The sequence below is a fragment of the Streptomyces sp. NPDC058092 genome (assembly GCF_042884935.1).
Lineage (GTDB): Bacteria > Actinomycetota > Actinomycetes > Streptomycetales > Streptomycetaceae > Streptomyces.
The window spans coordinates 1-115,343 of record NZ_JBHVSY010000026.1 but is presented as its reverse complement, the minus strand read 5'-3'; the positions used below and the strand labels follow the sequence as shown (position 1 = coordinate 115,343).

Here is a 115,343-nt window from a genome sequence, read left to right as displayed (position 1 = left end):
CGGCGCCGACCGCACCTGCTCGCCTTCACCACGCCGCCCGCCCGCGCCCACGCCTGCCCACACGGCGCGGCGGGCCTATGGAGACCCCCTGTATGACGCAACTCGCCCTGCCCGCACTCGGGCGCTGGAACGCGATGTCTCTCGCGCTTACCGCCCTCCTGGTCGCATGCACGGTGCTGCTGGTCGGCTGGCTGATCTACCGACGCGCTCTCCGGAACCGCGGCAAGCGACAGCCCGGAACGCCCGCAGTCAGGGTCGCCGCACTGGCTGCGGTCGGATGTACCGCCTACAGCGCCGACACCAGCTGGCGGTTCGCCGCCGACTACCTGGACATGAGCGGCACCACCGAGCGCACCGCGATGTTCGCCGCTGCCGAACTCGCCCTCTTCGCCACGGCACTGCTGGCGCGGCAGAACCTGCACGGCCCCAAGCAGGCACCCGGCCTGCCCGGCGTCCTGACCTGGGTGATCACCGCTGTGCAGGTGATCCCCGCGTACGCCGAGTCGGGTGTGGTCGGCGGCACGGTGCGGGCCTTCGTGGGCCCGGTCATGGCCGCACTGCTCTGGCATCAGGCCATGGGCATCGAACTGCGCATCCGCACGCCCGAGGCCGCCTCCCACAGCATCCTCGCCCGGGTCGGACGCGAAGTACGCGAACGCCTGCTCTCCCGCCTTGGGATCGCCGACGATCGTGATGCCGTGCAGATCACCCGCGACCGTGCCACCCGCCGAGCCGTCGCCTTGGCCGCGCACCTAGCGGAGCGAACCCAAAAGCAGCGCGCTAGCTGGCGAGGCCGGCGCACTTCACGACGGCTGTCACAGGCCATCGCCCGAGCCTCGGTGGGCATCGACCAGCGCCAGCGCGAAGTGCTGCTGCACCAGCTCGCCGTCCGCCGTCACGCGACAGCGCTGGCCACGATCGAACTGCCATCGCCTTGGACCGCTTTCACTCCAGGCGGGGACGCCACGCACCACGTCGGGACGAGATACCCACGCAGCCGATCGGGTGCCGACTACGCCTCGGAGACCGAGGAAGCCACGGAACACCCCGCCCCTGGGCTTCGTCCCGAGTTCCTGCCTCCTCGATCTGTGCAGAGCCAACTTCCCCTGCACGATTCGGCACCCACTCCCGAGAGCACCGAGTCGCGCTCCGAAGAAGACGTCCCTACGACGCAACGCTACGGACGCCCTCCCGGTGCCGAAATGGACGAACTACTCGCCATCGGCCGCGAGGCCATGGCAGTGCACGGAACGGGGACCCGCGCCGTGCTACGGAACGCCATCCGCAACGCCGAACTCACCATCTCCGAGAACCGGCTCACCGAACTCAAGGGGCTCCTAGCCGCTGAGCGGGGCGCCAAGAACAGCCTTCCCACGGGCTGACCGGATATCCGGTCAGCCAGAAACGCTGGCACGGGGACCTGCGGACCATCAGCTCCGCCTGGCCCCAGCCCCCTCATTCGCGCCGCTATGCCAGACACGGCCCTCCCCCGCGAATCCCCTCGAACCAGTGGGAAGCAGGGCTGTTGCCCATCAGCCGGCCTGATCCGCCACTCCCCCTCTCCCACCAGGAGCTTCTCTCCATGCACGATTCGTGCACCAGCAGCCAGGACCACCACCAGAACGAGACACAAGCCATCCCAGCCCCAGGCGAAGCAAGTTGGAGGTTCGGACACTCCCCCGCAGGGGGAGCGCCCGAACCCGACCCCTCCCCGGGGGTGGCGGGGCACGTCCGGCACCAGGGGGCGCCGGACGGGAAAGCTGCGGCCGAGGGCGGATCGCAGCCAAGTACGGCCGGACGCAAGCGCCGGGCCAAGGGGAAGTCCCGTCCACGTGACAAGAAGCAGCGCCCCGCCCAGAGCGTCCGCCTCAACGAACGCGAACACGCCATCATCCAGGCCGGCGCCGACGCCGTCGGCATGAGCGTCGCCGGCTTCCTCGCCCACTCCGCCCTGGCCGCCGCCCGCGACCAGACCCGCACCGCCGCCACCATCGCCGCCGACCACGATGTCCTCACCGAGCTGTTCGCCACAGGCCGCAAGCTCGGCTGGGCCGGCAGCAACCTCAATCAGATGACCAAGACCCTCAACTCCGGCGGCGACATCGCCCGCATCGAGGAAGCCCTCACCGATATCCGCCGCGCGGCCACCGCCACCAGGAACGCTGTCGAGCGGATCAACAACGCCCAGAAAGACGAGACCTCTTGATCCCCCGCATTCACAAACAAGGCAGCAGCACCCGCGGGCTGCTCAACTACCTCTACGGCAAAGGCACCCGCGAGGAGCACGTCAACCCGCACCTGGTTGCCTCCTTCGACTACATGGCACCCGACCCCGGCCGCGACCCCTCCGCGACGAAGGAAGATCTTCAGCGGCTTCTCGACCAGCCACTGCACCTCCTCGACGAAGACCAGCGACCCGCCAAGCACGTGTGGCACTGCTCCGTACGCGCGGCAGGCACCGACCGCATCCTCAGCGACGAGGAGTGGGGCGACATCGCCCGTCGCATCGTGGCCGCCACCGGCATCGACTCCGGCGGCGCAGACAGCGCCGGGTGCCGGTGGGCCGCCGTCCGCCACGCCGACGACCACATCCACATCATCGCCACCCTCGTACGTGAGGACGGCCGCCGCCCCGACCACCACCGCTCCGGAAAGCGCGCCCAGGCCGAGGCCCGCCTGATTGAAGCCGACTATGGCCTCCACCGCGTCACACCAGGCGACGGCACCGCCGCCAAGCGGCCCACCAGCGCTGAACGCCACAAGGCGGAGCGCCAGGGCCGGGACCGCACCGTACGGGAGGAGTTGCGCGAAACCGTCCGCCGCGCGGTCGCCGGCGCCGCCACCGAGCAGGAGTTCTTCGACCGGCTCAAGGACTCAGGACTCCTCGTACGCACACGAGTCCTGCCCTCCGGCGACCTGAAGGGCTACACCGTCGCCCTCCCAGGCGACCACAACAAGGACCACGAACCGGTCTTCTACGCCGGCTCGACGCTCGCCCCCGATCTGTCCCTGCCGCGCATCCAGGCCCGGTTCGACACAACTGCAGTCGCGACCGCACCGGACAACGGCGGCCACCAGGACCATCCCACGCAGCGGCCCGCACCGTCCGCCGCACGACGAAACACCACTGACGCCGTATGGGTGGCCCTGCTCGCCCTCGACCGAAGCGACGATGGTGCGGCAGCCGCGCAGATCGCAGCGACCGGCGAAGTCCTCGACGCCCTCGCCAAGACCTCTGCCCTCTACACCAGGCAGGAACTACGTGAGGCAGCTCTGGCATTCGAGCGGGCCTCCCATTCCCACACTCGTGAGAAATTCCGCCACAGCCAACAACTACGACGCGCGGCCCGAGACCTGATCCGCAGCGGACCAGCACTCGGCCGGGGCGAGGACGGCGCCACCACGGCAATGGTGATCGACATGGCGTTCTTCCTCGTCACCGCCGCCGCCCACTGGCACGGAAAGAAGCAGCACGCCCAGCAGGCAGCCGCCGCCCACCAGGCCGCCGAGCACCTGCGGGCTGCCTACCGGACCGCCGCTGCCCAGCCCCTCGACGCCCTGTACCAACGCGGGCGGCACCTGGACCGCCCTCTCCTGCGACGGCAGACGACGATGCTGCGCGAGATACTGCCGGAGCTGGCCGAGCAAATTCTCGCCGAGCCCGGCTGGTACGCCCTCGCCGTCACCCTCACCGACGCCGAGAACGCCGGCCACTCCCACGCCACGCTCCTCGCGGAGACGGTTGGGCAACGGGAATTGGAGAGCGCGGAGTCGATCAGCGACGTGCTCGTGTGGCGGCTGCGACGGGCGGCAGACCTGCCCGCCGACGCCACCGACATGTGGCCCCACAAGAACGGAGCAGAGCGGCCGATGCGCAGTGCGCAGGGCCCGGCACAGAGACGGACAGGCCCTCGCGGCCGCAGGCCGTGACTGTGGCCATGTGAATACGGCCTGGGGCTCAGTCGTGAGGCGTGGGAAACAGGCCGGTACAGCCCGAAGCCGGGCCTCTCGATTCGGGAGGCCCGGCTTCGCAGTGCGGGACGGCAATCAACCAGCTGGGGTACGCAGGAGGCGGTCCCGCGTGCTCTCTGGTAGCACCCGGCGCAGGACCGGTGCGGTGGAGCTGAGTGAGTTGGCGAACGCGGCGACGAGGTCGTGCGGCACGCTGGCACCGAAGGACGCGGCCCACAGGTACGGCGCGCCCATGGCGGTCTCAGCCCACGCCTGCCATCCGGCCGGTCCCGCTTCGTCCGGCTCGACGGTCAGAGCGCGGGGATTGGTGTCCTGGATGAGGGGTGGGACCTCACCAAGGCTGAGATGGGAGGTGAAGGTGGGGTGCATCCCCACCTCGTCGGGCTGGTCGACGTCGCGGAGCCAGCCGTGCTCGGCGACAACGTCCATAACGAGCTCGGGACCGGTGTGCGCCGTGGCGGGCTGGTCGCGGGCGTCGAGCGCGAGGAGGAAGTCGCTGAGGACCTCACCCGGGATGCCGGGGGTGAAGTAGGCCGACCACCGCGCAAGCGGGCTGTCTGGGTGCTCGCGGGCGGAGATCTGCCAGGCGATCGGCAGCTCGCCCAGGTGGAACGGCTCATCCGGCAGCACCCATTGGGCCCACCGGAGGGTGTCGGGGCTGATGTGGAGGACGGTGCTGCGCACGACCTGCCGGTCCTCCGGTGCCTCGTTGGGCTCCTGCCGTCCGCGAACGATCACAAGGCTGGTCCAGCCGAGGCCGGCGAGCGTGTCAGCGACGGCGTCGTAGAGACGTCCGTCGTCACCGGCCAGGTGCCGGGGACCGACCCAGTACGCAGGCGGGGCGCCCCGGTTCGGGGTCGACGGGTCGACGGGTCGAGCAGAGGGTCGGGATACAGGGGCGCCTCCAAGGGCTGGGTGTGGGTCTACTTGCCGCCGGCAACGCGGCGAGGGCGGTGCGGCGGCGCCTGGGCGGAAGCCTGTCAGTTCAGAGCGACGGCTACCTCGGGCGGCAGGCGCCCGAGCCAGCTGTCCGCGCCACCGCCCTTCAGCCAGATAGACGACGGGCCGTCCGATCTCGTCGCGGGCTTCCACGACCTGTGTCGCGCGGTGGGCCATGGGGAAAACAGGTTCATCGCCAGCCGCAGGGGGCGGTCCGGTCACAGACGGACAGGCGATCAATGAGATCACCGACGGTCATTCCCGAAGACTCCAGGGGAAACGTCCTTGCATCCGGGCAGCGGGCTGACGGACGCGGAGTACCACCCCGTTCGGTGAGCGAGGGGGCTGGCAGCGCCGAGTCAGCTGACGCCGGCTGGCGTGCTCATCGAGGACGGGTGGTTTCCAGCACGCGCGTCACAGCGGCGGCGACGATATCGGCCGGCGTCTCAGTGTCGAAGGAGATGCTGTACCCAGGGACGGCCGAACGGAGACCAGCCCAAGTAGAACCGGCCGTCCTTCGAATTGACGTGCACGTCGGCACGGTCGTCCACAACCATGTGGAAATCCTCGGCGGAGAACTGATCCATCACGAGCATGGGCTGGCCCGGGCCAAGCTGCCAGTCGCGCACTTTCAGGGCCTTGACGGTGGTGGAGAAGCCGGGCTGATGGGAGCCACGGTCACGGCGATCACCTCTCTGACCTGGGGTTTCGGAAGGTCGTCTACCTTGACATCCCTCTGCACCCGCTGGCCAGTCTTTCGCGGCTCTTTCCTGTCTGCCCCCGGCGAACTGGGGCACGGGCTACTCTCCTGCGTCGTCCGAAGCACCGCATGGGAGCGGTCCACCCCAGCCACGCCCCTCTGCGCGGCAACAGCGTGAGCCGCGTCAATGTCACCGCCGACGGAGGCCAAGACCATCATCTGAGACCACTCGCCGCCTTCTCGCCCGCTGGCAGGTGACCTCCGACCTAGGACATCCCATATGCAGCGGCAGCCGACCTCAGGGGACAGCACTGCCGTATCCCGAAGAAACCCCGTGCGCACGATAGGCAGAGTGCTGATAGTTGCTGCATGGATGCGATTGACGCTGCGCGTGCCGTTGTAGAGGAACACCACCCTGACGCTCGGGCTGCGTTCCTGGGAGGCAGCGTCGTGACAAGCCGCCGCACAGCGATGTCGGACCTCGACATCGTGGTGCTCCTCCACGGATCCCCAGCCCCGTACCGGGCAAGCCTCCGGAACGGTGAGTGGATGTGTGCCGACGGGCTGCTGCTCTTCGACACCGATGGAGTCGGGGCGCACCTCGCCGCTGAGGCCCGGAAGCTAACCGCCGCGGGACCACCCACGGTGTCGGCTGAAGAGATCGACGACTGCCGCTACGCGATCACCGACCTCCTCGACGACCTCGTGGGAAGCACCGACCAGAGCGAACGGTTGTTCATTGCCACCGAACTGGTGCGACGAACCGGCGAGATGGCGCTGACCGTTGGCGGATCTTGGGGCGGGGGCGGGAAGTGGCTGGCACGCCGTCTTGAGACCACGGCGCCGGGGCTTAGCATGCGCCTGCACGATGGCCTAAGTGAAGTATTGGCGGGGAGGATTGGGCCCCTCGTGACAGTCGTGGACGAGGTGGTGGAGCAGGTCGGCGGCCGGTTGTGGGTCGGCTACAAGCGCGGCGGAACTCCATGAACGAGGTCACCGTAGGGCGGCAGGCCCGCTTTGGAGTGGTCGCGCATCGCGCACGTACAGCTCGGCCTCACGGTGTCGCACAGAGGCCAACCGGAATGGCGCCGACCCACCGATGTGGGCCGGCCACGGACTGCCTGCCGTGTGCCCCGGCGCTGCGAGGCCGTGCCGTGAGCGACGTCGAACTCGTAGAAGCCTCTTGCCAGTGGCTCTCTGCGTTTCGTCGCTTCGACACCCGACTTCGTGGGTGCTCCAGAACTATCCTGGGTACGGCTACTCATGCGTCGCGCAATGCTGACGCCTACCGTCACACGCGTGATCAAGAGCCCTGTACGTAGAGCCCGGGCCGTCGGGCGGTCCGTCCTGTATGCCGTCACCGGGCTCGTGACGGTGGTGCTTTCAGTAGCTGCCGTGGTGGCGGGGAACTTCGTGTGGAACGGCGCGCCGTATCCGTCGGCCGACCCGGACGCGGTCGCGCAACGGCTCAAGGCCCGGTCCGACGAGGTGTACGACGGCTTCGCGCTGCCCGAAAAGTACGCCGCGGACTCGGGCAGGGTCGATACCGGCGCCTGTTACTACGGCGGGCTGCGGAGCATTGCCCACATTGACGAGGCACGAAGCGACGTCCGCAGCTTCGGACTCGATTGGAGCGTGCCCGACGTCCCCGAAGCCACCGCCCGAGTCGCGCAGCAGCGCGTGCGCCAGCAGCTGGTGCAGCAGGGTTGGAAACTCACCCACGAAGGCGACCGTGCAGGCCCAACCTCCCGCGAACTGGGCTTCCGATTCGAAAACCCGGAAGGCGGCGACCAGGTCGACGTGCAGTGGAACGACTCGACCACGACTCTGTTCATCAGCGTCTACGCCCCCTGTGGGCAGGTTCCCGACGAGTTCGTGGAGTACGACTGGCCCGAGGCGGACTGGCACCCGAAAGAGCAATCCGCTGGGCTTCGAAGGGCCCCTCCCGCCCCTGAGTCGGCCGCTCCATTGGGGTTACTACCAGCACCTGGCCAGCCGTACTCCCGCATGTCGGTGATTCACTCGTAAGGCGGGGTGGCCCAACTGGGCCAACCCGTACTTCGCCGCACTACACAGGCGCGTGCCTCGTGCCGTGGGCAGTGGTCAGGTCCAGCCAGATCGGCTCAAGGCTCCATCGCCAGGGTATGCACCTCGTCAGCGCAGCCCCATGACAGGGTGACGCCGGCGCCCCCGTGCCCATAATTGTGTACGACCACGATGCCGTCCTCCCGATACTCCGCCTCCACGCGGACTGCGGAGCGGGTCGGCCGAGCTCCGATGCGGTGTTCAAGGACACGGACCTGGGCGAGACGGGGTTCGATCTCAGCGCAGCGGGCGAGGATGCCGGCCGCTGCCTTGTCGTCGGGGGCCAGGTCGCCCTCGCCGTCTATGGCCGTGCCGCCCAGGACGACGGTGTCGCCGTGAGGGTAGAAGCACAGCAGGTCCGGTGAGGAACCGGTGTCCTCGGAGAAGAACTCGGTCAGGCCCGGGTTGGTGACGACGACGTGCTGGCCGCGGATTGGCCGGAGGGCGGGGTCCGGGACCAGGTTGCGGGCGCCGAGGCCCGTGCAGTTGACGATCACCGCGGCGAGGCCGGCTTCGGCTAGTGAGGCGAGGCGCCGCTGCTCGACCGTTCCCCCGGCGGCGTGGAGACGGCGTAGGAGGTAGTCCAGGTAGAGGGGCATGTCGATCAGCGGCACGGCGAATCGGTATCCCGCTGTGAAGCTGGCCGAAAGCTCGGCTGGGTCACACGGCCGGAAGCCCGGCAGCGTGGTGGCCCAGTCCGGCGGAGCCTCCGCCGTACGGGATGCCTCAATGCCGCTCGTAAGCCGGACGCCCGTAGCCGGGTCCTCGGCCAGTTTCCGGAAGACCTCCAGGGACCGCTGTCCCCACTGGTCGACCTTGTCCTTCGGCTCGACCAGGTACGGGCCCCACATCGCCCCCGCCGCAAGCGACGTGACGCCGGGCACCTGCTCGGCGATCACGTGCACCGATGCCCCGGCCTCGGCGAGAACGACGGCGGTGGTGAGCCCTGCCACCCCAGCCCCGACAACGACAACGCGTTCCCCTGCGGTCATGATCCTGACCCTAACGGCCGGGTGGCGTCGACGGGGCATGTCGGGCGAGTGCGTCCTCCAGGACCGGCAGGAAGCTGCGTACGTGAGGGTTCCGCTGTCGGCGGCGGAGGTCGGCGGCCAGCTGGTGGAGCAGGATCGCACTGCGGGGTGAGCGCACGGCGTCGAGGCGGTCGGCAGCGATCCGGCCGATGTCGCAGGCCGCCTCCAGGTCTCCGTGGGCACTGTGGCCGAGTGCCAGCCAGGCGCCCTCGAACATGGCTCTGCGCTGGCTGGGATCTCCGCGCGGAACGTCGTACGCCCCGGACCGGAGCATCTCGCTCCCCTGGGCGAGGAAGTGGCGGCTCTTGGCTTCGCTGCCCGCCTTCTGCTGCGCGCGGCCCATCTGGACGAGACCGTAGCCGGCCTGGCAGTCCAGGTGGTTGTCGGTGAGGAAGTACATCCAGCGGGGCTCCTCTTGGCCGCCGTCCCGGCTCGCGATCAGTTCTCGGGCGGAGCCGCAGGTGTGGGCGAAGTCGTTGTCACGGCCCGCTGCGGCGTACGCGTAGGCGAGTCGTGACAGGACGGATGCCCGGACAGCGGGCGGGGCAGCGTCGCTTGCGCGGCGGGCGGCCTCGCCGAGCGCGATGGCGTCTGCGGGATGTCCCCGGCTCGCTGCCTGGAAGGAGAGGTCGCCGAGGATGTGCGCGCACAGCGGCAGATCGTTGACCTGATGTGCGGCCCGCAGCGCGGTGGCGAAGTAGCGCTGCGCCAGACCGTGATCGGCCGCGTCGAAGGCCATCCAACCAGCGAGCTGGCCGATCTCGGCGAGCGCGCGGATCAGACGGATCGCCACGGCGGGCGAGTGCCCGCCTTCGTGGATCAGCAGCCCCACCGCGCGGAACTGCGCGCCCACGTAGGGCAGATGCCGTGCTCCTCCGTGTTCGTCATCGAGCATCTGGAGCATGGGCAGGTGTTGCTCCACCTGGTCCACGAGCGGATCGGCGCCGATCGACGGCGTCATCCGGGGCGTGTACTGGCCGCGCCCCGCAGTGCCGTCGAGGTACTGGGCGACGACTGCGAGAAGCCCCGCGCCCGAGATCGCGAGGAATCGGCGTCGGTCGACGAGCCCTCCCATCACCCAGTCCTCCACGATCGCCTCCATCCCCTGCACGGTCCAGGGCCGTGCGAGATCGGTGTCCGCCGGGACGAGCGCAGAGGAGTCGCCCGCGCGACCCTGCCACAGTTCGGCCACCGAGATGGCTCTGCCCAGTTCCTGGGACAGTACATAGGCAGCCATCATCGGTAACGGCGAGCGCGGCAGTGAGCCGGCGTCCCTCCAGTGGTACGGCGCCGATTCGGCCACCGTCCCCACGCCGAACACCCTGTTGAGCTTCCGAGCGAGCGCCTTCGGGCTCCATCCGAGTTCGTCGAGGCACCCCGCCAGTACCGCGTTGGGTTCCCCTGCCTGTAGTGCCACGTGCGACCACCTCATGCCCCAGCGGTTCGTCGATCCACTCGCGCTCCCCATGGTGATGCCCACAGTCGACTGAATCACCTGCATCGCAAGGACGTTGACCGAGTTGACCCACTGATGGGGTCCTGCGGGGCCGCCCTTCTCCGGTGTTCTTGGTTCCCGGCAGAAGGCGCCGCCTTCGACGCCGACGGAGAAAGGGGTGGGCCTTGGAAAACAGGATGAGTACCTTCCGAGACCGTCCGGGCAGTGTCCTGGAGTGCGATAGCGGGCGACCGGCCTCCGTACCGGTGCACCGGCATGTTGATGGCGGCGGCACAACCACGCTGATCACTGATCTCCCCTACGGCCCGAGGGCGGCCGAGATCGCTCGGGAGGCCGTCGCGGTGGCGCTCCACGGAGCCACGCAGGCAGACCTGCTCGATGACGCTCGCCTGATCGGATCCGAACTCGCAACGAACGCGTTCACGTCGGGCAGCCCGCCCCTGGTCCTGTGCGTCGACCGCAGGAGCCCGACCGCCGGCAGCCTGGAGGTCGAGATCACCATGACCGACGGCGGTTGCTCGCTCCCTGGTCCTCCTTCCCCGCCGGTGCCCGAGGAGGAGGCCGAATCGGGACGGGGACTGGTCATTGTCGAGGCCCTGGCCGACGCCTGGTCACTGACGACCGGTACCCACGGCACCCGCGCCTGGTGCCGTCTCACACGCAGGGCCCTCACTTCACCCGCCGACACCGATTGATCCCGCCCACGAGATCCCGTTTTTGAAGGAGGCACCACACGGTGCGCATCCACCATGCGACCCCGCCGCCCCCGCCCACAGACGTGCCGGAAGCCACTCGCCAGCCCCGAGTCGTCGTCGCCCTCCACGAGGGCTTCTACGGCGCCGAGTCAGGCACCGGCTTCAGCAACCGCGCCTTCCTCACGGTACTCGCCCGCCTGCTGCCGACGGGCCGCCTGTCAGTGATCACCCCGCACGTTCCGGAGACAGCGGGAGCATACGATCCGCGATGGGCGGACGAGGTCCAGCAGATGCTGCGGCAGGCCGGGGCCGAGGTCATCACGATTCCCGAGGTCCACGCGCCGCCGGACTCGGTCCACGGCTCCGTGCAACTGTGCGACCTGGCGGGCGAGGCAGCCATGCGCATCGCAGATCGCGCCAGCCGCTGCCTTCTCATCGGCCTCGATGTCCCCTTCCTCGGGCTCGCCCCCTACACGTCCCCGACCATGGACCTGCTGCTCGTCCCCCGCTCCACCGCGGCGCTGGCACGGCCTAAGGACCTGTCCCGAGTCCGCTGGGAGCGCGACGCCCTGCGGGCGGCGACCGTCCGGGGCGGTCGGATCGGCGCCATCTCCACCCACATGCGAGGCCACCTCGTCACGAGCTGCGCCGTCCCGCGGGCGAGCATCGTCAGTATCCCGAACGGGCTGATCCAGGAGGAGATGACCAGGCCGGCGATCGTGCCGCCCCTGCCCTTCAGCGGCCGAGCCGGATTCCTCCTGGCCATGGGACGCGCCGTGCCCACCAAGGGATTCGAAGACCTCCTGGAGGCCCTGCACGTTCTGAAGGTACGAGGGGTCCGCGTTCCGCACCTGCTGCTGGCAGCCGTAACTTCGGACGATCACGAACACCCCACCCCGTACCAGGAGTACCTGGCCGCACGCATCCGCGCGTGCGGCCTGGACGCAACGCTGATCACCCGCTTCACCCCTGCGGTCCGCGCCTGGCTGCACAGCCCGGCCCTGCGTGCGGTCGTCGTTCCCTCACGTGAGGAGCCCTTCGGGCGGATACCCCTGGAGGCGTTCGCGGCAGGCGCGGGCCCGGTCGTCGCGACCACGGCGGGCGGACTGGCCCAGACCGTCATCGAGGGCGAGACTGGATTCACCGCCGCTCCGGGGAACCCCAGGTCCCTGGCCTCCGCCATTCACCGCGCCCTGACCGCCCTGCCCCGAGAGCGCGACCGCCTCCGGCACGCCGGGACGGCCCTGGTGCACTTGCGCCACGACTACGAGGCCAGCATCGCCTCCGTCATCGGTCGTATCACCCCGTGGGCTCTGGTGCCTTCGCTCACCGCAGAGGGCAGGGCTCGATGAACCGGCCGGTGGCGCTCATCAGCCTGGAGTCCCCGCACTCCTTCTGGCGGTTGTCCGCCGAGCACGAACGTTTCCTGCATGCCGCCTTCCCTGACGTCGAGTTCCGCACGGCAACCGAGGAGGACGTGCCGCACCGGCTGGCCGACGCCCACGTCTACTTCGGCTGGAGGTTCGAGCCGTCGTGGCTGGTCGGCGCGCCTCATCTGAAGTGGATCGCCTCCCCGGCCGCCGGCAGCGACCATCTGCCCGTCGTCGAGGCCCACTTCGCCGGAGTGGCTCTGACCCGCTCGTACGGGTTCCACGGCCGGCCCATGGCCGAGCACGCCATGGGGCTGGTCCTGGGCTTCTCCCGCGGGCTGTTCACGAGCCAGCGCGTCCAGGCAAACCGGACCTGGTGGAAGGACGACCTGGCCGAGGAGTTCTTCGACCTGGCCGGGGCGACGATGACCATCGTCGGCTGCGGCAGCATCGGAGGACACCTCGCCCGTGCCGCCCGAGCCTTCGGCATGGACGTGATCGGAGTACGCCGGACACCGCCCGCAGCTTCTGGGGACGGGATCACGTGGATGCACACCTCGGCGGTGCACCAAGCGGTCGCCGTGGCCGACGTGGTGGTAGATCTGCTGCCCGCCACCCGGTCCACGGACCACTTCTTCGACCACGGCCTCTTCGCGACCTGCAAGCCCGGCTCTCTCTTCCTCAACCTCGGCCGTGCGGCAACCGTCGACCAGTCGGCCCTCCTGGCCGCCCTCAACGCCGGTCGCCTTCGAGGTGCCGCCTTGGACGTCTTCGACCCGAGACCCCTGCCCGCCCGCCATCCACTGCGGCTCCACCCCCGGGTCGTGCTCACACCGAAGAGCTCGACGCTCTGCCGCACGTACATGGACGAGGCGGTCGCGTTCTTCATCGACAACCTGCACCGCTACCTCGCCGGCCAGCCGCTCAACGGCCTGGCCGAGACCCCCGATGCCCGCTTTCCCCTCGCAGGAGGCTGACCCGATGCACACCGCATGCCACCGCGACCTCGTCGCCGCCTTCGCAGCGACCGGCCGCAACCACCCCTACCTGGCCTTCACCCTGAACTCCCTGTGCAACCTCGACTGCGTGTTCTGTAAGCCCCGCTGCATGCCGGACTACGGGCACAAGGACCGCCCCCTGACCGCCTCCGACTACGCGGCCATTGCCGCCGAGGCCGGAGCCTGGAAGATCAGGAAGGCACACTGCTCCGGCGGCGAACCGACCCTGCGGGCAGACATCCTCGACGTGATCGCGGGCCTCGCGGACGGCCTCGGGCCCGACTCCACGATCGGCATGACCAGCCACGGCAACCTGCGCCGCGGGCTGAGCGTCGAGAAACTCCACCGCGCTGGCCTGACGTACCTCAACCTCAGCCTCCACAGCCTCGACCCGACACGGTCCGCCGCGATCATGGGCGGCGGCGACCCCCGCACCACCCGGCGCACCCTCGACACCGCCCTCTCCCTCGGCCTGCGAGTGAAGGTCAACTGCGTTCTCCAGCGCACCTACCTGGACGACGCCTTCGCCGTGGCGGAGCTCGCCCGCGACCTGCCCATCGCCGTCCGCCTCATCGAACTCCAGAACATCGGCCCCGCACAGGCCCTGTTCGACACCGAGTTCATCAGTGAGGCGGACGTCCGCAGCCGTCTCCACGAGTGGTTCGCGAACGCCGGCGAGGTCCCCCGGGACCAGCTCGGCGTCCGCAGCCCCGGCCGCTACCTGAACCCCGAAGGCTGGGCCGGCTCGATCGGCTTCATCTCCAACTCCAGCTGCGCCACCTGCTCCGACGCCAACCGGATCAAGATCACCCCCACGGGTGTGGCCCGCCCCTGCATCCTCCACAACCGCGACATCCCGCTGAAGCCCCATCTCACCGACGACACCCTCGGCAACGCCTTCGCCCACCTCTTCCAAGCCATGCTCGAACGCAACACGAACGACGCCTGGCAGGGCTTCCACTACGTCGACTACGACCTGCGCTGGGACCGCATGGAACGCCCCGAAGGCGCCCCGGTCCTGCCCTTGCTCCCTATCCTCGCCACGGACACGGCCCGGCCCTCCTGCGCCCGCGCCTCCACCGGGGAGCGGTGATGGTCGTGGTCGAGGCGCCGCCCCTCTACTCGGGGCTCGAAGCGCTGTACGAGCGTGAGCTGGAGGCCCACGGCGTCGGTGCGGTGATGCTCACCCACAAGTGGCAGCCGGCCGACCTCCTGGCTCCCCACTCCGACGTCGACGTACGTATTCTCCTTCCCGAGGCCCCCGCGGATTGGGAGGAGTGGAATCAGCGCCTGGTCGCCGCGCACACCGCCGCGGTCGCCCAGGAGGTCTCCCACAGACGTCTGCTGGAGCATCCGCCCGGCTTCGTGTTCACCCTGGCCGAGGCGGACGGCCGGCTCGTCTCGGCGCCCGAGCTCGCGACCTGGTCGCTGATCAGCGGGAGCGCCCGGGACTTCCAGCGCTGGAAGTCCCAGGCTCAGATGGCGTCCTGGTGCGAGGTCGACGAGCGGTTCTACCGAGGAATCCTCCAGGCCCGTCTGGGCGGCCGGTACCAGCTTGCAGCGGACAGCACGGACAACGTGGTCGCGGACATCACCGCGTACCGGCGCCACTGCGTGGCCTGGCACTACCTCGCCCCGTGTTGGTTCGCCGCCGCCGCGCTCGCGACACGGACCCGCTGCCCCGGCAAGACGGCTGCCCTCACCCAGTGGCGCCCGGATGGACTGGACCGGTATGCCGAGCTGTTCCTCCGGCACTCCGAGGACGCACCCGACGCGCGTCCCCGGAGTCCGCGCCACCTGCTCCGCTCTGCCCATGTCGCCCTGGAGGCGGCCATGCACCGCGTTCCCGACGTGGGCCGGCCCGCCGACAAGCGAGAGGAGTCCACCTGTACCGACTGGGTGATGACCGCCGGAATGCTCCGCGTACGCGTCGCCCGATGGCTGTACTACCTCGATCCGCCGCCCGGCGTCGCGACCGAGTACCTGATCCGGAGGGAGGCGAAGGAACTCCGATCCGCCACGCGGACCCTGAACGCGCTCGCGGAGGACGAGGCCACTCCCGTCCAACGGCTGGCCGCCCGGATGGCCGGGCTGATCCCCACCGGACCGACGACCGCCGACACCCTGCGCGCGACCCTCGCTCGCTGGCACCGACAGAAGTCCACGGTGCAGGACTTCCTCAGCCTCGCGCCCAGTGACCTCCACCCCTGACACAAGGAGCCTCGCCATGCCCTCGCGTGTGTCCCTCCCACGCGCCCTCAAGACGGCGAAGATCAAGATCACGACGAAGTGCAACCGGTCCTGCGACTTCTGCATCTTCGCCGACGGCGCCCAGGGCGAGAACATGTCCCTGGAGCTCTTCTCCACCATCCTCGCCCGGCTGGAGACCATCCCCTTCCAGCAGCTGCACATCAACGGCGGTGAGCCCACCGTTCACCGGGACTTCCCAGCGCTCAGCGAAGCGGCACGCACCCGCCTGCCGGACAAGGTCATGGTCCTGGGCACGAACGCCATCACCCTGGCCCGTAACAAGCGGATCATGGAGGCCGCGCTCCGCTCGTACAACCAGATCCTCATCGGCTGCGACGACGAGCACGAGAACTACGCCGAGGTACACGCCGTCGTCCCCCGCCTTCGCGCAGCCGGGAAGACCGTGGTCGTCAACAGCGTCCTGGAAGGCATCAGTTCCTCCAAGCTCGTGGCGCTTGCACAGCTGTGCGACAGGTACGGCGCGATCCACGTCACCAACCACGTGCACCACGTCGACGTCGGCCAGTCGGCGAACGATCTGCGCGGCATCTGCGACCGCTACCTCGACCAGCACCTGATGATTGAGATGGACGGGTCCTGCTATCGCTGCTTCAACGCCATGGCCAAGGACGACAGCGAATTCAGCATCTGGGACGAGGACTTCGCGGCCAAGGTGTTCGCGCCCCGAGGCCACCACTTCCGGTTCTGCTCGCGCTGCCACGAGTACACCGACTCCGGCGCCGCTCTCGTCCCCGCCCCCGCCCTCACCATCTGAGTCCCAGACCGGAGGTACACGACCATGCCCGCAGTCCTCGGACTGAACTTCCACCACGACACCGCCGCCGCCTTAGTCGTCGACGGCCGTCTCTACGCGGCCGAAGAGGAGCGCTGGAGCGGCGTCAAGCACAACCACCCCACCCGCAAGGGCACACTCACCGCCCCCACCCGCGCGCTCCAGTGGTGCCTGGCGGCAGCTGGCATCGAACCGCAGGACGTGGACGCCGTGTGGGCGGCCTCCATGCGCCCCAACCCCGCCGCCGGTTGGTGGCTGGCCGAGGAGCGGGACGAACTCGCCGCCCTCCTGCCCGCCCCGCTCGGCGAACAGCTCCGCATCCTCTCCCACCACACGGCCCATGTTCTCTCCGGCTACCTGCTCTCCGGACACGACCACGCAGCCGGGCTGGTCATCGACGCCGGCGGCTCCTCCCTCGGCTCCGACTTCGGGCCAGGCCGCGAGCGCATCACGGGCTACGACCTGCGGCCCGATCACATCGACCGCCTCCACCAGGGCATGCCGACCGTGGTCCCCGGCCCCGCCGGGCCACGGCGCATCCACTCCTCCCTCGGGCACTTCTACCGAAACCTCGCCCGGCGGGTGATCCCGCCCGGGGACGAGCCCGAAGGCAGCATGATGGCGCTCGCGGCCTTCGGTGATCCCCAGCGTTACGGAGCGCAGGTCCGCGAACTCGTCCGGCTCGGCGACGATGGCGAGATCCGCATCGACCACCCTTGGGGCTCGGCGGACAGCGGCACACCGCTGCTGCTCGGCGGCCGGGCCTGGACCGCGGACAATGTCGCGGAGCAGCCCGAACGCGAACGGGCCGACCTGGCGGCCGCCGTCCAGGAGGTCTTCACCGAATCGGTCGTCCACATCGCCCGCCACCTGCAACGGCTCACCGGAACCTCCGCGTTGGTGTTTTCGGGCGGATGTGCCCTGAACTCCCACCTCAACGGCCGGCTGGCCGCCGACAGCGGCTTCGACACCCTCTTCGTGGCACCGGCGCCGCACGACGCTGGCACTGCCGTCGGTGCCGCGCTGTATGGCTGGCACTACCAGCTTGGGCAGGATCGCCTTCCGGCGCAGACCGACGCGGCCTGGGGCCCCTACCCGGGCACCTTGCCGGCGGGGGCGATGCCGTCCGGCTACCGCGCCCTGACCGGCCTCGGGGCGAGTCTGGCGCCCACAGTGGCCGCGCTGCTCGCAGAGCACCACATCGTCGGCTGGGTACAAGGGCAGCTCGAATTCGGGCCACGGGCCCTCGGGCACCGCTCAATCCTCGCCCACCCCGGCCACGCCTCCACGCGCGACCGCCTCAACGCGATCAAGAGGCGAGCCGAATACCGCCCCTTCGCCCCGGCGGTCCTCACCGAGCACGCCACGGACTGGTTCATGTCGGCAGGCGACCCCTTCATGAACCGCGTCGCCCGTGTCCGGAGATGCCGAGCCGACCGCATCGCCGCAGTCACCCACCATGACGGCACCGCCCGCGCCCAGACCGTCGCCGCCGACCACCAGGGGCTCCGCGAACTCCTGGAGCACTTCCACCAGCACACCGGCCTGCCGCTCCTGCTGAACACCTCCTTCAATAGGAAGGGCACCCCCATCCTGCGCACCGCCGAGCAAGCCGTCCCCGCCGCGGTCGACCTTGGGCTCGACGCGCTCGCCGTCGGCGACACGCTGTTGCTCGCCGACCACGTCCTCAATCCCCGTGCGCAGACCCAGCCGTCGGTACGAGAAGGGTGACGGTGATGGTCGCCATCGATCTGGCCCACGTCCTGTCCACGCTCGGGACCGCCGCGTGGTCCGGCGAGGATCGTTCTCGCGCCCGCGTGGCCGTCGGCCTGGCCCTTACGATCTACGCCGGACACACCCGGGACCAGGGCACCCCCTACATCCAGCACCCGCTCGCCGTCGTCACGATCCTGCGCTCCGAGCTCGGCGTCACACAGCCCGAGACGCTCCTTCTCGGACTCCTGCACGACGCCCTGGAGGTCGATCCGGGCTCGGAGGCTCTCGTCACCCACCAGTTGGGCGGAGCCTTCGCCGCGCGCCTGCGCGCGATGACGCCTGACCACCGGGTCGAACGCCGTCTGAAGGCGCCCAGCGACGAGACTCGCTGGCGCATGAAGACGGCCGCACTTCCCGCGGAGGAGCTCCTCGTGCGTCTCGCCGACCGCATCCACAACCTGCGCGACCTGGCCGCCTCTCCGAACCATGAGCGTCGGCAGAATTTCGTACGGAACCTGACCGAGTTCCACCTCCCGCTCGCCGAGGCCGCTCGTCCCCTCAGCCCGGAGCTGGGAGCCGCGCACGCTCTGCTCCACGCCGAGTACGTCCGACACCAACAGGAGGTACGTTCGTGAAACGGGTCGTCTACTCGATGGAACCGGTCGGCCGGACCGGCGGCCGTGTCTACCTGAGGATGCTCCACGACGCCACGGCCGACGACGTGGAATGGCGCACGGTCCCGGACCACAAGCGCACCTACCGTGTCCGCCGCTGGCGCAAGCTCCGCCACCTCGCCCGCCTGGCCCCGACCATACGGGCCATGGACAGCGCAACCGGCTCCTTCGTCTGGGACGACCTGAGCTTGCTGCTCTTCACACCCGCGATGAGGGCCCGCACGGTGTTCCTCCTGCACCACTATGAGCCGTTGCAGCACGACTCCGCTCCCGTCGAGGCCGTGCTCTGGGAGCGGCTGTTCCAGGTCCTGCCGCAGTGCGCCGCCGTGGTGTGCGTCGCCCCGTACTGGGCCGACTTCCTCCGCGCCCGAGGCGTGCGCAACGTACAGGTCATCTACAACGCCTTCGACATGGCCGAGGTTGAGCGGGCACGTGGCTACGACCGAGCCGAGTGCCGTGCGGAGTTCGGACTGCCCTCGGGCGTGATCGGCGTCTACGCGGGCAAGGCCGTGCATTGGAAGGGCACCGAGGAGGTCGCGGCAGCCCTGGCGGACGCTTCCGGGCTGCGGGTGATCACCAGCGGCAGCAACACCATCGGCTTCGACGGCGCCCACTACGACGTGGAGCGCGAGCGGTACCTGCGGCTGCTGTGCGCCTGCGACGTCGGCGTCTTCCTCCCCCGGATGCGGGAGGGCTGGAGCCGCTGCGCGGCCGAGGCCCTGCTGCTCGGCCTGCCCTGCCTGATCCGTCCGGTGGCCGGGCTCGGCGACCTCGCCGCGCTGACCGGCCAGCCGGCCCCCGACCTCGGCCGCCTGCGAGCGCAGGTCCTGGAACGCGCGGCAATGCCCCAGGCCGAGGCCAAGACCGCGTACGAGACCCTGGCCCGGTTTGACCTGAACTACTTCGGCAGCGCCTGGAGCGACCTCCTCACGAAGGTCGCCTGACCGGCGGCTACGCCTGTGCGGCCAGCTTCTTGGCTGCGGCGTCCAGACGGGCCAACACGCGGTCCCGGCCGAGCAGCTCCATGGACTCGAACAACGGGAGTCCGATCGTTCGGCCGGTGACCGCGACTCGGACGGGTGCCTGGGCCTTGCCCAACTTCAACCCGTGCTTCTCACCGACGGTAAGCAGGACGGCCTTCAGATCGTCCGCCTTCCAGTCCGTGACGGTGGCCAGTTCGGCACGGGCGTCACGCAGGACGTCGTTGGCACCCGCCTTCATCGCCTTGTTCCACGACGCCTCGTCTTCGACCGGCTCGTCGAGGAACAGGAAGTCCACGTAGCTGGTGATCTCGGACAGCAGCGCAAGCCGCGTCTGGGCCAACGGCGCCACCGTCTCGAAGACGGCCCGGTCGAACGCCTCCGGCTGCCACGGCGCGTACGGGGAGACGAGCCACGGCGCGCACGCCGCGGCGAACTGTTCCGGCGCCAAGGCGCGGATGTAGTCGCCATTGAACGCCGTCAGCTTCTTCACGTCGAAGAACGCCGGGGCGGTGTTGACGTTCTCGATCCGGAAAATCTGCTCCAGCTCCTCGTACGGCATGATCTCCCGGTCGCCGCCCGGGCCCCAGCCGAGCAGCATGAGGTAGTTCACCATCGCCTCGGGCAGGAACCCCTCGCCGAGGTAGTCCTCCAGCGCCACCTTGTCGCGGCGCTTGGACAGCTTCTGCCGCTTCTCGTTCACGATCACCGGCAGGTGCGCCCAAACCGGCGGTTTGGCGCCGAGCGCCTCCCACAGCAGCTGCTGCTTCGGCGTGTTCGACAGGTGCTCCTCGCCCCGGATGACCTGCGTGATGCCCTCATCCAAATCGTCGACCACGTTCGCGATCAGGAAGACCGGAGACCCGTCACCGCGGGCGATCACGAAGTCCTCGATCGCACTGTTCGGGAACGCCGGCTCCCCGCGGACCAGGTCGACCACGACGGTCTCGCCCTCGTCCGGCGTCCGGAACCGCAGCGCACGGCCTTCCTCGAAGGCCAGACCCCGGTCCCGGCAGAACCCGTCGTACCCGAGGTGCTCCGACCCCGTGCGCTCCTTCAGCTGCTCCCGGGCGCAGTCGCAGTAGTACGCCCGGCCGGCCGCGAAGAGCTGCTGAGCGGCCTCGCTGTGCCGGTCGGCGTTGTGCGACTGGAAGTACGGCCCCTCGAACGCGGAGTCCTCGCCGTGGATGCCGATCGCGGCCAGAGCGCTGATGATGCCGTCGATCCACTCCGGCTTGTTCCGGGCCGCGTCGGTGTCCTCGATCCGCAGGACGAACGTGCCGCCGGACTGTCGTGCCACCGCCCAGTTGTAGAGAGCGGAACGTGCACCACCGACATGGAACATGCCGGTCGGGGACGGGGCGAAACGAACGCGAACCGGGGCAGTAGACATGCGCTCCAGGGTACCGACGCCGGGCACCTCTCTGGACAACTCTGCCTATCCCTGCACCGACGTTTTCCAGCCGCCCTCGCCTACCAAGTGTCGCTCTCCGTAGCTGGTCGTGGGTTGCACCCTCACTAGCACCCCGGACGACGCCCACGGATTGATCTGCACCCAGCCCAGCAACCCCGGCCGCTCGCTCCGCTTGGACACCGCGTTGGTCACCAGACTGACCAGCAGCGTCGTCACCCCCCTCTGGCCGCCACCGCGGCGACCGCCACGCCTCGTCTCATCTGTACGTCGCCCTCGCACCCAGTTCCCGAGCCCAGCCGCCCCAAGCACATTGCGCGCATCGCGCGCGGTCAAGGGGGTCGTTTCGGTCAGACCCGGTGGCTGCAAAGCCCTCGCGACCTGATCTCGGCAGAGGCGTTGACTTCTCGCACCGCCGGACAGTCACGCACCCAGCTGGGTACCCTGCATGCACCACGGACACCCCAGCGAGGCACGATGCAGGAGTCTTGGAACAGCGACCGTCGCCGCACTGCAATCGGCCGAGTTGCCCTCTCAGCCCCCGCCCGCCAAGCGCTGGCAGATCGCCAACTGACGCCTGATCGCACCATCCTTGACTACGGATGCGGCCGCGGTGGAGACGTCAAATCTCTGCAGCAGCTCGATTGCCGCGTCACCGGCTGGGACCCGTACTACAGCTCCGATTCGCCTCTCTTACCCTCCGACGTGGTCCTGCTCACCTACGTACTCAACGTCATCGAGGACGTCGCCGAGCGCCGCCAGACGCTGAAGCAAGCCTGGGAACTAGCCACCACGGTCCTCATCGTGTCCGCACGCCTCACCTGGGAGCGGTCCAAGGTCCACGGCCAAAAGTTCGGCGACGGGCTTCTCACCAACCGCCAGACCTTTCAACACCTCTTCGGGACCAGTGAACTCCGGAACTACGTCGAGGAGGTCACAGGCGCCCGCTGCGTCTCCGCCGCCCCCGGAATCGTCTACGCCTTCAAGGACGACACAGCACGCCTGAGCTGCCTTGCCCATCGCATCGTCCCGGATGCCGAGTGGCTGGCCTCGGAGGACACCACCTCGGCCATCGCCTCTCTGGTCGACTACGTCGAGCGGCGTGGTCGCCTGCCTCACATCGAAGAGATGCCCCGCCCCGTTGCGGAGCTGCTGGCTCACCTCAAGCCAGGCGAGCTCAGGCGCCTCACCCGGGATTCGGCCGACGCTGACAAGGTCACCGAGGGCGGCAAGCGCACCACGCTGAACACGCTGCTGTTCCTAGCGGTCGAGCTCTTCAACGGGCGTGGCCCCTTCAGTAGCCTCCCGCGCAGCGTCCAGCTGGACGTCCGGGCGTGCTTCTCCTCGTACAGGGAAGCTTGCCAGCGCGCCGACCGACTACTCCTGAAGCTTCGGGAGGACGACTACGTCCGCGGCGCGATGCATGCCTCTGCGGCCGGGAAGCTCACGCAGACCGCGCTCTACGTACATCGCCGCGCCATCGACCGTCTTCCGACCGTCCTGCGCCTGTACGAGCATTGCGCGTCGATCGCCGCCGGTCGTCCTCAGGATTGGACGATCGCGAAGCTCAAGCACCAAGGTCGCGCGGTGAGCTGGCTCGACTACCCAGAGTTCGACACCGATCCTCATCCGCGAATCGCGTCGTCCTACCTCGTAAACCTCCAGACGCTGGAGACTGCACACATGTCCTACGCCAACTCCAGCAATCGCCCCCTACTGCACAGGAAGCACGAGTTGCTAGCGCCGGATGATCCAGACGCCCTGAAGTACCGGCGTCTCACCGACTCCGAAATCAGGGCTGGCTTGTACAAGCACCCGCACCTGATCGGCACCGAGAACGGCTGGGAGGCAGAGCTAGCCCGCTGCGGGCGGGAACTGCGTGGCCACCGCCTGGTACGCCGCATGGCCGGCTGACCCGGCCGCCTCGCCGTGGGCTCCCTCTCAAGACACAGTTGGTTGCATCCGTGCCACCGTCTCCGCCAGCCCCTCCGGGTCGAAGTCCGCGACCTGATTGGGGAACCACGAGAAGCGCAGTCCATTGGTGGCGGTCTCCGTCGGCAGACCCATCGCGGTCAGTACGTGACTCGGCGTATACGAGGCGCTGGTGCACGCCGAGCCGGTGGCGACCGCGACCTGTTCCTTCAGTCGCACGATCAACGCCTCTGCGTTCAGCCCATCGAAGGTCACGTTCAGGATGTGCGGCACGGAGTGCTCCGGGTCACCGTTGATCTGGAATCGCGTCTTGCCGAGAGCGGCCAAGATGCGCTCGCGCATCGCGCGAGCCTCCCGCTCCCAGTTCCCCCGCGCCTCCTGGAAAATCTTGGCCGCCTCGTAGAGCCCCATGATCAGCGGCACAGCCAATGTGCCAGGCCGAAGCTTCCGCTCCTGCCCACCACCGAACATGATTGGCTCCAGCGGAGCCTTATCCCAGCCGCGCCGACGGGTAACCAGCGCGCCCACCCCCTTCGGCGCTCCGATCTTGTGCCCGCTGATGCTGATCAGGTCGATGGGCGCCTTGAGGTCCTCGGGGAGCTTGCCGTACCCCTGCGCAGCGTCCACATGGAAGTAGGTCGGCGTCTCTCGGAGCTTCTCCGCAAGCTCGGCGACGGGCTGGATCACGCCGGTCTCATTGTTCACATGCATCAGGGAGACCAGGAGGGTGTCCGGGCGCAGCTTCTCGAGCACGGCCTCTGTGGTGATCCGCCCTGACGGCCCCGGCTCGAGGAAGTCCACCTCAAAGCCCTTGCTCTGCAGGTGCACAAGAGGCTCGATGACCGCCTTGTGCTCGATGGCAGAGGCGATGATGTGCCGCCGCTGGTGCTTCGCGCCGTATGGCTCCATACCGAGGAGGGCGATGTTGTTGGACTCGGTCGCTCCGCTGGTGAAGACGATCTCTTCCGTCTTGGCTCCGACGGTTCCCGCCAGGAATGTCCGCGCTTCTTGAACCGCCTTCTTGGCACGGGTCCCGTACTCGTGAGTACGGCTACCGGCATTCCCGAAGTCTTCGGTCATCCAGTGGAGGACCACGTCAGCGACCCGGGGGTCGACCTGCGTCGTCGCAGCCACATCCAGATACGTCACCACTACAGCCACCCACTCCTAGGACGTTTCCCTACCATCGTGTACGTCAATCAGTTAACGTACACGCCTAAGGTGTTAACGCACAGCAGGACATCTCACGTACGTCAACACCGGACACTCCGTCAGCCACCCCCACGGGTGGCAATACATAGAGACGAGCACGCGCGTGCGTCGCCGATCACGTACAACCACCTCCCCACCGTGACCCGCGAGCACTAGAGGACACCTGGTACGTCAACCAAGAGACAGCAGTCCGCATCAGTACGTTAAAGTTGCCGAAGTGGAGAACGAAGCTGTGGCACCTGCGACCCGAGTCGTCGCCCCACGTACATCCACGGGGTTTGAGTACACCTTCCCCGCGATCCGCGGGATCCAGGCAGGTCGAGAGTTCTATGTCTCGATGTGCCCTTTGCGCCTGATCCCCAAGATCTTCATCTTCGATGAGGATGAGCTCCCCGCTGAGCTACGAGCTCAGCGGGTCCTCAACAAGGGGCGTCTCCCCGCCCTGTCCAAGTACATCTTGGACAACCCGGGCGACTACGTCTTCAGCGCTCTCACTGCCTCCGTCGACGGCAACATGGACTTTGAGAGCCACAGCGCCGATGGCACCGGCTTCCGCGCCGGTCAGCTCCGCATTCCCATGGACTCCCGGTTCCTGATCAACGACGGGCAGCACCGTCGCGCCGCCATCGAACTCGCGCTCAAAGAGAACTCCGACCTCGGCGAGGAGACGATCGCTGTCGTCTTCTTCCATGACGATGGTCTGGCCCGGTCGCAACAGATGTTTGCTGACCTCAATCGGCACGCGGTCCGCCCAGCGCGCTCCATTGGCGTCCTCTACGACCACCGTGACCTCTCGTCTCAGGTCGTCCGTGTCATGGCTGGGCGGTCAAGCGTCTTCAAGGGCTACGTCGAGATGGAGAAGAGCAACCTCTCGGCCCGCTCCCGGATGATGTTCACCCTGAGTGCCCTCTATTACGGCACCCAAGCCCTCCTCCAGGGGCTGGACCTCAAGCCCGAGGCTGCAACAGATCTCGCCCAGTCATATTGGGAAGCGATCGATGAAACTGTCCCGGAGTGGGCCATGGTCCGCAGCCGGGATCTCTCCGCCAAGGAGATACGCCGCGACTTCATCCATAGTCACGGCATCGCTCTCCATGCCCTCGGGCGCATCGGAAACTCCCTGTTCCGGGAGTCCACTGCACCTTCCAAGTGGAAGAAGCAACTCGCGCCCCTCAAGAACGTGGACTGGACCCGGTTGAACACCGACTGGGAGGGACGCGCCATCGTTGGCGGCCGCGTATCCAAGAGCCACCAGAACGTGACCCTGACCGTGACCTACCTGCGTAACCACCTCGGCCTCGAGCTCAGCCCTGAGGAACAGCGAGTGGAAGACGCTTACCTGCGAGGCGAAGCATGACCACACCTCTGCCTCTCGGCATCCCCTCTGTCCGGCGGCTGGCGTTCGACGGCCGCTCGCTCGACGAGGTCGAATCCGAGCTGACTGATGAGATCCGCGAGCTGTACACCGCAGACGAGGTTCCCTGGGTCATCGGTTACAGCGGTGGCAAGGACTCCACTGCCGTCCTCCAGCTGGTCTGGACGGCACTCAAGCAGCTGCCGGCCGAAAAGCTCACCAAAACAGTTCACGTCATCAGCACGGACACCCTGGTCGAGAACCCTGTGGTCGCTGCCTGGGTCACCACGTCCCTGGAGACGATGGAGAAGGCCGCCACCGCTCAAGGGCTGCCCATCAAGCCCCATCGCCTGACCCCTGAGGTAAAGGACACCTTCTGGGTCAATCTCATCGGACGCGGTTACCCTGCCCCCCGCCCGAAGTTCCGGTGGTGCACCGAGCGCCTGAAGATCAAGCCTTCGAACTCATTCATCCGTAACGTCGTGGCTGCGCACGGCGAGGCCATGATGGTCCTCGGTATCCGTAAGACCGAGAGCCAGGCACGTGCTCGTGCAATGGAGAAGCACGAGAGGCGGCGGGTGCGTGATCGCCTCTCTCCCAACGCGAATCTCCCCAACTCGCTCGTCTACAGCCCAGTCGAAGACTGGACCAACGACGACGTGTGGGAATTCCTGATGCAGAGGCCCAACCCCTGGGGCTACAACAACCACGACCTGCTCAGCATGTACCAGGGCGCCTCCGAGGACGGCGAGTGCCCGCTCGTCGTCGACTCGACTACACCGTCCTGCGGTTCCAGCCGTTTCGGCTGCTGGACATGCACTCTGGTCGAGCAGGACAAGTCCATGACTGCGATGATCCGGAACGACGATGAGAAGGAGTGGATGACTCCCCTCCTGGAGCTGCGAGAAAAGCTCGACGCTCCCTTCGGATACGTGACTGACAAGCAGGATCCTGACTACCAGCCAGGGAAAAAGATTCCTCACCCCCGGCCCGACAAGCCCGCTCGTGACTTCCGCCGTATGAACGGCCAAGTGAACATCTTTGAGCGCCGCAGCGACGGCGCGGACACCATCGTCCACGGCCCCTACCTTCAGAAATACCGGCAAGACTGGCTCACTGAGCTTCTGACTGCGCAGACCTGGATCCGAGCCAACGCACCCGAGCACGTCAGCAACATCGAGCTGATCACGCTCGATGAGCTTCACGAGATCCGGCGCATCTGGGTCTTCGACAAGCACGAGGTCGAGGACTCCGTGCCGAAGATCTACAAGGAGACCACCGGCGAAGACTTCCCCGGCGGTCCACTCGATGAGCAACTCGTCATGGGTGCCGATGAGATGGAGCTCCTCAAGGAGGTTTGCGACGGCGATGATCTGCACTACGACATGGTCCGCGAGCTACTCTCGGTAGAGCGCAAATACCGCACCATGACGAGGCGTGCCGGCCTCTTTCAGGCGCTCGAGAGCGCCGTGCAGAAGGGCTTCTACGAGGACCGCGACGACGCATACGCCTTCGCCCAGCGCAAGAAGAAGTGGCGCGAGGACGTAGCAACCAATCCGACTCTCGACGAAGAGACCCACATCGATGCTCCTGCGTAAGATCACTCTCGAAGAGTTCGGTGCCTATCGGGGCAAGCAGTCGCTTGACCTCACCGTGAAGAAGGACAGGCCGATCATCCTGATCGGCGGCCTCAACGGTTGCGGCAAGACGACTCTGCTCGACGCCATCCAGCTGGCTCTGTACGGCCCTCGCGCGAGGTGCAGCGGTCGGGGCAGCAAAGCGTACGAGACCTTCCTTCGGGAGAGCATCAACCGCCAGCATGACCCCACTCGCGGCTCCTCGGTCACGTTGGAGTTCACCATCACGGTTGGCGGCAAGGAGCACTACTACAAGGTCATCCGCAGCTGGCACACCAGCGGAAAGTCCCTGAAGGAGTTCCTTAACGTCTTCGTGGACGAAAATTACAACGTCTTCGTGGACGAGGATTACGACAGCAAGGCCAAGGGCCGCCGAGCGGAGCCCGACGCCAAGTACAGCCGGCTCCTCAGCGAAGGCTGGGCAGATCACATTGAGGACCTCCTCCCCCTTGAGGTCGCCTCGCTGTCCTTCTTCGACGGCGAGAAGATCGAGTCACTCGCGGACCCGGAGCGTGCCGCCTCGGTCATCGAATCAGCTGTTCACTCCTTGCTCGGCATAAGCACCGTCCAGCAGCTCCGTACCGATCTCCTTGCACTGCAACGTCGCCAGAAGCTGTCCGACGAGGAACAGCACCTGATGGACAGCATCCATGCACAGGAAAAGGAGCGGAACTCCGTACAGGAGGCGCTGGAGACGGCCTCTCAAGATTTGGCCCAGCGCAGGACCGAACTGAGAAAGGCCACGCGCACGCTCGAGTCCCTGGAGAGGGAGTTCGAGAAGGAGGGAGGCGGCCTCTTTGAGCGTCGTGTGGAACTTGAGCAGGAGAAAAAGCGAGCTGCCGAGCGTCTCGCTGACCTCCGTTCCGCACTGATCCAGATTGCCGCCGGACCACTACCTCTACTGATGGTGGGTTCGCAGCTGAAGGACGTACGCAAGCAAGCCAAGCTCGAGCAATCGGCCGCAGGAGCCGGCCAAGTCCTCGATGTTCTGGTGCAGCGCGACCAGTGGCTGCTCGACCTGCTGCCCGAGGGCTCCAAGAGTGAAGTCATAAAAAAACTCGAGGAAGACCGGGCCAAGCGCTCGGAGTCGACCACCCTGAAGGTGGACCTCGGCCTCCCCCACGATGTTCTGTCTCAACTCTCCGTCCTGGACGAAGTCCTCATCCGCGACGGGAACGACGCCACCGAGCTTTTGTCGTCCGCTGCTGACGCCGCTGAGGAAGTAGACCAGCTTGACCGTCAGTTGGCGGGCGTCCCAGAACAGAGCAAGGTCGAAGCCATCCAGGTGGCGCGCGAGGAGCAGCTCAAGGAGTTCGCACGCATCCAGGCTGGGATCGCCCATGCCCAGGAGCAGGTCACAGAGCTGAAGCGACGCCGTGAGTACGTCACCGCGGCCCTTGAGCGGGCCCACAACAACTTCGTAAAGACCAAGGTCAAGGCCGAAGAAGTCGAACGTGTCATCCGATACTCGGAGAAGGCCCGCGGCACGTTGGAGCGTTTCGGCGAAGTGCTGCTCCAGCGGCACATTAGCCGCCTCGAGGTAGCCGTACTGCAGAGCTTCAAGGAACTCATGCGGAAGCAGGGCCTTGTCCAGGGTCTGCGCATCGACACCGACAGGTTCTTGCTCTCCCTGTCCGACTCCGATGGCGAACCGATCGACCCAGGCCGCCTCAGCGCTGGCGAGCGGCAGATCCTCGCGGTCTCCCTTCTCTGGGGGCTGATGAAAGTCGCAGGTAACCGGCTGCCCAGCGTCATCGACACCCCTCTCGGTCGCCTTGACAGCCGCCACCGCGAGCACCTCGTCGACCGCTACTTCCCGCATGCCAGCGACCAGGTTCTACTGCTCTCCACTGACGAGGAGATCGACGAGTACCTGCTGGGCCGTCTCAAGAAGTCTGTGGCCCACACTTACACCCTGGTTCATGACGACTCGAACTTCACCACCAGTGTCGTCGAGGGCTACTGGTGGAATGCAGGAGCACAGAATGTCGCTTGAGAACATCCGCCTCGCCACGCCGAGCAAGGACCGCTTGGTGCGTCTGAAGCGCACTACAGGCATCACCCAGTGGAACGTCTTGTGCCGCTGGGCTCTGGCCCTCTCCCTGACTGACGCCTCCACTCCCCTGGTCAAGGACGTCGTCACCGACTCCAACGTCGAGATGTCCTGGAAGACCTTCGCCGGCCAGTACGGCGATCTCTACCTGGCTCTCCTCAAGCAGCGCTGCGTCACCGATGGCCTGGAGCCGACCGATGAGAACGTCTCCAAGACGCTCACGATCCATCTGGCGCGGGGGATCGGGTACCTCGGTGCGCATAAGGAGATGACTACCATCGAAGGGCTGGTCGGAGCCGTCGCTGCACCATAGCGACAACTTCCGCTCCCAAGGGGCCAGTCACTCGCTTCGAAGGGCTGGCCCACTCGATCGTCGCCACCTCAATCCGGGGGGGTGACGATCCTTCAGGGATTGATAGATCATTTAACCTGCCGCGTCCTAGACTGTCCCGCATGGCATCGGGTCACAGCGGCACCTCCCTCCAGCTCAACCTCCTCGGCATCGGCGAGATCCTGCGCAATAACCGGCTAGTCGTCCCCCAGTTCCAGCGCTCGTACTGCTGGAAGGTGGACCAGGAGGTCCAGGACTACTGGACCGATTTGAGCCGTGCGATCGAAACTGGGATGGACGAGGATTATTTCCTCGGCACCATCGTCCTCACGCAGGACGGCCCCGACGATCGCAAGAAGATCATCGACGGGCAGCAGCGGCTCGTCACTTCTTCTCTATTGATCGCAGCCATCCGGGAGACCCTGGACGGACTCGGGCACACGCAAGCGCATCGGATCGAGGCCGACTTCCTGGCCAGCCAGGCATGGGATGCCGAAGACACGGAGCCACACCTCAAGCTCAACGAGGATGACCATCCTCCGTACCACGGGATTGCCACAAGGACTGGCCTGCCGCTCGCAGCGCCAAAGCGTAACGATTCGGACATCCTCAAGGCGTACCACTACTTCTGTAAGCAGCTCTCGAAGCTTGCCGGCCGTCATGGCCAGTCGGCCACGAACGAGCTCAAAAAGTGGGTCAAGTACATCCAGCACCGGGCGCAGCTCGCTGTAGTCGAGACTCCCTCCGAGGCCGATGCCTACGTCATCTTCGAGACGCTCAATAACCGAGGCGCCGATCTGACCACTGCCGACCTCCTGAAGAACCATCTCTTTGGCGCCGCCAAGTTGCACCTGGACTCGGTACGCAACAACTGGCACAAAAGCATCGGAGCCTTGTCCCTGTCCACCGCTGACGACAAGTTCACCAAATTTCTGCGTCACTACTGGAGTTCAAAGGTCGGCAAGGTCACCGAGCGGGACCTATACGCACAGATGCGGAAGCAGGTAGCTCAGAGTCAGGACGCCCTGACCTTCTCCCAGAAACTTCTGACGGGTGCCCGGATCTACGCTGCACTGTCCGATCCTAACCACGAGATCTGGCAAGAGAAGTGTCCGGGGCGCAAGCCTGCCCTCAGCACGCTGGTCCTGTTCAATCTCGTCCCCAACAAGATTCTTCTGCTTGCTGCCGTCGAGCACCTCCCGCCCGGCCAGATCGAGAAGCTACTCAAGGCTCTGATCAGCTGGTCCGTGCGCGGAATGGTCATGGGAACGATCAACCGAGGGCGCTACGAAGACATCTACTCGCAGATTGCGGTGGAAATCCGCAAGGGCACCATCACGGACATCTCTCAGATCCGCTCTCGCGTGAACGATCTCATCGCCTCCGATATCGACTTCAAGGCGCAGTTTGCCCTCGCCACCCTGGGACGCACTGAGGCAAGCAAGATTGCTCGGTACTACCTGGGCGCCCTGGAGAGAACCCAAAAAAACGAGGCGCAGCCCGAGTTCATCCCCAACGACAATCCCACCGAGGTTAATCTCGAGCATGTCTATCCGCAGAACGCGGCAATCGGGGGCTGGTCGCAGTTCATCACGGTGAGCGGAAATCAGGACGAAGCGGACGGCTGGATCTACCGCATCGGCAACATGGTGTTGCTACAGGCCAGCGTTAACTCAAACCTCGGGAACAAGCCCTTCAAGAACAAGGCTGAGGTATTCAAGGAATCCCAGTTCGCTCTGACCCACGAGGTCGGCGTGTGCCCCGAGTGGACTCCGGAGACTATCCAGTCCCGGCAAGAGCGGCTAGCGGCCCTGGCAGTCCAAACCTGGCCTCGCTGACGCGGCCGAACACGTACTTCCTATCAACCCTCCGGGGCGGCAACTCTGTTACTGCAGCAGGCGCCGCCCCAGATACTTCCATCCTCTACCAATCCAGATCGGCACTCGCCAGAATCTCGCCGACGTCGTCCTTCTTCTTCTTCTCCTCCTCAGAAGGGTTCCGGAGAGCCTCGAGGACCAGGTTCGAGATGATGACGTCGAGGTCCTGGTTCGACTGACGACCAATCAGCGTCTGCAGGTGCGAGAGGCCACCGTTTGCGTACTCCTCGAAGATGAGGACGCGCTCGGCCTGGCGCTCATCACCAAGAATTTTCGGGTCATCCTCGTGCTCGATTGCTGCCAGCATGTCGAGAAGGACATCACCGTAGAGACGTCCTTCCATGACCGAAAGGCGAATCGGTTCGTCAAACTGCTCAAAGGGCTTGCGCTCTCCCTTGCGGTGACCGAGAACCGCGGCAAACATCATCGCCTCGACCATTGTCAGAAACGGGCCAGTCTTCTTGTCAGTGAGCTTGGCCAGTAGCTGCTCGTAGGAGTGCGGGCGGCGAAAGCGGTCCGTAACAGCCATCAGACAGTCACCTTCTCCAGAACGGTGTGCTCGAAATCGCCGTAGGAAACGTACGGAACGGCACGGTTATTGATCTCGATAGTCTCTTCGTCAGCCTCACGATTCGGCGTGTAAGAGCGTAGAACATACATGCGGTTGGCCGCCTGCTGCAGATTCTTCATGACGTTGCCGCGGGCCTGCGACTGCGAGAGCAGAGTAATGATCTGCGACGTCAGCACTGGCAGCGCCTTGGAAATCTCTTCCTGGTAGGTGAGATCAAGGCTGCCGAAGGGTGCGTCCATCACGACCGGATAGACGCCGCTGCCACTGCTTTCAAGCTCTGCTTCGCCCGCGCGCTTCTTCCGAGCGTTAATATTCCTGGCTACTTCGGAGACGGCCCCTACGAAGCTGAGCCCGAGGATCTGGTTCTCGCCGGTGGAACGGATAGCCACACCGCTCGGCGTGCGTAGGTCCAACTCAAAAGAGTCATTCAGTTCAGGTACGTAACTCTTGATGAAGATCCGGGAGAAAACTTCCTTTACCTTCTTGTCGAGCTGATCACGAACCTCCTCCGTCTTGATCGCGAGAATCTCGATCAGAGCCTTGCGAACCGAGTCGACCAAGCTGACCTGAGTCTGGATCCTGCGGGACTCCTCATTCTTCGCCTCCGCAGACTTGTACTGGCGGGCAACGCCCTCCAGCTCCTGCTTGATCGAGGAAGTCCGATTCTCGGCTTCCCTGTGCGCGACGCGGGCTTCGGTCTCCTTGTCGGTGTACTCCTTGCGGCGCTCGACAAGACGCTGCACGTCCTGAACGTTCACACCGTCCAGCTGACGGTCAACCTCTGAACGTTCCGCTTCCAGCTGGCTGACGGCGTCGTCCGCCTTCTGGATGTCGGATGCGTTCAAGGTGAGCTGGTTCAGAAGCTCCTGGCGCTTGTCGTTCATGCTGCGCACCTCGCCACTGACGTGCATCCAGCGATGCTGGACGTCCTCGAGCCCAGCGTTGTACTTCCGCTTTTCTAGCTCCTCGTACTCGGGTGTTCCCTTCTCGACGGAGCGGCCGCACATGCACAGACGTTCTTCGAGGATGTCCTCGATGAAGCTGCGCTGGATGCCGGCAGGGAGCTGCCGACGCTCACGCATCCGATCGGAGAGTTCGATCACCTTGTCATCGAGGCCGGTGGTGAGGGCCAGAAACCCGTGCTTGGACAGCAGCTCACGCTTGCGTCCCTTATGATCCGCAAGCCGTTCCCGCTCCTGGTTGATGCGACGAGTCAGCCTTTCACGCTCTTTTTGCAACGGCTCAGCCTGCTCGTTCTGATGCAGGGCACGGCCAACGGCCTGGATCTCTTTCTGGAAGGTGCTGATATCCGCAGAGCGACGGAGCATCTCTTCCACTTCAGCCTTCTGGCGTGCTTCCAGGTCCTCCATACGGTCCGTGAGCTGCTTCAGCCGGCTGTCGCCCTTGGAGTCAATCGCTCGGGCGAGAGTGCGGGAAGCCTTGGGAAGGTCGTCGATGGCACGCTCAATGGCCTCCAGGTTAAGGAGGGTCTTGATGGCCTCCTTAACTTCCTTGTTGTTGTCCTCGCCGGAGAACATCTTCTCCATGCGCTCACCGTTGAAGAAGAAGAACTGGCGCAGACCCTTCGGGAGAATCTTCTCGATCCGGTCCTGACCGTTCGCGACAGATCTGGCTTCCCCGTCCTGCTTGATCTCGGTGACGATCAAGGCAGGCTTGACCTTCTGCTGTTCTTCTGCCTGCTTGTTGACGGTGACGTCCCGAGTCGCGGAGAACCGGATACCTTCGTGCTCGAAGTCGAGCCGGACCGAGGCCGTGACGGACTCCCCGAAGGGGGTATCCGCCCACTTCTTGTCGTGGATCACGCGGTGCTGCTGCTCGACGTCCTCCGAGAAGGTGCCGTACAGCACCCACGCGAACGCGTTGAGCAGAGTGGTCTTGCCCGCACCGTTGTTGCCGAAGATGAGGACGGCCGGCTTGTCGTCCTCGACGGAGAGGTCAAGGATCTGCTCGCCGTAGAAGGCGCGGAAGTTCTTCAGAGTCAGCTTGAGCAGCTTCACTTGGTCAGCTCCCTCACTGCGTCCACGATGCTCGGGACCACCTTCGTCGATTCCCGGATGTGAATGTTCTCGTTCTCCAGGTCGATGACCTTCTGCACGAGGGTCCTGGCAGCCGGCGACAGCTCGCTCAGCACATCACGCACCGTCCGTGCGGCGGGCTGCTCGACTGTTTCGTCGCTCACGGGTTACTCCTGATTCAAAGTGAAGGATGGGGCTGGCTGGGGGGAATCTTGCTGTGGGGTCTCAGGTGTCGAAGAGGCCATAGCGCTCGCGTACAGGACGCAGCACGTCGAGCGTGACCGCTTCGTTTTCGGCGAGGTAGGCGAACTCTTCTACTCGCGCAAGTTCACGGCGCAGCAGGCTCCGCTCGGTCTCGTACTGGATCGCGTCGCCTCCCGCAGGCGGCACGACGACGAAATCGACGATGTCCGCACGCTCCTTTCCAGGAGCCTTCCGCAGCACGCGGCCACGGCGCTGGATGAACTGCCGAGGGTTGGACGAACTGGCCATGAGGTACGCCGTGCGCGAGGCGGGTACGTCCACGCCCTCGTCCAGGCATCGCATGGACGAGATGACCTGCAGCTCGTTGCCCTCAAAACGGCGCAAGATGTCCTGCCTCGCAGCCCGCTTTGTCTCGGAGGTATAGCGTGCAGCGGTCATGCAGAGGTCGTTGCCGACCATGTCCATCACCTGGTCGATCTGGCGCCGTCCGTCAGTACCGTGCTCGTGCAAGATCGGGTGCTTGCCCTCCGCGCAGTAGATCAGCTGGTGGCTGGTTTCCCTCCGCTTCTCGATCTCCGTGCGCAGGATCTCCAGCTTGCCTCGGGCATGGCCGATGATGTCCGCACGCTTCTTCAGGAGCCGGCCGAGCGGGCTGTCCCTGTCAGCGGTCTCTCTCAAGTCTGTGCCTGCCGCGATCAGTCGAGCGATCTTGGCGCTGGTCTCGGCGTAGAGCTCTGCCTCTTCGTCATCTAGTTCAACGAGGACAGGCGTGTAGGTATAGCGGCACAGGGCACCGCGTCGGATTGCCTCGCCGATGCCCATCTCGAAGGCGATCTCGCCGAAGTAGTCGGTGAGGGCATCTGTGCCCTCTTCGTCGAACCAGCGCTCGGGGGTCGCTGAGAGGCCGAGTCGGTACTGGGCCTTCTCCGGAAGCTGGGTGCGGAGGTGCCGGGCACCGAGGTTGTGGGCCTCGTCCGCGATGAGGAGGAGCTGCCCTCCGTAAGCATCGAGCAAGCTCTGGAACGAGTCGCCGCCGAAGGTCGCGTTGGTGGTCACGATGACGCCGCCGCCCATGCCGCCGAGGGCAAGGTTCTGCAGCAGAACGTGGGCGCGGGGCGACCACTTACTCGCCAATTCGTATGCGCGAAGCGGCGTTACGCCGAACCACTCGATGTCCTTTGCCCACTGATCAACCAGGTGCTGGTACGGCGCAACGACGATGGTGAGCAGAGGAGCATCGTCGTCGTTCTTACGCAAGAACGAACCGAGCTGGGCAGCGGCAGAGAGCGCGGTTAGGGTCTTCCCAGTGCCGGTGGCCATGCGCAGGATGCCTCTGCACTGGTTGCGGAACCAGTTATGCACGGCCTCCTTCTGATAGTCGCGTACTGCCAGACTCTGCGGGATCGCGAGCGTTCCGGGTAGCGGCTGGGGAGATGTGGCGACGGGTGCACCGCCCGTCGGGAGTTCGTCCAGGTCGTACCGGCCTGCAGTCGCCAGTGCACTGCGCTCGACGACTACCTTGGCAGCGTCGGTAAACGGGAGAACGCGCAGCATCGAAGTGCGGTCGTGCCACAGATCTTCGAAGTCCTTGCTTATCCGCGCGGCACGGTCGGTGTCACGCGGATCCCAACTGCGGTAGACCTCGATCGCCTCGAAGTTGCCAACAAGCCCAGAGCGGGTCTCGTTGGCACTCCCCTTGAAGGCGACCATGTCGTGCCCGTCCCGGAAGACACCGATCTTCTCGTGGTACATGCCGACGCGGCCACGCACTTCGACATACGCGAGCTTGAAGTCGACCCGTCCCTCGGCGACGAGACGCCCGAGTTTCCCGAGTCCGCGCGCAGCACGCTGATCTTCTACAACCAGCTCAAGGTCGCGCAGGGCAGCTCGCTGCAGGACTTCGCGCAGCTCGTAACCGTCTTCAATATCCTTGATATCCGCTGGCTCGAGGTAGGGGGACGCAATGATCCGCATGGTGCCACCGCGCTCAGCGAACTCATCGATGCCCTGTCCAAGGGTGGCGATCACGGACGCAGCGAAGTAGCCAACGGCCCGGTCATAGTTGGTAGAGGCTGCCAGGGCAGGCAGGTAGAAGTCCTCGACCAAGTGGCTCCGGTCGCTGCGGTAGTCCGACTCCACCCCGCAGCTACGCAGAAGAGGTCCGTCTGCCATCAGATCAGTCCCATCCTGCCCATGAGGTCGTCCACGTCGGGAGCCTTCCCGTCCGGCTGTCCGGATTCCTCCGAGTGAGAAGTCCAGGAGGCCGGAATGGCTGCCTCCGATTCGGCGGAGTCCTCCCCAAGCCGACGGACTCTGCCTCCACGCGCGGTGAAGGGCGCCGAGGACATGGCCTGTCTCAGACTCGACTCCTTGATCTCGAAGTCCCGGCAGAGGACACGCACGACCTCGTCGGCAGCAACGGCACCGCCGTGCGCATCGACGACGTCCGAGATCAATTCCTTGATCGCCTTATAGACCGGCATTCCCCACACGGCCAACGCCCACTGGTTCTTCTGGCTCCGGCTGAAACGCGGATCTCCCTCGATCTGCTGCCTCAGGTAGTGGGAGCCAAGCGTGATCCCCGTTCGCTCCTTCAGCTCTTCAATGCTCAGTGGCTGGTCGGCCTCACGAAGCGCAGACTCGATCTTGTCCAGACGCTCGTACTCACGCTGCGAACCACCGCACGCCCTGGCTCCGTCAACGGCGGCCTGCGAACTGTCAGCACCTCCCTTGGTCGAGGGAACAGCACTAGGAACGTCTCCATCGATGGCAAAGAGGAAAGGTTCTGCGCCGCCGTCGGATGAAGAAGTCGCGCCGAAGGCGCTCTGCAGGTACCAGGCGCCTTGGTGTGTGATGGCGAACCTGTCGTCTCCAAAGAGCGCCTTTATCACCTGCTTCTGGGATACCGCCTTCCCAAGAGCACTCTCAATGAGCGAGCTCCTCAAGCCCTCTGGCTTGTCCTCAAGCAGCCTCGCAATGCGGTCTGCGGGAGAGGCATAGGCCCCGACTTCGCTATGAATCGACACTTCTGTCGGAGTGTCCGAGTCTGCTCTTTCGTTCGGGTCCGAGGCATGAGGGTCAGACAGCCCAGCACCGTCACTCTCTGTCGTCGACTTGGTGGCCCCGCTCTCGCCGCAATCCGCACGCCCGGCACTCTCCGCCTCCATCGTCCCCGACGCGGCATGGATGCCACCCCCATCAGGGGTGATCCATATTCCACCACCTACAAACATCGCGTCCCGAAGCAGGCAAGCGACATCTCGTAGCTCGCCATCAAGCTCACCTGCCGACCGAATGATCTCACCGAGAGTGACGTGCGCAATGGGATTTTCGTTTACTTGGAGGAGCTCGGTGAGTCGACGGATGAGCCGCTGGAGATCGACGTGAACTTCAAGAGCGGAGGCAGACGGCTCTTCGCAAGCAGGTGCGGGCAGCGCGATCTGGTCGCCATCACGCTCAAGACCGCAGTAGTCGAGCCAAGCATGAAGGCATTCAAGGTCCTCGGGCACCGGGACTTCATGCGTGTAGAGGAGGCGGAGTGCCGTCGACAGGCTGATGACCTCATCAGTGCCAAGATCGAGTGCTCGCACGGTGGAATCCACGCATTCGCACAGGTCGGCACCGTAGATCCACTGGCCGGTCGAATCCGCAGTGGCGTTCTTCCAGCGCATGCCGGTGAACAGATTCATGACGGTAAGCCCGTCCCCGACGCTCTCGCCGAACCAGGGGTGACGGCGCAAGAGCCAGCTGATGGCACAGGGCTTCCTAAGATCGAGTTCTACCTGGGCTATCTCGCCGCCAAAGATCGAAATGTCCTCGAAATGACGATTGAAGCTGTACGCGATCGTGCTGCCGCCCTGGCTTATGGCCTGCCGCGCGAGGGCGTGTCTTTGGGCCAGCTGCTCCAGCGAAACCGGAGCGTCGTCGCAGCAATACTGCAGGACGATGTCCCGACTGAGGCTGCTGAGCTCCTCATACCAACTCTGGAATGCGTTCATGGCCCTCAAGGGTCGAGGTGGGTGCGGTGACCTCCTCGCTGGAGGCAGCCGCACGCGGCGGAAGGTCGCTCCTGCCGCTTGCTGGAAACGTCACTTTGTCCGACACGCTTCTGGGTAGGGATCCCCCCTCTGCCGTTGAAGCGACATCGCTGCCGCTTCAACGGTACAGGGGACGAAATAGGACCGTCCTCAGTTCCTCGATCTTCGATGGCCGCGATCTGTCGCTCGATCACCTTCACCTTCAGGTATGGCGAGCCGGCCCTCGTCGCCCCTCAGGGTGGCCACGACCGGACGTGAGGAGCGCAACTGAGCAGGGACGTGGACGGACGGCGCGTCGTCCGGTTCCCGTCTCAGTGAATTGGGAGTGTGGTTCCTCAACCAGCGAGATCTGCAGGTCGCGATTCCGCATGCGGAGTCTCTCGATGCGCTGCCCTCTAGGACGAGGCCATGGCGCTTCGCGTAGTCGATCACGCGCCGTCACGTCGGGCTCGTCGATGCTGACATGACTCTCGGCGACGAGCCACTCGACGAGCTTGGTCGCCTTCGCCGGACAAACACGGGCGGTTGACCCGCCGTCGTGGGAGACGGATCGACCGCTGCTCACTGCCCCTCTCTTGGACCTTCTAGCCGCTGGAGTGCGCGGGGTGTGCCGGGTGGTGGCCGTTTTGATGTAGAAGGTGCCCGCCCCAGTGGCCTGCGCATGCGCGTCGCCACCGATTCGTTTTGATCGTCACCAGCCCGCGGTCGCGCAGCGCGCAGTAGGAGGCGCACCACAAGTTCAGTTGCCAGGAGATTTTGGAGTCCTCAATGCTTGCAAGTTGGACGGGCAGGGCAAGCTGTCGTTCGTTTAACAGAGGTCAGCGATGCACGGCAACAGCTCACCCTGGCCTCGGGCCGGTGCAATGAATCGTACGAGTGCTCGCTGACTTGGAGGACCGTTAAGGGCCGCGGCCTACGGCCGCATTGCGTGAGCGGACGGGGCGGCATGCGATGGACGGGGCATCACTCCAATCAAAGTCGCACGTCTCTGGTCAGAGGAAACGGGATGCTGTGGCACCTCCCAGCACTACCCGTCGTGATCTTTCCAGTCCTCGTAATGCGTAGGTCTCATCTCTGTCGACCGCCCATTCCACGCACGCCAGAAGGCGGATTGCCGGTCCGCCGGCGCCAACAAGCCTGAGGTGGCGGATGGGCGTACTTCCGGGAGCCATTTGGGAGCCAACCCGCTCCCCAAGCCCTTTCGAGACCACCCAAGACCACGGCAGCCCGATGCTCTGACCAGGGCAAACGCCATCCGTACTGGTTAGATCAGTAACCGGCCCTCATTCGGGACGAAGAGGTCGTGGGTTCAAATCCCGCCACCCCGACAGCTGAAATACCAGGTCAGGGGCTTGATCCACTTAGTGGGTCAGGCCCCTGAGTGGTTTCTGGGGTCATCTTGCCGACGCTCGACTGAGCCATCAACGGCGACTCGAGGGGCCTTCTCGTTTCACAGAGGCGATCACGACGGATACGACGGCGGTCACGACGAGGCTCCCCACCATGACCATCCCCACGCCGACCATGAAGAGGCCGCTGGAGTCGTCCGACCAGTCGTAATAGGCGGCAATGGTCAGGCCGACCGTGATGCCGAGCACCGCACCTGCGATGTAGCGCCGGGATGCCGCCCAGTACACCAGCGCCAGCAGAGTCGACACCAGCCCGATCACCTGCCACGCCTCGTACGGGCCGGTCGTCGAACCATCAGGTTGCACGTCACGATGCTGGTCCCAGCCCAGCCAGGCAGCCCACGCCCCTAGCGTCACCACAGCGAGCACGAGGACCGCCAACAGCTGGGGAACGAGTTTCAGTAGTCGTTGTCGCATGGCCCAAGCGTTCCGGCTCACCCCATAACCGACCAGAGCGCAAGTACTCAACTCGCCCGAGCACTTTGGCCAGCATCTGATGTTGGTCGGACTTCGGAAGCTGCCGTCCGACGCTCATCGGAGCCCACCCCTGTTCCGTAGCCGCAGTACAGCAGTGAAGTACAGAAACCGCGCCGACCGTCAGCGCCCACTCCTGATCCTCAGAGCCCGTCTGGCCCTCAGTGCGAACAGTGCGAACAGCCGATGCCGTTCGGTGGGTTGGCACTCTGCCAGCGGGAGGATGACGGCAAGAGGATCTGCCGAGGCATATGGGGCTGCCCACGGCGGCACGTCTGGTGGCAGTGGGCCGACCGGCCGGACGGCTCTCTGGAGCCCTGCCCGTATCCGGAGCTGTTCAGCGACTGACATCAGTAGCTGACATCAACGACGGTGAACAGCAGCACCGTTTAACAACCAGGTGTGGCCGTGGCGTGTGGGTCAGCACCAGCCGTGGCGGCGGCCCGATCGAACTCCTAGAGCGGATGTCGCAGGTTCGAATCCTGCCGGGGGCACAGGATGAAGAGCCGGCTCAGGAGGGGTTTCCTCCGAGGCTGCCCCTTTGTCGTAGGTCACGTCCGCAGTCCGGTGCACGAGTGTGTACGAGCTACTCGGCGCAGCCTCAGTATGTTCTGCTGCGCAGGCTCCGCACGAAGAGCAGCACCGACAACAGGAGCAGGGCTCCTTCGACAGCCAGGCTGACCAGCCCGAGTGGCTCCGTCCAATTGCCGATGTCGTCGCTGTAGTCGGGCAGTCCCGGACCCCTGGAGAGGATGTAGCCCAGCAGAGGACCGACGGCGACCACGGCTGCCAGCAGCCATCCCAGTCGGACGAGGCCGATGAGGAGCAGCACGGCGGCGACCACGGCCGCGATCTCCAGGACGTGGTAGGCGACGCCGATGTAGTAGGGGTCCCTCGTTGCACTGATGCCGCCTTGGTCCACGACATGGATGGCGGCCACCGCGAGGCAGAGCAGGGCTCCCGCCCACCTGGCCACCCAGGTAGCCTCCGGCGCCCTCGCGGTGTGGTGTGACATGCGGAGGTACCTTCTCCTTCCTTCAGCGCGCGTGCCTGCCGCTCCGCGATCCCATCTGCCCGGTCGACTCCTGAACAGGCAGCGCGTCGCACTTGTGTCAGATCCCAGCCTCAGCGGGCGGCTGCCCGCCGTCGCCCCCGACAGTGCAGACGGGTGAAACAGAAGAGGTACCGTCGGGACGGCGCTCCTCCACCAGCAGCCCGGGCGTCCACGGCGTTGGAACTCCGCAGGCCTGGCGGGCAAAGCGCCGTTGCCGCGCAAGGGCACCGACCCCAACGCCACCGGTGACGGATGCTGCACCAGCCAGGCCACCGAAACCGCCTCGGCGTCAGCCGGTTGCAGCTGCGGCTGACCGCCAGTTTGCGGGCGCGCGGCAGTGGTTGCTGTACAGCAGCGGAGTACAGCAACCACGGCGACCGCAGCCGACCTCCAGTGGCCTTTGACAACCCCATGACCAGCATCCTGGACCGCAATGACCTTGCAGCCGAGAGTTCGGGACGCAGAGGTCGTGGGTTCAAATCCCGCCACCCCGACAGCTGAAATACCAGGTCAGGGGCCTGATCCACTTAGTGGGCCAGGCCCCTGAGTGGTTTCTGAGAAGGTTGTCGTGGACGACATATCGTTCGAGGTCGAGAAGGGCGAGATCTTCGGGATCCTCGGCCCCAACGGGGCAGGGAAGACCACGACGGTCGAGTGCATCGCCGGTCTGCGCAAGCCGGACGGGGCAGCATCTCGGTGCTCGGTCTCGACCCGCAGCGCGACGCGACCAAGCTGCGTCACATCCTGGGCATGCAGTTGCAGAAGAGCTAGATGCCGGACAATCTGCGGGTCGCCGAGGCGATGGAGCTGTACGCCTCCTTCTACGACAACCACGCCGACTGGCGCGAGCTGCTCGCGGAACTGGATCTGGAGGACAAGGCCGACAGTTCGTTCAGCAGCCTCTCCGGCGGTCGGAAGCAGCGTCTGTCGATCGCGCTGGGCGCTGGTCGGCAACCCGAAGGCCGCCGTGCTGGACGAGCTGCTCTATGTGCCCCGCGAGCAGATGCCCGCCGCGGTCAACCAGATCGGGGACTTCACGCCGCTGGGCGCGTCCGTCCTGGCGTTCGGCGACGCGGCCAAGGGCGACTGGCCCGGCATGACCGCGCTCCTGGTTCTGGCTGCCTACGCGGTGGTCTTCGGTGTCGCGGCCGCCCGTCTCTTCCGCTGGGATCAGGCCGGGACTCACGGCCACGTACGGTCTTGAGCTGACTTCCTGGACCACAAGGGCGCTGAGGATCAATATGAAGAGCGACGAACCGATCGACCTCCGCCGTTTCCGGTGCCGGTGGCAACCGCAGGCCGGTGGCGGTGTTCAGCCGGTTGCGCGGTTCGACGGAGGTCAGTGAATCGAACCCCAGGTCCTTGAACGGCCTGTCGGCCGCGATCGCGTCCGCCGAGCCATGCCCGAGGAGCCAGATCCTGGGCCTCGTACCAGCGGGTCCGCATGGGCCGACGCCTCCTCGATCCCTTGACGGTCGCGGTCGCAGGCGACCACCAGCTGCGCCGGCCGTTGCGGCCGGCTACGGGGCTCGCCCATCACGCTGTGGCTCGTTCCGGTCGGGAGGATCGGTTGATCCTGATCGGTTCCTGATCGGTGGAGAGGGGCGGCAGCCCCTTGCCCTCATCGTAAAGACACGGCAAAATGCGCTCGTCAAGCGCGTATCGCGGCCGGTTGAGCAACGCATTTCGGCCGTTCCACCCGCCGGGCCCCAGATGCACTGGACGGTGCCACAACGCCCCCTATGCTTCTACACACCTGTAGAACGCGGGGTGCTCACGGCCGACGTTTCCGGCCCGCACCCGCGGCCTTACCCCGCCCCAACGCACGTACATAAGGGAGTGGACGCCACGATGGTGTTCAAACGGCTGCTCGGCTCGCTCGGTGTGGGCGGCCCCATGGTGGACACGGTCCTCGTGCCGGGCGCGGTGCTGCCCGGCGGCGGCCTCTCGGGCGAGGTCCGACTGGCGGGCGGCGGCGCGGACTTCGACATTGAGCACATCACCCTGGAGCTGGTCGCCCGGGTGGAGGCCGAGCACGAGGACGGCGAGAGCCACGGCACCGTCACCTTCGACCGGTACGTCGTCGGCGGCGGCTTCCGCCTCGCCCAGGGCGAACACCGCAGCATCCCCTTCACGGTGAACCTGCCGTGGGAGACGCCGATCACCGAACTGTACGGACAGCAGCTGGGCATCGTCCTGGGCGTGCACACCGAGCTGTCGGTGGCCGGCGCCAAGGACAAGGGCGACCTGGACACGCTCACCGTCGGCCCGCTGCCCGCGCAGGAAGCGATCCTCGAAGCGTTCGGACAGCTCGGCTTCGGCTTCAAGTCCGCCGACCTCGAATACGGCCGCATCGGTGGCACCGGCCAGCGACTCCCCTTCTACCAGGAGATCGAGCTGACTCCGGCGCCTCAGTACGCCCACGCGGTCAACGAGACCGAGGTGACCTTCCTCGCCACGCCCGGCGGCATGGAGGTGATCCTGGAAGCCGACAAGCGCGGCGGCCTCCTCTCCTCCGGCCATGACGCACTCACCCGCTTCACCGTCTCCCACGACGGCGTCCCTCACCACAACTGGAACGACCTGGTCGACGGCTGGGTCCGCGAACTGATCGAGCACCGCTCGTCGTACGGCTCCAACTCCTCGTACGGACATGTTGGTTACAGCCACCACGGCGACGTTCACCACGGCGGCCACGGCCATCACCAGGAGCACCACCACGACGGTCACCGGTCCGGCCCCGGCCTGGGAACCGCCGTCGCGGTGGGCGCGGCCGGACTCGCCGTCGGCGTCGTCGGCGGCATGGTCGCCGCTGAAGTCGTGGACGAGGTGGGGGACTTCTTCGAAGGGGACGACGAGGACGAGAGCGGCGAGGACTGACCATGTTCGGCATCAGCGAGATCGCGATCATCCTCATCGTCGTCATACTCGTCGTCGGCGCGAAGAAGCTGCCCGAACTCGCCCGCAGCGCAGGCAAGTCGGCCCGCATCCTCAAAGCCGAAGCGCGGGCCATGAAGAACAAGGACGCGGACAACACCACGGCCCCGGCGCCCCGTGTCATTCCCGGCGAGACGCTCCCCCCGCGGGGCCCGGAGCAGGACCCGCGCCCTCAGTGACGCGGGCCCTACGGGCGGGGTGTGCGGCTGCGCCCCCAGCCGCAGGTCCCGCCCCTCGCGCTCGCGAAGAAACCGGTGCGCCGGTGCGCGGGTCGGCCTCCCCACGGAAATACAGGGTGTGCCCGTCGGGGCTCACGCCACGGTGACCTTGGCCACGAAGGCATCCAGGTTGTCCGACATGCGCGCAAGGCGTTCGTCCAAGGACAGGGACTCCTCGTACCGCCCGGAAGGCAGCTTCGGCTGCCGCTTGCCGCGCAGATACAGGGGGCAGGCGAGGTCCCCGCAGATGTAGATACCGACCGTGTTGCCCTCGCGGCCCCGCGCGCCCGCCAAAGGGGCGGCGAGCAGGGAGACCCCGGAGGATGCGTGGCCCGTCAGACAGATCTGGCACATGCTGGACTTCATGGCGCTGGTGCGCCTCACGGAGGGTATCCGCAGAGAGATCCCCAGCGGGCCCTGCGCCCGGGGCAGCACGAGATGCGCCCTCAGCGGCGCTCCCGGATCCACCCACCCCAGGAAGTCCAGGTCCTCCCAGGGCAGTTCTGCGAAGTCGAGCGGCAGCCGAAGCCGCGCCGCGTCGCCCTTGGTGCAGTTCACGAAGGATGAGCGGATCTGTTTCTCACTGAGCGGGTCCACGGGCGTCGACCCTACGTCCGCCCCGACCTGCACGCATCTCAATATCCGCCCCGGCCTGCACGCATCTCCATGGCCGCGTGATCCACCAGGCAGCGCCTGCCCCGCCTGGAACGCCACCACGCTCGGTACGAACCTCATGACAGCCGAGAGCGACCATGACCACCTCGTGGACCACACGGGAGCGGGGCACGGCTTCTTCAACGCCGGTACGGAACACCTACCCGAAATGCACCCTTCGTACTCACATGCGAATCTGGAACTGCCCGTCGTCCGAGAACCGCTACGAGAACCGCTACAGGAGGCACGATCGTGGGCAAGAAGCAGAGTCGGCAGAACCGCGGTGCCCGCACCGGCGGCCATGAACGCAGCGCTGCTCCGGAGACGAAGGAACAGACGCAGCGACCGGCCGGCCAGGACACGGTGCACGCGATCTCGGAACAGGTCTCCCACCGGAAGCAGCGGAGGTTCGGCCACAACTGATCCTGGGAGATCTACGACATCCGCCCTCTGTGGTGGCGCCCACGCCGGGCGCCACCACAGAGGGCGGATTCGTCGGTCCGGCGGTTTGTCGCCGTCTGCCGCCGGTGCGGTCCCGGAAGGGTTCTTGGTGGCTTCTTCATAAGTCCTTCATGGGTGCGGTCCTACATTCGCCGTCGTCCGGCCGGAGCGGGAGCCGGACGACAGCCAATGTGCGAGGAGCCCATGAGCATGAGTGCGCGTCGGTGGTACGGGAGATGGCTGCTGATCGGGGCGGCATCGGTGGTGGCGCTGACCGTGACCGGCTGCGGTGGCGGCGGGAACAGCGGGGACGACGTCGCTTCCGCGTCGAACGGCAAGAGCGACGCCACCACCTCCAAGGGGAGTTCGAGCGAGCTCGCCGACTACGTCGAGGGGCAGCGGAAGTGGGTCAAGTGCCTGCGCGACGAGGGGATCGACACCCCCGATCCCGACTCCAAGGGCCGGGTCGACCTCGGCGACAAGTCCGCCTGGAAACGCGATCCGAAGGCTCTCAAGGCTCAGGAGAAGTGCGCGAGCCTCAGCCTGCCCATCCCCGAGAGCCTCCTGAAGGAGCAGCGGCCCGAGCTCTCCAAGGACGAGATCGGGAAGAACCGGCGGTACGCGAAGTGCATGCAGGAGCACGGGGCGCCCGACTTCCCCGACACCGGTGCCGACGGCCACTTCCAGGAATCCGCGTGGGACGCGACATCCGCGGGTGCCAAGCGGGCCGCGCGTGTGTGCGCCCCGATCATCGGCATCCCGAACGACGCGCCCGCGCCCAAGGGCTGAGGAACCGGGAGCCGTGGACGTCGTGGAGAGCGCGGGAAAACAGCCGGCGGCGAGAACGGGCGTGGCGGCGGGCGGTGCGGACCGTCCGGGGGTCGGACGGCGCAGGCGTGGGCCCCTCATAGTGGGGGCCGGGATTCTGCTGGTTGCCGCGATCGGCGTGGTCGGAACCCTGGGGCTGGGCGGCGGCGCGGGGGCCGGCCAGGCGGGTGACCGGGGGACCGGTGGCCAGGCGGTAAAGGTCACTCGGGACACGCTGACCGACCAGACCGAGATCGACGGCCGACTCGGGCACGGGCCCGATGTTCCGTTCCAGATCAAGGCGAGCGGAACGGTGACCTGGCTGCCCGAATCGGGCAGGATCGTGCGGCGCGGTGAGACGGTACTGCGGGTCGACGACCGCCCGGTGGTGCTGCTCTACGGCAGTCTGCCCATGTATCGCGGTCTGGGTATGACGGAATCCGGAGGCGCTGCCACCGGGGGTGGCGACCGTGGTGACAGCGACGCGGACGGCGGGACCGGTAAGAGCGGTGGCGCAGGCGGCAGCGGGGGCTCCGCCATCGGCACCAGCACCAGCACCGGGGAGAGTTCCCAGGGTGCCGATGGTGCCGGTGGTGCCGGAGCCGGGCGGGCAGCCGGTACTCAGCAGCCGCCCGAACCCCTGCACGGCATGGACGTCAAACAGTTCGAGACCAACCTCAGCGCCCTCGGCTACTCGGGCTTCACCGTGGACGAGTCGTACTCCTCGCTGACCGCCGCAGCGGTCAAGCGCTGGCAGAAGGACCTCGGCCTGTCGCAGACCGGCAGAGTCGGCGCCGGGGACGTCGTCTACGCCCCCGGGCCGGTCCGTATCGCGAGCACCGGCGTGCAGGTGGGGGCCGACGCCGTGGGCAATCCGCTGAGTTACACCAGCACCTCGCGCATGGTCGACGTGGACGCACCCGCCTCCGACACGGCCTGGGCACGACGGGGCAGCGAGGTCACGGTGGAGCTCCCGGACGGGCGATCGGTCAAGGGCCAGGTCGCCCGCGTGGGCAAGGACGCGTCCGGGTCCGGCGGCTCGGGCACGGACGGTACGGACGGGGGCGGTGGCGGTGGCGGCGGGAGCGGTGCCGGTGGCGGCGAATCCGGAACCAGGACGGCCACCGTGTCCGTGGTGATCACCTTCGACGACCAGAGCTCTCTGGGCAGGCTGGAGAGCGGCCCGGTCACCGTCCGCCATGTGGTCACCCAGCGCAAGGGCGTACTCACCGTCCCGGTCGCCGCCCTGGTGGCGCTGGCCGAGGGCGGCCACGGACTGGAACTCGCCGAAAACAACGGAGGCGGCGGCACCGGCCGCTTCGTACAGGTCAGCACCGGCCTGTTCGCCAACGGCCGGGTCGAGGTGAGCGGTCCCCGGGTCCACGAGGGCATGAAGGTGAGGATCCCCAAGTGACCTCGACGAGAATGACCTCGCCGAGCCCGGCCGACCCGTCGGCCCCGCTGTCCGGCACACCGGTGGTCGAGTTCGCGGCCGTGTCGAAGACCTACCCCGGCCGCGTCACCGCGGTCGACGAGGCCGACCTCGTCATTCAGTACGGAGAACTCGTCGCCGTCGTCGGCCACTCCGGTTCGGGGAAGTCGACCGTGCTCCATCTGATGGGCACGCTCGACCGGCCGTCGCGCGGCCGGGTGGCCGTGGACGGTTACGACATCGCCGACCTGTCCGACGGTGAGGTCTCCGCACTCCGGGCGCAGCGGATCGGCTTCGTGTTCCAGCAGTTCCACCTGGCCGTGGGGGTGCCCGTGCTGGACACCGTCGCCGACGGTCTGCTGTACGCGGGTGTGCCCTTGCGGGAGCGTCGATGCCGGGCGGCCGACGCGCTCGCCCGCGTGGGGCTCGACCACCGGATCGGTCACCTCCCCCACCAGCTCTCCGGTGGCGAACGGCAGCGGGCCGCGGTCGCCCGGGCCGTGATCGGCGAGCCGGCCCTGCTGCTCGCCGACGAACCGACCGGCAACCTCGACTCGGCCTCCGGCGCGGCGGTGCTGGAGCTGCTGCGCGAACTGCACGCGGCCGGCACCACGGTGGTGGTCATCACGCACGACCGGGAGATGGCCGCGGTGTTCGACCGGCGGGTAGAGATGCGCGACGGTCGGATCGTCGCCGACAACGGTCGCGTCCTGCCCCGTACGGGGGCCGAGCGATGAGCCGCCCGAGGCGCGTCACCTCGCTGCGCCCGGCCCGGCTCCGCCCCGCCGACATCGTCCGGCTCGGCGGCACCGGTCTGCGTACCCGCCCCCTGCGGGTGGTCCTGTCGGCGCTGGGCATCGCGATCGGAGTCGCCGCGATGGTCGCCGTCGTCGGTATCTCCAGCTCCAGTCGGGCCGAGGTCGACCGCAGACTCGACAGTCTGGGCACCAACCTGTTGCGGGTCGCCCCCGGGCAGACTGCCGACGGCAAGAAGAGCAGCCTCCCCAAGGAGGCGGTACCCATGATCGGGCGTATCGGCCCGGTGCAGCAGGTGGCGGCCGTCGGCGCGGTCGAGGGCGCCGCGGTGTACCGCAATGAGCATGTGCCGGTCGGACGTACGAGCAGTGTCCAAGTGGCCGCGGCCGGGCCGCAGCTCCTGCCCGCGATCGGCGGACGCGTCGTCACGGGCCGGTGGCTGGACTCGGCGACCCAGGACTACCCGGCCGTGGTCCTCGGTTCCCAGGCGGCCCGGCGGCTGGACGCGTACACGCCCGGGACGCGCCTGTGGCTCGGCGGGAAGTGGTTCTCCCTGGTCGGTGTGCTCGACCCGGTGCCGCTGGCGCCGGAGATCGACAGCTCGGCGCTGGTCGGCTGGCGAGCCGCGCAGACCTACCTGCACTTCGACGGCCACCCGTCGAACGTCTACATACGCACCGAGAACAGCCGGGTGACGGCCGTACGCGATGTGCTCGCGGCGACGGCGAATCCGGCCGGGCCGAACGAGGTGCTGGTCTCCCGGCCCTCCGATGCGCTGGCCGCACGGGAGGCCACCGAGTCCGCGCTGACCGGACTGCTTCTGGGCCTCGGCGGGGTCGCGCTGCTGGTGGGCGGGGTCGGCGTGGGCAACACCATGATCATTTCGGTGTTGGAGCGGCGGCCGGAGATCGGCCTGCGCAGGTCGCTGGGCGCCACCAGCGGCCAGATCCGGGGGCAGTTCGTCACCGAGTCGCTGCTGCTGTCCGCGCTGGGCGGGTTCGGCGGCCTGGTGCTGGGTACCTCGATCACCGCCGGGTACGCGTATGCGCGGGTCTGGCCGACCGAGGTACCGGTGTGGTCCACGGCGGCGGGCATCGCCGTCACGCTGGTGATCGGCGGTCTCGCGGGCCTCTACCCGGCGGTCCGGGCCGGACGGCTCGCCCCCACCGAAGCACTCACGGGCGGGTGACGGGCGCCCCGCCCAGACGCTCCAAGACGCTCATAGGGCACGGGCGGGCGACGGGCCTCGGCCGGTCACCCGCCCCGCGGCCGGTGCCGTCGCCCGGCCCCCTCCGCGCCCCCTCCGCCTTCACCCGGCACCGCCAGGGCCCGAGCGGAGCACGACGCCGAACGTCGTACCGACACGGCTTCACCCAGCACCGCCAGGGCCCGTGCGGAGCACGACGCTGAACGTCGTACCGACACCCACCGTGCTCTCCACTTCGATCGTCCCCCGGTGATCGGTCACGATCTGGCGGGCGATGGAAAGCCCCAGGCCACTACCGCCGGTGGCTCGGCCCCGCGCCACGTCCGCGCGCCAGAATCGGTCGAAGAGATGCGGCAGTTCCTCGGGAGGTATCCCCTTCCCTGTGTCCCGCACCTGAATGATCGCCAGATCGCCGCGCCGGACCAGCGCCAGGGTCACGGTGCCGCCCGGAGCCGTGACCCGTACCGCGTTCACGACCAGGTTGCCGACGACCTGGCGCAGCCGCTCGGCGTCGGCGAACACACGCGCCGGCCGCGCCGCGTCGAGCTCCAGTACGACGCCGACGGTCTCGGCCCGGGCGCGGTGGGCGGTCCGGCAGGTCTCCAGCATGTCGGCCAGATCGACATCGCCGCGGTGGTAGGTGAGCGCACCGGCCTCGGCCAGGGCCAGATCCTGCAGGTCGTCCACGATCCGCTGCTGGAGCATCGCTTCCTCGTGGAGGGACTCCAGCAGCTCGGGGGTCGGCTCGACATAGCCGTCCTGCAACGCCTCCAGATAGCCGCGCAGATTGGCCAGCGGAGTGCGCAGCTCATGCGCGATGTCGCCGGTGAGGCGGCGCTGGCGGTCCTCGCCCGCCTGGATGGAGTCGGCCATCCGGTTGAAGGCGCCTCCGAGTTCGGCGATCTCGTCCCGGCCGGAGACGACGACCCGCCGCCCCAGGTCTCCCTCTCCCAGACCTCGCGCCGCGAGGGTCAGGGCACGGATCGGGCCCAGTACGGCCCTGGTCAGGAGCAGGGCACCGAGGACGGCCGCGAGAAACACGCCCGCCGCGACGGCGATCGTGGGCGCGGCGGCCAGGGCGGGCGGTGACTCGTCCTTGGCCCCGAGGCGGACCTGGAGCCGCGGTGGCGCCACGGAGCCGATCCGTTCGTTGAAGGCTCGCTGAAGGCAGGCGGTGAGACGCGGATCGGACTCGCAAGGCTGCACCGCTTCGTAGTCCTGGGTGATCCGCGGATCCGTGTCGGATGACGGCTCCTTGCACTGCGAAGGCCGGTGCGCCGTACTGATCCGGGGAATGCCGATCCTGTTGGGACGGGCCGTCACCGCAGCTCCCGCTCGTGTCAGGCATGCGGCGTACGTCGCGGCAGCCCGGTACTCGCCGATCGCCGTCACGGTGAGCTTGACCGAGGCCCGCGGTACTTTCTCCGCGGGCAGCCGCAGGGTGGGGCGCGGATCGACCAGGACCGGGGGCCGGCTGCTCACCGTGCGGGGCTCGTGCCCCGCCAGGGCGTCCGAGTCGACGAGCAGCACATCTTCCTCCGTCGCTACGCGGATACGCTGGCCGGTGTCCTTCGCGAGCTCGCCCACCGTCGGTGAGACCCCGTCCCACGTACCGTGTCCGAAGCCGTACGCGTAGAGCTCGCCGGTGATCCGGGAGAGCTCCTGCTGTCCGGTGACGACGGAATCCCGGACCTGGCGATTGGCCTGCCGCAGAGTCAGCCAGGCGGTTGCCGCCGTGGCGGTCATGGCGACAAGCATCAGCAGGCCGAGCGCCCGCAGCTTGAAGCTCACTGCTCCGCACCGGGCCCGTTCGCCAGCCGGTATCCGCGGCCGTAGACGGTCTCCACATACCGCCGGTCCGGTCGCCCACGCTCCAGCTTTCGCCGCAGGTTCATCACATGGGCGTCAACGGTGCGTTCCAGGACGTTCTGGTCGAACCCGAAGACCTGGTCGATGATCCGAGCCCGGGTGAAGACGCGTCCGGGCTCCCCCGCCAGCACGGTCAGGATGGCGAACTCCTTGCCGGTCAACACCACCGGCTCCCCGGCCACCCGCACCTCGTATCGGGCGACGTCGATCTCCAGGTCGTCGACGGTGAGCAACTCGGGATCGCTGCGCCCGGCGGCCTTCGCCCGGCGCAGCAGCGCCCTGACCCGAGCGGTCAGCTCCCTGGGGCTGTACGGCTTGGCCACGTAGTCGTCGGCCCCCAGGTCCAGCCCGAGGAGCATGTCCTCCTCCGTGGTGCGTGCGGTGAGCAGCAGGATGGGGACCTGGGATTCGGCGCGCAGGATCCGGCATACGTCGAGACCGTCGACGTTCGGCATCATCACGTCGAGCACGATGAGGTCGGGCCGGGAGGACCTGGCCCGGTCGATGGCCGAGCGCCCGTCGGCGACGATCTGGACCTCGTTGCCCTCGCGCTCCAGATAGATGCGTATCAGCCGCGCCTGCTTCACGTCGTCCTCGGCAACCAGTATGCGTGCGCTCAACGAGACTCCTCGGCCGGGCTCTGTCGTAACCGGGTACCAGTATCCGTACGAGCCGCCGACGCGGAACCGGACACCGGAGCGGGCACGAGATCGCATACGTCAACTGATGGTCCGCGCGTCCATGCGTATGACAGAGACGGCGGCTCGGCCCTCCGCGCGGCCGCAGCCCTCCCGGCCCGACGCCCCGATCCCGTCGGCGACCAAGAAGACGCGCAAGTGACCGATGGTGGCTCACCTCGCCACCGACGACCACCGGGTCTTGCCCGCGTGGCGAAATTCAGCCACGTCGGTTCTGACCGCCATCGCCGGGCATCGGCGCGTGACACCCCTGGCACTCGATCTTCCGTTCACGGAAACGGAATTCGCCCTGGAAACAAGGCCCATGTAAATACCAGCGAACACGTGCGCAGGAAGCGGCGCACGTCCGGAAGGGGAGCCATCGCGATGCGCCGATGACCCGTCCGTAGTCGCTCGGGATTCAGCTCGGTTCGAGCTCGGATCCCCTCCTCATGACTGACCGGGTGCCACTCGGAATACTTCCGGTCAGGGAGGCGTAAGAAATGGCCACATGGCAGCGGAATGCTTTCTTCGATTCGCCCGAATCGGAATCTTACTGCCATCACCGAACGTCCGGGCGAGGCGACGCTCACCGCCTTTTGACATTCCGCCCGGGGCAGGGGGTCAACGCAAACCGAATCGACAACGACGGGGGATTCGATGAAGCGTCGAACAGCGGCAGTTCTGCCCGTGATCGCGACCGTGGCCGCGTGCATCCCGATGACCCTCGCCACCCGGGCCACGGCGTCCGCCGCCTGCGGCAAGGGTGTCTCCGACAAGGACGGGAGCCCCTGGAACGCCACCGCGGACGGCGCCGACGAGCGCAGCGGCTCCAGCACCGATTGTGCGATCAACGGCATCGCCTGCTCCCCCCACAAGCTCGACCACCACTGCTGCACCGTGGCCGGCAACTGCGCCTGGACGCAACTCCGGAACAACAGCACGGGTGTCTACGGATGGGTTCGCGATGACCTGCTGAGCGACTACGGAAACGGCGTTCCCTGCGACTTCTGGCACCGGAAGTGATTCAGGGGCGGTCTCGACGAGGCCACCCCCGAATCCGCACGGAGAGGAGCCGAATGCACGGGGTGACGCCTACAACGACTTGGGCATGCAACGCCGTTCATCGCGTAACGGAACTACGCGTTCGCCCGGATGCGATCATTCCTGACGGCCTCGGAACGCCCACGGGAGCCCGCCCACCGTTCACGACCCTGCGCACCAAGGCCCTTGCACATCAAAGGAATTGGGTGCGCAGAGCCGACATCTCTCGCATCGCTACGGAATTCCCTCGCCGACGCCTAGGAGCCCCCAGTACGGACCCCCGCCCCAGCCGTCCGAGGCGCGACGACAACCAGTCCCGGACCGGCGCGCGACAGCAGCGCAGGCGGGCCGCACTCCCCGGGCCCCGGACACGCCGCACTCCCGGACACACCGCACTCCCCGGACACACCGCACTCCCCGGACACACCACACCCCGGGCACGCCGGGCGGCCCTTCACGGATGGCGCGACGGCCACGAGAACACGAGTCTCCGGCAAGGCCGCACGAGCCGCCACTCGCACCATTCCAGGTGCGTCCGGAGGTTTATCTACGCGCGGAGCTTCGCCGCCTAAACGATCATTCGGGCATATCAGACCAGTTCTTCTCCAGCTATTACCGGCGGGTACCAAGAACTGCTAGAAACATGGCGCTCCACCAACCCCCCACCCACCCCCCACATTTCGGAGGGCTGACAGCCATGTCAGTACGGAGATTCTGGGCGTCCGCATCCACTCTGCTCCTCGCCGCCGTGGCCGCTCTGGGCGTCGCCCAGCCGGCCTCGGCAACCTCCTCGGCCGCCGCCGGCGGGTACGTCGCTCTCGGCGACTCGTACTCGTCCGGCGTCGGCGCGGGGAGCTATCTGTCCGACAGCGGCGACTGCCGCCGCAGCACCAACGCCTACCCGTACCTCTGGGCAGCGGCGAACTCACCTTCGTCTTTCGCCTTCGTCGCCTGTTCGGGCGCCACGACGAGTTCGGTGGCCGGCAGCCAGCTGGGCGCGCTGAACTCGTCCACCGGCCTGGTCAGCGTCACCGCCGGCGGCAACGACGTCGGCTTCGCCAACGTCATGCAGGACTGTGTGCTGTACAGCGAGGCCACCTGCCTGAGCAGTGTCCGCTCAGCCGTCTCGCAGATGCAGAACTCGCTGCCGTCCGGCCTGGGTTCGCTCTACGGCGCCATCCGCTCGCGGGCTCCGCAGGCGCATGTCGTGGTGCTGGGCTACCCGCGCTTCTACCAGTTGAGCGGCACCTGCATCGCCGGGCTCTCGGAGAACGAGCGGGCGGCCATAAACAATGCGTCCGATGTCCTGAACGGTGTCATCGCCAAGCAGGCGGCCAACGCCGGGTTCACGTTCTCCAGCGTGGTGGACAAGTTCACCGGGCACGAGCTGTGCTCCGGTGACGCATGGCTCCACAGTGTGTCGATCCCGGTCTACAACTCGTACCACCCGAAGGCCGCCGGACAGTCGGGCGGCTACCTTCCGGCCTTCCGCTCGGCCGCGTAGGACGCGGACGAGGGAGGTACAACCGGCGGTACGGACATACAGAAGTACAGCCGGCAGTACAGAGGTGCGGCGGGCTGCCGGGAGCGGGTGCTTCCGGCAGCCCGCCGCAGGTCTGCTGCGGATCAGGTGCAGGCGCGGGCGATTCGCTTCCCGCGCGGACGGGTCGCTTCAGGCGCGGGCGGTGGTGCCCGGCCGGTACTGAGCAGGGCCGCGAGGGTGGCGGTCGCGAAGACCCGGTTACGCGGTATCGGCCGGCCGCGACGCCTTGATCGAGTACATCAGCGGAATGCGCGGACGGTCGGCGGGGAAACGGTAGAAGCCGTCGCCCTGCCGCTCCAGCGAAGAGAAACGGGCGAAGAGCGTGACGTCGTGCTCGTGCAGGAACTCGATGCGCAGCCCGGCAGCGGCCAGCGCCGACACCACGTCGCCGATCGGGTGCTGCCATTCGACGCTGCGGTTGTGGACGGTCGGTGCGTCGAAGTCGGCGTACGTGCCCGGCGCCTCGTCCACCCACGCGTCGCGGCTGAAGTAGTCGTGCACGACCTTCGCACCGGTCGAGTCGTCGAGGCAGTCCGTGATCGGGTGGAACTCCGCGAGGTAGAGGAACCCCCCGGGCGCCACGAGCGAAGCTGCCGTCTCGGCCCAGCGCCGGGTGTCGGGCAGCCAGTTCAGCGCGCCGACGCCGGTGTAGACGATGTCGTACGACGAGTCCGGGACGGCCTGCGCGGCGTCATGGACATCGGCGGCGACGAACGCCGCCCGGTCCTGGGTGAACCCCAGCTCGCGGGCCAGGCCGCGCGCGGTCTCCACGGCCGGTTCGGAGAAGTCCAGGCCGACGACGTGCGCGGCGCCGTGCCGGGCCCAGGAGAGGGTGTCGACCCCGATGTGGCACTGCAGATGCAGCAGCGACTTGCCCGTGACGTCCCCGACCTCGGCGCGTTCGAAGTCGCGCAGCGCGTCCTTGCCGGCGCGGAAGGAATCCAGGTCGTAGAAGTCGCTCCCGGTGTGGATGGGAACCCGCTCGTCCCAGTGCGCGCGGTTGGCCTCGTGCCAGTCGGCAGGGGTCGGTGCATTCATGCCCGGGAGGTTATCCACAGGCTGCGGGCGATGCGAACGAATTGTCGGCGTTCCGGCGCAGAATGGGGGACATGACTGAGATCACTGCCTCGACGGCCCCGTCCGCACAGGCGACCGTTTCCATGCCCGCGACCGCCTCTGTGCCGGAGTGGGAGCAGCGTTTCCGGGCGCCACGGGTGTCGTTGCCCGACTGGGCCGAAGATGCGCCGCACCGCGCGCTGTTCGTCTCCAACGCCACAGGCACGTACGAGCTGTACGCATGGGACCGCGCCACCGGCGAGCAGCGCCAGGTGACCGACCGGCCGAACGGGACGACGGACGGTGTGCTGACACCGGACGGCGAGTCGATCTGGTGGTTCAGCGACACCGACGGGGACGAGTTCGGGGTGTGGATGCGTCAGCCGTTCCACGGCGGCGGGGGCGAGGAGACGGTGGACGAGCCGGCTGCACCCGGCCTCGGTGCCTCGTACCCGGCCGGGCTCGCGATCGGGCGCGACGGTACGGCGGTGATCGGCCGTTCGACGGACGAGGACGGGACGACGATCCATGTCGTACGGCCCGGGGCCGCACCCGTCGAGATCTACCGGCACCGGGAGTCTGCGGGCGTCGGTGACCTCTCGTACGACGGGACGCTGATCGCCCTGGAGCACACCGAGCACGGCGATGCGATGCACTCCGCGCTGCGGGTGGTGCGGCCGGACGGGTCGAGGGTCGCCGAGCTGGACGACACCGAGGGCGGTACGAGGGAGCTGGGCCTGTCCGTGCTGGGCTTCGCCCCCGTCGCCGGAGACACGAGGCTGCTGGTCGGGCATCAGCGACGAGGCCGCTGGGAGCCGATGATCTGGGATCCGCTGACGGGCGTGGAGACGGACCTCGCGATCGATCTGCCCGGTGATGTGGGCGCCGAGTGGTATCCGGACGCCTCCGCGCTGCTGATCGTGCACGGCTTCGAGGCCCGCAGCGACCTGTGGCGGTTCGAGCCGGGGTCCGGCGGTGCTCCCGTCCGGGTGGAGACTCCCGCCGGTTCGGTGTCGGGTGCCACGGCCCGGCCGGACGGCACGGTGGAGTACCTGTGGTCGTCGGCCGCGCAGCCGCCCGTCATCCGGTCCACCTCGGGCGCGGTGGTGCTCGATCCGCCCGGCCTGAAGGCCCCGGCGTCCGTGCCGGTGGAGGACGTGTGGGTGGACGGGCCCGGTGGCCGCGTCCACGCGCTCGTACAGCGGCCCGCCGCCCCGGCAGAGGGGCCGTTCCCCACCGTCTTCGAGATCCACGGCGGTCCGACCTGGCACGACAGCGACGCCTTCGCCTCCGGTCCCGCCGCCTGGGTGGACCACGGCTACGCGGTCGTCCGGGTCAACTACCGCGGCTCCACCGGATACGGCCGCGCCTGGACGGACGCACTCAAGCACCGGGTCGGCCTGATCGAGCTGGAGGACATCGCCGCGGTACGGGAGTGGGCGGTGAAGTCCGGGCTCGCGGACCCGGCGAAGCTGGTCCTGGCCGGTGGCTCCTGGGGCGGCTATCTGACCCTGCTCGGCCTCGGTACGCAGCCGGACGACTGGGCCCTGGGCCTGGCGGCGGTCCCGGTCGCCGACTACGTCACGGCGTATCACGACGAGATGGAGGACCTGAAGGCGATGGACCGCACGCTGCTGGGCGGCACGCCGGAGGAGGTTCCCGAGCGCTTCGAGGCCTCGTCCCCGCTGACGTACGTCGACGCCGTCCGGGCGCCGGTCTACATCTCGGCGGGCGTCAACGACCCGCGCTGCCCGATCCGCCAGGTCGAGAACTACGTGGACCGGCTGAAGGGCCGTGACGCGGTGCACGAGGTCTACCGGTACGACGCGGGGCACGGTTCGCTCGTCGTGGAGGAGCGGGTCAAGCAGGTCCGCCTGGAACTCGACTTCGCCCGACGCCACCTGGCCCCGCAGGCGGGTCCGTCCGGCGAGTAGGGGCGTCCGTTCCGTCCTGGGCGTCTGTTCCGTCCGGTACGGGCCACCGCCACCGGGCGTCGGTCGGGACCCCGCGCCGGGCGACCGGAGCGGGGACCGTACCGTGGAGGTGTGTACCGGTTCCTGCTGACCCCGCGATGGTGGGGGATCAACCTCTTCGTCGTGCTGGCCATCCCGTTCTGCGTCTTCATGGGCACCTGGCAGCTCGGCCGCTTCGAGGACCGCGTGCAGACGCACGACGCCGCCGAGAAGCAGCCCGCCCCGGGCACGAGGGCCGCCAAGCCGATCGACGACCTCCTGCCCGTCGACACGGTGACCTCCGGCCGCCCCGCGACCGCGACCGGCCGGTACGCCGACCAGTTCTTGGTGCCCGGCCGGGAGTTGGACGACAAGAGCGGCTTCTATGTCCTGAACCTGCTCCGTACGGACAGCGGCAAGGCCCTGCCGGTGGTGCGCGGCTGGCTGCCCGGCGAGCCCGGCCACACCGCCGTGCCCGCCGCACCGACCGGCAAGGTCACGGTCACCGGCGACCTCCAGGCGTCCGAGAACGCCGGCACGGCGGGCGTCGACGCGGCGGGCGGGCTCCCGCACGGCCAGATCGGCATGGTCAGCGCCGCGTCCCTGGTCAACCTCGTCCCGTACGACGTCTACGACGCCTGGGTGACGCTCCAGGACACCGGCGCCACCGGCGCGCTGCGCCCCGTACCGGCCGCCGCACCGCAGGGCACCGGGCTCGACCTGAAGGCCTTCCAGAACCTCGGCTACACCGGGGAGTGGTTCGTCTTCGCCGGGTTCGTGCTCTTCATGTGGTTCCGGCTGGTCCGCCGCGAGGCCGAAGCGGCGCGCGACCTGAAGCTGGGCCTCGTCGCAGACGCGGATACGGGTGCGGCTGCGGGCCAGGACGCGGGCCCGGATGCGGCTGCGGGTGTGGGCCCGGCTGCGGGGGTGGGCGCGGACACCCGCCCGGTGGATCCCGCCGACCCCGACGTGAGCGTCGGCACCGTCTGAGGACGTACACACGTGAGGGGGTCCGCCCGTCGAATCGGCCGGTGGACCCCCTCACGCATGCGTCATACGCCGTACGCCGCAAACCACGCCCCGCCCCCGCCCCGCGTCACATCACAAGGCATCACGAGGCATCTCGGGGCGTCATGTGGTGGGAGCCAGCACCCCGGTCCGGTAGATCGTGCCCGCGCAGGCGTTGATGATCTTCGTCTCCGCGACCGGCGCACCCGCCTCCGGTGTGTGTGTGACGGCGACACTGCCGTCCAGCGCCCCGCCGCCGTCCTCGTTGCCGAACTGCGGATTCATGTCGACGGACCCGTCCGCGTTGCCCGTATCGGGACCGGCGGCGGTGCCGCCACCCGTGCTGTCCGTGCCGCCCGTCGGGGTCGGGCTCGGTGAGCCTCCGGCGGTCGGGCAGGTGTCCTTGGGCACCCAGGCGAACTTCACCTCGTACGCCATGGACGGCTTCAGCAGCACCGTCCCCTGCTCCTGCGAGGGGTCGGGCAGCCCGGATGCCGCATCACCCGCCGTGTGCTGGACAACCGTGATCTCGGCCGGGTCGGCCGCGCCCATCGCCTGAAAGCCCACACTTCCGCTGCTGCTCACCGAACAGTCCGTGCCGGAGACGTTGGCGATCCGGAAGGTGCCGTACACCGTGCCGTCGGCGCTCGCCGCGCCCGTCTCGGCCGAGGCGACCGAGAGCTGCCCCGGGTCGCAGTTCGGCCTGGACGCCGCCTCGGAGGCGGCCGGGTCGGCGACCCCACCGGCCAGCCCGCCGCCGGTGCCCTGGCCGCGGCTGCCGGACGGGCTGCTCGTGCTCGCGGGTCGGTTCGGGCCGTCGTCTGCCTGCCCGTTGCTGCCGCCGCCGTCGCTCTTCCCGCCGGTCGCCGAATCGCTCTCGGTGCCGTTGCCGCCCTGCGCCTGCTCGCCGTGTCCGGCTATCGCGGGATTGGCGGCGTTCGAACCGTCGGAGTTCGCGACATGGACGAAGGCCGGGACGGCCGTGCCGATGAGCAGTGCCGCCGCCGCCATGCCGACGACGGCCTGCCGTCGCCTGGCGCGCCGGGCGGGCACCGCGCGCTGCAGAAGGTCGAGAGTGCCGTCGCCGGGTTCGATGTGCTCGACGGCCCCGTGCAGCATGCGGCGCAGCGCGACCTCGTCCATGTCCGCACCCGCGCCCGGGCTCACCTGTGAGGCGCTCTCCGACCCACGATTCTCCGGCCCGTCGCGCTCCGGCCCGTCGTTCACCATTCCGTTTCCAGTCGGGTCATTCCAAGGCTCACGCTCGTGGCCGTTCTCGTGGCCGTTCTCGTGGCCATTCTCGTTCCCGTGGTCGCGCCGGCTCATACCTGCGCCTCCATCACGACGCGCAGCGCCGCGATCCCACGCGAGCCGTAGGCCTTGACCGAGCCCAGGGATATGCCCAGCGTCTCGGCCACCTGGGCCTCCGTCATGTCCGCGAAGTAACGCAGCACCAGAACCTCCCGCTGGCGCCGTTGCAGCCCCCGCATCGCCTTGATCAGCGCGTCCCGCTCCAGCTGGTCGTACGCGCCCTCCTCCGCGCTCGCCATGTCCGGCATGGGCTTGGAGAGCAGCTTCAGCCCGAGGATGCGGCGGCGCAGCGCGGAACGCGACAGGTTGACGACGGTCTGGCGCAGATACGCGAGTGTCTTCTCGGGGTCCCGTACCCGGTTCCGCGCCGAGTGCACGCGGATGAACGCCTCCTGCACCACGTCCTCACAGGAGGCGGTGTCGTCCAGAAGCAGAGCCGCGAGGCCGAGCAGCGAACGGTAGTGGGCGCGATAGGTCTCGGTGAGATGGTCGACGGTGGTCCCGGCAGCCATGCTCTCCTCAGCGCCCTCGCGCTGCGACGGCAGCCGTGCGGGACGCGCTGCGGGCATGGGCGCGATCACCGGCATACCGCCGGGCGCGCGGGGCCGTCTGAGCGGCCGGACCGAAGCGCCGCGCAGGGGGCCCACCACTGTGATATCGAGAACCTCTGCCACGCCAGTTGGACACGTTTCCCCCCGTCAGGGTTGTACGCGCGCAGCACCGCGTTTGACACGGTGCGACATGCCCTCATACGTACCTGCTCTTCCCCGAATGCCCTGAATGTGCGCCCCGCCGCGCAAGAGGTGACCGCATAGACGCGCGCTGTCCGGCCGGCGGTTGCAGCAGGCCGAAAGGTCATCGTCGGACACCCTGACACCCCAGCTCAAGAGGTTCAGGCCTTCAACTTACTCACAGGGCATTCACAGAATGCGTATAAACAGGTCCGATCAGGGCCGAGGGAATTCGGCGGCCACCGATTCGGCGATCTGCGCCACGTTCAGGGCCGCGCCCTTGCGGAGATTGTCGCCGCAGACGAACAGTTCCAGACCCCGGGGATCGTCCAGCGACCTGCGCACCCGCCCGACCCAGGTCGGATCGGTGCCCACGACGTCGGACGGTGTCGGGAAGTCTCCCGCCGCGGGGTTGTCGTACAGCACCACGCCCGGGGCCGTCGCCAGGATCTCGTGGGCCCGGTCGACCGTGATCTCGTTCTCGAACCGTGCGTGCACGGACATCGAGTGCGTCGCGATCACGGGTACGTACACACAGGTCGCCGCCACCCGCAGGCTCGGCAGATCCAGGATCTTGCGGCATTCCTGACGGATCGCCAGTTCCTCCGACGACCAGCCGTCGCCGGCCTCGGTCCCGGCCCAGGGCACCACGTTGAGGGCCACCGGTGCGGCAAAGGGGCTGCCTTCCGCGTCGCCCACGGCCCGCCGTACGTCTCCGGGCTTCGTGCCCAACTCCGTACCGGCCACCATCGACAGCTGTTCGCGCAGCGCGGCGACGCCGTCGCGGCCCGCCCCGCTCACCGCCTGGTACGAGGAGACGACCAGTTCCTGCACGCCGAATTCGGCGTGCAGCGCACCGACCGCGACGATCAGCGAGAGCGTCGTGCAGTTCGGGCTCGCGACGATGCCGCGCGGCCTGATCCGTGCGGCATGCGGATTGATCTCGGGCACGACCAGCGGAACGTCCGCGTCCAGCCGGAACGCGGCGGAGTCGTCGATGACGACCGTGCCCTTGGCGGCGGCGATCGGCGCCCACCGTGCGGAGACGTCGTCGGGCACCAGGAACAGCGCCACGTCGACACCGTCGAAGACATCCTCGGTGAGTTCGAGGACTTCGCTCTCCTCGCCGCGTACGACCAGCTTGCGGCCGGCCGAACGCGGCGAGGCGATCAGCTTCACCTCGCCCCAGACATCCGCGTGCTGCGAAAGGATCTGGAGCATGACGCCGCCGATCGCCCCGGTCGCTCCGACAACCGCGAGCGAAGGGCGGCGGGCGGTCATCGGCCGGTGCCCCCGTAGACGACGGCCTCGTCGGAATCGCTGTCGAGACCGAAGGCGGTGTGCACGGCGCGCACGGCCTCGATGACGTCATCGGCGCGGGTGACGACCGAGATGCGGATCTCGGATGTCGAGATCAGCTCGATGTTCACCCCGGCGTCCGAGAGCGCCTCGAAGAAGGCCGCCGTGACGCCCGGGTTGGTCTTCATACCCGCGCCGACCAGGGAGATCTTCGCGATCTGGTCGTCGTAGCGCAGCGACTCGAAGCCGATGGTGCCGCGGTTGCGCTCCAGGGCGTCGATGGCCTTGCGGCCCTCGGACTTCGGCAGCGTGAACGAGATGTCGGTCAGACCGGTCGACGCGGCGGAGACGTTCTGCACCACCATGTCGATGTTGACCTCCGCGTTCGCGATGGTGCGGAAGATCGCGGCGGCCTCGCCCGGCTTGTCGGGCACGCCGACGACGGTGATCTTGGCCTCGGAGACGTCATGGGCGACTCCGGAGATGATCGCGTGCTCCACCTTCTGGTCCCCTTGCGGCTCGTTGCTGACCCAGGTTCCGCGCAGTCCGGAGAAGGACGAGCGGACGTGGATCGGGATGTTGTAACGGCGTGCGTACTCCACGCACCGGTGCAGCAGCACCTTGGAGCCGGACGCGGCCAGCTCCAGCATGTCCTCGAAGGAGATCCAGTCGATCTTCCGGGCCTTCTTCACGACCCGCGGGTCGGCGGTGAAGACACCGTCCACATCGGTGTAGATCTCACAGACCTCGGCATCCAGCGCGGCCGCGAGCGCGACGGCGGTGGTGTCGGACCCGCCGCGGCCGAGGGTGGTGATGTCCTTCTTGTCCTGGGACACACCCTGGAACCCCGCGACGATCGCGATGTTCCCCTCGTCCAGCGCCGTACGGATACGGCCCGGCGTCACATCGATGATGCGCGCTTTGTTGTGGACCGAGTCGGTGATGACGCCCGCCTGGCTGCCCGTGAACGACTGGGCCTCGTGCCCCAGGTTTTTGATCGCCATGGCCAGCAGGGCCATGGAGATCCGCTCTCCGGCGGTCAGCAGCATGTCGAACTCACGCCCGGCAGGGATCGGGGATACCTGCTCGGCGAGATCGATCAACTCGTCCGTCGTGTCGCCCATCGCTGACACCACGACAACCACCTGGTTGCCGTTCTTCTTGGCATCGACGATTCGCTTGGCGACGCGCTTGATGCCTTCGGCATCGGCTACGGAGGAGCCTCCGTACTTCTGCACGACAAGGCCCACGTGCGCTCCTCGCTCAGTCCATTACTGCGGTCGGCTCAGTTTAACGAGCAGTCCGGAAACGCCCCGTCGATACCACATGGTGAGATATCCCGCTCAGTACGTGATCATCGGCGTATCGCTCGGAACTGCTCGTACGGGGCTGCTGCCCGCCGATCGGGCCCGCACTCCCGTATGTGGTCCAGCCCACACGCGCGGTGTGCCGGGTCCACGATGCACGAACAGTCCACCTCCAGCGTGGACCGGAAGCCCACGGTCCGCCCTTCGGAGGCCCCCACCATGTGTACGCCGCTCCGCGGACTCCCCCTGCTCCTCGCCCTCGCCGCCGTCCCTCTCGCGGCGTCTCACGCCCACGCGGGCGGCACCTGCTTCGCCACCCACGCCGACGCCCCGGTCCACGGCGGCGCGCACCCATGGACCGACATCGTCGGCTACCTGGACCCAGGCACCCCGGTCAACGGCACCCGCCGGGGCGCGGACGAGCTGTGGCGGGTGTCGCGCACGGACAACGGCGCGCAACCGGGCTTCATGCGGGACGGCGACCTGCCGTGCGACGGGGGGTGAGGCCGGGCGGCCGGCCCGCGCCCCACTACTGCACCTGTCGCAGCCCCAGTGGTCCCGCGATCTCCTCGGCCATCACCCGGCCCGCTTCCTCGGCCAGCTCGTCGTCGGCGGTCTCCGAGTCCGTGTCCAGGCCGTCCAGTTCCTGGAGGGGCTGGTTGAGGCGGATGTGGGCGATCAGGGACTGGAGGGCGCGCAGGGTAGCGGATGCGGTGGAGCCCCAGTTGGAGAAGTACGAGAACTGCCACCACCACAGGGCCTCGCTCGTGCGGCCCTCTTCGTAGTGGGCCAGGCCGTGGCGCAGGTCGGTGACCAGGTCGGCCAGGCCGTCGGAGATACGGGCCGGGACCGGGGCCTTGCGGGGCTCGTACGGGTCGAAGACCTCGGAGTAGACGTCGATCGGTTCCAGCAGGTCGGCGAAGCGCTCGCGCAGACCGTCGGCGTCCGGCTCCGCGCCCAGGTCGGGCTCGTAGCGCTCATCGGGGACGATGTCCTCGTACGCACCGAGCCTGCCGCCCGCCAGCAGCAGCTGGGAGACCTGGAGCAGCAGGACGGGAACGGCCTCCTCGGGCTCCTCGACCTTGGACACCTCGGTGACCGCGACGATGAACGTCTTGATCTGGTCGGCGATCTGGACAGCGAAATCGTCGGGGTCCTGCGTGACGGAGTTCAGCGTGGCGTCAGACATCGAGGGGACCTCCCGTGGGCACGGTCGCGAACGGTGAGTAGAACATAGCGTCGCTGAACGTAAAGCCGTCGTGAGTCGCAAAGACAGTCCCCGCGAGAACTTCGGACGACGAAGAAGCGGAGGCAGACGCGGAGGCAGACGCGGACGTGGAAGCGGACGTGGAAGCGGACGTGGAAGCGTCAGACATCGAGCAGGCGCCTCCCCTCGAAGGCGCGGCCCAGGGTGACCTCGTCCGCGTACTCCAGGTCGCCGCCCACCGGCAGACCGCTGGCCAGTCTGGTGACCCGCAGGTCCATCGGCTTGATCATCCGCGCCAGGTACGTCGCGGTGGCCTCGCCCTCCAGGTTGGGGTCGGTGGCCAGGATCAGTTCCGTGATCGACCCGTCGGCGAGACGGGCGAGCAGCTCGCGGATGCGCAGGTCGTCGGGCCCGACGCCCTCGATCGGGCTGATCGCACCGCCGAGCACGTGGTACCGGCCCCGGAACTCGCGGGTCCGCTCGACCGCGACGACATCCTTCGGCTCCTCGACCACACAGATGACCGTCTGGTCGCGGCGCGCGTCCCGGCAGATATTGCACTGCTCCTGCTGGGCGACGTTGCCGCAGACCGAACAGAACCGGACTTTGTCCTTGACCTCCAGGAGGGCATGGGCGAGACGGCGCACATCGGTCGGCTCGGCCTGCAGGATGTGGAAGGCGATCCGCTGCGCGCTCTTGGGACCGACGCCGGGCAGCCTGCCCAACTCGTCGATGAGGTCCTGAACCACGCCTTCGTACAACGGGATCGCCTTCCTGGTCCTGAGCTATGAATACAACGTACGAGTTCGGGCCGCAGGTCAGAAGGGGAGACCGGGCATGCCGCCCAGGCCCTGGGCCAGCGGGCCGAGTTTCTGCTGCTGAAGCTGCTGCGCGTTCTCGTTCGCGGCCTGTACCGCGGCGACGACGAGGTCCGCGAGCGTCTCGGTGTCCTCCGGGTCGACGGCCTTCGGGTCGATCACCAGGGCCCGGAGCTCGCCGGAGCCGGTCACGGTCGCCTTCACCAGACCGCCACCCGCCTGACCTTCGACCTCGGTCCCGGCCAGCTCCTCCTGGGCCGCGGCGAGATCCTGCTGCATCTTCTGGGCCTGCTGCAGCAACTGCTGCATATTGGGCTGACCACCACCGGGAATCACGGTCACTCCTGGCAATTCGACGACAAAATGTTTCGGTACGCCGAGCCTACGTGGTCACCGCGCAGCGCGCCCCACCCACTGGCAAGCAACTCTTTCGAGTGAGTTTCAGGCAGCGTCGGCGAGACTCCTATACCTGATCACAGGCCCCGCACACCCGGGAATACCGCGATTTCGACCCCACGGCCCACCATTCGGCGGTAGGAAGGGCATGCGCATCGGACACACAGGCACACCACTCGTCACGCAAGGTTACGTACGCGGGACAGTCGGCCACGCCGGAGAGCAGTGATCAGCCCACCGTCGAGCACACCGCCACCCATCAGGCGTCGCTACGCAGAATGCAGAGGAGTACCCCGGTGAGTCAGCCGGAGATGCAGCCCGAAGGGCCGCCCCGCAACGAGCCCGGTTCGGCCGGCTCGGGCTCCGGCGCGCGCGGCCGGGGCGGGCGGGGCCGGGATCTGACCGGCACACCGTTCCCGCTCGGTGACTGGGGCGAGCCTGCCGAACGCCTCGACGAGCTGTACCGCTGGGTCGAGGCCGATGCGCTGCGCACCGCCGACTGGTATCTGATCGACCGGGTGTGGAAGCGGCGCGGCGCCAGGGCGCTGCGGACCGGTACGGCGGCCGGGGCGGTCGCGGGCGCCGCGCTGCCGTTGCTCGATCTCACCGGGGCGCTGAGCGGGGCGGCGGGATGGGGCTATCTGTCGCTGCTGCTGGGCGCCGCGTGCATGGCCTGCGACCGGTTCTTCGGCCTGACCTCGGGCTGGATAAGGAACCTCGCCACCGCCCAGGCAGTGCAGCGGCGACTTCAGGTGCTGCAGTTCGACTGGGCGTCGGAGTGCGTACGGGAGGTGCTCGGCCCGACCGAAGGCACGGCCAGCGAGGCCGCCGAGCGGTGCCTGGGGGTGCTGCGGCGGTTCTCGGAGGACATCACGGAGCTCGTACGGACCGAGACCGCCGACTGGATGGTGGAGTTCCGGGCCGGGCCCGCGCCGATGGGGATGCAGGCGTTGGCGTCGGGCAGTGGGGGCGGGGGGCGTACGGACCAGGGGGCGCTGCCGGGCCGGTTCCCGATGCAGACGATGGCCCGGCCGAACATGCCGCGGCAGCGGCCTCCGGAGTCCCCGCGGTGATTTCGCCGCGGGGACGCCGGGGCGCCTGACCGTCCTTGCACGGGTGTCCGGCATCCGGTAGCGGCACCTGGCATCCGGTACCGGTATCCGCTTCAGCTGAAGATGATCATGGAGCCTTGGGCGAGGCTGCGCGTGGCCGCCGCGTGCAGGCCCAGCCAGACGTGCCGCTCGCGGGCGAACGGACTGTCGTCGTACGGAATCGGGCCCGCCGGTTCCTCCAGGGACGTCGGTGCGGCGGGTGGCGGCGGGGCGGCCGGCGGGTTCGCCGGGTCGATGCCGATGGACGGGGCGACGAACTCCAGCTCCCGCAGCAGCCCGTGCGCGGACCCGAGCGGGCCGCCGCCCGCCAGCAGGTCGTCGCCGGAGAGCGGAGCGGCGAAGTCCAGCGGGACGTACGCCCCCGCGTGGTCGTAGTGCCAGACCAGGTGGGACTGCCGGGCACTCGCCTCGAACATCTCCAGCAACTGCTCGTAGTCCCCGCCCAGTTCGTCGACGGGCGTGGCGGCGAGTCCACTGAGCCGGAGCAGATAGGCACGGCGCAGGAAGTGCAGGGCGTCGTAGTCGAAGCCCGCGACCGGAGCGACGTCGCCGGTCAGGCCCGGCATGTAGGCGTACACGGGGACGGGCGGCAGCCCGGCCTCGCTCAGCGCCTTGTCGTAGACGGCTATCTCTTCGGCGAACGGGTTGTCGGGGCTGTGGCACAGCACATCGACGAGGGGGACCAGCCACAGGTCACAGGCCACGAAGTCTCGCTCTCCCACGGGTGCGCATCGGAGTCATCGGTTCATCGGTTATCGGATCGGGTTCATCGGGTTCATCGGGTTGTTCACGACGGTCGGGACAGCGTAATGCGGTGGGCTCATTGCGCACAGTGGCCGACGGCCGCGGATAGGCGCCGACCGTATTCCGCAGTCGCCGGCCCGCAGTCGCTCGGTCAGCGCGTCAGGGGCTGCGGCTACGGCGCCTCGGCGGACGGTGCCTGTCCGGCCGGCTCCGGACCGTGGCCCGGATGCGCCGGATCTCCGGCCGCGAGCCGGTCCGCCCAGTTCAGCGCGTGCGTGTTGTAGTCGTCCATCACCGCGCACACCGCGTCGCGGTCGCCGAGGGTGATCGCCGCGACGAGTTCCGGATGGCCGTGCCACAGCCACTCCCGGGCGCCCACGTCGTGGCGCAGATACGGCACCGCGAACACCCATGTCTGGACGCGCATCCGGTGCAGGAAGTCGGTGATGTACGTGTTGTCGACGAGCGCGCCCAGCTCACGCCAGAAGCGCAGGTCGTAGCCGATGAGGATGTCGAGGTCGCCGCCCTGGGCCGCCCGTGCGGCCTCCTGGGCTCTGCGGCGTACGGAGACCAGATGGTCCCGGTGCGCCACCTTCTGCGCGGCCGACAGTGCGGGCCCGCAGAAGAGGCCGCGGATGACTCCGTCGATGACCAGGGTCCGGGCCTCGACCATCGACCGGTAGTCGGCGACGGTGAACTCACGCACCCGGAAGCCGCGGTGCTGATCCGATTCGAGCAGGCCCTGCGCGGAGAGATCGAAGAGCGCCTCGCGTACCGGAGTCGCGGAGACACCGTACTGCTCGGCGATCTGCTTGACGGTGAACTCCCTCCCCGGCCGCAAACGCCCGGCAAGCACTTCGTCACGCAGCGCGTCCGCGATCTGCTGCCGCAGCGTACTGCGGGTCACAGCTCCGCTCGCGCACATGGCGCCCCTCCCCTTTTTCGGCTTTCGGTCACCTTAAGCCAGGGTCGCCCTGCCCGGATCCGGGCAGGGCAGGGGAGGGCGTGGAGGGTACGGCCGGGCAGGGGCGCTGTTCCGCCTAGCCGCGCGGGCCCCGCCGCTACACCGTGTACTCGTCCGCGACCGACAGCGCCGCGTCGAGAGCCGCGAGACCCTCCTTGGCCTCGGCCTCGGTGATGTTGCAGGCCGGAACGGCGTGGGTGCGGTTCATGTTGATGAAGGGCCACAGGCCGTTCTTCTTCGCCGCCGTGCCGAAGGCCGCCATCGGTGCGTTGGCCTCGCCCGCCGCGTTGTACGGGACCAGCGGCTCGCGGGTCTCCTTGTCGCGGACCAGGTCCAGCGCCCAGAACGCGCCGAGGCCGCGGACCTCGCCGACCGACGGGTGGCGCTCGGCGAGCTCGCGCAGGCCGGGGCCGAGGACCGTCTCGCCGATGTGGGCGGCGTTCTCGATGACCTTCTCGTCCTCCATCACGTGGATGGTGGCGACCGCGGCCGCGCAGGCCAGCGGGTGGCCGGAGTAGGTCAGTCCGCCCGGGTAGGCGCGGGTCTCGAAGGTGGCGGCGATCTCGGCGGAGATGGCGACACCGCCGAGCGGTACGTAACCGGAGTTGACGCCCTTGGCGAAGGTCATCAGGTCCGGCACCACGTCGAAGTGGTCGGCGGCGAACCACTTGCCGGTGCGCCCGAATCCGGCCATCACCTCGTCGAGGATGAAGACGATCCCGTACCGGTCGCAGATCTCGCGCACGCCCGCGAGGTAGCCGGGCGGCGGCGTCATGATGCCCGCCGTGCCGGGGATCGTCTCCAGGATGATCGCGGCGATGGTGGCGGCGCCCTCGAAGGCGAGGGTGTCCTCCAGGTGCTGGAGCGCGCGGGCACACTCCTCGGCCTCGGTCCCGGCGTGGAACGGCGAACGGTAGAGGAACGGGGCCCAGAAGCGGACGACGCCCGCCGAGCCGTTGTCGGACGGCCAGCGGCGCGGGTCGCCGGTCAGGTTGATCGCGGTGGAGGTGGCGCCGTGGTACGAGCGGTAGGCGGAGAGCACCTTCGTACGGCCGGTGTGCAGCCGGGCCATCCGGACGGCGTTCTCCACGGCTTCCGCGCCGCCGTTGGTGAAGAAGATCTTGTCCAGGTCACCGGGGGTGCGCTCGGCGATGAGGCGCGCGGCCTCGGAGCGCGCCTCGATCGCGAACGCGGGAGCGAAGGTGGCGAGTTTGCCCGCCTGCTCCTGGATCGCGGCGACGACGGTGGGGTGCTGATAGCCGATGTTGGTGTAGACGAGGCCGCTGGTGAAGTCCAGGTAGCGATTGCCGTCGTAGTCCCAGAAGTACGCCCCCTCGGCGCCGGCGACGGCGAGCGGGTCGATCAGGCCCTGGGCGGACCAGGAGTGGAACACGTGCGCACGGTCGGCGGCCTTCACGGCCGCACCGGCAGCGGGGTCGACATGCGGGGCATGCGGGGCATGAGGGGTCATGCCGTGAGCGTAGGCCGCGCCGGGAGCGGATCGACATGGCCACCTTGTATGGCGTGGGGCGCTCTGGTGGGCAGGGTGTCGCGTCGGTCCGGCACAGCCACTTTTGACAACACACTGTCCTCCTGACAGCATATTGTCATCGCCGTCCGGCGGTTCCCCACATCCAGGAGGCGTCATGCCCCGCAGGACCCTGGTACATCTGGCCGTGTACGACACCTACGCCGACTGGGAGACCGGGCACACCACCGCCCATCTCGCCCGAGCCGGTTTCACGGTGCGTACGGTCGGGCCCACCACCGACCCCGTCACCACCATGGGCGGGCTGCGCGTCCAGCCCGATCTCGCGCTCGCGGAGCTGCGCCCCGAGGACAGCGCGCTGCTGATCCTCACCGGCGCCGGTCTCTGGGACTCCGGCGACGAGCTCGCCCCCTTCGCCCGGACGGCCCGCGCCTTCCTGGACGCCGGGGTTCCGGTCGCCGCGATCTGCGGTGCGACGGCGGGGCTGGCCCGCGAGGGGCTGCTCGACGACCGCGCCCACACGAGCGCGGTCTCCTTCTATCTCGCGGCCACGGGGTACGGGGGTGGTGAGCGGTACGTCGACGCGGACGCGGTGACGGACGGCGACCTCATCACGGCCGGGCCGACCGAACCGGTCGCGTTCGCCCGTGAGGTCTTCGCACGGCTCGGGGTGTACGAAGGCGCGAAGCTCGACGCCTGGTACCGGCTCTTCCACGACTCGGACGCGAGCGCGTACGAGGTGCTGCAGGGGTGAGCCGCGCGCAGCAGGACTCGCTCAGCCGGACCGCGCTCGGCATCTTCCACCTGAACGGCCAATTTCTGGCGGTGTCGGAGAAGTTGGCCAGGCCGGCCGGGCTGACCGCAGCGTGGTGGCAGGTCCTCGGGGCGGTGCTGGCCGAGCCGTTGCCCGTGTCCGGGATCGCCCGCGTCATGGGGATCACGCGGCAGAGCGTGCAGCGGATCGCGGATCTGCTCGTGGGGAAGGGACTTGCGGAGTACGTACCGAATCCGGCCCACCAGCGCGCGAAGCTGCTCCGCCCCACGGAGGAGGGCCGGGCAGCCATGTCCCGGATCGGCCCCGGCCACGCGGAGTTCGCGGCGCGGCTGGCGGAGGAACTGGGGGAGGCGGAGTTCGCGGAGACGGTACGGGTGCTGGAGCGGTTGTCCGCGGCGGTGGAAGCGGTGGGGGCGGCAGGCATTTCCAGCCCGTCCGGCACGCCTGAGGACGGAACCACCCCCAGCCCGTCCGGTGCTTGAGGACAAAACCGGAGGAGGAATCGCTGGACACCCCGCGGACGGGCGTGAATTACCGGACCCACCGGGGCACACCCCGCGCCGCTATTCTCGACCCGTTCCGGCGTATCGCCGCACGGGGGAGGACACACACCATGGAAAAGCTCGGGCCCGCCGACCCACAACGCATCGGTGCCTACCGCCTGCTGGGCCGGCTCGGCGCAGGCGGCATGGGCCAGGTCTATCTGGCCCGCTCCGACCGCGGCCGCACCGTCGCGATCAAGCTGGTACGCGGCGACCTCGCCGAGCAGGGGGAGTTCCGCGACCGCTTCCGCCAGGAAGTGCGGGCCGCCCGCCAGGTCGGCTCCGCCTGGACCACCCCCGTGCTCGACGCCGACACCGAGGCCGCCGTGCCCTGGGTCGCGACCGGATACGTCGCCGGGCCCTCCCTCCAGGCCACCGTCTCCGGTCGCGCGGGCGCCCGCGCGGAGGCGGCTTCCGGAACGTACGGTCCCCTGCCCGAGCGTTCGGTTCACATCCTGGGTGCCGGTCTCGCCCACGCCCTCCAGGCCATCCACGCCGCCGGACTCATCCACCGCGACCTCAAGCCCTCCAACATCCTGCTGACGATCGACGGGCCGCGCGTCATCGACTTCGGCATAGCCCGGGCACTCGACACCGTGGCCGGCGGCGGCCTCACCCGCACCGGGGCCCTGGTCGGTTCGCCCGGTTTCATGGCACCCGAGCAGGTGCGCGGCGAGCGTGCGACCCCGGCGTGCGACGTGTTCTGCCTGGGCTCGGTACTGGCGTACGCGTCCACCGGCCGGCTTCCGTTCGGGTCGTCCGACAGCGGCGTGCACGCGCAGATGTTCCGGATCGCCCAGGAGGACCCGGACCTGACCGGCGTCCCCGTGGACCTAGTCGAACTGATCAAGGACTGCCTGAGCAAGGACCCGGCCTCCCGCCCGACGACGGACGCGATCCTGGAACGCCTGGCCGAGGACGATACGGCGGAACCCTGGCTTCCGAGTGCGCTCATCGCCCAACTCGGGCGTCATGCTGTCGAGTTGCTCGACTCCGAGGACCCGGAGGCGGCGGAGGCGGAGGAGGCGGCCGAGGAGGCTCCCCTACCGGACATGGCACCCCCACCGCCCCCGACTCCCGCGGACCGCCCCGTCCGCACACTCCCCACGATCGTCGGCGCCCCGACCCCGACCCCCGCGCCCGCCCCGCCCCCCGGACCCCCTTCTCCTGCGTACGGCTACCCGCAACTGCCCGCCCAGCCGCACCCCGGCCAGGGCTTCGACCCTCAGCAGAACCACCCCGGGTACGGATATCCGCAGCAGCACCAGCCTCGGAACCACCCGCAGCAACCGCAGCCCGGCTTCGGTGCCGCACCGCCGTACGGTCCCCTCTACCCCGGCGCCCCGCAGCCCGCCCCCGAGCCCGTCCGCCGCGGCAAGGCCTCGACCATCGCGCTCATAGCCATCGCCGTGCTCGTGGCCATAGGCGCGGGCGGGTCCGTCTACGCGCTCATGAGCGACAAGGGGCCGGGGCCCGACCCGTCCCCCACCGCCTCCCCGTCCGCATCGGACTCGCCCGGCGTCGACGACCCTTCGCCCGTGGACCCGGACCCGGATCCGTCCTCCTCCGACGACCGGAAGAACAGCGACGGCCCCGTCCCGGCCGGCTACCTCGGCACCTGGTCGGGCTCCATCGACAACGCCGCGGGCCACTCCACCCGGAACCTCGTCATCCAGCAGGGCACGGTCGGCCAGACCGTTCTCACGCTCACCGCGGACGGCCCGCTCGACACCGGCGGCTCCTACCACTGCGTCTTCCAGGCGGCCCTGACCGCGGAGCCGTCCCCGAGCGGGCCCGTCGAGGTCGGCCCGTCCACGGTCACGGTCGGCGAACCCATGTCGTCCTGCACCGCGGGCAAGGCCACCACGCTCACCCTGCTCCCGGACGGCTCCCTGCGGCGCGAGAACACCGACAGCGGCGAACAGCTCACGTACACCAGGGCCGACTGATCAGAGCAGGCTGCGCACCGTGAGCCCGACGCCCACGGCGAGCACGGCCAACGCGCTCAGGACGCTCCCGTACGGGGCGTACCGCCGCAGAGCGGGCAGCCGCCGCTCGCCCAGCGCGGTGTCGGCCATTTCGTGCTGCCTGCAGCCGTTCAGCCCAACAGGGCCCACGCCGCGTTGAGCAGCAACAGGGTGTGGACGAACCGGTCCGGCGCGGTGGGCGGAAAGTGCCACGCCAGTGGCCAGGTACGGCCGGACAGCGCGGGGATCGGTACGTAACTGATCCGGCCCGCCGTCGCGTTCAGCACAGTCGCCCCGTTCGGCCAGGACTTGCGTACGGTGCTGCCGGCCGGGACCAGGAAGTACACCGCCTGCCGCCCGTTCGCCTCGGTGACGACGGGACCCGGCTCGCCGCCCGTAATCGCTTCCATCAGTTCGGCCAGCCGACGCCCTTCGTCGCCGTCCACGCGCACGGCGTCGAATTGCACGCCTGCTTTACGCAGTTGAAATCCGGAGTATGGAATCCAGTTCACTTCACTTTTCGGCGCATTCACAGGACCAGTCTGAACCTCGTTGGTTACCGTTTTGCATGACTGCCGAGGGGCGTCGCACACCCGTTGACCAGCGCGAACTCCCCTGCAACTCAGTTGAGTTCGGCGGGGCCGAGTAGTGACCGGTTGAGACCGGTTGAGTCGGAAAGGGATCGCAATGGCGCGAGCGGAAAACAAGGAAATGGCGAGTCCTACGGCGAAGTTGGTGGCTGACGTCGCCAAACGGGCCCGTAGCCGGAAGAAGCTGACTCAGGAACAACTCGGGAAGTCCATTGGCTTTTCAGCGGCGGCGGTGAGTGCGATGGAGACGTGCGCGCAGCCTGCGAGCGACGAGATGCTGGTGGCGCTGGAACGGGAACTCGGGGACGGAATGGGCATCTTCGAGAAGGCGCGGCTGTACATGCGGATGGAAACGTATCCGCCACTTTTCAAGGACTACGCGCTGCTGGAGCAAGCCGCTCTACGACTTCAGCTGTTCTCCATCACGGTGGTACATGGTCTCTTCCAGACAGAGGCATACGCGCGGGCGTTGATCGGTGGCGGCTACCCACCCCTGCCCGAACAACGGGTGGATGAACTGGTCAAGGCTCGAATGGTCCGCAAGGCGCTCTTCGACCGCGAGCCCGTGGCGCTCATCGAAGTGGTCCTGGAGGAAGCGCTGCTCACGCGGGTTGTGGGCAACGCAGAGATCATGCGGGAGCAGTTGCTCCACCTGACCGAGTGCGCCGGAAGGCGCAACGTCACGCTTCAGGTGCTGCCTCTGGACTCCGGTCTCCGAGGCGAGCAGGCTGGACTGTACGGGGAAATCAGCGTAGTGGAGACCCCGGAGCATGAGCATCTCGTCTACCTGGAAGCACAGGACGAGAGCCTGCTGATCAGTGACCCCGCAAAGGTCAGCATGTACTCCCAACGCTGTGCGAAGATCCGAGCACAGGCCATGGGTCCTCGTGAATCGCTGGACCTCATCAAGCGATTGGCAGGAGTAGAGGAATGAGCAACACCCTGCGGTGGTTCAAGTCCAGTTACAGCAGCCCCAACGGCGGCGAATGCATCGAAGTGGCCTTCGACTGGCGCAAGTCCTCGTACAGCAGCTCCAGTGGCGGCGAGTGCATCGAGGTCGCCACCTGCCCCGACGCCGTCCACGTCCGGGACTCCAAGGTGCCCGAAGGGCCCACCTTCGCCGTCGCCCCCGGCGCCTGGTCGTCGTTCCTCACCTGGGCGAACTGACGGGGTCGGTGCCGGCGTTGACCGGCGCGCTCGCCCGGTCCTTCCGCCGGCCCGCCCGCAGCAGTACCCCTTGTGCAGAACGTGACACTTACCCCTCCACGTGTCACGTTCGCGCGGACCCTATAGCCGGACCCCACCCTTCGCCGCACCGGCTACCCCTCCGCACAACGTGACACTCACCCCCACACCTGTCACGTTCGCGCGGACCCCATAGCCGGACCCCACCCTTCGCCGCACCCGCCACCCCTCCGCACAACATGACACTCACCCCCACACCTGTCACGTTGTGCAACAACCCCTATGGGTGGGAGCGGGGGCGAAGCCGCCCGAACAGGCCGGTTTCTGCGCCAGGCTCGCCCCATGCGTCCACGTTCCTCGTACAAGGCACCGCCGTCACAGACCCTGATCTACTCCGCCGTGGTGCAGAGCATGGCCGAACACGGGCCCCGCAAAATGAACATGGCCCTCGCGGCACGAATCGCCGAAACCGATCGCCAACTCCTCTACCGCAACTGGCCCGATCGCCAGGTGCTCGTCCGCGAGGCCGCGGAGAGCGAGTTGCAGCGCGTCCTTTTCGTCGCGAGTGATCTGCTCTCCGAGCAGGAGGGCGTGTGCCGGGTGGCCGAAATGATCGTGCGTGCTGCACGAATGGTGCGCGAGCACCCCGTGACCCGGACGACCGCACGCACCGACCCGGACCTGCTGCGGAACGCCCTGCTCGATATGGACACCCGGTTGCACGGGCGGGCCAGGTACTGGCTGGAAGGCCTGTTTCCGGAACCGCTGGCCAGGAATCTCCCGCCCATGTACTGGCTGCGGGACGTTCTGCTCACCATCGCGGCTCCCTTCGCGCTCACACCGTCGGAGGAGCCTCACACGGACTCCGGATCCGCGGACTCCTCACACGCGGACCACTCACACGCGGACTGCTCACACGCGGACTGCTCACACGCGGACTGCTCACGCCCGGACACCTCACGCACGAACACCTCTCGCTCGGCCCGCGACCGGCGGCTCCGCGTCACGCTGCACGTGTGTCTCGGCGCCGCCCCGGACTGCCCCTGCACCCCCGCCTCGCCATGAACGGGCCCTCGCCGGCCTCATCCACGTCCGACGGCGCGGGGCCGGGCGGACGCCCAGCCCCCTACCTGGTCAGTCAGGGGCGGCGGTTGTGGGCGCCGGGTGTGTAGCCGAAGGCGCGGCGGAAGACATCGATGAAGGCGCTGGCGGAAGACCATCCGCAGCGGTGGGCGACCGTGGTGACCGGTACGTCCGCTGCCAGCATGCGCAGGGCGTGGTAGAGGCGTAGCTGGGTGCGCCACTGGGGGAAGGTCATGCCCAGCTCGCGGCGGAAGAGGCGGCTGAGGGTGCGTTCACCGGCTCCTGCTTCGGTTGCCAGGGCGGCCAGGGTGCGCGGATCCGCGGGGTTGTGGTGCAGGAGTTCGCAGACGGCCGCGAGACGGGGGTCGGTGGGCGCGGGCAGCTGAACGGGCTGCTGGGGCGACGCGCGCAACTGGTCGAGCAGGACCGCGCGCAGACGGCGCCGTTCGGGGGTGTCGTCGAGGGGGCAGCGGGTCGAGGCGAGGATCAGCTCGCGCAGCAGGGGGCTGACGGCGAGGACGGTGGGGGCGTCGAGGCCCAGGGGGTTGGTACCGGCGGGCAGGCCGAGCAGGTGCAGATCGAGGCGGCCGTACGCACGGTGCGCGTGGACGCATCCGGCGGGCACCCAGATGGCGCGGGTCCCGGGCGCGAACCAGGTGCCGGCAGTGGTGGTCACGGCCAGGACGCCGGAGCCCGCGTAGATGATCTGGTGGTCGTCGTGGCGGTGCGCGTCGATGCTCTCTCCCGGGGCGAGCGTCTGGCTGCGGGTGGGCGCCTCGGGGGTATGGCGGATATCCGGCATACTTTGGCATTTTATCGGAAGCGCGCCAGGCCCCGGCGTGGCGACGATGACCAGGTGCCGACAACCCGCGCCTCTGCCTCTGTCCCCATCCCTGACTCTCCCCCTGCCTCTCCCCGTGTCTCTCGCGCCGGTCCGATCACGCTGCTGTCCCTGGGCCATGCCTGCGTGGACGTCTACCAGGGGGCGGTGGCCGCGCTGGTGCCGTTCTTCGTATCCGAGCGTGCCTATACGTACGCCGCCGCCTCCGGTGTCATGCTGGCCGCTTCCCTGCTGTCCTCGGTCGTGCAGCCGCTGTTCGGTGCCCTGACCGACAGGTGGGCGATGCCCTGGCTGCTGCCGTCGAGCACGTTGGTGTGCGGGACCGGGGTCGCTTTCGCCGGTGTCGGCGATTCGTATGCGCTCACCCTGGCGGCCGTGGCGGTTTCGGGGATCGGTGTGGCCGCCTATCACCCGGAGGCGGCCCGCGTGGCCCGAAAGGCAGCCCGCGGCAGCCATACCGCGATGGGCTGGTTCTCCCTCGGCGGCAACCTGGGTTTCGCCGCCGCACCGTTGATGGTCTCCGCCGTCGTCGCCACCGGCGGTCTGCGCGCCTCGCCGCTGCTGGTCGTTCCGGCCCTCGCGGGCGTGGCGCTGTGCGTGGCTGCGCTGCGGGGCATCGACGTGGCCGCCACCGCCACGGCTGCGGACTCCCCGGCGGGTCAGGCACCCGGCAGGGACGACTGGGTATCGTTCCTGAAGCTGTCGGGCGCCATCGTATGCCGCTCGGTCGTGTTCGTCGGCCTCAGCGCCTTCATCCCGCTGTACGTGCGCCAGCGCACCGGCGGAGGGGAGTTCGCCGGTACGGCCGCGCTGTTCGTCCTCTACCTCGGGGGCGCTGTGGGCACCGTCGCCGGTGGGAGGCTCGCCACTCGCCACGGCCGCATCCCGGTCGTCCAGTGGTCGTACGCCTCGGCCGTCCTCGCAGTGGCCGGTGTGGTCTTCGTACCCGGTCCGCTGTTCTACGTGTTCGTCGCCCTCACCTCGGCCGGTCTGTATGTGCCGTTCTCCCTGCACGTCACCCTCGGCCAGGACTACCTGCCCCGGCGTGTGGGCACCGCAGGGGGCATCACTCTGGGCCTGGCCGTCAGCATCGGCGGTATCGCCGGACCGGTCATCGGCGCCGTCGCCGACGCCACCTCCTTGCAGACCGCCCTCGCACCGCTGATCGTCCTGCCCGCGGTCGGCTGGATTCTCCTGCGTACCCTGAACGAGCCCGAGTTGCTCGATGCGGCCACCGGCCGCCCGTCGGCCACGACACAAGCAAAGGACTCGAAACCGTGACCGACACCGCGAGCGTCCCGCCCCATGACCGGCAGCTGCCGGAGACCGCACGCACCCGCCACCGCCGTCTCCGCGAGCAGGGGAGCCTCGACCGCGACGTACTCGACGCGATCCTCGGGGCCGGCTTCGTCTGCCATCTCGGTGTCACCGTCGACGGAAACCTCCTGGTGGTCCCCACCGTCTACGGCGCCGACGGCACCACCCTCTACTTCCACGGCTCCGTCGCCAGCCGCAGTCTGATCGCCTCCCCCGAAGCGACGGTCTGTGTCACCGTCACCCATGTCGACGGCCTTGTCCTGGCGCGTTCGGTCTTCGAGCACGGCGTCAACTACCGCAGTGCCATGGTCTTCGGCACCCCCCGCCTGATCACCGACCCGGACGAGAAGCTCGCGGGCCTGCGCTGCCTGACCGAGCAGGCGACGCCCGGCCAGTGGGACTACGCCCGCCGCCCCAGCCGCAAGGAACTCGCCGCGACGGCTCTGCTCGCTCTGCCGCTGGACGAGGCATCGGTGAAGATACGTACCGGGGCCCCGGACGACGGCGACAGCGAGGACGCGCAACTCGGCCTGTGGGCGGGCGTGCTGCCCCTGCACACGACCTGGGGCGAGCTGCACCCGGACCCCCTGCTGCCCCCGGGCATCGAGGCCCCGGCCCATCTGACCCAACGCGCCCGCACAGCGATGAACTGAACCGAGCTGGGCGCTCACGGGGGGCATCCGGAAGGTATCCGGACCGCGCTAGACCAACGGCCTGGCCGACATCAACAGATGCTGGTGGACCGGGCGCGCCGCCTCGTCCGCCGCGTCCGCCCGGGACGCCCCTCCGGTGACCATCACCCGCTGACCGGGGCCGAGTAGCTCGAACCGGACCACGGGTGCGTCGAACGAGGCCAGGGCGTCCATCAGATACGACGGGTTGAAGGCGACCGTCAGCTCGTCGGTGCCCCCGAGCACGGCGGGCAGACGCTGGGAGGCGACATCGTCCTCGTAACCCGCCTGCAGCAGCACGGAGTCGCCGGAGAACGTCAGGTGGAGCGGGCTGCCGCCCTCCGCGACCACGGCGACGCGCTTGACGGCCTCGACGAGGGGCGCCCGGTCCAGGACCGCGTGGACGGGGTCCACCATCGCGAACAGCTTGTCGTGGCGCGGCAGTCGGCCGTCCAGCAGACGCACCGTGGTCCGCATCCCGGCCAGTTCGAAACCGACCGAGCCGCCGTCCAGCGCGAGTTGGACCATTCCGGCCCGGCTGAAGGAGCGGGCGATCTCGGTGAGCCTGCGGGCGGAGATCACGACATCGGCCGAGACGCCGTCCTGCCCGGGCTTCCACGGGAGCGTGCGTACCGCAAACCGGTAGCGGTCCGTCGCGGCGAGGGTCATCGTGTCGCCTTCGAGCGCCAGCCGGATACCGGTCAGGGTCGGCAGCGTGTCGTCCCGGCCCGCCGCCACCGCGACATGGCCGACGGCCGCGGCGAACTCCTCCGCGTCCACCACGCCGAGCACCTCCGGCAGCGGCGGAAGCGCCGGATAGTCGTCGAACGGCAGCACCGACAGCCCGAACCGGGCGCTGTCACCGGCCAGCGAGAACCGTGAGCCCTCGACCGCGCACTCCACCGCACCCTCGGGCAGCACCCGGCACACATCGAGCAGCCGGCGGCCCATGACCAGCACCTTCCCGGCCCGTACGGTCTCCGCCTCCACCTCGATGCATGCGGACGCCTCGTAATCGAGGCCCGAGATGCGCAGTCGCCCGTCGGCCGCCTCCAACAGCAGCCCGCCCAGCACGGGAACGGGCGAGCGCGTGGGCAGCACCCGGGCCGCCCAGGCCACGGCGTCGGTCAGTGCACTGCGCTCCATACGGAACTCCATGGCGGCGGCCTCTCCCGGTCGTCTCAGATCGTGAACGTGGTCCTGATCGTGATCCGACCCTAGAGGTCACCACTGACAGCGCGAGAAGAAGCGAACCGGTTACGGCCGACAACAGCAGCCACCCCCGTGAGCCGCTGCCGCCGTCCCCGTGCCCCTCCCCCGAAGAGCCTCGGCACCCCTCCCCCGAAGGGGGCCGCAACCGTGTTCGGACTCTAGGACTTCGGGTAGGCGACGACAAGATTCAGTTCGCACTGCGTGGGCCGTCAGGGGTATCAGTCCGCACAGTCAAACGGGTACGATGCACTCCGGTTTTTTGGGCGGCGCGCAGGGCGCAGGAGCGCGGAAGCGGAGGATGCGTGCGCGCGCGGGAACGGGCCGACGACGTACTGCGGATGTACCGGCTGGCCCGATCCGGCGGGACGCAGGAGCTGCTGCGCTGGGTGTCCGGCCGGGCGGAGGGCTGGGCCGGACTGCTCGACAGGGACGGCACCGTCCTGCACGGTGTGACGAGGACCCCGGACCGTACGGGCGTCGACGCCGCCGCACTGGCCACCGAGGGCGCCAAGGAACTGGCCTCGCTCGGCGCACGCTCCTTCTCGTTCGACAGGGGTCCGTACACCGCACTGCTGTTCCCGCTGGACGGCCCGCCCGACGCCTCTCCCCCGGTCCTGGCCGTCGTCGCCCCGCGCCCGCTGCCGCACGGATTGCTCGCGCTGCTCGCCGACGTCGCGATGCCGCTCGCCCTGTGCTGGACGGCGGAGACCGTGGAACGCAAGCGGCGCCGCGTCGACCTGGCGGAGTCGCGCAGCCGGGAAGCGGTGCTGCATCTGCTCATGACCGGTCAGCTGTCCATCGCGCATCAGGTGGCGGGTGCGCTGAAACCCACGCTGCCGGACCCCGTGCGGGTGTGCGTCGTGGAGTGCCCGGGCGGTCGCCGCGACGAGGTCGCGCGGATCTGCGCGGCGCTGTCCGGCGGCCGGTCCTGGATCGTGCGGTGCCCGGTGTACGCACGCCATCTGATCCTCATCGTGCCGGCCGACCCGGACGCGGCCGGACAGCCGCTCGGCCGCCGGGTCGCCGATGAGGTGGACGAGTGCGTGGTGGGGGCGAGCGAGGACGTACCGCTGTCCGACACGGCGACCGGTTACCGGCAGGCGTTCCACGCCCTGGCCGTGGCCCGCGGGCTGCCCGCCCGGCACGCCCGCTTCGGCTCGGCACCGCAGGCCGCCCAGGTCGTCGGTGCGGCCGGTGCGCGGTGGGCGGACGCGCTGCTGCACCCGTTGCTCACGTACCTGCCGCGGCGCAGCCATGACCCGGGCAGCCAGGAACTCGCGGCGACCCTCGCCTCCTGGCTCGCGTTCTCCTCGCATGCGACCCAGCATCTGAAGATCCACCGGAACACCCTGACCGCACGGCTCCGGCTGATCGGCGAACTGCTCGGCCTCGACCTGAACCGGGTCGCCGACCAGGCGGCCCTCGACCTGGCCCTGCGCATCCGCGCCACGCCCACCGTGTCCCGGACGGTCCGCCCGGACGAGGCGACGCCGGAGCCGTCCCACCGGCTGGACGACATCCTGCGCGGCCCGGCCGTGCAGGAGTGGGCGGCCCAGCAACTGCACCCACTCACCGCGTCGGGGGCCTCCGGAAGCACGGCCGATCCACGGACAACACTGCGTACCTGGCTGGGCTGTGAGGCCCAACTGGGGCCGACAGCCGCTGCGTTGGGCATTTCGGTGCCGGGGGTCCGCAAGCGTCTCACCCGCCTCGAGTCGGCTCTTCGGCGCTCGCTGCTCCAGGCGCCGAGTGCGCGGTACGACCTGTGGCTGGCCCTCCGGACGCTGGATGTCGCAGGTGCCGACGCCGCCCGGTGAACCGGAACTGGGGCGTGTCCGGCCGGGGCCGGACACGCCCCCGTCGGGTGGGGGGCCGAGCCTCAGCAGCTCAGGTTGGAGCCGGGGTGGTGCCGAGGATCCGGACAAACGCCTGGTAGCGGTCGATACGGCTCCGGACCTGGGCGGGGTTGCCGCCGTTGCACTCCAGGGAACCCCTGGCCACCGTCGGCCGCCTCGGCGGCGCGATCGGCTCCAGCGAACTGCGCGCAGGCTCGAAACTCCCGGGCGCGCGGGGGAACGGCCAGGACGTGATCCGTACCCATGGGCATCTGCCGTGCGCGACGCCGAAGGGGCTGCGGATCTGCGGGGAGGACTGAACAGAACGTGGTGAGGGCCGGGACTCGCCGTCCCGGCCCTCACCACGTGTTCGCGCTCCCGTGGGGACTCCTTCGCAGGAACCCGCGGGGACTCCTTACAGGAAGGAGTTGATCTCGATGGTCTCGGTGCGGCCGGGGCCGACACCGATCGCGGAGATCGGGGCGCCGGACATCTCCTCCAGCGCCTTCACGTACGCCTGCGCGTTCTTCGGCAGATCGTCGAAGGTCTTGGCCTTCGTGATGTCCTCGGACCAGCCCGGCAGCATCTCGTAGACCGGCTTCGCGTGGTGGAAGTCGGTCTGGCTGTACGGGAGTTCCTCGACGCGCTTGCCGTCGATCTCGTACGCGACGCACACCGGGATCTGCTCCCAGCCGGTCAGCACGTCCAGCTTGGTGAGGAAGAAGTCGGTGAGACCGTTGACCCGGGTCGCGTACCGCGCGATGACCGCGTCGAACCAGCCGCAGCGACGGTCGCGGCCGGTGGTGACACCGCGCTCGCCGCCGATCCGGCGCAGCGCCTCGCCGTCCTCGTCGAGCAGTTCCGTCGGGAACGGGCCCGCGCCGACGCGGGTGGTGTACGCCTTGAGGATGCCGATGACCCGGCTGATCTTCGTCGGGCCCACGCCGGCACCGGTGCAGGCGCCGCCCGCGGTCGGGTTCGACGAGGTGACGAAGGGGTACGTGCCGTGGTCGACGTCGAGCAGCGTGCCCTGACCGCCCTCGAAGAGGACGACCTTGCCCGCGTCGATGGCGTTGTTCAGGACCAGCGTCGTGTCGGCGACGTACGGCTTGATCTGCTCCGCGTACTGGAGCATCTCCTCGACGATCTTGCCGGGCTCGATCGCGCGCCGGTTGAAGACCTTGGCGAGGAGCTGGTTCTTCTGCTCCAGGGCCGCCTCGACCTTCTGCTCCAGGATCGACTCGTCGTAGAGGTCCTGGACGCGGATGCCCACACGGTTGATCTTGTCGGCGTACGTCGGGCCAATGCCGCGGCCCGTCGTACCGATCTTGCGCTTCCCGAGGAACCGTTCCGTCACCTTGTCGACCGTGACGTTGTACGGGGTGATCAAATGGGCATTGCCGCTGATCAGCAACTTGGACGTGTCCACGCCGCGGTCGTTCAGCCCACTCAGCTCGGAGAGCAGGACGGCCGGGTCGACGACGACACCGTTTCCGATGACCGGGGTACACCCCGGCGAAAGGATTCCGGAGGGGAGGAGATGAAGTGCGTACTTCTGGTCACCGACGACCACCGTGTGGCCGGCATTGTTGCCGCCTTGGTAGCGCACCACATAGTCCACGGATCCACCGAGGAGGTCGGTGGCCTTTCCCTTGCCCTCGTCACCCCACTGAGCACCGAGCAGCACAAGTGCGGGCACAGGCGTACACCCCTTCCGGGCGGGGCATGTCCAAGGTCAGGGGGCGTACGTAAACGTCGTACATGTCGTACGACGATGTACGACAAGGCCTGAACCGTCGAACCGGGTGCCCCGGAATAGACGAAGCCCCTGGCGCAATAGCGCAAGGGGCTCTTGCACCAAGATGCTACCCGAGGAAGGACCGAGGTGTCGGCTGCCCAGCCCCCCGGCGACGGTGCGCACCAGCTGCTGGTGGTCATCGACCCGGTAGCCCGCCGGACCGACGGCGAGTCCGTCCGCATCGCGAAGGACGTACTCAGTGCCGGTTCGCACGCCAAGATCTGCCTGCCCGACGGGCCCGAGGAGTTCGCGCGGGCCTTGTCCCGCCGGGGGAGTCGGCGGCCGGTGGTGGTCGGCGACGACCGGACGCTGCGGCGGGCGGTGGCCCTGCTGCACCGGGAGCGGGAGCCGGCCGGGAACGCGCTCGCGCTGATCCCGGTCGGCGCGACGGCCGCGCTGGAACTCGCCCATTCACTCGGCGTGCCCCGGGGCGCGGTGGCGGCGGCGCGCACCGCGCTGGACGGTGCCGTACGCAAGCTCGACCTGCTGGTGGACGACAGCGACGGCGTCGTCCTGGGCACGGTGCGCATCCCGGCCCTGAGCGCGCTGCCCGGCGCGGTGGCCGACCGTACCGGGGTCACAGCGGTCTGGGACACCTGTCGCTCCCTGGTCCGCACCCTGGTGCGCCCCGCCCCGCCCCCGTCCCCCGCACCGCCGCGCACGCACCGGCTGCGGGTCGAGGCGGACGGCGTCCTGCTGAACGATCTGGACCGCCCGGTCGAGTCGGTGACGGTCACCTCGCAGGGCGGCGACGGCGGCCTCGCGGAGGTGGTGATCCGCCCTCCGTCGGCCGACCCGGTCACGGCGGAGGCGAAGGCCGTCACGGTCTCGGGCCCGGACTTCCGCTACCGCGCGGACATACAGGTCGGCGGCCCGGTCCGGACACGGACGTGGACGGTGCGGGCGGGCGCCTGGGGGCTGATGCTGCCGGTGGCCGAGGGGTAACCTCCGGCGCGGAGCAGGCCGGGCGGTGCCGGGCGGAAGGGCGGGGCTGCGGATGTCGGACGATTCGAGCGATGCGGACAGACCGGGGACGGGCGCGGGGGCGGTGACACCCGTGCCGGGGGTGGTGCGGGCGCGCCCGGTCGCGCTGGACCTGCCGGGGACGACGGACGCGCTGGAGCGGTACTGGACCTCGGCCTGGCACTGGTTCGGTGGCGGCGCAACGGGGGTGTGCTCGGCGGTGTTCCTCGCTGTGTTCCTCGACGGGTGGTCCGTGTCTCCGACGCTCGGCGGTCTCGGCGGTGCGCTGCTGATGGGCGGGGCCGTGGTGAGGCACCGGGCCCGCCGGATGCGGCAGGTGCTCGGCGCCGGGCCGTGGGTGGCCCACTCCTCGGTCGCCCTGCAGCGCGGCAGCAGCGGGGCTGCCGTGGTGCTGAGCGGGCCCGGAACGGGGGAGCTGCTCCCGCTGGCCCCGTCGACGCCGCAGTGGCGCTTCCCCCTGCTGAACGGCCCCGGTGGGGTGCTGTGGTGGTGCGGTGATCCCCGCAAGGGAGGTGTGCTGGCGCCGCCCGGCGGTACGGAACTGATCTGGGCGAAGCCGGTGCGGGGCCGCCGGGCCCGTTCGATCGCGGCCCGCCCGCAGGTCAGCGGCCTCCGCACGCGCCCGGCCCCGAGCCAGCCGCAGATCGCTACGGGCGCTACGGGCCATGCGGGGGTTACGGGGGTTACGGGCGTGGTCAGGGCGGCGGAGGCGGCGGTCCCGGCGCCGGTGGTGGAGGCGCGGAGGCGGCGACCCTGGTGGCGGGGGATCTTCCGCTGGGTGTTCGTCCTCGGCTGCCTCCTCATGGCGCTCGCCACCTGGTGGTCGGCGGCGTCCGACGACGACCCGTACGTCGACCTGACGGTGATCGGTGAACGCGGTGACGGCCGCTGTGCCGTGCGGTGGACCGATCCGTTCGACGGCCACGAACGCACGGGGCTGTTCCACTGCGCCCGGTACCAGGCCTCGGTCGAGGGCTACGAGAGCGGCTTCGTCGTGTCGTACCCGCCGTTCAAGGGCGATCTGTACGACTCGGAGCTGCGCGGCACCCCGGCCTTCATGGTGACGGACGTCGTCGGGTTCAGCGGGCTGGCGCTGATCGCGTTCGGGGCCGTCGGCGGGGTGGCCCGCCTGGTCGTACGGGGGCCGGGCTGCCCGCGCCGACCGGCACGGCGGAACTGCGCGGCCGGCCCGACGGGCTGCCGTTGGTCGTGGCCTGGATAGAGGGACGCCCGTACTGGCCACAGGACGTGTACGCGGACGTCGACCCGTCCGACCCCCGCACCCTCGACGTACTCCCGGACATGGCCCCCGGCCCGGCGTAAGGGCATCGGCCCGGCGGACAGACATCCGCCCCGCGCGACAGGCGTCCGGCCCCGCGTGCCGGACATCCGCCCCGCGTGCCGGACATCCGCCCCGCGCGAGGGACATCCGCCCACGCCTCCTCGGGCGTGCACGACCAGGCCCCTACTTACGCTCGCCTGCCGTCGGGAGGCCGAGCGTCTTGCGGTGCTCGCGCCAGCGGTCCATCATCCCGCCCAGCTCCGCCTGCGCGAACTCGAAGAACGCCGCCGTCTCGGCGAGCCGGGCGCCGGCCGGGGTGTGCTCGCCCAGGGCGCGAGCGCCTTCCTTGAGCGTGTTCTCCCAGCGGGTGATCACCCGGTCGCGCTGGGTGAAGGTGGTGTACCAGACCTCGTCGTGCAGGCGGTAGCGGTCCCGGCGCGAGCCGGGGTCGCGCTCACGGCCGACCATGCTGACCTGCGTGAGGTAATTGACCGCGCCGGACACGGCCGCCGGGCTGATCTGCAGGGCCATGGCGAGCTCGGCCGAAGTCATCGACCCGTCGTCGTCCGCGAGGAGCGCGGCGAAGACACGGGACGCCATCCGCTGCATCCCCGCCTCGGTCATCTCGGACGCGAACCGCTCCACGAACCGCGACACGGCCTCCGCGTCGCGCTCATCACGCGTGTTCTGTTCGGTTTCGCTGGTCATCGCCCGATCGTCTCCCCTGATTCCCGGCCCCGGCCGTGTCCCCAACTTTATACGCTTCCTTAACTTCACACGTTTGTGAAAGTAGCGTATCTTCAGAACCATGACGAAGGCAATCACGGTGGCCGGGCTGCACAAATCCTTCGGCCGGACACACGCACTGGACGGCCTCGACCTCACGGTCGAGACCGGCGAGGTCCATGGCTTCCTCGGGCCCAACGGGTCCGGGAAGTCCACCACCATCCGGGTGCTGCTGGGTCTGCTGCGGGCCGACTCCGGCGCCGCCCAACTACTCGGCCGCGACCCCTGGATCGACGCGGTGGAGCTCCACAGACGCGTGGCGTACGTCCCGGGGGACGTCACGCTGTGGCGCAACCTCTCCGGCGGCGAGGTGATCGACCTGTACGGGCGGCTGCGCGGCGGCCTCGACCCGGCCCGGCGCGCCGACCTCGTCGCGCGGTTCGAGCTCGACCCGACGAAGAAGGGGCGTACGTACTCCAAGGGCAACCGGCAGAAGGTCGCCCTCGTCGCCGCGTTCGCCTCCGATGTGGATCTGCTGATCCTCGACGAGCCGACGAGCGGGCTCGATCCGCTGATGGAGGAGGTCTTCCAGGGCTGCGTCGCCGAGGAGCGGGCGCGCGGGCGGACGATCCTGCTGTCCAGCCACATCCTCAGCGAGGTCGAATCGCTCTGCGACCGGGTCAGCATCATCCGCCAGGGGCGGACGGTGGAGACCGGTTCGCTGGCGGACATGCGCCACCTGACCCGTACGAACATCAACGCCGAGCTGGCCGGTGCGCCCAACGGGCTCGCGCGGCTGCCCGGCGTCCATGACCTCGACATCCAGGGCCTACGGGTCACGCTCCAGGTCGACACGGACAAGCTGGACGCCGTCCTCAAGTCACTCTCCGCATCGGGTGTACGGACGCTGACCAGCACCCCGCCCACCCTGGAGGAGCTCTTTCTGCGTCACTACGCGGCCGGCGCGAGCGACAGCGGCGAAGGTGCGGGGGTGGCGGCGCGATGACTGCCGTGACCACGACCGCACCGGCCGGTGCGGGACGCCGGACCGGGGCAGGAGCCGGGGCGGGCCGGCTCGCCGGCACCTGGACCCTGCTGAGGCTCGCGTTGCGGCGCGACCGGATCATGATGCCGATCTGGGTGATCGTGCTCGGCGGCTCCTTCTCCTCCGTCGGCAGGTCCTTCGCCTCGCTGTACGACACCGCCGCCCAACGCGCCGAACTCGCCGCGTCGATGAACGCCAACAGCTCGCTCCGCGCGCTGTACGGGCCGGTCTTCGACGACTCCGTCGGCGGACTCGTCAGCTGGCGAATGGTCGGCTTCGGCGGCGCGATGGCGGCCGTGATGAGCCTCGTCATCGTCATCCGGCACACCCGGGAGGAAGAGGAGACCGGCCGTCAGGAAATGCTCTCCTCCGCCGTGGTGGGGCGCCGCGCCCCACTGACCTCCGCGCTCCTCGCCGCGCTGATCGCCAACGCGGCGCTGGCGTTGGCGATCGCGGCCGGTATGGCGGGGTCCGGCGCGGGCGGCGCCGGCGCGGTGGCGCTCGCCCTGGCGGTCGCCGGGATCGGTGTGCTGTTCGCCTGCACCGCCGCGATCACCGCGCAGTTCACCGAGAGCGCACGGCTCGCGAAAGGGCTCACGGCGGCGGTGCTCGGTGCCGCGTTCGTCCTGAAGGCGGCGGGCGACTCGGCGACGGACGATGCCTCGTCCGTGCTGACCTGGCTCTCCCCCATAGGCTGGGCGGAGAACGTGCGCGCGTACGCGGACGAACGCTGGTGGGTGCTGCTCGTCATCGCCGCCGCCGTCGCCGTCCAGGCCGCCCTCGCCTACTCCCTGACGGGGCGACGCGATGTCGGCATGAGCTTCCTGGCGACCCGGCCCGGGCCGGCGCAGGGGCGGATCTCCACGGCGTTCGGTCTGGCGCTGCGGCTCCAGCGCGGTGCGCTGATCGGCTGGACGCTGTCCTTCGCCGCGGTCGGTGTCGTCTTCGGCGGGCTGACCGGCGGGGCGGCGGACCTCGTCGGCGGCAACGCGAAGACGAAGGAAATCTTCGAGCGCATGGGCGGACAGGCCGGTCTGACCGACGCGTTCCTCGCGGCGATGGTCTCCATGCTCGGGATGGTCGCGGCGCTGTACATCGTCGCGTCGGTGCTGCGGCTGCACGGTGAGGAGACCACCGGGCGCGCCGAACCGGTGCTGGCGGGCGGGGTCGGCCGGATCGGGTGGGCGGCCGGTCATCTGGTCGTCGCGTTCGGCGGCGCAGCCCTGATCATGGCGGTGGGCGGCCTCGGCCTGGCCGCCGGTTACGGACATGAACTCCCGGCCGTGCTGGGCGCGTCGTTGGTGCAGCTGCCCGCGGTCTGGCTGCTGGGCGGGATGACGGTCCTGCTGTACGGGGCGCTTCCGAAGGCGGCGATGGCGTCCTGGGGCGTGGCCGGGATATGCCTGGCGCTGGGGTGGATCGGGCCCGCCATCGATCTGCCGCAGCCGGTGATGGACGTATCCCCGTTCACGCATCTGCCGAAGCTGCCGGGGGGCACAGGGATGGAGTGGGGGCCGGTGCTGGCACTCACCGCGGCTGCGGTGGTGCTGGTGGGGGCAGGGGTGACGGCGCTGCGGAGACGCGATGTCCTCACGTGACGGGGGCGGCGAGGATGGCCCCGGGATGAGGGCGGGGCTCCCTCGGAAGTGCAACCCTCCCGTGGTGCGCCCGCGTCCCCCAGATCATGGAGAACCGACGCGAAGCCATCCGGGGAGTCTGCGGATGCGTGGTCGCCGCCGCCGGTGGGGCCGCGGGGATGCTGACCTGGGCCCCCTACGGCCGGCGCGGCATCTTCGGCGGCTTCGAGGGCGAGTCGGAGTGGGATGTGCTCTGGCTCGGGCTGCCGGTCATGACTCTCGGCGGCATCGCTGCCGGAATCGCCCTCTTCGCCCTCGTCCAGGGAAAGTGGCGGCGGGCGCTCGGGGCGGGGGTGCTCCTCACGGCCCTCGTCGGCTTCGGGGTCGCGTTCGACGTACTGGCGGGCCCGCCGCTGAACTGCGGTCCCATGCCGGCGTGCTGAGTCCCGGACCCCGCCCCTCCCCCCTTTCCCCCGGCTCACTCCGTCACAGCTCGACACGCAGTTCCTTCAGGCCCCTGATCACATAGCCCGGGTTCCACTCGGGCTCGGCAGTCAGGCACAGATTCGGGGCGCGGCGCAGCAACTCACCGAAGGAGGCGGAAAGTTCGACCCGGGCCAGCGGGGCGCCCAGGCAGAAGTGGATGCCCGCGCCGAAGGTGATGTGCGGGTTCTCCCGGCGGGCCAGGTCGAGGGCGTCGGGGGCCGGGAAGCGGGCCGGGTCGCGGTTGGCGGAGCCGAAGAGGAGGGCGACCTCGGAGCCGCGCGGAATGACCGTGCCGTCGATCTCGATGTCGTCGAGGACCCAGCGCTCGAAGAGCTGGAGCGGGGTGTCGTACCGCATCAGCTCCTCGATCGCCGTCGGCAGCAGCCCGTGGTCGGCGCGCAGGGCGGCCAGTTGCCCGGGGTGGCGCAGCAGGGCCCACCAGCCGTTCACCGTGGTGTTGACGGTCGCCTCGTGGCCCGCGTTGAGCAGCAGCACGCAGGTGGAGACCATCTCCTGTTCGCTCAGCCGCTCCCCCTCGTCGTGGGCGGCGATGAGTGCGGAGATCAGATCCGTACCGGGGTTCTTGCGCCGCTCCTTGATCAGCTCGCGCAGATACGCGGAGAAGTCGAGCGAGGCGCGGACGGCGGCGCGGGCGGTGTCGTCGGACGGGTTGAGTTCGTACATGCCGCAGATCGCCGCCGACCAGGGCCGCAGCGGGGCGCGGTCGGACTCCGGGATGCCGAGCATCTCGGCGATGACGGCGACGGGCAGCGGCTCCGCGACCGACGTGAGCAGATCGCCGCCGCCCGCCTCGACTAACGAGTCGACCAGCCCGGCGGCGAGCCGTCGTACGGTCGGGAGGAGCTGCTCGACCGTACGCGGGGTGAACGCCTTGGAGACCAGGCGCCGGATCCGGGTGTGGTCGGGGGCCTCCAGGTCGAGGAGCCCCTGCCCGTTGAGGGTGTGGAAGGGCTCGTGCTCGGCGGGCGGCGGCGTACGGCCGAACTCCTCGTGGGTGAAGCGGTGCAGGTACGTACGGCCCAGGCGGCGGTCGCGCAGCAGGGCGGACACGTCGAAGTGGTGCGGTACGAGCCACTGGTCGGTGGGCTCGAAGTAATGCACCCGGCCGGTGGCACGCAGCCCGGCGTAGGCGGGGTACGGGTCCGCGACGAACGCCGGCGACCAGGGATCGAAGGATCGGAAGGGTTCGAAGGAGCCATCGGCCGCGGAACGGGAAGACGGGTACATGTACGGACGCTAACCGGACGGGACGGCCGCCGACCACCCTCCCCGGACGCCCGACCGCCGACCGCCCCGCCCCGGCTCGGCTCGGCTCGGCTCCGCTCAGGATGGTGTGACCAGCCGGGCCTCGTACGCGAAGACGGCCGCCTGGGTGCGGTCGCGCAGCCCCAGCTTCACCAGGATGCGGCTCACATGCGTCTTGATGGTGGACTCGGCGACCACGAGATGCGAGGCGATCTCCGCGTTGGACCGGCCCTGGGCGATGAGCACGAGCACCTCCGTCTCGCGCTCCGTGAGGTCGCCGACCCGGGCGAAGGCGGGCGGTCGCGGAGCCTCGGCGAGCTTGGAGAACTCGTTGATCAGCCGCTTGGTGACGGCCGGGGCGAGCAGCGCCTCACCGGCGGCCACCACCCGTACCCCCTCGGCGAGTTGCCGGGCGGAGGCGTCCTTGAGCAGGAAGCCGGACGCCCCGGCCCGCAGCGCCTGGTACACGTACTCGTCCAGGTCGAAGGTGGTCAGCACCAGCACCTTGGCGTCCGCGTCGGCGGCGACGATCTCGCGGGTGGCCTCGATGCCGTTGAGTTCCGGCATCCGGATGTCCATCAGCACCACGTCGGGACGCAGCGCCGCGACCTGCGCGATGGCCTGCCGGCCGTCGACGGCCTCGCCGACGACCTCGATCCCCGGCATGGCGTTGAGCAGCACCGAGAATCCCTCGCGGACCATCATCTGGTCGTCGACGATCAGCACCCGGATGGACGGAGCGGCGGAGGTGAAGGAGGAGGTGGTCATGCCTGCTCCACCTGCGCCTTGTGCATCTCGTGCGTCTTGTGTGTCTCGTGCGACTCGTGCGACTCGTCCGACTCGTCCGACTCGTGTGTCTCGTCCGTGTCGCGGGCGGGCTGAACGGGGATGAACACGGTGATCTCGTAACCGCCCTCCGCCGTCGGCTCGGCCGTCATGTCGCCGTCCAGCATCGCGACCCGCTCCCGCATCCCCGTGATCCCGTGGCCGGCCCCCGGTGAGGGCTTCACCGGACCGGTCGGCGGCCCGTTGACGACCCGCAGCCCGAGTCCGCCCAGCACATAGCCGATCTCGACCTTGGCGGTGGCGCCCGGTGCGTGGCGCAGCGTGTTGCTGAGGGCTTCCTGAATGATCCGGTACGCCGACAGTTCGACGCCCTGCGGCAGTTCACGTACCGCGCCGGTGATCGTCTTCTCCGTCTCCAGGCCCGCCTCGCGCACATTGGCGAGGAGCCCGTCGAGCTGGGCGAGGGTGGGCTGCGGGGCGTCCGGCGCCTGGTAGTCCTCGGCCCGTACGACGCCCAGGACCCGGCGCAGTTCGGTGAGGGCGGCGACCGCGTTCTCCCGGATCGTGACGAAGGCCTGCTCCAGCTCGGGCGGCGGATTCTCCACCCGGTACGGGGCGGCCTCGGCCTGGATCGCGACGACCGACATGTGATGGGCGACCACGTCGTGCAGCTCCCGGGCGATGGTGGTGCGCTCCTCCAGGAGCGTGCGCCGGTCGCGTTCGACGGCGGTCACGGTGCGCTGCACGGTCACCTCGCGCTCCGCGTCGCGACGGATCTGCACCACGGCCACCACCAGCAGCGCGAAAGCGGAGACCACGGCGAAGGCGTTGACGGTAGACGTGGGGTGCCAGCCGCCGAAGTTCTCCAGCGCGGCGCCGAGCAGCACCGTGAAGCCCCACATCCAGGCGGCGGCACGGGGGCGGGTCCGGGCGGCGACCACGACCAGCACGGTCAGGTGTGAGAGGAAGGTGCTCGGCGTCCAGGGCCAGGGGCCACCATTGGCGAACGCCGTCAACGGGGTGAGCGCCATCGATATCCAGAACGCGCCGACCGGCCTGACCAGCGTCATCAGCACGGTGATCGCCGGAAACAGCGCGAGCACGATGACGTCGAGCATGAAATGCAGCCTGACGGAGTCCGCCGAGACGAGGCCCATGAGGGCCACGAACAGCGCGGCCGCCCCGACCAGCGCCTGGGGTGTCCAGGCGACACGCTCACGCATCCGCTCCGGCAGCCGTCGCACCAGCGACCCGTCGGTCCGCATCCGCTCCAGCGGCCGGTAGGCGAAGGCATTACGGAACAGGTCCTGCCGCAGGCTGCCCAACGCCCCGGCGGCCGCTCGGTACTCGGGGCTTCTGCTCTTGGTCTCGGTCACGTTTCCAAGGTAGGGGCCGAAACGGCGCGGGTCGTCAGCAGTGATACGGATCCTGCGCCGTCCGTCGCAAGTACTACGGGGCCCGCACCGCCGTCGGACCCCCGCTCACCAGGCAAGCTGGGCGAGCTCCTCCGCCACCACCGCGCACGCGTCGCTCGCCGGATCGATCAGCGGGTAGTGGCCGACGTCGGGCAGCAGGGTCAGGCCCACCGTCTCGCCCGCCTTCGCCGCCGCGTCGACGAACGCCTCCGCGACGGCCTGCGGCATATCGACGTCTGTGGTGCCCTGCACCACGGTGGTCGCGATTCCGGTGGGCAGCAGCACGGCCGGGTCGGCGTGCGCGGCCCGCTCCTCGAAGTCCTCCTCGCGGCCGAGGAACTGGCCGACCGCCCCCGAGCACACGTTCAGCTCGACGGCCGTGGTGAAGTCGGCGATCGGCGCGAGGGCGACGACGCCCCGCAGCGGCGGCGGTACGGGCAGCCGCCACGGCGAGCCTTCGGGCAGTACGTGCCGGGCGGCGGCCCACAGGGCGAGCTGCCCGCCGGCGGAGTGCCCGGTGACGACGATCCGCCGGGCATCGGCCTCCGGGAGCTCCCGGGCCAGCAGCGCCGGCAGCGCGTCCATCGCCGCGGCGACATCGTCGAAGGTCTCCGGCCAACGGCCCGCGACCGGACCGGAACCCCGCTGCTGCGGGATCTCGCTGCCCCGCCGGTACTCGACACTGGCCACGGCGAAGCCGCGCCGGGCCAGGAAGTCCGCGAACGGCGACACATGCTGCCGGTCGTACGGCGCCCGCCATGCCCCGCCGTGCACGACGACCACGACCGGCGCACCGGCCCGGCCGTCCCGCGGGGCGTAGAAGTCGATCAGCTGGTCGGGGTGGTTGCCGTAGGCGGCGGACGCATCGGGGGTGACCGGTGGATGCGAGAGGGCCGACTCGGTCTCGGCTGCGTCACGATCACGCGCGGCAGAATCCGACATGGTGCTCCAACCGTCCTGTATCCGGGCCCGACAGCCCAACAATCCAACAGCTCAACAGTCCACCAGCCCAACTGGCCTGATCTGCGGGGACGGTACCAGTACGGAAGGTTCCCGTCCCCGCCGAAGGATCATGGCAGGGGTGCCCGGATCCCGGCTCCTAGCCCTCCAGCACCTCGCCCAGCACCCGCGCCGCTCGCTCCACGTCCGCGAAACCCACGTACAGCGGGGTGAACCCGAACCGCAGCACGTCCGGCCGCCGCAGATCCCCGACGACACCCCGTGCGATGAGCGCGCTCATCACCGGCTCCGCGTCCTCGCACCGCAGCGCGACCTGGCTGCCGCGTTCCGCGTGCGCGGCCGGGGTGAGGGAGGTGACCCGGCCCTCGGGCACGTACGCGGCGACGCACTCCAGGAAGAAGTCCGTCAGCGCCAGGGACTTGGCCCGTACCGCCTCGACCGACACCCCGTTCCACACGTCGAGCGACGCTTCGAGCGCCAGCATGGACAGGATGTCGGGGGTGCCGACCCGGCCCCGTACGGCACCGTCCGCCGGGGCGTACCCGGGTGCCATGCCGAACGGGTCGGCGTGCGACGTCCACCCCGGCAGGGGCGAGTCGAAGGCCGCCTGGTGGCGCTCGGCGACGTACAGGTAGGCGGGCGATCCGGGGCCGCCGTTCAGGTACTTGTAGGTGCAGCCGACCGCGAGGTCCACGCCGTGCCCATCGAGCCCGACGGGCAGGGCGCCCGCGCTGTGGCACAGGTCCCAGACGGCGAGGCCGCCCGCCGCGTGCACGGCGGCGGTGAGTCCGGGCAGGTCGTGGAGCCTGCCGGTGCGGTAGTCGACATGGTTGAGCAGGACTGCGGCGGTACGCGGACCGAGCGCGTCCGGTACGTCGGCAGGGGCGACCGGGACGAGCCGGTGGCCGGTCATCCGGGCCGCGGACGCGGCGATGTACCCGTCCGTGGGGAACGTCGTCGCGTCGACGAGGATCTCGTCGCGTCCCTCGGGTGCCAGCCGGCTCGCGGCGACGACGGCCTTGAAGACGTTCACGCTGGTGGAGTCGCCGACGACGATCTGCCCGGCGGCAGCCCCGACGAGCGGAGCTATCCGGTCGCCGATCCGCTCCGGCGCGGTCCACCAGCCGCTCTCGTCCCAGGACCGGATGCGCAGCTCGCCCCACTCGCGGGTGAGGACCTCCTGCACCCGGGCGGGTACGTGAGCGGGCAGTGCACCCAGCGAGTTGCCGTCGAGGTAGACGGTGTCGTCCAGGGTGAACAGCTTGCGCAGATCGGCGAGCCGGTCGGCGGCGTCGAGTGCCGCGGCCCGCGCGGCGAAGGTCTCAGACATGGCTGCGCGCCGTCCACAGCTCGGGGAAGACGTTCTTCGTGGCCCGCTTCTCCAGCCACGCGACCCCGGCGGAACCGCCGGTCCCGGTCTTCGAGCCCATCGCGCGCCGGGTGGCGACGAGATGGTCGTTGCGCCAGCGCCACACCAGTTCGCCGACATCGGTCAGCGCCTCACCGAGCCGGACCAGTTCGTCGTGCTGGTCGGGGTTGGCGTAGATCTCCGTCCAGACGGCCTCGACCTCGGGGGACGGCTCGTACTTCTGCGTCAGGTCCCGGCCGAGCACGGCCTGCGGTACGGCGTGCCCGCGCCGGGCGAGCAGGGCGAGCGCCTCGTCGTACAGGCTCGGCTCGGCGAGCGCCTTCTCCAGCTCGGCGTGGACGCGGGGCGCGCCCCGGTGCGGCACGAGCATGGACGCGGACTTGTCGCCGAGCAGGAACTCCATCCGCCGGTACATCGCCGACTGGAAGCCGGAGCCCTCCCCGAGGGCGGCGCGGTAGGAGTTGAACTGGGCGGGGGTGAGCTGGGCGAGCGGCGTCCAGGAGGCGTTGAGCGCCTCCAGTTCCCGCACCGACCGCTTGAGCGCGTCGCGCGCGACGGTCAGCCGGTCCTCGCGCAGGGCGTGCGCGGCGGTCTCCCACTCGTGGACTATGACGGTGAACCACAGCTCCATGACCTGGGTGGTGACCAGGAAGACCATTTCGCCCGGGTCGTCGGAGCGAAGGTGCTGGAGATGGGTCAGGACATCCGCCTGGACGTAGTCCTCGTACGGAGTCGTTCCCGCGAAGTCGAGGTGCGGGGTCTGCGCACCGGTGGCTTCGGGGTCGGGGTGGATCGTCGACATTGCTGTCTCCTCGACACGAGCTTCCGGGTAGCGGTCCGCCCCTTCCGTGAGGTGATGGAGCTCCGGTCCCCTGTCGGCATCCTAGACGGGGCCCGCGGGAGTGCGCAGACCCCGCAGACGTAGGGCTCTGTCTGCGGGGTCCGGTATGTGTGCGACCGGCCGGATACGACCAGCCGTGAACGTCCAGCGTTGAACGTTCAGCCGTGAACGTCTAGCCGAGGGTCTCCGCGGCGGTCGGCGAGGAGTCGCGGAGGAACGTCGAGCAGCGCTCGTACTCCTCCTGCTCACCGATCGCCTGGGCGGCCCGCGCCAGGGCGTGCAGGGCGCGCAGGAAGCCGCGGTTCGGCTCGTGCTCGAACGGTACGGGGCCGTGGCCCTTCCAGCCGGCCCTGCGCAGCGCGTCGAGGCCGCGGTGGTAGCCGGTACGGGCGTAGGCGTACGACTCGATGACGCGGCCGCCCTCGAACGCCTCGTCGGCGAGCTGTGCCCAGGCCAGGGAGGAGGTCGGGTACTTCGCGGCGACATCGGCGGGGGCCGTGCCGTTCGCGAGCAGCTCGCGCGGCTCCGGGTCGTCGGGCAGGTGGGTCGGGGGAGGTCCCCCGAGCAGGTTTTCGTGGATCGACATGGGTTCAAGTGTGCCTGTCACCTGCGCGCCGGGGTACCCGGGCGCCGTACGGAGGGCTGGTTCACGCCGGGAGGTGCCCGAGCGCGCCGGGAGAAGCCCGTACGCGCCGGGAGAAGCCCGTACGCGCCGGGATACGCAGGTGCATCGCGCGAAGGTCCGGTCCGCGCCGGGGGCGACGGCGCCCCGTCGAGGGTCAGTTCGGGCCCTGTTCCCCCGTCTCCTCCTGCACGGGCTCCAGGGGCGGGGCGACGACGCCGCAGTGCACCGTGCACTCGGGCCGCGGCTTCTCCTCGTCCGCCGTTACGGCAGGCTTCCGTACGGTCGTCCAGGCGATCAGCGAGCCCAGTACGAGCAGCCCGGCGCACATCGGCATGGCCCGCCGGAACGTCGCGGCGAACTCGTCGGCGTTCCGGTAGGCCTCCGGGCCCATCCCGGCGAGCAGCGGCAGCGCGGCCACCGCGATCAGCCCGGCGGCGCGGGCGGCCGCGTTGTTGATCCCGCTGGCAAGGCCGGCGCGTGCGGTCTCCACGGAGGCCAGAACGGTCGCGGTGAGCGGAGCCACCACCGTCACGAGTCCGACGCCGAGCACCCCGACCGCGGGGAGCACATCGGTGAAGTAGCCGGAGACGGAGTTCGATCCCGGCCCGACCCGCAGCATCAGCAGCATTCCGGCCGCGGCGAGCAGGGGGCCGACGGTGAGCGGGATGCGGGGCCCGATGCGCTGCCCCAGCTCGCCCGAGGACGCCGAGAACAGCAGCATCAGCACGGTCGCGGGCAGCAGGGCCGTGCCCGCGCCGAGGGCCGAGTACCCGGCCACGACCTGGAGCTGGATCGCCGAGAGGAAGAAGTAGCCGCCGAGCGCCGCGTACACGCAGAGGGTGATGATGTTGACGACGGTGAACTGCCGGGACGCGAACACCGACGGCGGCAGCATCGGGTCCGGCCGCCGCCGCTCCACCCGCACGAATGCCGCCCCGAGCACGATCCCGCCGACGGCCGACCCGATCACCGCACCGGACGCCCCCTGTCCCGGCGCCTCGATCAGCGCGTACGTCACCAGGGCGAGGGCAAGCGCGCCGAGCATGGCGCCCAGCACGTCGAAGCGCCCGCGCGCGTGCGGGTCACGCGATTCCGGTACGTGGCGCAGCGCCACCGGCAGGCAGACCGCGGCGAGCGGCACATTGAGCAGGAACACCCACCGCCAGCCGGGCCCGTCGACGAGCCACCCGCCGACGAACGGCCCGACGGCGGCGCCGACCCCGCCGAGCCCCGACCACAGCCCGACGGCGCGGGCCCGGTCGTCCGGATGGAAGCTCGCCTGGATCAGCGCCAGCGAACCGGGGGTGAGGAGCGCCCCGCCGATGCCCTGGAGGGCGCGGGCGGCGATCAGGACGGGGGCGTTCGGCGCGATGCCGCACAGCACGGACGCGGTGGCGAACCAGACGACTCCGACGACGAAGACCCGCCGCCGCCCGTACCGGTCGCCGAGGGCGCCCCCGAGGAGGATCAGCCCGGCGAGCGTCAGCATGTAGGCGTTGACGGTCCACTGGAGGGCGGCCAGGTCGGTGCCGAGGTCCTTGCCGATGCGGGGCAGGGCGACGTTGATGACGGTGGAGTCGAGCATGGCCATGCTGGAGCCGAGGACGGTGGTGAGGATGACCCAGCGTCCGAGTGCGGAGGCGACACGGATCCCACCGGCGGTTGTCTCGCCCATGTGAGCAGCATCCCCGCTCCCCGTCCGCGCGGCCAGTCCGGATCCGCGGGGCGGACAGCCGTCCCTCGCTGCTCCGACCTGGAAGATTCGCGAGATTCGCAAGGGGGTCGCCTGCGGGTGATCAGCCCACTGGGCTCCGTGCGATTCGTCGGCCCGGCAGAGAGAGCGGCATGTCGTGGTCCAACCGGAGCAGCCGCTCCCTCGTTGCCACGGCCATCGGCGCCGGGCTCGTTCTCCTCGGTGGCTGCGCCTCAGAGGCTGTCGGGTGACCTCCGGTCGGGAAGCGGACGCGGTCTGGTGCGTGCGATTCCAAGGCGCCGGGATGTCCTCGTAGCGGAGCTACTAGGGCATTTCGGCAACGCGGGAAGCGTGCGTGCCAGGGCGTGGCCGCCCGATCAGAGGTCACCCGACAGCCTCTCAGGTGAGGGAAACGCTTCCTCCTCTGCGTCGACGGCTTCTCCTGCCCCGTCGCCGTCGGTGACCGTGCGGCCGCCGGGAGCGGCAGAGCCGGCGGCCGCCCTGCCCCGGAGAGAGTCGCTGCCGGGCTACGGCGTGGACGGTGAGCCCACGTCGAAGACGGGCGCCGGCATCCCCGACCAGGGCGTCCGGCCCGCGGCGTGCCGAGCGCTCCAGGACGCCCGATCCGGCAGCTCCTCCGCCTCGGTGGCCGAAGCCCGGGTCTTCATATCCGCTTCGACTTTCGCCCCGCCGGTCGAGACCCTCACCTTCACCAGCCACCGCCCCGGCGGCGCGGCCTCGTACCTCGCCGCAGTGGACGAGGCACTCGGCGCCTGCCCGTCGCTTTCCTTCCTGAGCCGATCCGGCGAACGAATCAGGGCAGAGATCGAGCGAGTGCCTGACCGGGTGTCCGCGGGCGACGCCTCGGCGAGTTTCCGCATGTACTGGGCTCTGAATGTCGATGGGTTCAAGACCGAGACGTTTTCCCTGGTCACGGCTGTCCGATCCGGGGAGGCGATCACGACCGTCGCATCGGACAGCGTCGTCGGCAGCCGGCTCTCGGCCGCGAAGAAGCGTGCGCTCCTACCGAAGCTGGATCAGGCTCTCCTGAAGCGCGAAGCCGACGCCCTCCGCCGCCCTCCGCGCGGCGCAGGAAAGCTGAGTTCCTGGTGCCGCGTCGGGCAGCGTCTGCCCTGTCCCGGCACGCTGCTCGGACGAACGTCGGACCTGCGCGCGCGAAACCTCCTCGGCCTGTCGGCCCGGGTCCGGGCCTGTCCGGCCCGATGGCCGGTGATCAGAGCGCTACCGCCCGTACGCCCCGGATCAGCGCCTCCACGCCCGCCTCAGCCTTGGACCGGGGACACCCGACGTTCAGCCGTACGAAGCCCTCGGCCCCGTACACCGCCCCCGGCATCACCGCGACCTTCTCGCGCTCGATCAGCACCCGCTGCAACGCCTCGTCGTCGACGCCCGCCGGGCGCAGATCGATCCAGGCCAGGTAACCGGCCTGCGGCGGCTCCCAGCCCAGTTCCGGGAACGCCCCGTTCAGCCGTTCCGCGACCAGCGCCAGGTTCCCGGCGACATACGCGCGGACCTCGTCCAGCCACGCCCCGGCCTCCCGGTACGCGGCGATGTGCGCGGTGAGCGACAGCACCGCCGGGGAGGCGAGCCCCTCCGCCGTCTCCATGCGGCGCAGGAACTCCGTCCGGTCGGCCGGGTCGCCGATCAACCCGTACGAGCCGGTCAGCGCCGGGAAGTTGAACGCCTTCGACGCGGAGGAGATCAGCGCCCAGCGCCCCTCACCGCCGACCCGCGTCCACGGCACGTGCGCGCGCCCCTCGTGCACGAAGTCCGCGTGGATCTCGTCGCTGATCACCGCGACCCCGTGCCGGGCGGCGAGCGCGGCCATCCGGCTCAGTTCGGCCTCCGTCCACACCCGGCCCGTCGGGTTGTGCGGCGAGCAGACGAGCAGGACCTTGCTGTCGGGGCGGGCGAGCTCGCGTTCCAGCGCGGCCGTGTCCCCCACCGGCACGCCGCGCAGCTCGCGCCCGAGCCCGGTGATCGCCTTGCGGAAACCGTCGTACGTCGGGGCGTGGACGACGACGCCCTCGCCGTCGGCCGTCCACATCTGCAGCAGCTGCGAGAGCTGGCTGAGCACGGACGGCCCGTACACCAGCTGTCCGGTGTCTATCCGGGTCCCGTACCGGGTCGCGTACCAGTGGGCTATCGCCGAGCGGAAGTCGTCCTGCTGCCACATCGTGTAGCCGAACACCCCGTGGTCGAGCCGGGCCCGCAGCGCGTCCAGCACCTCCGGCGCGGTCTCGAAGTCCATGTCGGAGATGGTGAACGGCAGCAGCCCGTCCACCCCGAACCGGTCCGCGACCCCGTCCCACTGGACGCACCAGGTGCCCCGGCGGTCGGCGACGGTGTCGAAGTCATAGCGCGCACTGGAACTCACGGCGATCCCTCATACCTTTCTCGGACATGCCGTGGGCCCGGCACCCCCAGGGGTACCGGGCCCACGGCCACACTTCGTACCGGCCGCTACTTCAGCCTGGTGCCGGTGGAACGCAGGTTGGCGCAGGCCTCCGTCACGCGCTTGGCCATGCCCGCCTCGGCGGACTTGCCCCAGCTGCGCGGGTCGTAGACCTTCTTGTTGCCGACCTCGCCGTCGACCTTCAGCACACCGTCGTAGTTGCGGAACACGTGGTCCACGATCGGGCGGGTGAAGGCGTACTGGGTGTCGGTGTCGAGGTTCATCTTCACGACGCCGTTCTCCAGCGCGGTGGCGATCTCCTGCTCGGTGGAACCGGAGCCGCCGTGGAAGACGAAGTCGAACGGGGACGCCTGGCCGTACTTGGCGGCGACACCCTCCTGGAGGTCCTTCAGCAGCTCGGGACGGAGCACGACGTTGCCCGGCTTGTAGACGCCGTGGACGTTGCCGAAGGAGGCGGCCAGCAGGTAGCGGCCCTTCTCGCCCAGGCCGAGCGCCTCGGCGGTACGCAGCGCGTCGTCGACGGTCGTGTACAGCTCGTCGTTGATCTCGTGCGTGACGCCGTCCTCCTCGCCACCGGTCGGGGTGATCTCGACCTCAAGGATGATCTTGGCGGCGGCGGCCTTGGCGAGCAGCTCCTGGCCGATGGCCAGGTTGTCGGCGAGGGTCTCGGCCGAACCGTCCCACATGTGCGACTGGAACAGCGGGTTCTGGCCCTTGGCGACGCGCTCGGCGGAGATGTCGAGCAGCGGACGTACGTAACCGTCCAGCTTGTCCTTGGGGCAGTGGTCGGTGTGCAGCGCGACCGTGACGTCGTACTTGGCGGCGACGATGTGCGCGAACTCGGCGAGGGCGACGGCGCCCGTGACCATGTCCTTGTTGTACTGGCCGCCCAGGAACTCCGCCCCACCGGTGGAGATCTGGACGATGCCGTCGCTCTCCGCCTCCGCGAAGCCGCGCAGCGCAGCGTGCAGGGTCTGGGTCGACGTCACATTGATGGCCGGGTAGGCGAACTTGCCTGCCTTCGCCCGGTCGAGCATCTCGGCGTAGACCTCGGGGGTTGCGATGGGCATCTGTCCGCTCCTTGGGATGTGCGGGTGTGCGTTGCTGGTTCCCTGACCTGGGGGCGACGTCATCGTCGCCCCCATCTTCCCAGACTCTCGCTCCGGCTCCACCTGGCCTGCCGCCCCCATGCCCGGGCAGACGATTCACGGGTATACGCGGAGGGTGGGCTGTTTCACGTGAAACAGCCCACCCTTGAAAAAAACCGCAGGTCACCCTGCGCATCAGGCGAGATCGAGGTCCGCCACCGTGTAGGCGTGGACATACGGGAGACCGGCCTCGGCAATGGCCGGAGCCGCACCCCGCTCCACGATCGTGGCGACGGCGACGACCTCGCCACCGGCCTCGCGCACCGCCTCGACGGCCGTCAGCGGCGAACCGCCGGTCGTCGAGGTGTCCTCGACCACCAGACAGCGGCGGCCCTTCACGTCCGTGCCCTCGATACGGCGCTGCATCCCGTGCGCCTTCTGCGCCTTGCGGACGACGAACGCGTCCAGCTCCTGCCCGCGCGCGGCGGAGGCGTGCAGCATCGAGGTGGCGACCGGGTCGGCGCCCAGCGTCAGCCCGCCCACGCAGTCGTAGTCCAGCTCGGCGGTGGCGTCGAGCATGACCTGACCGACCATCGGAGCGGCCTTGCCGTCCAGCGTGATGCGGCGCAGGTCGATGTACCAGTCGGCCTCAAGACCCGAGGAGAGGGTCACCTTGCCGTGTACCACGGCCTTGTCCTTGATCTGCTGGAGCAGCTCAGCACGTACGTCAGTCATGGCTACGAGCTTAAGGCGCCCGCTTCACGGCCCGCGCCGACCGGTCTCACGGCTCCCGCCGGAGGACCCGGCCCGCGCCCACGCCCGGATCAGAGCCTGCGCCAGCTCCAGGTTGTCGCGATCTCCAGCGGTTCGATCGGGGTGACGTACTGGGGCGCGGTGTTCAGGCCGTTCGGCGGACCGGACTGCGGCTCCACGCAGACCGCCTCGGCCACCTCGTCGTAGATCACGACCCACTCGGCCCGGCTCTTCACGGTCAGCTCCAGCTGCTCCGGCCAGGTGAGCGTCACATCGACGCCGTCCGGCATCCCGAAGCAGTCGTCCCACGGGCCGGGCAGGGGCGGGATGCGGCGGCCGGTCGGCAGATGGTTCTCGCCCCGCTCCTCCTGCCAGGCCGCATCGAAGGTCAGCTGTACGTCCTTGCCACCGCCGCCGGGATCGCGCAGGAACCAGGGGTGCCAGCCGGCCTGCGCCGGGAACGAATCCCCGTACGTCTCGATGCCGAAGGCGAGCGTGAGCGAGTTCTCGGCCAGCTCGACCGTCTGGGTCACCCGGCCCGGATACGGCCAGGGGTCGGCGAGGTCGTAATAGAACGCGGCCTCCCGCTCGCCCACCCGGGCGGTGCTCCAGGCCGTGTCCCTGCCGGTGCCGTGGATGGCGTGCGGCGGGGAGTTCAGCGGCAACCGGTGCGGGACGCCGCCGTTGTGGAAGAGCCCGTTCTCGGTGCGCCCGCACCACGGCACCATCGGGAAGCAGCCGTACCGCTCCCCCTGCCGCAGCAACTCGGTGCCACCGATCCGCAGGCTGCTGATGCGACAGCCGTTGTCGGGGCTCACGGTCAACTCTGCGTCGCCGACGGACAGCCGGACGTCCTTCTTGCTGCTACTCACCCGACCGACATTACTGGCGCAGCTACCTCCGCCGCCTCAGCGCCCGGCTCACCACGACCGCCGACGCGAGCGCCAGCGCCGCGGCGGGAGCGACCCAGCGGAGTGTGGCGCCCGCGGTGGTCGAATCGGGTGACGGTACGGGCGCGTACCGGCCGCGCGGCGGCGCGTGGTCGACCTCCTCGGCGCTGCGGCCGATCATGGTCCGCCTGGCGTGCGCGGCCTCGGCCGGGGGGCTGTCGGGGACGGTGAACTCCACCTCTGCCTGGGGGTCGAGCGACGGCGGGGGAACGGGGGCGTCGAACACGGAGCCCGTGCCCGGGGACTTCTCGTCGGCGGGCGCCTCGTCGGCAGCGGCGTCATCCGCGCCGGTGACATCGGCATCGTCATCGGCGCCGATGACATCGGCGGCAGCGGCGTCAGCGACGTCCGTGCCGGAGTCGGCGGCATCCGGAGCGGCACCGCGGGCGTTGGCCGCGCCGGTCGTGTCGGTCGTGTCGGTCGTGTCGGTCGTGTCGGCCTCCTCGGCCGCCTCCTCGATGGCCTGTTCCACCGCTTTCCCGACGGACCGCTCGGCCTCGTCGAGAACCTCGCCCACCGCCTCGCCGGCCGCCGCACCACCCGCGGAGCCGTCCGCACCGCTCTCCGCCAGCGTCTCCGTCACCAACTGCTGCGCAAAGCGGTCCAGCAGGCGGCGGGCCGCCGCGAGCGCCGCCGCCGGGTCCAGGTCCAGGATGCGGCCGTCGCCGCTCGCCGTACCCGCGAACCCGATCGCCGTACCGCCGTCCTTCCGCGTCAGGCCGATCGTCAGGGCCAGCTTCGCCGAGCCGGTGCCCCGGGCCTCGACGCCCTCGCCCGTCACCAGGATCCCGGCCCCGTCCGGACCGTCCTGCGGGGAGGCGGTGAACCGCAATGCACCGCGGTACGTGATCGTGTGGCCGTCGACCCGGATCCTGAGCCGGCCGGACAGCGGGCCCGCGGACGCGTCGGCGTCCTGCTGGAGCCCCGGTACGCAGCGCGCGACGCGGGCGGGATCCCCCAGCGTCCGCCGAAGGGACGGGACCGGAACCGGAACGAACACCTCATGCTCCATGGAAACCGAGCCTACTCAGCCCCGGCCATCCCGTCAGCGATTCCGCATCGCGGAGCCGCCGGGCTCACGGCGCACGAGACCCGGCCCACCGCCCCTCCCCGCACCGCCCCCGGTTCACCGCTCCTCCCAGTACCGCGGATGCACCAGCGTCGACGGCGGCAGCAGCCCGCGCGGCCGGGCACTCTCCGCGTCCCGCCCCGCGCGCACCAGCGAGGGCTGTGTCAGCGACCGCAGCTTCGGCACCCCCGGGCCGAGCCGGAGCACGGGCGCCCCGCCCCGGCCGGCGAGGACGAAGCCCCAGCCGTCCTCGGCCCGCGCCCGGTGCGTGGCCCGGTCGGGGCCGGCCGCGAAATCGGAGAGCCGGCCGCTGATCCGGTACGGGCGGGTGTGCAGGCCCGCCGCCCTCATCGACGCCTCCACCGTCCAGTACGTACGCGGCCGGGTGACCGGCGGCCCCCCGTGCACCACCAGTCGGCCGCCCGGGGCGAGGACCTCGGCGATCAGGCCGTAGAACTCCGCCGAGTACAGCTTCGTGCCGGCGGAGATCCCGGGGTCGGGCAGATCGGAGATCACCACGTCGTAGCTGCCGTGCGCCCCCCGCAGCCAGTTGAAGGCGTCCGCGTCGACGGCCGTCAGCCGCGGATCACGGAACGCGTGGGCGTTCAGCGCCGAGAGCGCGCGGTCGGTACGGGCCAACCGGGTGACGCCCGGGTCGAGCTCGACGAGGGTGACGCCGTGTACGTCCGGGTAGCGCAGCACCTCCCGGGCGGCGAGGCCGTCGCCGCCGCCCAGGATCAGGACGCGGGCGCGCGGCCCGGTCATCGCCGGGTGCACCAGCGCCTCGTGGTAGCGGTACTCGTCGCGCGCGCTGACCCGCAGCCGCCCGTCCAGATACAGGTCGAGGGAGCTGCGGCCCGCCCCTGTCAGCACGACCTCCTGGACCCCGGTCTGCACCGCGACCCGCACCCCGTCCCCGTACATGGCACGCCGCGCCGCCCGCTCGAAGTCGTCGACCAGCGCGGTCGCGGTGGCGAGCACGGCGATCACGGCGACGTTGACGAGGATCAGCAGCCACCGGGAGCGCGGAGTGAGGTCCCGCCGGAACACCCACAGCACCAGCGCCCCGCCCGCCGCCGCGTTGACCGCGCCGGTGAACAGCGCCCCGGTGAGCTGGCCGAGCACCGGCAGCAGCAGAAAGGGGAACGCCAGCCCGCCGACCAGCGCGCCCACATAGTCGGCCGCGAACAGATCCGCGACGGCCCCGCCCGCGTCCTGCCGGTCGACCCGCTGGATCAGCGTCATCAGCAACGGGATCTCCGCACCGATCAGGACGCCGATCGTGAGCGAGAACCCGACCAGGGCGAACCGCGACTCCCCGATCCAGGCGAACGACGCGTACAGCACGACCGCCGAGGATCCGCCGACGAGTGCGAGCACCGCCTCGATCAGCCCGAAACCGACTGCGGCACGGCTGCGTAAACGTTTCGCGAGGAGCGAGCCGATGCCCATCGCGAACACCATCACGGAGAGCACGACGGACGCCTGGGTGACCGAATCACCGATCAAGTAGGAAGCGAGCGCCACCAGTTCGAGCTCGTACACCAGACCGCAGGCGGCACAGATGAAGACAGCGGCCAGCACGAGACACCGACCGGTCCTCGGCTGTACGGGAAGACGCGCCGTCCCCCCTCGCAGCGACATCTGCTGGTCGATCATGATGCGAACGCTACGTCACAAAGAGGTGGCCGCCTGTCACCCACACGGATGTAAGTGGCGTGCTGACAAGGGAGTTGGGTCCGCGTTAGGGTGCTGCCGCCGGAATCCGCATCCCCACTCGGGTACGCGTCACCACCAGCTGCCCCTCCTGCGGGTACGCATGCCAGGTGCGCCACCGCACCTGGCCCTCGGCCCGCTGGGCGAGCATGGCGGTGAAGGCGTGCGGGCTGCCGGGGAACGTCCCGGCGAGACCGTGGGGATGGTCGGTCACGAGCGCGAGGAGCTCCTGTGCGCGCCCGGCGAACGAGCCCGCCGAGAGCGTCTCGACGCGCGCCGCGAACTCGTACTCCCACTCCCCGAGCCGCTTGGAGACACCGAGCGGCAGCGGTGTGCTGCTGCCCGGGATGCACGCGACGGTTTCGGAACAGGTGCCCCGGTCCTCCTCCAGGAGCACCTGGTGGGAGGCGCCGAGGAGGCGCAGTTGAAGTCGGGCACCCGCGAGATCGAGGTCGAGCACGGCCAGGGCGGGGAGCGGTTCGCGCCCCAGCGCCCAGGCCAGGTCAGCAGCACGGGTGTCGGAATAGGCCGTCTGGAGGGTCGTGAGCATGGGTCGGCTCCGCAAACAAGCGTGGACGCATGGACAGGGGACGCCTCCGACGTGATGCACGTGGGAGGTGGGAAGCGCCCGATCAGGTCCAACTGGGGTCCGAGGGCTGGATGTTCTCTCCATCGAGGGAATCACGAATAAGCCGCATCCACAGCGGTTTTAGCCAACTTGCCGTGGTTTCCATCCCCTCGGGGGCCTCTCGGATCATCTGTTCACTGGCCTCTCGCGGAACGCCCAACAAAAAGGTGCCCGGCGGGAGTTCACCCGCCGGGCACCTGTCGGGCACCGGGCACGGTGGCACTGCCCGGCCGCGGACCGACTGCCCCGTGTCAGTCGCCTCCGCCCCCGCCGCCGCACGACGAACCGCCACCGCACGAGGAGTGGCCGCCGCCGCACGAATGACCCCCGGAGTGACCGCCCGAGTGACCGCTGTCTCCGCCGCAGGAGGAGCCACCGCCGCCGCTGTCACCGCCCGCCCACCAGCTGCCGCCCGCGGCGCTGCCACCGCTCGCACCCCGGCGCACGCTCCGTCCGCGCGACTTCTTCCTGCTCCCGGCCCCCTTCACGAGCGAGACGATCAGTCCGATCACCGCCGCCGCGATCACCACTCCGACAAAAGTCCCCACCGACCTCACGTCCTTCCGTTCCCCCGAAGCGAGGTCCCCCCGCTTCCGTCTGCTCCGACAGCTTCTTGTGTGAGTGGGGGATGCCCTCGTCCCCGTACGGCGAAAGCAGACTTGAGCAACTCCAGAGCTTCCGCGCAGGATGGCGGCCATGACACAGGGACGACCGCTGCTCAACCGCCGCCTCGCCGGGTTCGGCACGACGATCCTCGCGGAGATGTCGGCGCTTGCCGTACGGACCGGCTCCATCAACCTCGGCCAGGGCTTCCCCGACGCCCACGGCCCCGACACCGAGGTCCTGGTCACCGCGGGCGCCACCGAGGCCATCGCCGCGGCCCTGCCGGCCCTGCTGGAGCCCGGCGACGAGGTCCTCGCCCTGGAGCCGTACGACGACTCGTACGCCGCCTGCATCGCCATGGCGGGCGGCAGCCGCGTCCCTGTCACCCTCCACCCCGACGCCACCACCGGCACCTACCGCCTCGACCTCGACGAACTGCGCGCCGCCGTCACCCCCCGCACCCGGCTGATCCTGCTGAACACCCCGCACAACCCCACCGGCACCGTCCTCACCCGTGAGGAACTCGGCGCGATCGCCGCACTGGCCTGCGAGCGCGATCTCCTGGTCGTCACCGACGAGGTCTACGAACACCTGGTCTTCGAGGGCGAGCACCTCCCGCTCGCCGGCTTCCCCGGGATGCGCGAACGCACCGTCACCATCGGCTCGGCCGGCAGGACGTACTCCTTCACCGGCTGGAAGGTCGGCTGGGTCAATCCCCTTTCGCCTACCTATTGGACACTGGCCGCGTGAGCGCCCGTCCGGGCATAGTCCAGGATGGCGTTCGAAGAATCGACGGATACCCGGGTGAGGATGGTGGAGACATGGGCGGCAGGCCGCTGCTGAACCGCAGGCTGGACGGGCTCGGGACGACGATCTTCGCGGAGATGTCGGCACTGGCGACAGCGACGGGCGCGATCAACCTGGGCCAGGGCTTCCCGGACACGGACGGCCCGGAGTCAGTACGCGAGGCCGCCGTACGAGCGCTGCGCGACGGCCGCGGCAACCAGTACCCGCCGGGCCCGGGCATCCCGGAGCTGCGTCAGGCGATCGCCGACCACCAGCGCCGCTTCTACGACCTGAGCTTCGACCCGGACACGGAGGTCCTGGTCACCGCAGGGGCGACGGAGGCGATCGCCGCGACCATGCTCGCCCTCCTCGAACCGGGGGACGAGGTGATCGCCTTCGAGCCCTTCTACGACTCCTACGCGGCCTGCATCGCCATGGCGGGAGCGAAGCGCGTGCCGCTCACCCTGCGCGCCCCGTCCTTCCGCCCGGATCTGAACGAGCTACGGACCAAGATCACTCCGCGGACCCGCCTCCTGCTCCTCAACACCCCGCACAACCCGACCGGGATGGTCCTCTCCGCCGAAGAGCAGAACGCCATCGCCGTACTCGCCGTCGAGCACGATCTGCTCGTCGTCACCGACGAGGTGTACGAGCACCTTGTCTATGAGGGCACGCACCGCCCCATCGCGGCCCTGCCCGGCATGCGTGAGCGCACCGTCTCCATTTCGTCCGCCGGCAAGACCTTCTCGTTCACCGGATGGAAGGTCGGCTGGGTCACGGCGAACGGCCCGCTCGTCTCAGCGGTCCGGACGGCCAAGCAGTACCTGACGTACGTCAGCGCGGGCCCCTTCCAGTACGCGATCGCCGAAGCGCTGCGCCTGCCGGACTCGTACTTTGACAGCTTCCGCACCAACCTCCGCCGCAAGCGCAACCTGCTCGGCGACGGCCTGCGCGCGGCCGGGTTCGAGGTCTACCAACCCCAGGGCACTTACTTCATCACCACCGACATCACCTCCTTCGGTGAGAAGGACGCCTACGCCTTCTGCCGCGCCCTCCCCGAACGCTGCGGCGTCGTCGCCATCCCCAACTCCGTGTTCTACGACGACCTCGACGCCGGCCGCAGCCAGGTCCGCTTCACCTTCTGCAAGAGGGACGACGTCCTCCAGGAGGCAGCCGGTCGGCTGCGGCGCCTGGCGTCTTGAACCCGCGCCCCCTTCATCCCGAATGACGTACGGACAGCAACCTGACCAGGGGCTTTACGTGTATCCCGGCCCGGCGCGGTCCCGAGCCGCCTGCGCCGTTCGGCACCGGTCCCCACGAGAGGAGGGACCGGTGGCGACTGGCGCGGCGTCGCTTTCCGGACGCGCCGGGGCGGGCGGCGCGGAGGAGTCCGGGGGCGAAGGGCCGGGTGCCGGGGGGAGCTGTTGACCATGGCGATCAGGACGACGATCCCGGCGATGGTGAGGACACAGCCCGCGGTGATCAGGGTGCGCCGAGTCAGCCGAGCTCCTCCGCAGTAATGTCTCCGCGTCGGCGAGGCCACGCTGCGCGAGCTGTTGGACGCCTGACCGACCGAACGCCCGGCCCGGCGCGTATGCCATACCCGGCTCCTACACCGGTCACAGGCCGAGCGGACTCTCCCCTCCGGTACGGCCCGCCCGGTCTGCCCGTCCCGAAGTCCCTCGGCGTGCCCGCCGTACCGTTCACCGGCAGCCGTAACGGAGTTTGAGCGGATTCCACGGGACACACCCCGCACCCCACCGCACACAGGTGAACGGCCGGGGAAGGACGGCGGACGCCGGCGACCGCGTCGTGAACATTCGGGAACGGTTGGCGGACGATGCGCCCGCGCCGCCGGAACGTCGCAACTCCCCGTGTTCCACTGCCCCGGACAAGGCGTCGCCGCATCTCCCGGCGCACCGGCGCACATCCAGGGGCGGACAGGTCCGCGTCCTCACAGGCCTGTCACAACTTACGTGCACACCGAACCACTTCCGGATCGGACGCGTAATCACCAGTGACACATTTATGCCGCACCTCCTGAGGGAATTCATGACGCGCAGATGGCCGCTTATCACCACGATCACCGTATTGACCGTCGCGCTGGCCTTCGTCGTCGTCCAACTGGTGCGCGGCCAGGACTCCGGGAAGGAACAGGCCGGGGCGAAACCGGCCGCGTCGAGCCCCGGCGTGCCGGGAGGGCCGGAATCCGCGTCGTCGACGCCCAAGAAGCACGCCGGCAAGGGCAAGAGCCCGGCGCCCTCCGAGGTTCACCCCAGCACGGGGACCACTATCCCCGGCACGGGGACCACGAGGCACACCTCACCGACGGGGCAGACGACCGCCCAGGCCAAGATCCCGGAACACGCCGCGGACAAGGCCCGTACGACGACCCCGGCGCCCGTCGTCATCAAGCCGGTCGCGAAGCTGCACGTCGCCACGTCCTGGAAGTCCGACCGGCTGCAGCTGGGCATGCAGGCCGACGGCAACCTCGTGCTCTACGACCGGCAGGAAAAGCGGGTGCTCTGGGCTGCCGGCACCTCCGGCAAGGACAACATGGCGGCCTTCCAGGATGACGGCAATCTCGTCATCTACACCGCAGCCGGTCGAGCGATATGGGCCTCGAACCCCGCCGGCTTCACCAACGCCACCCTGGTCATCCAGCCCGACGGCAACGTCGTCATCATGGCCGGTGGGAAACAGGTGTGGGCCACGAACACGCACATCTGACGCCGACAGCAGGCCCGTCCCGGGCGCCCCACAGCCGCCACCACGCCTCTTCTTCCCCAACGCGAGGAACGTGACGCCATGCCCCTGCTGTCCAGCCGCGGAACGGCCGGACGTCAGGCATACCGAGGCCGGCGCCCCGAGGGGGGCGCCGGCCTCAGCCATGCTGGGCCCGGCCGTTCTCCGACTGGTCGAGCCAATGCCCGTCCTCGTCGTCCACCGAGGCTCGGAGAAACCATCGGTCCCGGATCGAATACGGGTCGAGGTCCGCAGAGCCGCCGCGCCTGTCGGGGGCACACCGTTCAGCAGGACCCGAGCCCCTGCGCCATCGCCCTGCCGCCCGCCAAAGGCCATGACAACCACCCGATCGTGGTGGAGCCAAAAGAACTCGCAAATGTGGGCGCGAACCACCCCTTGAGCGCCCCCGACCTGCCAGGACCGGGGCCAAAAGAACTCGGAACCCTGGTCCCAAAACAAGTGCTTACAAACAGCCCCCGGTCTGCCCGTCCCGAAGTCCCTCGGCGTGCCCGCCGTACCGTTCACCGGCAGCCGTAACGGAGTTTGAGCGGATTCCACGGGACACACCCCGCACCCCACCGCACACAGGTGAACGGCCGGGGAAGGACGGCGGACGCCGGCGACCGCGTCGTGAACACTCGGGAACGGTTGGCGGACGATGCGCCCGCGCCGCCGGAACGTCGCAACTCCCCATGTTCCACTGCCCCGGACAAGGCGTCGCCGCATCTCCCGGCGCACCGGCGCACATCCAGGGGCGGACAGGTCCGCTGTCTCACAGGCCTGTCACAACTTACGTGCACACCGAACCACTTCCGGATCGGACGCGTAATCACCAGTGACACATTTATGCCGCACCTCCTGAGGAAATTCATGCCGCGCAGATGGCCGCTTATCACCACGATCACCGTATTGACCGTCGCGCTGGCCTTCGTCGTCGTCCAACTGGTGCGCGGCCAGGACTCCGGGAAGGAACAGGCCGGGGCGAAACCGGGTGGCGACGCCGAGTCGCTGCAGGGCCTCGGCTGGTGGCCCCTGCACCAGTCCGGCACCGCGAAGGCCGGCGAGCACGACGCCGTGGTCAGGGGCGGCACGCAGTGGACCGACGGCCCCGAGGGCGGCTCCTTGCAACTGGACGGCACCAGCGGATACGCGGACTCCAACACCCGGCTCGACACCGTGGGCAAGGACTACTCGGTCGCCGCGCGGGTGCGCCTCACCCCCCAGGGCATGACCGGCATCCACACCGCCCTGTCCCAGGACGGCGACCGGATCAGCACGTTCTTCCTCCAGTACTCCGGCCCGGACGGGAACTTCGCCTTCAGTTTCAGCGGTGCCCGTACGGTCGCGAAGACGCCCGAGAAGCCGCAGCCCGGCCGCTGGTACCACCTGACCGGCACGTACAGTCAGAAGGACCACCGGATGCAGGTCTACGTGGACGGCCGGCTCGCGGGAACCAGGGTGGCCTCCAGCAGCGTGAAACCCACTGGCACTGTGGTGATCGGACGCGGCAAGTTCGATGGGAAGGCGGCCGACCACTGGAACGGTGACATCGCCGACGTACATGCCTACAACCGGGAGTTGACGTCCCGTGAGGTGGGCTCGCTTTCCTCTCGCGAACCGGGCTGACCGGCGCTGACGGGGCGAGTTCACCGCCGCCGCAGGCTGACGGGCGCCGCACGGGCGCACGGCGGCTCGCGGCGGCGCCTGCCGGTTGTCCCGCAGCCGGCGGAACCCGTCTTCCCCACAGACGACCGGAGAGGAAGGGCCCTTGTCGGCCAGCGCTTCGTCCGAAGACCTCATACCTGGCCCCCGCGCCGCGGAACCCCACCCCGACGAGTTCCTCAGAGCGCTCTACCACTTCCACGGCAGCGCGTTGCTGCAGTTCGCCGCACGGCGGCTGGAGGGCGACTGGCACCGCGCCGAGGACGTCGTCCAGGAAGTCGCGATACGCGCCTGGCGGCACGCCGAGGAACTCGACCCGACCACGGATTCGGTACGGCCCTGGCTGTTCACCGCGCTGCGCCATCTGGTCATCGACGGCCACCGGGCCCGCCAGGCCAGACCACCGGAGACCGGTGACCCCGAACTCGCCCACCTGCTGGTGTCCGACGGCGTGGACCACATGCTCACCTCGCAGGTGCTCATCGACGCCCTGCGGGACCTGCGGCCGGCACAGCGCGAGGTCCTGCTGCACGTGCACTACCTGGGACGCAGCGTCAACCAGACGGCCAAGGTCCTCGGCGTGCCGCCGGGCACCGTCAAGTCCCGGACGTTCTACGCCGCCCGCGCCCTGCGCGAGGCACTGCACAGCCGCGGGCTGTACGCGGGCGACCTGTACCGCGAGGCCGGATGACACTTATGCCATACGTCCCGCGTGCCGGGTGATCTCCAGGCCGAGCGGCCCGGTGTCGAGCGATCCGCCCGCGCCGGCACGCCAGCGCCACCCCGTGGGTGCCTCGCCGACCACCAGCAGCGCGTCCCCGCGCCGCAGACCGGCCAGTGCCCCCTCCCGCCGCGGGAGCTGCGAGGCGTCCACGACGAACAGATGCGGCGCCTCGCCCTGGACGGCGATCCGGCTGCTGCCCTCGATCAGCCGGAAAATCTGGGTGACGTCGGGCGAGCCGGGCTCCGGCGCTCCCGTTCCCGCCGACGCCGCCACCGTGGCGAACGCATCCTCCAGGCTGGCCGCGTTGTGCAGACGCGAGGTCCGCGGCTCGTCGCCGGAAAGGAGCCGGCCGTCGGCCAGGGATCCCACCAGGGTGACCTCGGCGAGCGCCCCCACCGGGCCGGCGAGCGCCTCGGTGACGACGGCCCGCACCAGGCTGCGCACCTCCTCGTCCGGACCCGTCACCGAGACGGGCCCCGTCGCCCGGGAGAGGTCGACCAGCACGCGGTCGGGTCCGTCCAGGCCCACCGTCACCGTCAGCGCGTACGGCAGAGCCGGTTCGCCCTCCGGGCCGGGGCGGTGCAGATCGTCGGGCGAGATCGTCCAGCGCTCGCCGTCCGCCTCGACGCTCCAGGGCGCGGGGGCGGCCTCCTCGGCCCCGGCCAGCAGCAGTGCGAGCCGCTCCTCGGAGTAGACGACGGCGTACAGGTCGGGCAGCGACCGGCCGGAGCGCAGGCATTCGCCCGTCAGCCGGCGCAGGCCCGCGTTGACCACGTCCAGCGCCTCCCGGCCCACGACTGCCGTCGAGGCGGCGACGGGCTTCGGCGGGCGGGGCCGTCGCCCGGGCTTCGGCGGGCGGGGCCGTCGCTCGGTGACGATCAGCGCGGCCACCGCCCCGATCAGCGCCAGCCCCAGCACCACGGCCAGGACGTACCAGATCATCTTCTGACTCCTTGTCGGGACGCCCCGGCGGCGGAGCCGGGACGGTCGAGAACGGGGGCTGCACAGTCGCTGCGCCGTGCCCCCGATGGCCACTACGGCGCCCGTCGGCGGATGGTTCACCGGTGCGCCGGGTGAACCA

General features: G+C 69.1%; 101 protein-coding genes and 5 pseudogenes. 55 read left to right on the top strand and 51 right to left on the bottom strand.

Annotation, left to right across the window (positions count from 1 at the left end):
• Positions 1-92: 92 nt before the first annotated feature.
• The 3 genes from ACFVV1_RS32850 to ACFVV1_RS32840 all read left to right on the top strand — a co-directional run bounded on the left by ACFVV1_RS32850 (position 93) and on the right by ACFVV1_RS32840 (position 3,930).
• The gene (locus ACFVV1_RS32850) at positions 93-1,382 is read left to right on the top strand and encodes a hypothetical protein (protein WP_389996885.1); all 1,290 of its coding nucleotides are present in this window, start codon (positions 93-95) and stop codon (positions 1,380-1,382) included.
• Positions 1,383-1,717: 335 nt separating this feature from the next.
• A complete protein-coding gene (locus tag ACFVV1_RS32845; RefSeq protein ID WP_389996882.1) occupies positions 1,718-2,206 on the top strand; it encodes a plasmid mobilization protein in 489 nt (162 codons plus the stop codon).
• Positions 2,203-3,930 carry a relaxase/mobilization nuclease domain-containing protein gene (locus tag ACFVV1_RS32840; RefSeq protein WP_389996879.1) on the top strand — a complete coding sequence of 576 codons (1,728 nt, stop codon included), beginning with the start codon at positions 2,203-2,205 and terminating at the stop codon, positions 3,928-3,930. Before ACFVV1_RS32845 ends, ACFVV1_RS32840 begins: the two co-directional genes overlap by 4 nt.
• A 117-nt stretch (positions 3,931-4,047) precedes the next feature.
• Here the strand turns inward: ACFVV1_RS32840 and ACFVV1_RS32835 are convergent.
• A pseudogene (locus ACFVV1_RS32835) lies at positions 4,048-4,880 on the bottom strand (DUF317 domain-containing protein).
• 413 nt (positions 4,881-5,293) lie between these two features.
• Positions 5,294-5,593 (bottom strand): annotated as a pseudogene (locus ACFVV1_RS32830) (DUF317 domain-containing protein).
• Between the two features lie 387 nt (positions 5,594-5,980).
• Between ACFVV1_RS32830 and ACFVV1_RS32825 the strand changes: the two are divergent.
• Positions 5,981-6,598 carry a nucleotidyltransferase domain-containing protein gene (locus ACFVV1_RS32825; protein WP_389996876.1) on the top strand — a complete coding sequence of 206 codons (618 nt, stop codon included), beginning with the start codon at positions 5,981-5,983 and terminating at the stop codon, positions 6,596-6,598.
• Positions 6,599-6,910: 312 nt separating this feature from the next.
• A complete protein-coding gene (locus ACFVV1_RS32820) occupies positions 6,911-7,639 on the top strand; it encodes a hypothetical protein (RefSeq protein WP_389996873.1) in 729 nt (242 codons plus the stop codon).
• Positions 7,640-7,734: 95 nt separating this feature from the next.
• On the opposite strand, the gene ACFVV1_RS32815 is transcribed toward ACFVV1_RS32820, so the two are convergent.
• Positions 7,735-8,688: an FAD-dependent oxidoreductase gene (locus tag ACFVV1_RS32815; RefSeq protein WP_389996870.1), complete on the bottom strand. Its 954-nt coding sequence runs from the start codon at positions 8,686-8,688 to the stop codon at positions 7,735-7,737.
• Positions 8,689-8,698: 10 nt separating this feature from the next.
• Positions 8,699-10,144 carry a carph-isopro domain-containing protein gene (locus ACFVV1_RS32810; RefSeq protein WP_389996867.1) on the bottom strand — a complete coding sequence of 482 codons (1,446 nt, stop codon included), beginning with the start codon at positions 10,142-10,144 and terminating at the stop codon, positions 8,699-8,701.
• Positions 10,145-10,359: 215 nt separating this feature from the next.
• Between ACFVV1_RS32810 and ACFVV1_RS32805 the strand changes: the two genes are divergently transcribed.
• The 9 genes from ACFVV1_RS32805 to ACFVV1_RS32765 are packed head-to-tail and all read left to right on the top strand — an operon-like array spanning position 10,360 to position 19,623.
• Positions 10,360-10,878, top strand: a complete 519-nt coding sequence (locus tag ACFVV1_RS32805) for an ATP-binding protein (protein WP_389996864.1) — start codon at positions 10,360-10,362, stop codon at positions 10,876-10,878.
• A gap of 41 nt (positions 10,879-10,919) precedes the next feature.
• Positions 10,920-12,230, top strand: a complete 1,311-nt coding sequence (locus ACFVV1_RS32800; protein WP_389996861.1) for a glycosyltransferase family 4 protein — start codon at positions 10,920-10,922, stop codon at positions 12,228-12,230.
• Positions 12,227-13,225: a D-2-hydroxyacid dehydrogenase gene (locus tag ACFVV1_RS32795; RefSeq protein WP_389996858.1), complete on the top strand. Its 999-nt coding sequence runs from the start codon at positions 12,227-12,229 to the stop codon at positions 13,223-13,225. Before ACFVV1_RS32800 ends, ACFVV1_RS32795 begins: the two co-directional genes overlap by 4 nt.
• A 4-nt stretch (positions 13,226-13,229) precedes the next feature.
• Positions 13,230-14,339: a radical SAM protein gene (locus ACFVV1_RS32790; protein WP_389996855.1), complete on the top strand. Its 1,110-nt coding sequence runs from the start codon at positions 13,230-13,232 to the stop codon at positions 14,337-14,339.
• Complete coding sequence (locus tag ACFVV1_RS32785) at positions 14,339-15,457, top strand: hypothetical protein (protein WP_389996852.1); 1,119 nt, start codon at positions 14,339-14,341, stop codon at positions 15,455-15,457. Before ACFVV1_RS32790 ends, ACFVV1_RS32785 begins: the two co-directional genes overlap by 1 nt.
• A 16-nt stretch (positions 15,458-15,473) precedes the next feature.
• Positions 15,474-16,271, top strand: coding sequence for a radical SAM protein (locus ACFVV1_RS32780; protein ID WP_389996849.1), 798 nt, complete (start codon positions 15,474-15,476; stop codon positions 16,269-16,271).
• 24 nt (positions 16,272-16,295) lie between these two features.
• The gene (locus tag ACFVV1_RS32775) at positions 16,296-18,020 is read left to right on the top strand and encodes a carbamoyltransferase (protein ID WP_389996846.1); all 1,725 of its coding nucleotides are present in this window, start codon (positions 16,296-16,298) and stop codon (positions 18,018-18,020) included.
• A 5-nt stretch (positions 18,021-18,025) separates the two neighbouring features.
• Positions 18,026-18,640 carry an HD domain-containing protein gene (locus ACFVV1_RS32770; RefSeq protein WP_389996844.1) on the top strand — a complete coding sequence of 205 codons (615 nt, stop codon included), beginning with the start codon at positions 18,026-18,028 and terminating at the stop codon, positions 18,638-18,640.
• Positions 18,637-19,623, top strand: coding sequence for a glycosyltransferase (locus ACFVV1_RS32765; protein ID WP_389996841.1), 987 nt, complete (start codon positions 18,637-18,639; stop codon positions 19,621-19,623). The genes ACFVV1_RS32770 and ACFVV1_RS32765 overlap by 4 nt, the downstream gene beginning before the upstream one ends.
• Positions 19,624-19,630: 7 nt before the next feature.
• Here ACFVV1_RS32765 and gltX read toward each other — a convergent pair whose 3' ends face one another.
• Positions 19,631-21,004 carry a glutamate--tRNA ligase gene (gene gltX / locus ACFVV1_RS32760; RefSeq protein WP_389996919.1) on the bottom strand — a complete coding sequence of 458 codons (1,374 nt, stop codon included), beginning with the start codon at positions 21,002-21,004 and terminating at the stop codon, positions 19,631-19,633.
• Positions 21,005-21,547: 543 nt separating this feature from the next.
• On the opposite strand from gltX, the gene ACFVV1_RS32755 reads away from it, so the two are divergent.
• The gene (locus ACFVV1_RS32755) at positions 21,548-22,984 is read left to right on the top strand and encodes a DNA phosphorothioation-associated putative methyltransferase (protein WP_389996838.1); all 1,437 of its coding nucleotides are present in this window, start codon (positions 21,548-21,550) and stop codon (positions 22,982-22,984) included.
• Positions 22,985-23,011: 27 nt separating this feature from the next.
• On the opposite strand, the gene dndA is transcribed toward ACFVV1_RS32755, so the two are convergent.
• Entirely contained in the window at positions 23,012-24,163 is a 1,152-nt protein-coding gene (dndA, locus tag ACFVV1_RS32750) for a cysteine desulfurase DndA (protein WP_389996835.1), read from the bottom strand.
• Positions 24,164-24,431: 268 nt separating this feature from the next.
• Between dndA and dndB the strand changes: the two genes are divergently transcribed.
• The 5 genes from dndB (at position 24,432) to ACFVV1_RS32725 (ending at position 31,427) form a co-directional block, all read left to right on the top strand.
• Positions 24,432-25,571 carry a DNA sulfur modification protein DndB gene (dndB, locus tag ACFVV1_RS32745; protein WP_389996832.1) on the top strand — a complete coding sequence of 380 codons (1,140 nt, stop codon included), beginning with the start codon at positions 24,432-24,434 and terminating at the stop codon, positions 25,569-25,571.
• On the top strand, positions 25,568-27,166 hold the full coding sequence (dndC, locus tag ACFVV1_RS32740) for a DNA phosphorothioation system sulfurtransferase DndC (protein WP_389996829.1): 1,599 nt from the start codon (positions 25,568-25,570) through the stop codon (positions 27,164-27,166). The genes dndB and dndC overlap by 4 nt, the downstream gene beginning before the upstream one ends.
• On the top strand, positions 27,153-29,201 hold the full coding sequence (gene dndD, locus ACFVV1_RS32735; RefSeq protein ID WP_389996826.1) for a DNA sulfur modification protein DndD: 2,049 nt from the start codon (positions 27,153-27,155) through the stop codon (positions 29,199-29,201). The genes dndC and dndD overlap by 14 nt, the downstream gene beginning before the upstream one ends.
• A complete protein-coding gene (gene dndE, locus ACFVV1_RS32730) occupies positions 29,191-29,571 on the top strand; it encodes a DNA sulfur modification protein DndE (RefSeq protein ID WP_389996823.1) in 381 nt (126 codons plus the stop codon). Before dndD ends, dndE begins: the two co-directional genes overlap by 11 nt.
• Before the next feature lie 140 nt (positions 29,572-29,711).
• Positions 29,712-31,427 carry a DUF262 domain-containing protein gene (locus ACFVV1_RS32725; RefSeq protein WP_389996820.1) on the top strand — a complete coding sequence of 572 codons (1,716 nt, stop codon included), beginning with the start codon at positions 29,712-29,714 and terminating at the stop codon, positions 31,425-31,427.
• Between the two features lie 85 nt (positions 31,428-31,512).
• Here the strand turns inward: ACFVV1_RS32725 and ACFVV1_RS32720 are convergent, their stop codons facing one another.
• From ACFVV1_RS32720 to ACFVV1_RS32690, 7 genes are all read right to left on the bottom strand, one after another.
• Complete coding sequence (locus ACFVV1_RS32720; RefSeq protein WP_389996817.1) at positions 31,513-31,995, bottom strand: DNA phosphorothioation-associated protein 4; 483 nt, start codon at positions 31,993-31,995, stop codon at positions 31,513-31,515.
• Positions 31,995-34,055: an AAA family ATPase gene (locus ACFVV1_RS32715; RefSeq protein WP_389996814.1), complete on the bottom strand. Its 2,061-nt coding sequence runs from the start codon at positions 34,053-34,055 to the stop codon at positions 31,995-31,997. Before ACFVV1_RS32715 ends, ACFVV1_RS32720 begins: the two co-directional genes overlap by 1 nt.
• Positions 34,052-34,237 (bottom strand): hypothetical protein, encoded by a 186-nt coding sequence (locus tag ACFVV1_RS32710; protein WP_389996811.1) that lies wholly within the window; start codon positions 34,235-34,237, stop codon positions 34,052-34,054. The genes ACFVV1_RS32715 and ACFVV1_RS32710 overlap by 4 nt, the downstream gene beginning before the upstream one ends.
• Positions 34,238-34,298: 61 nt before the next feature.
• Complete coding sequence (locus ACFVV1_RS32705) at positions 34,299-36,383, bottom strand: DEAD/DEAH box helicase family protein (RefSeq protein ID WP_389996808.1); 2,085 nt, start codon at positions 36,381-36,383, stop codon at positions 34,299-34,301.
• A 65-nt stretch (positions 36,384-36,448) separates the two neighbouring features.
• Positions 36,449-38,275, bottom strand: coding sequence for a hypothetical protein (locus tag ACFVV1_RS32700; protein WP_389996805.1), 1,827 nt, complete (start codon positions 38,273-38,275; stop codon positions 36,449-36,451).
• A 1,460-nt stretch (positions 38,276-39,735) separates the two neighbouring features.
• Positions 39,736-40,140 carry a hypothetical protein gene (locus tag ACFVV1_RS32695; RefSeq protein ID WP_389996803.1) on the bottom strand — a complete coding sequence of 135 codons (405 nt, stop codon included), beginning with the start codon at positions 40,138-40,140 and terminating at the stop codon, positions 39,736-39,738.
• A 658-nt stretch (positions 40,141-40,798) separates the two neighbouring features.
• Positions 40,799-41,212: a hypothetical protein gene (locus ACFVV1_RS32690; RefSeq protein ID WP_389996800.1), complete on the bottom strand. Its 414-nt coding sequence runs from the start codon at positions 41,210-41,212 to the stop codon at positions 40,799-40,801.
• Positions 41,213-41,798: 586 nt separating this feature from the next.
• Between ACFVV1_RS32690 and ACFVV1_RS32685 the strand changes: the two are divergent.
• Positions 41,799-42,233: pseudogene (locus tag ACFVV1_RS32685) on the top strand (ATP-binding cassette domain-containing protein); the annotation flags it as partial.
• A complete protein-coding gene (locus tag ACFVV1_RS32680; protein WP_389996927.1) occupies positions 42,219-42,455 on the top strand; it encodes a hypothetical protein in 237 nt (78 codons plus the stop codon). The pseudogene ACFVV1_RS32685 and the gene ACFVV1_RS32680, both read left to right, overlap by 15 nt.
• Positions 42,456-42,537: 82 nt before the next feature.
• Here ACFVV1_RS32680 and ACFVV1_RS32675 read toward each other — a convergent pair.
• Positions 42,538-42,663 (bottom strand): annotated as a pseudogene (locus ACFVV1_RS32675) (acyl carrier protein); the annotation flags it as partial.
• A 439-nt stretch (positions 42,664-43,102) separates the two neighbouring features.
• Here ACFVV1_RS32675 and ACFVV1_RS32670 point away from each other — a divergent pair.
• Both ACFVV1_RS32670 and ACFVV1_RS32665 read left to right on the top strand, forming a co-directional pair.
• A complete protein-coding gene (locus ACFVV1_RS32670; RefSeq protein ID WP_389996797.1) occupies positions 43,103-44,131 on the top strand; it encodes a sporulation protein in 1,029 nt (342 codons plus the stop codon).
• Positions 44,132-44,133: 2 nt separating this feature from the next.
• A complete protein-coding gene (locus ACFVV1_RS32665) occupies positions 44,134-44,367 on the top strand; it encodes a twin-arginine translocase TatA/TatE family subunit (protein ID WP_389996794.1) in 234 nt (77 codons plus the stop codon).
• A gap of 132 nt (positions 44,368-44,499) precedes the next feature.
• Here ACFVV1_RS32665 and ACFVV1_RS32660 read toward each other — a convergent pair whose 3' ends face one another.
• On the bottom strand, positions 44,500-45,003 hold the full coding sequence (locus tag ACFVV1_RS32660; RefSeq protein WP_389996791.1) for an FBP domain-containing protein: 504 nt from the start codon (positions 45,001-45,003) through the stop codon (positions 44,500-44,502).
• A gap of 309 nt (positions 45,004-45,312) precedes the next feature.
• On the opposite strand from ACFVV1_RS32660, the gene ACFVV1_RS32655 reads away from it, so the two are divergent.
• From ACFVV1_RS32655 to ACFVV1_RS32635, 5 genes are all read left to right on the top strand, one after another.
• The gene (locus tag ACFVV1_RS32655; RefSeq protein ID WP_389996788.1) at positions 45,313-45,483 is read left to right on the top strand and encodes a hypothetical protein; all 171 of its coding nucleotides are present in this window, start codon (positions 45,313-45,315) and stop codon (positions 45,481-45,483) included.
• Positions 45,484-45,711: 228 nt separating this feature from the next.
• Positions 45,712-46,290: a hypothetical protein gene (locus ACFVV1_RS32650; RefSeq protein ID WP_389996785.1), complete on the top strand. Its 579-nt coding sequence runs from the start codon at positions 45,712-45,714 to the stop codon at positions 46,288-46,290.
• A gap of 13 nt (positions 46,291-46,303) precedes the next feature.
• Positions 46,304-47,722 (top strand): peptidoglycan-binding protein, encoded by a 1,419-nt coding sequence (locus ACFVV1_RS32645; RefSeq protein WP_389996783.1) that lies wholly within the window; start codon positions 46,304-46,306, stop codon positions 47,720-47,722.
• 11 nt (positions 47,723-47,733) lie between these two features.
• The gene (locus ACFVV1_RS32640; protein WP_389996917.1) at positions 47,734-48,477 is read left to right on the top strand and encodes an ABC transporter ATP-binding protein; all 744 of its coding nucleotides are present in this window, start codon (positions 47,734-47,736) and stop codon (positions 48,475-48,477) included.
• The gene (locus ACFVV1_RS32635; RefSeq protein ID WP_389996780.1) at positions 48,474-49,685 is read left to right on the top strand and encodes an ABC transporter permease; all 1,212 of its coding nucleotides are present in this window, start codon (positions 48,474-48,476) and stop codon (positions 49,683-49,685) included. Before ACFVV1_RS32640 ends, ACFVV1_RS32635 begins: the two co-directional genes overlap by 4 nt.
• A gap of 180 nt (positions 49,686-49,865) precedes the next feature.
• On the opposite strand, the gene ACFVV1_RS32630 is transcribed toward ACFVV1_RS32635, so the two are convergent.
• The gene (locus tag ACFVV1_RS32630; RefSeq protein WP_389996777.1) at positions 49,866-51,494 is read right to left on the bottom strand and encodes a sensor histidine kinase; all 1,629 of its coding nucleotides are present in this window, start codon (positions 51,492-51,494) and stop codon (positions 49,866-49,868) included.
• Complete coding sequence (locus tag ACFVV1_RS32625; RefSeq protein WP_389996774.1) at positions 51,491-52,192, bottom strand: response regulator transcription factor; 702 nt, start codon at positions 52,190-52,192, stop codon at positions 51,491-51,493. Before ACFVV1_RS32625 ends, ACFVV1_RS32630 begins: the two co-directional genes overlap by 4 nt.
• Positions 52,193-52,909: 717 nt before the next feature.
• On the opposite strand from ACFVV1_RS32625, the gene ACFVV1_RS32620 reads away from it, so the two are divergent.
• Both ACFVV1_RS32620 and ACFVV1_RS32615 read left to right on the top strand, forming a co-directional pair.
• Positions 52,910-53,275, top strand: a complete 366-nt coding sequence (locus ACFVV1_RS32620; protein ID WP_389996771.1) for an SH3 domain-containing protein — start codon at positions 52,910-52,912, stop codon at positions 53,273-53,275.
• A 715-nt stretch (positions 53,276-53,990) separates the two neighbouring features.
• Entirely contained in the window at positions 53,991-54,797 is an 807-nt protein-coding gene (locus tag ACFVV1_RS32615) for an SGNH/GDSL hydrolase family protein (RefSeq protein WP_389996768.1), read from the top strand.
• A gap of 237 nt (positions 54,798-55,034) precedes the next feature.
• Here the strand turns inward: ACFVV1_RS32615 and ACFVV1_RS32610 are convergent, their stop codons facing one another.
• Entirely contained in the window at positions 55,035-55,874 is an 840-nt protein-coding gene (locus ACFVV1_RS32610; RefSeq protein ID WP_389996766.1) for a class I SAM-dependent methyltransferase, read from the bottom strand.
• Between the two features lie 122 nt (positions 55,875-55,996).
• On the opposite strand from ACFVV1_RS32610, the gene ACFVV1_RS32605 reads away from it, so the two are divergent.
• Both ACFVV1_RS32605 and ACFVV1_RS32600 read left to right on the top strand, forming a co-directional pair.
• On the top strand, positions 55,997-57,826 hold the full coding sequence (locus ACFVV1_RS32605) for a S9 family peptidase (RefSeq protein WP_389996914.1): 1,830 nt from the start codon (positions 55,997-55,999) through the stop codon (positions 57,824-57,826).
• Positions 57,827-57,937: 111 nt separating this feature from the next.
• Positions 57,938-58,834: an SURF1 family protein gene (locus ACFVV1_RS32600; RefSeq protein WP_389996764.1), complete on the top strand. Its 897-nt coding sequence runs from the start codon at positions 57,938-57,940 to the stop codon at positions 58,832-58,834.
• Between the two features lie 141 nt (positions 58,835-58,975).
• Here the strand turns inward: ACFVV1_RS32600 and ACFVV1_RS32595 are convergent, their stop codons facing one another.
• From ACFVV1_RS32595 to ACFVV1_RS32580, 4 genes are all read right to left on the bottom strand, one after another.
• A complete protein-coding gene (locus tag ACFVV1_RS32595) occupies positions 58,976-60,082 on the bottom strand; it encodes a hypothetical protein (protein WP_389996762.1) in 1,107 nt (368 codons plus the stop codon).
• A gap of 92 nt (positions 60,083-60,174) precedes the next feature.
• Positions 60,175-60,750 (bottom strand): SigE family RNA polymerase sigma factor, encoded by a 576-nt coding sequence (locus tag ACFVV1_RS32590; RefSeq protein ID WP_389996911.1) that lies wholly within the window; start codon positions 60,748-60,750, stop codon positions 60,175-60,177.
• A 360-nt stretch (positions 60,751-61,110) separates the two neighbouring features.
• On the bottom strand, positions 61,111-62,175 hold the full coding sequence (locus ACFVV1_RS32585; protein WP_389996759.1) for an aspartate-semialdehyde dehydrogenase: 1,065 nt from the start codon (positions 62,173-62,175) through the stop codon (positions 61,111-61,113).
• Positions 62,172-63,443: an aspartate kinase gene (locus ACFVV1_RS32580; RefSeq protein ID WP_389996756.1), complete on the bottom strand. Its 1,272-nt coding sequence runs from the start codon at positions 63,441-63,443 to the stop codon at positions 62,172-62,174. The genes ACFVV1_RS32585 and ACFVV1_RS32580 overlap by 4 nt, the downstream gene beginning before the upstream one ends.
• Before the next feature lie 276 nt (positions 63,444-63,719).
• Between ACFVV1_RS32580 and ACFVV1_RS32575 the strand changes: the two genes are divergently transcribed.
• A complete protein-coding gene (locus ACFVV1_RS32575) occupies positions 63,720-64,004 on the top strand; it encodes a hypothetical protein (RefSeq protein WP_389996753.1) in 285 nt (94 codons plus the stop codon).
• Between the two features lie 25 nt (positions 64,005-64,029).
• On the opposite strand, the gene ACFVV1_RS32570 is transcribed toward ACFVV1_RS32575, so the two are convergent.
• The 3 genes from ACFVV1_RS32570 to ACFVV1_RS32560 form a co-directional block, all read right to left on the bottom strand.
• Positions 64,030-64,689, bottom strand: a complete 660-nt coding sequence (locus ACFVV1_RS32570) for a DUF5063 domain-containing protein (RefSeq protein ID WP_389996750.1) — start codon at positions 64,687-64,689, stop codon at positions 64,030-64,032.
• Positions 64,690-64,868: 179 nt separating this feature from the next.
• Positions 64,869-65,468, bottom strand: coding sequence for a recombination mediator RecR (gene recR / locus ACFVV1_RS32565; RefSeq protein WP_389996747.1), 600 nt, complete (start codon positions 65,466-65,468; stop codon positions 64,869-64,871).
• A gap of 57 nt (positions 65,469-65,525) precedes the next feature.
• Positions 65,526-65,861, bottom strand: coding sequence for a YbaB/EbfC family nucleoid-associated protein (locus ACFVV1_RS32560; RefSeq protein ID WP_389996908.1), 336 nt, complete (start codon positions 65,859-65,861; stop codon positions 65,526-65,528).
• Positions 65,862-66,217: 356 nt separating this feature from the next.
• Between ACFVV1_RS32560 and ACFVV1_RS32555 the strand changes: the two genes are divergently transcribed.
• Positions 66,218-66,994, top strand: a complete 777-nt coding sequence (locus tag ACFVV1_RS32555; protein WP_389996744.1) for an SLATT domain-containing protein — start codon at positions 66,218-66,220, stop codon at positions 66,992-66,994.
• 92 nt (positions 66,995-67,086) lie between these two features.
• Here the strand turns inward: ACFVV1_RS32555 and ACFVV1_RS32550 are convergent, their stop codons facing one another.
• The 3 genes from ACFVV1_RS32550 to ACFVV1_RS32540 all read right to left on the bottom strand — a co-directional run bounded on the left by ACFVV1_RS32550 (position 67,087) and on the right by ACFVV1_RS32540 (position 70,212).
• Positions 67,087-67,737, bottom strand: coding sequence for a hypothetical protein (locus ACFVV1_RS32550; protein ID WP_389996905.1), 651 nt, complete (start codon positions 67,735-67,737; stop codon positions 67,087-67,089).
• Between the two features lie 212 nt (positions 67,738-67,949).
• A complete protein-coding gene (locus tag ACFVV1_RS32545) occupies positions 67,950-68,702 on the bottom strand; it encodes a GntR family transcriptional regulator (RefSeq protein ID WP_389996741.1) in 753 nt (250 codons plus the stop codon).
• Between the two features lie 136 nt (positions 68,703-68,838).
• Positions 68,839-70,212: an aspartate aminotransferase family protein gene (locus tag ACFVV1_RS32540; RefSeq protein ID WP_389996739.1), complete on the bottom strand. Its 1,374-nt coding sequence runs from the start codon at positions 70,210-70,212 to the stop codon at positions 68,839-68,841.
• 175 nt (positions 70,213-70,387) lie between these two features.
• Here ACFVV1_RS32540 and ACFVV1_RS32535 point away from each other — a divergent pair, with 175 nt between their 5' ends.
• The 3 genes from ACFVV1_RS32535 (at position 70,388) to ACFVV1_RS32525 (ending at position 73,496) form a co-directional block, all read left to right on the top strand.
• The gene (locus ACFVV1_RS32535; protein ID WP_389996736.1) at positions 70,388-70,984 is read left to right on the top strand and encodes a type 1 glutamine amidotransferase family protein; all 597 of its coding nucleotides are present in this window, start codon (positions 70,388-70,390) and stop codon (positions 70,982-70,984) included.
• Positions 70,981-71,487 (top strand): MarR family winged helix-turn-helix transcriptional regulator, encoded by a 507-nt coding sequence (locus ACFVV1_RS32530; protein ID WP_389996733.1) that lies wholly within the window; start codon positions 70,981-70,983, stop codon positions 71,485-71,487. The genes ACFVV1_RS32535 and ACFVV1_RS32530 overlap by 4 nt, the downstream gene beginning before the upstream one ends.
• Before the next feature lie 131 nt (positions 71,488-71,618).
• Entirely contained in the window at positions 71,619-73,496 is a 1,878-nt protein-coding gene (locus ACFVV1_RS32525) for a protein kinase (RefSeq protein WP_389996730.1), read from the top strand.
• On the opposite strand, the gene ACFVV1_RS32520 is transcribed toward ACFVV1_RS32525, so the two are convergent.
• Together ACFVV1_RS32520 and ACFVV1_RS32515 are read right to left on the bottom strand one after the other, a co-directional pair.
• On the bottom strand, positions 73,497-73,625 hold the full coding sequence (locus tag ACFVV1_RS32520) for a hypothetical protein (RefSeq protein ID WP_389996727.1): 129 nt from the start codon (positions 73,623-73,625) through the stop codon (positions 73,497-73,499).
• A gap of 20 nt (positions 73,626-73,645) precedes the next feature.
• Positions 73,646-73,981: a hypothetical protein gene (locus tag ACFVV1_RS32515; RefSeq protein WP_389996724.1), complete on the bottom strand. Its 336-nt coding sequence runs from the start codon at positions 73,979-73,981 to the stop codon at positions 73,646-73,648.
• A gap of 220 nt (positions 73,982-74,201) precedes the next feature.
• Here ACFVV1_RS32515 and ACFVV1_RS32510 point away from each other — a divergent pair, with 220 nt between their 5' ends.
• From ACFVV1_RS32510 to ACFVV1_RS32500, 3 genes are all read left to right on the top strand, one after another.
• Positions 74,202-75,038 (top strand): Scr1 family TA system antitoxin-like transcriptional regulator, encoded by an 837-nt coding sequence (locus ACFVV1_RS32510; RefSeq protein ID WP_389996721.1) that lies wholly within the window; start codon positions 74,202-74,204, stop codon positions 75,036-75,038.
• Positions 75,035-75,271: a DUF397 domain-containing protein gene (locus ACFVV1_RS32505; protein WP_389996719.1), complete on the top strand. Its 237-nt coding sequence runs from the start codon at positions 75,035-75,037 to the stop codon at positions 75,269-75,271. The genes ACFVV1_RS32510 and ACFVV1_RS32505 overlap by 4 nt, the downstream gene beginning before the upstream one ends.
• A 360-nt stretch (positions 75,272-75,631) precedes the next feature.
• Positions 75,632-76,354 carry a TetR/AcrR family transcriptional regulator gene (locus ACFVV1_RS32500; protein WP_389996716.1) on the top strand — a complete coding sequence of 241 codons (723 nt, stop codon included), beginning with the start codon at positions 75,632-75,634 and terminating at the stop codon, positions 76,352-76,354.
• Positions 76,355-76,427: 73 nt separating this feature from the next.
• Here ACFVV1_RS32500 and ACFVV1_RS32495 read toward each other — a convergent pair whose 3' ends face one another.
• Positions 76,428-77,174: an AraC family transcriptional regulator gene (locus tag ACFVV1_RS32495; RefSeq protein WP_389996714.1), complete on the bottom strand. Its 747-nt coding sequence runs from the start codon at positions 77,172-77,174 to the stop codon at positions 76,428-76,430.
• Between the two features lie 135 nt (positions 77,175-77,309).
• On the opposite strand from ACFVV1_RS32495, the gene ACFVV1_RS32490 reads away from it, so the two are divergent.
• Positions 77,310-78,494: an MFS transporter gene (locus ACFVV1_RS32490; RefSeq protein WP_389996903.1), complete on the top strand. Its 1,185-nt coding sequence runs from the start codon at positions 77,310-77,312 to the stop codon at positions 78,492-78,494.
• On the top strand, positions 78,491-79,183 hold the full coding sequence (locus tag ACFVV1_RS32485) for a pyridoxamine 5'-phosphate oxidase family protein (protein ID WP_389996711.1): 693 nt from the start codon (positions 78,491-78,493) through the stop codon (positions 79,181-79,183). The genes ACFVV1_RS32490 and ACFVV1_RS32485 overlap by 4 nt, the downstream gene beginning before the upstream one ends.
• Before the next feature lie 48 nt (positions 79,184-79,231).
• On the opposite strand, the gene dnaN is transcribed toward ACFVV1_RS32485, so the two are convergent.
• The gene (gene dnaN, locus ACFVV1_RS32480) at positions 79,232-80,359 is read right to left on the bottom strand and encodes a DNA polymerase III subunit beta (protein WP_389996708.1); all 1,128 of its coding nucleotides are present in this window, start codon (positions 80,357-80,359) and stop codon (positions 79,232-79,234) included.
• Positions 80,360-80,751: 392 nt separating this feature from the next.
• On the opposite strand from dnaN, the gene ACFVV1_RS32475 reads away from it, so the two are divergent.
• Together ACFVV1_RS32475 and ACFVV1_RS32470 are read left to right on the top strand one after the other, a co-directional pair.
• Positions 80,752-82,230, top strand: a complete 1,479-nt coding sequence (locus tag ACFVV1_RS32475) for a helix-turn-helix domain-containing protein (RefSeq protein WP_389996900.1) — start codon at positions 80,752-80,754, stop codon at positions 82,228-82,230.
• 158 nt (positions 82,231-82,388) lie between these two features.
• Entirely contained in the window at positions 82,389-82,568 is a 180-nt protein-coding gene (locus ACFVV1_RS32470) for a hypothetical protein (RefSeq protein WP_389996925.1), read from the top strand.
• 95 nt (positions 82,569-82,663) lie between these two features.
• On the opposite strand, the gene ACFVV1_RS32465 is transcribed toward ACFVV1_RS32470, so the two are convergent.
• Positions 82,664-83,947, bottom strand: a complete 1,284-nt coding sequence (locus ACFVV1_RS32465; RefSeq protein ID WP_266906188.1) for an adenylosuccinate synthase — start codon at positions 83,945-83,947, stop codon at positions 82,664-82,666.
• 186 nt (positions 83,948-84,133) lie between these two features.
• Here ACFVV1_RS32465 and ACFVV1_RS32460 point away from each other — a divergent pair, with 186 nt between their 5' ends.
• On the top strand, positions 84,134-84,991 hold the full coding sequence (locus ACFVV1_RS32460) for a diacylglycerol kinase family protein (protein WP_389996704.1): 858 nt from the start codon (positions 84,134-84,136) through the stop codon (positions 84,989-84,991).
• A 52-nt stretch (positions 84,992-85,043) separates the two neighbouring features.
• The gene (locus tag ACFVV1_RS32455; protein WP_389996701.1) at positions 85,044-86,252 is read left to right on the top strand and encodes a hypothetical protein; all 1,209 of its coding nucleotides are present in this window, start codon (positions 85,044-85,046) and stop codon (positions 86,250-86,252) included.
• 243 nt (positions 86,253-86,495) lie between these two features.
• Here ACFVV1_RS32455 and ACFVV1_RS32450 read toward each other — a convergent pair whose 3' ends face one another.
• Positions 86,496-87,020 (bottom strand): GbsR/MarR family transcriptional regulator, encoded by a 525-nt coding sequence (locus ACFVV1_RS32450; protein ID WP_389996699.1) that lies wholly within the window; start codon positions 87,018-87,020, stop codon positions 86,496-86,498.
• 100 nt (positions 87,021-87,120) lie between these two features.
• Here ACFVV1_RS32450 and ACFVV1_RS32445 point away from each other — a divergent pair, with 100 nt between their 5' ends.
• From ACFVV1_RS32445 to ACFVV1_RS32435, 3 genes are all read left to right on the top strand, one after another.
• A complete protein-coding gene (locus ACFVV1_RS32445; RefSeq protein ID WP_389996696.1) occupies positions 87,121-88,044 on the top strand; it encodes an ATP-binding cassette domain-containing protein in 924 nt (307 codons plus the stop codon).
• On the top strand, positions 88,041-89,681 hold the full coding sequence (locus ACFVV1_RS32440) for an ABC transporter permease (RefSeq protein ID WP_389996693.1): 1,641 nt from the start codon (positions 88,041-88,043) through the stop codon (positions 89,679-89,681). The genes ACFVV1_RS32445 and ACFVV1_RS32440 overlap by 4 nt, the downstream gene beginning before the upstream one ends.
• Positions 89,682-89,767: 86 nt before the next feature.
• A complete protein-coding gene (locus ACFVV1_RS32435) occupies positions 89,768-90,103 on the top strand; it encodes a hypothetical protein (RefSeq protein WP_389996690.1) in 336 nt (111 codons plus the stop codon).
• A 43-nt stretch (positions 90,104-90,146) separates the two neighbouring features.
• Here ACFVV1_RS32435 and ACFVV1_RS32430 read toward each other — a convergent pair whose 3' ends face one another.
• The 16 genes from ACFVV1_RS32430 to ACFVV1_RS32355 all read right to left on the bottom strand — a co-directional run bounded on the left by ACFVV1_RS32430 (position 90,147) and on the right by ACFVV1_RS32355 (position 108,290).
• Entirely contained in the window at positions 90,147-91,394 is a 1,248-nt protein-coding gene (locus tag ACFVV1_RS32430) for a cytochrome P450 (RefSeq protein WP_389996687.1), read from the bottom strand.
• Positions 91,395-91,490: 96 nt separating this feature from the next.
• On the bottom strand, positions 91,491-92,180 hold the full coding sequence (locus tag ACFVV1_RS32425; protein ID WP_389996684.1) for a response regulator: 690 nt from the start codon (positions 92,178-92,180) through the stop codon (positions 91,491-91,493).
• Entirely contained in the window at positions 92,177-93,574 is a 1,398-nt protein-coding gene (locus tag ACFVV1_RS32420; RefSeq protein WP_389996681.1) for a sensor histidine kinase, read from the bottom strand. The genes ACFVV1_RS32425 and ACFVV1_RS32420 overlap by 4 nt, the downstream gene beginning before the upstream one ends.
• Positions 93,575-93,679: 105 nt before the next feature.
• Positions 93,680-94,555 carry an alpha/beta hydrolase family protein gene (locus ACFVV1_RS32415; RefSeq protein WP_389996678.1) on the bottom strand — a complete coding sequence of 292 codons (876 nt, stop codon included), beginning with the start codon at positions 94,553-94,555 and terminating at the stop codon, positions 93,680-93,682.
• A gap of 157 nt (positions 94,556-94,712) precedes the next feature.
• Positions 94,713-95,903, bottom strand: a complete 1,191-nt coding sequence (gene kynU, locus ACFVV1_RS32410) for a kynureninase (protein WP_389996675.1) — start codon at positions 95,901-95,903, stop codon at positions 94,713-94,715.
• Positions 95,896-96,744, bottom strand: a complete 849-nt coding sequence (locus tag ACFVV1_RS32405) for a tryptophan 2,3-dioxygenase family protein (RefSeq protein WP_389996672.1) — start codon at positions 96,742-96,744, stop codon at positions 95,896-95,898. Before ACFVV1_RS32405 ends, kynU begins: the two co-directional genes overlap by 8 nt.
• 211 nt (positions 96,745-96,955) lie before the next feature.
• The gene (locus ACFVV1_RS32400) at positions 96,956-97,369 is read right to left on the bottom strand and encodes a DUF3151 domain-containing protein (RefSeq protein WP_093899369.1); all 414 of its coding nucleotides are present in this window, start codon (positions 97,367-97,369) and stop codon (positions 96,956-96,958) included.
• Between the two features lie 193 nt (positions 97,370-97,562).
• Complete coding sequence (locus tag ACFVV1_RS32395) at positions 97,563-99,083, bottom strand: MFS transporter (protein WP_389996669.1); 1,521 nt, start codon at positions 99,081-99,083, stop codon at positions 97,563-97,565.
• Between the two features lie 1,252 nt (positions 99,084-100,335).
• On the bottom strand, positions 100,336-101,499 hold the full coding sequence (locus ACFVV1_RS32390) for a MalY/PatB family protein (protein ID WP_389996666.1): 1,164 nt from the start codon (positions 101,497-101,499) through the stop codon (positions 100,336-100,338).
• A gap of 86 nt (positions 101,500-101,585) precedes the next feature.
• Positions 101,586-102,608, bottom strand: a complete 1,023-nt coding sequence (fbaA, locus tag ACFVV1_RS32385) for a class II fructose-bisphosphate aldolase (protein ID WP_389996663.1) — start codon at positions 102,606-102,608, stop codon at positions 101,586-101,588.
• A 213-nt stretch (positions 102,609-102,821) separates the two neighbouring features.
• Entirely contained in the window at positions 102,822-103,361 is a 540-nt protein-coding gene (gene pyrE, locus ACFVV1_RS32380; protein WP_266747121.1) for an orotate phosphoribosyltransferase, read from the bottom strand.
• A gap of 89 nt (positions 103,362-103,450) precedes the next feature.
• Positions 103,451-104,251 (bottom strand): aldose 1-epimerase, encoded by an 801-nt coding sequence (locus ACFVV1_RS32375; protein WP_389996660.1) that lies wholly within the window; start codon positions 104,249-104,251, stop codon positions 103,451-103,453.
• Positions 104,252-104,273: 22 nt separating this feature from the next.
• Positions 104,274-105,341, bottom strand: coding sequence for a hypothetical protein (locus tag ACFVV1_RS32370; RefSeq protein ID WP_389996658.1), 1,068 nt, complete (start codon positions 105,339-105,341; stop codon positions 104,274-104,276).
• Positions 105,342-105,455: 114 nt separating this feature from the next.
• The gene (locus ACFVV1_RS32365) at positions 105,456-107,057 is read right to left on the bottom strand and encodes a polyamine aminopropyltransferase (protein WP_389996656.1); all 1,602 of its coding nucleotides are present in this window, start codon (positions 107,055-107,057) and stop codon (positions 105,456-105,458) included.
• Positions 107,058-107,142: 85 nt separating this feature from the next.
• Positions 107,143-107,664 carry a DUF2617 family protein gene (locus ACFVV1_RS32360; protein WP_389996653.1) on the bottom strand — a complete coding sequence of 174 codons (522 nt, stop codon included), beginning with the start codon at positions 107,662-107,664 and terminating at the stop codon, positions 107,143-107,145.
• A 329-nt stretch (positions 107,665-107,993) separates the two neighbouring features.
• On the bottom strand, positions 107,994-108,290 hold the full coding sequence (locus ACFVV1_RS32355; protein ID WP_389996651.1) for a hypothetical protein: 297 nt from the start codon (positions 108,288-108,290) through the stop codon (positions 107,994-107,996).
• A gap of 148 nt (positions 108,291-108,438) precedes the next feature.
• Here ACFVV1_RS32355 and ACFVV1_RS32350 point away from each other — a divergent pair.
• From ACFVV1_RS32350 to ACFVV1_RS32330, 5 genes and pseudogenes are all read left to right on the top strand, one after another.
• Positions 108,439-109,056, top strand: a pseudogene (locus ACFVV1_RS32350) (aminotransferase class I/II-fold pyridoxal phosphate-dependent enzyme); the annotation flags it as partial.
• A 110-nt stretch (positions 109,057-109,166) separates the two neighbouring features.
• Positions 109,167-110,333: a pyridoxal phosphate-dependent aminotransferase gene (locus ACFVV1_RS32345; RefSeq protein ID WP_389996648.1), complete on the top strand. Its 1,167-nt coding sequence runs from the start codon at positions 109,167-109,169 to the stop codon at positions 110,331-110,333.
• 850 nt (positions 110,334-111,183) lie between these two features.
• Entirely contained in the window at positions 111,184-111,861 is a 678-nt protein-coding gene (locus ACFVV1_RS32340; protein ID WP_389996646.1) for a hypothetical protein, read from the top strand.
• Positions 111,862-112,746: 885 nt separating this feature from the next.
• A complete protein-coding gene (locus ACFVV1_RS32335; protein ID WP_389996643.1) occupies positions 112,747-113,502 on the top strand; it encodes a LamG domain-containing protein in 756 nt (251 codons plus the stop codon).
• A 142-nt stretch (positions 113,503-113,644) separates the two neighbouring features.
• Entirely contained in the window at positions 113,645-114,229 is a 585-nt protein-coding gene (locus tag ACFVV1_RS32330) for a sigma-70 family RNA polymerase sigma factor (RefSeq protein ID WP_389996640.1), read from the top strand.
• A 3-nt stretch (positions 114,230-114,232) separates the two neighbouring features.
• Here ACFVV1_RS32330 and ACFVV1_RS32325 read toward each other — a convergent pair whose 3' ends face one another.
• Positions 114,233-115,204, bottom strand: coding sequence for a hypothetical protein (locus ACFVV1_RS32325; protein ID WP_389996637.1), 972 nt, complete (start codon positions 115,202-115,204; stop codon positions 114,233-114,235).
• Between the last annotated feature and the right edge of the window lie 139 nt (positions 115,205-115,343).

Coding starts and splice junctions, on each gene's coding strand:
- ACFVV1_RS32610 (WP_389996766.1), bottom strand. CDS start 55,874: ATGAATGCACCGACCCCTGCCGACTGGCACGAGGCCAACCGCGCGCAC.
- ACFVV1_RS32780 (WP_389996849.1), top strand. CDS start 15,474: ATGCCCTCGCGTGTGTCCCTCCCACGCGCCCTCAAGACGGCGAAGATC.
- dndE (WP_389996823.1), top strand. CDS start 29,191: ATGTCGCTTGAGAACATCCGCCTCGCCACGCCGAGCAAGGACCGCTTG.
- gltX (WP_389996919.1), bottom strand. CDS start 21,004: ATGTTCCATGTCGGTGGTGCACGTTCCGCTCTCTACAACTGGGCGGTG.
- ACFVV1_RS32575 (WP_389996753.1), top strand. CDS start 63,720: ATGTGTACGCCGCTCCGCGGACTCCCCCTGCTCCTCGCCCTCGCCGCC.
- ACFVV1_RS32395 (WP_389996669.1), bottom strand. CDS start 99,083: ATGGGCGAGACAACCGCCGGTGGGATCCGTGTCGCCTCCGCACTCGGA.
- ACFVV1_RS32825 (WP_389996876.1), top strand. CDS start 5,981: ATGGATGCGATTGACGCTGCGCGTGCCGTTGTAGAGGAACACCACCCT.
- dndD (WP_389996826.1), top strand. CDS start 27,153: ATGCTCCTGCGTAAGATCACTCTCGAAGAGTTCGGTGCCTATCGGGGC.
- ACFVV1_RS32590 (WP_389996911.1), bottom strand. CDS start 60,750: ATGCCGGTGATCGCGCCCATGCCCGCAGCGCGTCCCGCACGGCTGCCG.
- ACFVV1_RS32695 (WP_389996803.1), bottom strand. CDS start 40,140: ATGCGACAACGACTACTGAAACTCGTTCCCCAGCTGTTGGCGGTCCTC.
- ACFVV1_RS32360 (WP_389996653.1), bottom strand. CDS start 107,664: ATGCTCACGACCCTCCAGACGGCCTATTCCGACACCCGTGCTGCTGAC.
- ACFVV1_RS32605 (WP_389996914.1), top strand. CDS start 55,997: ATGCCCGCGACCGCCTCTGTGCCGGAGTGGGAGCAGCGTTTCCGGGCG.
- ACFVV1_RS32430 (WP_389996687.1), bottom strand. CDS start 91,394: ATGTACCCGTCTTCCCGTTCCGCGGCCGATGGCTCCTTCGAACCCTTC.
- ACFVV1_RS32510 (WP_389996721.1), top strand. CDS start 74,202: ATGGCGCGAGCGGAAAACAAGGAAATGGCGAGTCCTACGGCGAAGTTG.
- ACFVV1_RS32725 (WP_389996820.1), top strand. CDS start 29,712: ATGGCATCGGGTCACAGCGGCACCTCCCTCCAGCTCAACCTCCTCGGC.
- ACFVV1_RS32400 (WP_093899369.1), bottom strand. CDS start 97,369: ATGTCGATCCACGAAAACCTGCTCGGGGGACCTCCCCCGACCCACCTG.
- ACFVV1_RS32445 (WP_389996696.1), top strand. CDS start 87,121: ATGACGAAGGCAATCACGGTGGCCGGGCTGCACAAATCCTTCGGCCGG.
- ACFVV1_RS32535 (WP_389996736.1), top strand. CDS start 70,388: ATGCCCCGCAGGACCCTGGTACATCTGGCCGTGTACGACACCTACGCC.
- ACFVV1_RS32340 (WP_389996646.1), top strand. CDS start 111,184: ATGACGCGCAGATGGCCGCTTATCACCACGATCACCGTATTGACCGTC.
- ACFVV1_RS32720 (WP_389996817.1), bottom strand. CDS start 31,995: ATGGCTGTTACGGACCGCTTTCGCCGCCCGCACTCCTACGAGCAGCTA.
- pyrE (WP_266747121.1), bottom strand. CDS start 103,361: ATGACTGACGTACGTGCTGAGCTGCTCCAGCAGATCAAGGACAAGGCC.
- ACFVV1_RS32335 (WP_389996643.1), top strand. CDS start 112,747: ATGCCGCGCAGATGGCCGCTTATCACCACGATCACCGTATTGACCGTC.
- ACFVV1_RS32690 (WP_389996800.1), bottom strand. CDS start 41,212: ATGTCACACCACACCGCGAGGGCGCCGGAGGCTACCTGGGTGGCCAGG.
- ACFVV1_RS32775 (WP_389996846.1), top strand. CDS start 16,296: ATGCCCGCAGTCCTCGGACTGAACTTCCACCACGACACCGCCGCCGCC.
- dndC (WP_389996829.1), top strand. CDS start 25,568: ATGACCACACCTCTGCCTCTCGGCATCCCCTCTGTCCGGCGGCTGGCG.
- ACFVV1_RS32615 (WP_389996768.1), top strand. CDS start 53,991: ATGTCAGTACGGAGATTCTGGGCGTCCGCATCCACTCTGCTCCTCGCC.
- ACFVV1_RS32435 (WP_389996690.1), top strand. CDS start 89,768: ATGGAGAACCGACGCGAAGCCATCCGGGGAGTCTGCGGATGCGTGGTC.
- ACFVV1_RS32670 (WP_389996797.1), top strand. CDS start 43,103: ATGGTGTTCAAACGGCTGCTCGGCTCGCTCGGTGTGGGCGGCCCCATG.
- ACFVV1_RS32345 (WP_389996648.1), top strand. CDS start 109,167: ATGGGCGGCAGGCCGCTGCTGAACCGCAGGCTGGACGGGCTCGGGACG.
- ACFVV1_RS32365 (WP_389996656.1), bottom strand. CDS start 107,057: ATGATCGACCAGCAGATGTCGCTGCGAGGGGGGACGGCGCGTCTTCCC.
- ACFVV1_RS32755 (WP_389996838.1), top strand. CDS start 21,548: ATGCAGGAGTCTTGGAACAGCGACCGTCGCCGCACTGCAATCGGCCGA.
- ACFVV1_RS32505 (WP_389996719.1), top strand. CDS start 75,035: ATGAGCAACACCCTGCGGTGGTTCAAGTCCAGTTACAGCAGCCCCAAC.
- ACFVV1_RS32595 (WP_389996762.1), bottom strand. CDS start 60,082: ATGGTGAACGACGGGCCGGAGCGCGACGGGCCGGAGAATCGTGGGTCG.
- ACFVV1_RS32415 (WP_389996678.1), bottom strand. CDS start 94,555: ATGTCGGATTCTGCCGCGCGTGATCGTGACGCAGCCGAGACCGAGTCG.
- ACFVV1_RS32520 (WP_389996727.1), bottom strand. CDS start 73,625: ATGGCCGACACCGCGCTGGGCGAGCGGCGGCTGCCCGCTCTGCGGCGG.
- ACFVV1_RS32450 (WP_389996699.1), bottom strand. CDS start 87,020: ATGACCAGCGAAACCGAACAGAACACGCGTGATGAGCGCGACGCGGAG.
- ACFVV1_RS32790 (WP_389996855.1), top strand. CDS start 13,230: ATGCACACCGCATGCCACCGCGACCTCGTCGCCGCCTTCGCAGCGACC.
- ACFVV1_RS32585 (WP_389996759.1), bottom strand. CDS start 62,175: ATGACCGCCCGCCGCCCTTCGCTCGCGGTTGTCGGAGCGACCGGGGCG.
- ACFVV1_RS32640 (WP_389996917.1), top strand. CDS start 47,734: ATGACCTCGCCGAGCCCGGCCGACCCGTCGGCCCCGCTGTCCGGCACA.
- ACFVV1_RS32500 (WP_389996716.1), top strand. CDS start 75,632: ATGCGTCCACGTTCCTCGTACAAGGCACCGCCGTCACAGACCCTGATC.
- ACFVV1_RS32570 (WP_389996750.1), bottom strand. CDS start 64,689: ATGTCTGACGCCACGCTGAACTCCGTCACGCAGGACCCCGACGATTTC.
- ACFVV1_RS32455 (WP_389996701.1), top strand. CDS start 85,044: ATGTCGGACGATTCGAGCGATGCGGACAGACCGGGGACGGGCGCGGGG.
- ACFVV1_RS32620 (WP_389996771.1), top strand. CDS start 52,910: ATGAAGCGTCGAACAGCGGCAGTTCTGCCCGTGATCGCGACCGTGGCC.
- ACFVV1_RS32635 (WP_389996780.1), top strand. CDS start 48,474: ATGAGCCGCCCGAGGCGCGTCACCTCGCTGCGCCCGGCCCGGCTCCGC.
- ACFVV1_RS32700 (WP_389996805.1), bottom strand. CDS start 38,275: ATGAACGCATTCCAGAGTTGGTATGAGGAGCTCAGCAGCCTCAGTCGG.
- ACFVV1_RS32475 (WP_389996900.1), top strand. CDS start 80,752: ATGTACCGGCTGGCCCGATCCGGCGGGACGCAGGAGCTGCTGCGCTGG.
- dnaN (WP_389996708.1), bottom strand. CDS start 80,359: ATGGAGTTCCGTATGGAGCGCAGTGCACTGACCGACGCCGTGGCCTGG.
- ACFVV1_RS32370 (WP_389996658.1), bottom strand. CDS start 105,341: ATGGAGCATGAGGTGTTCGTTCCGGTTCCGGTCCCGTCCCTTCGGCGG.
- ACFVV1_RS32405 (WP_389996672.1), bottom strand. CDS start 96,744: ATGTCGACGATCCACCCCGACCCCGAAGCCACCGGTGCGCAGACCCCG.
- fbaA (WP_389996663.1), bottom strand. CDS start 102,608: ATGCCCATCGCAACCCCCGAGGTCTACGCCGAGATGCTCGACCGGGCG.
- ACFVV1_RS32770 (WP_389996844.1), top strand. CDS start 18,026: ATGGTCGCCATCGATCTGGCCCACGTCCTGTCCACGCTCGGGACCGCC.
- ACFVV1_RS32545 (WP_389996741.1), bottom strand. CDS start 68,702: ATGTGCGCGAGCGGAGCTGTGACCCGCAGTACGCTGCGGCAGCAGATC.
- ACFVV1_RS32525 (WP_389996730.1), top strand. CDS start 71,619: ATGGAAAAGCTCGGGCCCGCCGACCCACAACGCATCGGTGCCTACCGC.
- ACFVV1_RS32815 (WP_389996870.1), bottom strand. CDS start 8,688: ATGACCGCAGGGGAACGCGTTGTCGTTGTCGGGGCTGGGGTGGCAGGG.
- ACFVV1_RS32325 (WP_389996637.1), bottom strand. CDS start 115,204: ATGATCTGGTACGTCCTGGCCGTGGTGCTGGGGCTGGCGCTGATCGGG.
- ACFVV1_RS32850 (WP_389996885.1), top strand. CDS start 93: ATGACGCAACTCGCCCTGCCCGCACTCGGGCGCTGGAACGCGATGTCT.
- ACFVV1_RS32785 (WP_389996852.1), top strand. CDS start 14,339: ATGGTCGTGGTCGAGGCGCCGCCCCTCTACTCGGGGCTCGAAGCGCTG.
- kynU (WP_389996675.1), bottom strand. CDS start 95,903: ATGTCTGAGACCTTCGCCGCGCGGGCCGCGGCACTCGACGCCGCCGAC.
- ACFVV1_RS32805 (WP_389996864.1), top strand. CDS start 10,360: ATGAGTACCTTCCGAGACCGTCCGGGCAGTGTCCTGGAGTGCGATAGC.
- ACFVV1_RS32795 (WP_389996858.1), top strand. CDS start 12,227: ATGAACCGGCCGGTGGCGCTCATCAGCCTGGAGTCCCCGCACTCCTTC.
- ACFVV1_RS32440 (WP_389996693.1), top strand. CDS start 88,041: ATGACTGCCGTGACCACGACCGCACCGGCCGGTGCGGGACGCCGGACC.
- ACFVV1_RS32495 (WP_389996714.1), bottom strand. CDS start 77,174: ATGCCGGATATCCGCCATACCCCCGAGGCGCCCACCCGCAGCCAGACG.
- ACFVV1_RS32665 (WP_389996794.1), top strand. CDS start 44,134: ATGTTCGGCATCAGCGAGATCGCGATCATCCTCATCGTCGTCATACTC.
- ACFVV1_RS32650 (WP_389996785.1), top strand. CDS start 45,712: ATGAGTGCGCGTCGGTGGTACGGGAGATGGCTGCTGATCGGGGCGGCA.
- ACFVV1_RS32540 (WP_389996739.1), bottom strand. CDS start 70,212: ATGACCCCTCATGCCCCGCATGCCCCGCATGTCGACCCCGCTGCCGGT.
- ACFVV1_RS32425 (WP_389996684.1), bottom strand. CDS start 92,180: ATGACCACCTCCTCCTTCACCTCCGCCGCTCCGTCCATCCGGGTGCTG.